Here is a 113398-nt window from a genome sequence, read left to right on the forward strand (position 1 = left end):
TCGGCGTGGCCGGCGTGCTGGGCGGTCTCGGCGATGACGTGCATCAGCACCCGCCGGACGGACCAGTCCGCACCCGACTCGAACCACGGGGCCTTCGGCAGCGGCCGGGTGGCTCCGAGGTCGGGGAGGGCGACGACCAGTTCGTCGGTGCGGCGGGCCACCTCGTCGTAGTCGGCCAGCACACCGGCGAGCGTCTCACCGGGCAGGAGCCGGAACTCGTCGGCCCGGCGGGCGAAGTCGGCCTCGGTCCAGGTGGTGAAGTCGGGCATCGCCGCCGGGCCGTCGACGATGAACGCGGCCCAGGTCCGCTCGACCGAGGCGACGTGCTTGATCAGACCGCCCAGGCACAGCTCGCTGGTGGTGGTCCGCGCCCCGGCCTGCTCGTCGGTGAGGTCACGGGTGGTGAAGCGCAGGAAGTGCCGCTGCTTGGCCAGCGCCGCCAGCAGGTCGGCGCGCTCGCCGGTCACGGCCGGCGCTTCGGTGGTGGGCTCGTTGACGGTCAGGGTCTCGCTCATGGGTTTCCGCCTTCCGTGGATTCTTGCTCCGTCGACAAGGTCAACGTTAGGAGCCATAGCGGTCACCTTCTGACCTGAATGGCGGGGGAACCGGTACCGCGCGGTAACGAACTGGCCGACCGGCCGGACGTCCCGGTCCGCACCCCGCCCCGCCCCGCGACACCGACCGGCTCCGCGAACTGGCCCACCGACCCCGGCCTCGTCCGGCACGAGGTTCTGCCGAGCGGTGGACCGCCGATCGGCGCGACCCGCTCGTCCACCAGGTCCGCCATCGAGGGGCCCTCGCATGGCGCTGAGGTTCCGAACGAACGTCGCGGAGGTTCAAGAACCTGCCCTGTCGGCGATCCTACGATTCGATGGCAGAAGGGAAACCCGGCCGCTCCTGGACGAGGCCACACCAAGGACAAGGAGCTCGTGCAACAGGAGAAGTCCAGCAGCCTGGCCGTCATCGCAGATACCGGCGCCGGCCTGGACATCCCCGACGGGGTGCTCGGCAATGGCGGGCCCGGGCACGCCCGGGCCCGGCGGGCCAAGGTGATCGTTCGTCACCGGGCCGCCTGCTGATCAGCCGGTTCCACACCTTCTGCGCGCCGAGCTCGGAGACGACCGTGCAAGGCGCAGGGCCGAACTCTTTGATCGTCGATCAGCCTTCTTTACTGAAACCCGGCGGCCGGACAGCGCTGCCGTGGGAAGCGGAGACATGATGGGCCAGAACCCCTATGACTATGTCGTGGTGGGAGCGGGGACAGCGGGGTGCGTGATTGCCTCCCGGCTTTCGGAACGCCCGGGCGTGCGAGTGCTGTTGCTGGAGGCCGGAGCCCGGGACGCGACCGAGGCGATGGCATCTCCATGGGGGTTCCTGGGCTTCGACCCGTCATCCCTCTGGCTGGGCACCTCGACCGTGCAGGCCGGTACGGGCAGGGCCGCTGACGTGCTGCGCGGTAGGGCGCTCGGCGGATCGTCCAGCATCAACGGCCTCTACCACCTGCGGGGGCACCGCTCCGGTTACGACGAATGGCCCGGGCTCGGCGCTCCGGGCTGGGGTTTCGACGACCTGCTGCCGTACTTCCGCCGCAGCGAGAGCACGCGCCGTCGTGATGCCTCCGTGCGGGGCACGGACGGACCGGTCGCGGTCGCCCCGGTTCCGGAACCGCATCCCCTGGCCGCGGCGGGCGTTGATGCCGCGGTGCAAGCGGGCTTCACCCGCGCCGATGACATCGGCAGCGGACTGGAGACCGGGTTCGGGTGGAGTGACCTGAATCTGCCCGGCGGCGCCCGCCAGAGCGCGGCCGACGCCTTCATCCGTCCGTTCCTCGACCGGCCGAACCTGGACGTCGTCACGGACGCGACCGCGCGGCGTCTGCGGATCACCGCGGGCCGCTGCACCGGCGTCGAGTACACCGCAGGTGGCGAGCACCTGTCGGTCGAGAGCGCCGAGGTCATCCTGACCGCGGGCGCCGTCGGTTCCGCGCACCTTCTGCTGCTGTCAGGCATCGGCCCGGCACGACACCTTCGCGAACACGGCATCGACGTCGTCGCCGACCTGCCGGGCGTGGGGTCCCATCTGCAGGACCATCCGCTGGCGGGCGTGGTGTACGAGGCCACTCGGCCCGTACCGTTCCATCCTGCCAATCCACCGGCCGAGATGATGGGCCTGGTGTACAGCGACCCCACCGCGGCCCGGCCGGACCTTCAGGTCTACGTCGTCGCCGCGCCGCTCCCCTCGGCCTGGGGCCCGCCGCCGGCCAACGGCTACTCCATCGCGTTCTCCGCGGTGGCTCCGCACAGCAGCGGCACCGTGCGCCTGGCGGACGCCGATCCCGCCGGTGCTCCCGTCGTCGACCCCGGCTACCTGAGCGACGACCGTGACCTGGAGGTGATGCGCAGGGGCCTGGCCGTGGCACGCCGCATCGGGGAGGCGGAGGCGTTCGCCGAATGGCGCAAGCGGGAAGCGGTGCCGGGCGCCGGGACGAGCGGAGAGTCCGTGGACGAGTTCATCCGCAAGGCCACCGGCCCCTACTTCCACTACACCGGCACCTGCCGGATGGGAACCGACGCCGATGCGGTCGTCGACCCTGCAGACCTTCGCGTCCACGGGGTCGCCGGACTGCGGGTCGCCGATGCCTCGGTGATGCCGTCCATCCCCTCGGCCAACACCAACGCGACCGTCTACGCCATCGCCGAACGGGCCGCCGATCTGCTCGGCTGAGCCTCCCCCAGCGCGCCCCGACGCTCCCCCGACGCGCCTCGGCCTCCCCGCCGTGCACCGAATGCGGCCCGGGCTCCGGTACCGCGTCGATCGGGGCGAGCAGGCTGGCATCCACTTGCACGCGAGTAATCCCAGCCGCTCTTGACATGCATTTGAAGTTAACAATGAGGCTGCCTACCGTTGAGACGAACGCGCAGGAACGGCCACCCGGTTCGGCCCGATCAGCCTCATAGGCCCTATCCCATAAGGGAGTTCACCCATGTCCGAATCGCTTCAGACCACCCCCGCCGTCCTGTCCGACGCCGATCTGCTCGACCGGACCGCGGACGCGGTGCGTGAGGCCGGTGCGGCGCTGCGCGCGCGTTTCGGCGAGGTGGTCCGCTACGGCAGCCGCGAGGAGCTGATGGCGGCGCTGGCCGTCAACGACGACGCGGCCCTCGACATCCTGCGTCCCGCCCTGACCGCACTGCGGCCGCAGGCCCGATGGGTGGAGGACGAGCTGGACGGCGGGGCGCTGCCGGACGGCGAGTGGTGGGTGGTGGACCCGGCCGAGGGCAACGTGAACCACCTGCACGGCCTGCCGGAGTGGGCGGTCACCGCCACCCTGGTGCGCGACAACCGGCCGCAGCTCACGGTGGTGCACCTGCCGCTGACCGGCGAGACCTACACCGCCCGCACCGGCGCCGGCGCCCACCTCGACGGCCGGCCGCTGCACGTCTCCGCCACCGCCGACCTGGGCCTTGGCATCGTCGCCACCAGCCAGGCCCGCCCCGACGAGGACGAGCAGGTCGTGCAGCAGATCGGCGCCTCGATCACCGCGATGCTCTCCGACGCGCTCGTGGTGCGCGTCGCGGTCCCCGCCACCCTGCACCTGGTCAACGTGGCCGCCGGACGCATCGACGCCTTCTGGCAGTTCGCCGGCGCCCGCGCGGACCTGCTGCCCGGCGCGCTGCTCGTCACCGAGGCCGGCGGGACCGTCTCCGACACCCAGGGCCGCCCCTGGACCCCGCAGAGCGCAAGCTTCCTCGCCGCCGCACCCGCCGTCCACGCCCGGGCCGCCGCCACCCTCACCCGCTGACCACCCGCCCCGACCCCGCACACACCAACCCGCACACACCAACCCGCACACACCAACCCGCACGCACCGACCCGCACGCCAACCCGCACCAACGCAAAGGAACAGATCACCATGACCACCATCGCAGTCCTCGGCAACGGCCGCGTCGGCGGCAACCTCGCCGCAGCCCTCACCCTGGCCGGCCACCAGGTCACCGTGGTGGACCGCGACCCCGGCGCCGCCGCAGCAGCCGCCCGCAGTGCCGACATCGTCATCAACGCCACCCCGGGCGCCGGCTCCCTGGAACGCCTCGCCGCCCTGCGCGAGGAACTGAACGGCAAGATCCTCGTCGACGTCTCCAACGCCACCACCGACGGACCGGACGGACTGCCCGCCGACCTCGTCTACCCCGGCTCCAGCCTCGCCGAACAGCTCCAGGACGCGCTCCCCGGCACCCACGTCGTCAAGACCCTCAACACCATGCTCTTCCCGGTGATGACCGCCCCCGCCGCGCTCACCCAGGCGCCCACCGTCTTCCTGTCCGGCGAGGACCCCCAGGCCAAGCAGACCGTCCGCGACCTGCTCACCGACCTCGGCTGGGACCAGGACTGGATCACCGACCTCGGCGGCATCCGCACCGCCCGCGCCACCGAGGCCGCCATCCTGTTCGTCCCGCACGTCATCCGCTCCACCGGATTCACCCCCTTCGCCATCTCCATCGCCCGCTGACCGAGCAGTTCCAGGGCGGCTCCGATCGGCTGACGGCCGGGCAGGCGGTAGGAGGGCAGCACGGACGAGGCTCCCGGGCGGTTGGGCGAGATGTCTCGCGTCTCGGGCAACCGGCCGGGGAGCCTCGTCGGTCACCTGTCCGCCGTACTGCCCGGCCCGGGACAACCGGTCGGCGGCACCCGCTGAACTGCGGTCGTACCTCTGGTCACGGGCTCTCGGCCGGCTCCTGGCCCGGCAGGGGCCGGTCCGGCGCGAGCGAGGCCGCTCGGGTCGAGCGGGCGTACTCGGTGGGAGTCTGACCGTAGTGCTTCTTGAAAGCTCGGGTGAAGTGACTGCCGTCCGCGAACTGCCAGTGTGCGGCAAGTTCCGAGATGCTCAGCCGCCCCGACGGCGCGACGAGGGCGAGCCGGGCCTCGTGCAGTCGCCGATGGCGGATGTAGGTGGTCACCTGCTCACCCACCGCGGCGAAGGCCCGGTGCAGCGTACGGACGGAGACGTTGAGTTCACGTGCGAGCATGGCCGGGGACAGGTCGGGGTCGGCCAGCCGACGGTCCGCGAGATCCTTGGCCGCCCGGGTGAGCGCGGGCGCCAACCGGGGTTCCACGTCGTCGAACCGGCCCTTCACCACCGCCTTGGCCAGCTCGATCAGGGTGCCTTGGGCAGCTGCCACACCGGCCGGGCCGAGGTCGGCCACGGTCATGTGGATCATGTCCGTGAGCGCCGTCAGCAGGCGCATCTCGGCCGAGTCCGCCGGCCCGGTGACCACCCGGGTCCCGAGCAGGGGTTTGAGCTCACCGGGGGGCAGGACGAGGAACTTCGCCGTGAGGTGCGCCGACGTCTCGAAGGCCGTCAGCCGCCCGAGGTGCCGGACGAGGAACTGCCCGGCCGACACGGTCCGGTCGCCGTCACCGGGCGGGCCGCCCAGAGTCCATGCGCCGCGCCGCACGACGTACATGGCAACCAGGTCCTGATCACCGCCCGGGACGTCCGCGGTCCGGGTGGCCGACGCGGCGTGGAGATCGGCGATCGCCGCGCCGTGCACCTTGGCCACGTTGCCCTTGACCCGGAAGTCACCGATCGTGTCCGTGCTGAAGGCCGGCAGTTGGAAGACATCGTCGCCGACCTGCGTCTCCCACCCGCGCCGGAAGGCGTCGAGCCCCCGCGGTGCGGCGCCTTCGGCAGTCGAGTCCACTGCGAACACCCCGCGCGCGCCGCCGGTCTCCGCTCCAGTACCGTGCATCCCTCTCCGGTCCCCTCGCATGGGTGGATTCACATGATCATCGCAACATTGCCGGTGTCATGCTGTCAGAGCGGCGGCGGCCAACTCGGCAGGGGTTGCCACCCCGGAGCATCGGGAGAAGGCCGCTGGTGAACAGCTCCGTGACCGGCGCTGCGGCCCGGAGCAGCGCCGTCTGAGCGGTGTTCGGGAGCCTGGACCTGCGGGTCGGGGCGGGTGGCCTGCTGGTGGTGGACGGCCCGGGCGGGTCGGGGCGTACGTCCCCGTTGCTCGCGCCGGCCGCCCGGATGCGGCTGGGCCCGGGGACGGTACGGGTCGGCGGCCACCTGCTGCCCGGGCGCCGGACGGCAGGTCCGCGACAGGCTCTGCCCGGATCCGCGTCGACTCCCAGGTCATGGGCGCAAGCGGGAACGTCCTCGGCGCAGGTCTCGGTCCCATGCCGATCGACCGATCGGATGGCTTCCGCACCACACACCGTCAGCTCGGCACCGGGTGAGCGGAATCCGCTGGTTCCGCTTCCTACCATGAGGCCGAGCGCGCCCGGTGCGCACCGTGCGACGGGCTCCGACTCCAGAAACGGCGGAACCGCATGAGACCCACGATCCGCGGCCGGCTGCGCGCCTGCGCCGCCGCCGCAGCGACACTCCTGGCCGTGGCCGGCTCGGCCGCCGTCGCCCCCGCGGCGGCCACGTACGACGACGACCTCGGGCCCGCGATCGAAGCGATCATGCACAAGCCCGAGTACGACCACGCACAGTGGGGCGTGCTGGAGATCGACCCCTCGACCGGGGAGACGATCCACTCCCGGTTCGCGAACCAGTTCTTCATCCCCGGCTCGACCACCAAGCTGGTGACCATCTCCTCCGCCTGGCACACCCTTGGCCCCGACCACCGCTTCACCACCCCCGTGTTCGCCACCGGCAGCCGCGACGGCTCGGTCCTGAACGGGAACCTGGCGCTGGTCGCCCAGGGCGACCTGACGATGGGCGGCCGCACCAAGCCCGACGGCTCGGTGGACTACACGGACATCGACCACACCGAGGCCAACCTGCCCGGCGCCACCCTCACCCCCGAGAACCCGCTCGCCGGCCTGAACCAGATCGCCCAGCAGGTGCACGACGCGGGCATCACCCATGTCAACGGGGACGTCATCGTCGACCCCCGGATCTTCACGCCCCCGGCGCTGGACCCGAAGCCCACTCCGCTGATCATCAACGACAACCTCATCGACCTGCTCACCACCCCCACCGCTCCCGGCCAGCCCGCCCAGCTGACCTGGCGCCCGCAGGTCGCCCCCTACCAGGTCACCTCCACCGTCCGGACCGTGGAGGCCGGAGGCCCGACGAACGTCCAGGTCAGCGCCTCCCCCGACGGCACCCGGATCACCCTGACCGGCACCATCGCCGCCGACACCCAGCCCCTGCTGCGGACCTCCAGCATCCAGGACCCCGACGCCTTCGGCCGCACCGCACTGATCGAGGCGCTCGCCCGAGCCGGCGTCACCGTCACCGCCGACCCGACCGGCCCCAACCCGCAGGGCGAGCTGCCCGCCTCGTACCACGACGACCCGCAGGTGGCCGCGTACGTCTCCCCGCCGTACAGCCAGTACGCCAAGCTGATCCTCAAGGTCAGCCACAACCTCGGCGCCAACCTGGCGCTGTGCAACATGGCCGTGCTGCAGGGTGGCACGGACTGCTTCGACGCCTTCCCGATCGAGCACGACTTCCTCGCCGACGTCGCCCACATCGACCCGACCCAGTTCCAGATCGCCGACGGGCGCGGCGGTGTGCCGTCCGACCGGGCCACCCCGACCGGCCTCACCCAGATCCTCGCCTACTGGCTGGGCACCCCCGACGCGGACGCCTTCCGGCTGTCCCTGCCGATCCTGGGGGTCGACGGCAGCAACGGGATCGACTGCACCACCGACTGCCCGGCCAAGGGCAAGGTCTTCGCCAAACCCGGCACCGTCCTCGGCCAGGACCTGCTCAACCAGCGGATCCAGGTCGGCGCCCAGGAGGAGGCCGGCTACCTGCAGACCGACGACGGCTGCCTGCACCTCTTCTACATCGGCGTGAACAGTGCCTCCAGCGCCGACCTGCAGAGCTTCCTCAGCATCTTCAACGACGTCAACCAGATCTCCGCGCTGTTGCAGGAGCAGGCCTCCCAGCACCCGCACCCGCATCGCGCCGGGACGTGATGCCGAACCGGACGTGGGGTCATCGGATCTCTGATCCTGGACCGGGACAGGTTCCACGGATCACTCGCCGGTGACCTGGCTGAAGCACAGGCCCGGTTCATGGCCGACTCCCAGGCCCCCGGGGCCTGGGAGTCCTCAAACGGGGAGCAGTGTCCCCGCCGGCCCAGCACGATGGCCGAGCGGATCGGTGCCACCACCGCCGAGCCTCCCGGCAGCCGCTCGGTCCGCCTCTCCCGGGTCGCCGCCACCGCCGATCCGATCGAGCAGGCCGCGCGCGGCTGAGCCGGTCGAAGGGTCTCCCGGAACCGACCCCGCTGCGAAGAGTGCTCTCGGCACCCGTCAGTTGGGCTTCCCACTTCAGAACCGCGTCATCCGGGTAGATCCCGTCACACGGCACGGCCGGGAAGTCGTGACGTCTGTGGGGGCCGACCCGGAGGGCGGACGCATCGTCTCCGGCAAGGAAGAACTCACCTACGGGCAGCATCCGCCGATCTTCGCACCTCTCAAGGTCACGACTGCCGCCGGAAGGCCGCTGGTTCAGCCGCCGAGCACAACCTCCGACCGACAGACGCGTCTCGTGCGGCGATGTGGTCCCTCACCGGCTGCCTCAACCGGTGGCCGGCCCGGAGTGGTGGCGGCGCTCCTCCTGCCAGGCGACCGCCCGCATCACCTGCTCCTCGCCCAGACCCGTCATCGCGATCAGCCGGTCGTACATCTCCTCCCACCCCAGCGGTCCGAGCAGGCGCACCGCGCGGGTGATCTGCCCCGACCACAGCTCCTCCGGTACGAAGGGGCGGTGCTGGTAGTCGGCGGCGAGCTCGATCAGGTGCGGGTCGCAGCACGCACGCAGCAGTCGCTCACCGTCGAACCGGGCGTCCACCGACACCGCCGAGGAGTCCGGTACCCGCAGCACCACCAGCTGCCGGACCGGTACGAGCCGTCCGCACGCGTCGCACAGCTCCGGCACCTCGCCGGAGCACGCCCCCGCAGCGCAGTCGGAGCGATCCATGTTTCCGGCCTACTCCCCGATGCGCGAGGTACGCGGCCCGCAGCGAATGCGCCTCGAAAGGACCGGGAGGGCCAGGGCGATGCAGCAGGCGGAAGCCGGGCCGCGACCAGCGACCCTCGACCAGGGGCAGCGGTCAGCAGTCAGCGGTCGATGTAGTGGACGGTCTGCATCATGCCGAGGTCCTCGTGGTGGAGTTGGTGGCAGTGGGCGATGGTCCGGCCGGTGAAGTCCTCGTACCTGGCCAGGAAGGTGACGGACTCTCCGGGTGTCCCGCCGGCCAGGCCGATGGTGTCGTGCCAGACCGGGACGGGGAGCCGCTCGCCGTTGCGGTGGGTGACGAGGAACTGGTTGGTGTGCAGGTGGAAGGGGTGGTTGAAGGCCGGGAGGGTCTCGTCGCTGCGCACGGTCCACCGCTCGACCGTGCCCAGGCGCAGGGTGTGGTTGGTGAAGGAGGGGTCGAACAGGCCGTAGGCGGGGTCCTTGGTGAGGTCCCCGTGTGGGTCGGCGGCGGGGGTGGCTCCGGTACCCAGCATGCGGAAGGCGTTGGGGAAGGCCCCCGGGAAGACGCCGGGGTCGGCGTGCAGGACGACCTCCCGGTCGGTGCCGGCGGTGACCTCGCGCTCGTCGAGCATCGGGCGGCCCGGCGGCAGCCGGGACGGCAGTCCCGTCGGTGGCTCCACCCGCTCCCCGGCGACCTCGACCGTCATCAGCGGCGTCGGCACGCCCTCGGCGCGCAGCTCGTACCGGCCCGCCGCGTCTGCCCGGACGAGCACGTCGGCGCGGTTGCCCATCGCCAGGTCCACGTCCTGCCGGGCGACCGGCGCGGCGAAGGTGACGCCGTCCTGCGCGATCTGGTGCATCGTCACCGTGCCGGGCGGGCCGGTCAGCCGGAGCCGCAGGGCGGTGATCGCGGTCGCGGCGACCAGCCGCCACCGCTGCACCTCGCCCGGGCGCAGCCGCAGGGCGGGGTTGACGGTGCCGTTGACGGTGAACACGGAGGCGATGCCCGACATCCAGGCGCCGGAGGTGAAGGGCGGGATGCGGCCGTCCTTGATCTTGAGTTCGTTGATGCACACGACGAGGTCGGCTGCGGCCCTGATCCCGGGGACGTCGTCGACGTCGCCTTCGACGACGATCACTCCGGCCATGCCGCCGACGATCTGTTCGGCGATGGAGCCGTGCAGGTGGGGGTGGTACCAGTAGGTGCCGGCGGGGTGCCCGGCCGGGATGTGGACGGTGGTCGTGTACCGGGGTTCGGGCGCGCCGGCGGCGGCCTGGGCGGCGGTGCGCGGGGCGAACTCGCGCAGCACGTTGTCGGCGTGCCCGGACGGGCAGACGTGCATGCCGTGGGTGTGCAGGTTGAAGCTGTTGGGGCGGTGCGGCGTGTTGTGGCCGCCGTGGTGGGGCGGGTTGGGCGGCAGCCCGTTGACGTGGGTGATCCGCAGGATGTCCCCGGCCCGGGCCCGCAGCGTCGGCCCCGGGATCGCGCCGTTGTACGTGCGGGTGGTGAGCCGGCCGTGGCCCGGCACGAGGACGTCCGTGAACCGGACATCGAGGACCTGTTCCAGAACCCGGCCGCTCGTGCCCCGCGCCGGTGCCGGCATGGTCACCGGCGGCTGCGGAAAGCCGCCCGCCACCGCGGCCGCGGCCCGCCCGGCCGCCGACCCGGCGGCCGCCAACCCCTCGGCGGCAACGGTGAGCCCGACGACCACGCCCGACCTGAGCACCGACCGGCGGCTCATCCCGCCACTCACTCCCATGAGCGGACAATCTATGACCAACCGGCGAGGTATCCGGTACCGCCCTGCCACGGCACGCCGTCCCCCTCCACGGACGGTCCGGACACGTGCGCGGTACGGCGCAAGGCGGCTGCGGCGCGCTCGGGGGGCGTCGTCTGCCGTGGGCCCGCCTCTCCGGCTCTCCGCCGGTCGCGCCGCGCACCTCACCAGCGACCGCATGCCATCAGGACGCGGTCGTGACGCAGTTGGGACGCATGGATGGCAGCATCGCCGGATGGCGACAACAAGATCACCCAAGCGGCGTAGGAGGCCGGCCATCGGTGCCGCCGTGCTGACGGCGGCTGTGGTTGCCTCCGGGGCGTACTGGGGCTACCTGCCGATCCGGCCGGGCGTCGGGGGTGTCGCGCGATCACCCCAGGTGGCGGCCGCCAGCCGGACCGCGTCCTCGGAGCTCGGCCGACGCCTCTCCGAGATATCCGGCGTGCTCCCGGGCTCGCCCGGAGCCCTGGGGGACGCGACCCTCGACCGCTGCCTGCGCGGGCATCGCGAGTTCGACTCCGACTCCGCGCTCCCGGTGTTCTGCCAGCGGCAGACTGCGCTGTACGTGACCTTCGACGGCGGACTCCAGGATGCGGCCCGCAGCTGGTCCGAAGCGCTCACCGCCCAGGGCTGGCAGGGCTCCCCGGCGCCGCTGCCGTCCGGCTCCGGCTACACCGCCGTGCGCCACCACTACGTCGACCCCGTGACGGACGACTACCTCGTCATCACGATGATCGGCGACCAGCAGTCCCTCCCCCTGCTCTCGAACGAGCAGTACTTCGAAGGTGCCACCCAACACCGCCGCGAATACCGGCCGTTCGGCAACCGACAGGCCGCCGAATCGGCGCTGTCCGGCCGCCACCACGTGGCCGAGATCTCGCTGATCCGGACGTACTTCTCGCAGGGGCCCCGGCCGAGGCCGCCCTACTGACCCTCCGGCCGGTCATGAGCCGTGTTGCCCCACCCCGGCGGGCGCCGACTGCGCCGATCGCACGGAGCAAGTCCCGGCGGGTCCGAATTCTGCCCACGATGCCGGACCGAGAGCTTGGTCGCGTGGGGCTGGGCCTGATCAACCACCTCGGCAGCCGTCGCCTCCCGCCCCTCGGGCCAGAAAATCAAGTCACGGACCTGGCCGCTCGGACGGGCAGGACCCCGTTCCAGCGCATCCAGCCCGCCGCCCCGGCAGGGTCGACGTGGTCCGCATCAACGATCTTCTGCACCACAACAGCCGCTTCCCGAGCCATCACTGTCGTTGTTCCCTCAGACGATGGAGCAGCCGAGCCAGTCACGTGATCGGCATTCACCTGCCCCCGCTGCCGCTACCGAATGGCTCAGTCCGCGGCCCGTCCGTTTCCGGGACGCTCTGACTCGCCGGTGCTCTGCAGGGCTCCAAGAGTTCCGAGGCACCGGCCAAGGCCGGCGAGCGGTGCGCCGCCAGGGGAAGGCGAGGGCGCCGGGGCAGCCGATTGGCGCTGGGCATCGGACAGAAAGACGGTCGCGAGCGGGCCGGTGAGCGTCCCCCACCGGATCTCGCCGCCGACATGTCGGGCAATGGCTCGCAGGGAGGATCCCGTCTCCGAAGAGGCCAGCGGCTTCTGCACCTCGGCGCGGACGGCTTGGTAGAGCACGTGGGGCCCGCTGCCTTGGGCCAGTTGGCGCTGACCGGGCTCGAAACACTCCAGTTGCCGGCCGTTCTGCCAGCGCTCGACCAGGGTCATCCCAGTTGCATAGAACAGGCGAATGACCTCGCTGTACTCGGACAGTCGGGCCGTCACACCGGGTTTCAGCCCCTCCGCCTCCCGGTCCTCGAAGCAGAACGTCCACCCACCGAGCCGTCCCACCCTCAGCAGCGTGCCGCCGCCCGGCGCCGGAAGCAGCGTGATCGCCTCGGCGGCCGACAGTGTCCGTGCCTGTACCGGATCTGCACCGTACGCGGCAATCACCTCGTCCGCCGACAGCCCCCGCACCAGGTTCAGACAGAACGTGGGCAGCAGGCCGCTGTCCGCCCATTCCCACCACACCGGCTCACGATCCGGCACAGAGTTCCTCCTCATGAAAGGACCGCGCCCCGAAGGATTGCGGGCGCGGCCGCGCGGGTCAGGACGTGACGCTCACGAAGAATTTTTCAGAGTCCAGGACGCGGTCGGTCTGCACGAAGCTGCCGTACTTGCCACCCGCCGCGCTGTTCTCGGTGAGGGAGACGTGGCTTCGGACGCAGGGTTCGTGCTTGGTGACGTCAGGCCTGCCCTTCACCGTGTAGAACTTCCATTGTCCGTTCTCGAGTTGCGGAACGATGTCCGCGCATCCGGTGTGGCCGCCCTGGTAGGTCCCGGCGAACGGATACTCGTCACAGGAGTCGTTGGTGACGGCGGCCAGGCGGTTGAACGTCCCGTCCTCGCACGTCCTGCGGCGGATGGTGACGAACATGTGGTACTTGGTTGTGATCTTGCTGTCTATGCTTCCCGACACGAGGCTCCACCGGCCTGTGTGGCCATCACTGAATGCCTGATCCCTTCATTCCATGAGGCCGCTCAAAGGCCGCGAGACACCATCAAGGTGGGTCCCTCGCAACGCAGCTGGCTGACCGTCGTCATCGGATGTGCGCACACAGCAGAACGGCCGCCGAACTCCTTCGAGTTCAATCGGTCCACTGTCGACGTGTGATGGGAGAGCAAGTGCCGTCTCAGCCCTGGGCGCCCACTGACAGCGGGAGGTCCTGACCGTGATCCTCTCCATCGAGACCGACCCGGTGCCGCGCGCACCCGCCACCGAGCGGATCGCGTCGGCAGCCCAGCTCCGGTTGGACCAGGCGTCCTACTTCCTGTCGAAGATCGAACTCCGGCGCGGGAAGGCACCGACGATGGCACCCTGGCGCAAGCGGCTGTTCATCGCGACCTCCTACGTCACGGCCGACGCCGCCGAGTACTTCGGCCTCCCCCGCGACCGCCCGGTCATCATGGGCTCCACATCGAGGTGTAGGCGCGCAGCCCGCGCCACGCGGTTGGCAAGGCCTGGACAAGGCCCGGCAAAGGCTGGCCGCCCGGCCTTGCCGCGCCGCCACGGCCGTCAGTAGCGTCAGAGCCACGCAGCCGACCAACTGCCCCAGCGGGCAAGCGATTTGGCGCGCCCAGCACGATGTCAGGTCCCTGACAGTCGACTGCGGAACCCCACTCCCGTACAGCGCATCGGACCGGCCCCCGGCCACCAGCCGCGGCCGGCCGGCACACGCCGAGATCCGTCAGCACGGGCACCGGCCCGTACCGGCGCACACCCCTGCCGGGACCGGCCGCGCCCTCACCCCACGGAGGGTCGACTCTTGCGCTCCCACTCCCCCAGCGGCAGCCCGCACCTGCCCAGACTCCGCGGACTCCTCGCCGGGCTCCCGGCCCTGGCCATGGCGGCCACCGGCCTGCTCGCCGTCGCCGCCCCGAGCGCCAACGCCACCGACACCGGCGCCCAGTCCCCCGTCGGCACCAGGCGGGTCTGCGCGGCTCCCAGCCACCCCGGCGAGATGGCCTGCCTGGCGCTCGCCCGTACCGACCTCGTCCAGCAGCGCACCCTGGCGCCCGACGCCACGCCGTCCGGCTACGGTCCGGCCGATCTCACCTCGGCCTACAACCTGCCCGCCTCGGCCGGCGCGGGCGCGACCGTGGCCATCGTCGACTCCAACGACGACCCCAAGGCGGAGAGCGACCTCGCGGCCTACCGCACCCAGTACGGGCTGCCCGCCTGCACCACCGCCAACGGCTGCTTCAAGAAGGTCGACCAGCGCGGCGGCACCAGCTACCCGACCGCCGACAGCGGCTGGGCGGGCGAGATCTCGCTCGACGTCGACATGGTCAGCGCCGTCTGCCCCAACTGCCACATCCTGCTGGTCGAGGCGGACAGCGCGACCATGGAGAACCTCGGCGCGGCAGTGAACACCGCGGTCAGCCTGGGCGCCAAGTACGTCTCCAACAGCTACGGCGGCGGCGAGGACTCCACCGACACCGCCTCCGACACCGCGTACTTCAACCACCCGGGCGTCGCCATCACCGTCTCCTCCGGTGACTCCGGCTACGGCGCGGAGTACCCGGCGTCCTCCAAGTACGTCACCGCCGTCGGCGGCACCAGCCTCAGCCGCAACTCCAGCGCCCGCGGCTGGACCGAGAAGGTCTGGGGCACCAGCTCCGGCGGCGACGGCGCGGGCTCCGGCTGCTCCGCGTACGACGCCAAGCCGACCTGGCAGACCGACAGCGGCTGCGCACGGCGGACCGTCGCGGACGTCTCCGCCGTCGCCGACCCGGCCACCGGCGTCGCCGTCTACCAGACCTACGGCGGCAGCGGGTGGAACGTCTACGGCGGCACCAGCGCCTCCGCCCCGATCATCGCCGCCGTCTACGCGCTGGCCGGGACCCCCGCCGCGGGCACCAGCCCCGCCTCCTACCCGTACGCGCACACCTCCTCGCTGTACGACGTGACCACCGGCGCCAACGGCAGCTGCTCGCCGTCCTACCTCTGCACCGCCGCCGCCGGGTACGACGGCCCGACCGGTCTCGGCACCCCCAACGGCACCGCCGCCTTCACCAACGGCGCCAGCTCCGGCAACACCGTGACCGTCACCAGCCCGGGCAACCAGACCACCGCGCAGGGCGGTTCGGCCTCCCTCCAGATCCACGCGACGGACTCCGCCACCGGCCAGACCCTCAGCTACTCGGCGAGCGGCCTGCCCGCCGGGCTGTCCGTCAACTCCGCCACCGGCCTGATCACCGGTACGGCCACCGCCGCGGGCACCTACACCGTCACCGTCACCGCGACCGACACCACCGGCGCCGCCGGCTCCACCACCTTCACCTGGACGGTCACCGGCACCGGTGGCGGCTGCACCCCGGCCCAGCTGCTCGGCAACGCCGGCTTCGAGACCGGCAGCGCCGCCCCGTGGACCGCCAGCTCCGGCGTCGTCGACAACAGCGCCTCCCAGGCCGCGCACGCCGGCAGCTGGAAGGCCTGGCTCGACGGCTACGGCTCCACGCACACCGACTCCCTCGCCCAGACGGTGACCGTGCCGCAGGGCTGCCACGCCACCCTCAGCTTCTACCTGCACATCGACTCCGCCGAGACCACCACCTCCACGGCCTACGACAAGCTGACCGTCCAGGCGGGCTCCACCACCCTGGCCACCTTCAGCAACCTCAACAAGGCCAACGGCTACGTGCTGCGCAGCTACGACCTCTCCGCCTTCGCCGGCCAGAGCGTGACCGTCAAGTTCACCGGCGCCGAGGACAGCTCCCTGCAGACCAGCTTCGTGATCGACGACACCGCCCTCAACATCTCCTGACACCACGGCACATCACGGCACACCACGACACACCAGGGGCCGCGGCCGCATCGGCCGCGGCCCCCGCGCGTCGGACGGCCCGGGTGTCCGGCGGCACCCGGCCGGAACGCTCGCGGGCCGGCCCGGCACCGATCACTCGGCCCGGCGCCTCCTGAACTCATCCAGCCAGCCACGCACCTGATCGTCGTCGTGCAGGAAGCCGCCCCCGGGGCCGTCCGGCAGGTCGATGCCGTGGAGCACCCCCAACGCCCACCGGGCCGGGCCGTCCCAGCTGAGACCGTCATCGGCGAGCCACCGCGCCGCCCACCGGTCGACGGCGTCCCGACCGGTCCGTTCCTCGACGAGCGCAACGAACTGCGCCTCGATCGCGTCCAGGTCGGGCTGCCTGCCATCGGTCATGCGCCGACCATAACGCGATCCGGCAACCGCCTCGCGCCCTGATCGTCCGCTCGTCCCGGGTCGGTGATCGGGCCGCGGGTCCGGCAGCGCAGTGCGGCGGGGGCCGCTCAGCGGTACTCGCGCAGCCGCGGGCGGACCCCGAGCACGCCCAGGGCCAGCGCCAGGACGAGCGCGAGGCCGCCCAGTGCCGCGGTACCGGGACCCAGGTCGCCGTCGGCGTCGGCCACCGCCGTGTCGAAGGCCCGCTGGTTGACCGCCAGGACATCACCCAGAGCGGTGCTGAGAAGCTCGAAGTCCGCGTTGGACTGGCCGGGCGCCGTACCGGTGTTGAACGTCACCGCGGCTTTGAGCTGCCCCTGGTCGCGCAGGGCGCGCATGGTGCGGTCGTCCTGCTGGTAGCGCTGGAACGCCGTCAGCGCGCGTTCGGCCGCGTCCTGCTCGCCCGGGAAGGTGATGTTGCGCAGTTCCGCCCCGAGGAAGCCGTCGAACGGGACCACCCGGTGGTCGGCGCGGTGGGCGTCGGCCTGACGTGACAGCTCGTTGTTGTAGCTGCCGAGGGTGGCGCCCGGGAGGTGGGCGACGGCCTGGGTCTTGTCGAGGAAGGACTGCTCGTACGCGGCGGCCCGGGCCGGGTCGGTGAGGTAGCGGCTCTCGTCCGCGTTCATGTCGTAGGCCACCGCGCGGGCGCGGCTGAGGGCGATGACGGAGTCGTAGGCGTTGCGCTTGGCGACGACCAGGTGGCCGTCGGCCGCGGCGGCGAGGTGGAGGCCGGTGGCCAGCCCGAGGACGGTGAGCAGCGTCGCGGCGGCGAGCGGGAGGCTGAGCCTGCGGCGGAAGCGGGTGGTCAGGGTCCGCTGCAGCGCGGCCAGGGCTGCGAGGGCGCCCGCACCGGTGGCCGCGATCCACCACCATCCGGCCGCGAGATCGTCGCGCTGGGCCGAGTAGATGCGCTCGACGGTGGCGGAGTTGGCGGCGGCGACCTGGTCGGCAGCGGGCAGCAGCCTCTGCCGGAGCAGGTCGGTGGCCTGCCGGTAGGTGTCCAGGGCGTCCGGGGAGGGCTTTCCGGCCGGCGCGTGGGCCTGGTCCTCCAGCAGCTGGGCGCGTGCCACCAGGGCTTCGTAGCTGCCGAGTTCGGCGATGACGGTCTGGACGGCGCGCTGTCCGGCCGGGTCACCGGCGGCGGCCTCGGCGGCGCGCTGGAGGTCGGTCCCGGCCTGGTTGCGGCGCTGCTCGTAGGTGTCCAGCGTCTGCTTGCGCAGGGCCGTGTAGTCCGGGTCGGCGCCGATCAGCAGCAGGTTGGCGGCCTGGGCATCCATGTCGCTGAGCGCGAAGGCCAGGTCGGCGGCCCGGGTGGCCTGCGGCGCGGCCCGGTGGCCGATGGTGTCGGTGCCGTCGCGGGCGCCGCCGAGCACCGAGGCCGTGGCCGCGGCGAGGGCGAGCAGGGTGGCCAGGCAGAGGGCGGTGAGTGCGCGGACCAGGCGGGGCGTGTTCCACCAGGGACCGCTCAACGGACCGCTCAGCGCGGGGATCCGGGCGCGGATGCCCGGCCTCCGGGCCGGGGTGGCCGCGGGATCCTCGTGGTCCTGTCCGGTGGTGGTGCGGGGGGCGCGCGGCCCGGGTGCCGGTCCGGCCGTACCCGGGTCCGCCACCCCTGGCGAGCCCGTCTTCCGCGGTACGGTCGTTCTGTTCGGTGCACCCGCTGTCATGGCCGCGCGTCCCCCTACCCTTTTCACCTGGCCGCCGGATGGTTATCGGTGGAGCCCACCTCGGGATGACAGCCACCGGCGTGGTCACGGCCCGCACCCCCCACGGAGCGGAGCCGATCCCTCGTCCCCGACGCTAGGCCGCCGGAGATCCACTCCGGGGTTCCCTGACGCTTCCTTGGCGCCGAGGACAGTGATCTTGACGACTCGTTGGCACCCGGGTGGTTCAGGGCCGGTACCGGTAGCCGATCCCGGGCTCGGTGATCAGGTGGCGGGGCCGGGCCGGATCAGGTTCCAGCTTGCGGCGCAGGTTGGCGAGGTAGACCCGCAGGTAGTTGCCGTGGTCCTGCTGGTCCGGTCCCCAGACCTCGCGCAGGATCTGCCGCCCCGGGACCAGCATCCCGGGGTGGGCCAGCAGGATGGTGAGGATCTTCCACTCGGTCGGGGTGAGCCGTACGGGCCCGCTGGGACCGGTCACGGTGGCCGCCACCACGTCGACCTCCTGGTCGCCGATCACGGCCCGGGGCGGCGGCGTCTCGGCCGGCGGGCGGCGCAGCACGGCCCGCAGGCGGGCGAGGAGTTCGTCCATGACGAAGGGTTTGGTGAGGTAGTCGTCGGCGCCCGCGTCGAGGGCCCTGATCTTCTCGGTCGCGGTGTCGCGGCCGGACAGGACGATGATCGGCACCGCGCTCCAGGCGCGCAGGCCGCGGATGATGTCCATGCCGTCGAGGTCGGGCAGGCCGAGGTCGAGCAGGACCGCCCCGGGCATCTCGCGGCTCGCCAGGTCCAGGGCTTCGGCGCCGGTGGCGGCGGTGAGGACGGAGTAGTGGCGGGCATGGAGGTTGATCTTCAGGGCGCGTAGCAGCTGAGGTTCGTCGTCCACGACGAGGATGTGGTTCATGCCGTCACCTCTCCGGGGTCCGCGCCGGACGCGGGCTCGGGCTCGCTCTCGGGCTCGCTCTCCGGCTCCGTCTCGGCCGCGGGCAGGGTGAGCAGCATGGTGGTGCCGCCGCCCGGGGTGTCCTCGACGTCGAGGGTGCCGCCCATGGCCTCGGCGAGGCCGCGGGAGAGGGCGAGGCCGAGGCCGACGCCGGTGGTGTTGTCGGTGTCGCCGAGCCGTTGGAACGGCAGGAAGACCCGGTCGCGGTCCTCGGGGGCGATGCCGGGGCCGCGGTCGATGACGCGGATCTCGACGCGGTCCAGGTGCTCGCTGGCGGTGACCAGGACGGGTGCGCCGGGGGCGTTGTGGCGCAGGGCGTTGGTGATGACGTTGGCCAGGACGCGTTCCAGCAGCGGCGGGTCGGCGAGGACGGCCGGGGCGGTGTCGAGGTCGAGCGGCTGGACGGGGGCGTCGGGGTCGGCGAGCGAGTCCATCGCCCGGGGCAGCACCTCGTCGAGGTGGACGGGTGCCAGGTGGAGGGTGAGGGCACCGGCCTGGAGCCGGCTCATGTCGAGCAGGTTGTCGACCAGCCGGGTGAGCTTGACGAGGGAGGTGTCCGCCAGGTCGAGGAGTTCGGCCTGGTCCTCGTCGGAGAACTCGACGTCGGGGCTGCGCAGCGAGCCGACGGCGGCGAGCGCGGCGGCCAGCGGGGTGCGCAGGTCGTGGCTGACGGCGGCGAGCAGCGCGGTGCGCATCCGGTCGGCGGCCTTGATCGGTTCGATCTCGGCGGCGACGGTGGCGAGCCGGTCGCGTTCGAGGGCGGCGGCGACGTGGGCGGCGAACGCGGTGAGCACCCGCATGTCGGCGGCGGGCAGCCGGCGGCCGGTCAGGACGAGCAACGCGTCCGGGCCGACGGCCACTTCGGTGCTCTGGCGGTCGGGCGCGGGTTCGCCGCCCGCGTCGCTGCGGGCGAGGACCTCGCCGCCGGCCCGGTCGAGCAGGGCGACGGACTCCATGCCGAAGGCGGTCCGGGACTTCTCCAGCAGGGCGGGCAGGGCGTCGGCGCCGCGCAGCACGCTGCCGGCGAGGGTGGAGAGGGTCTCGGCCTCGGCGGTGGCGCGGGCGGCGCGGCTGGTGAGGCGGCCGGCGTGGTCGACGACGGTGGAGACGGTGAGGGCGACGACGGCGAACACCACGAGCGCGAGGACGTTGTTGGGTTCGGCGATGGTGAAGGTGTGGACGGGCGGGATGAAGTAGTAGTTGAGCAGGAGTGAGGCGATCAGGGACGCCATCAGCGCGGAGAACGCGCCGCCGAGCAGGGCGACCGCGACCACGCCGAGTTGGAAGATCAGCGCGACGGTGGTCAGGTTCAGCGAGTGCGCCTGGGAGAGCCCGGCCGTGAGCAGGAACGGCAGTACCAGGCCCGAGGTGAAGCCCGCGGCGGTGCGGCGCTTGGAGTGGCGGCGGCCGAGGGTGGGCAGCCGGCCGCGGCCGGTGAACTCGTGGGTGACCATGTGGACGTCGATGTCCTCGGACGCGTCCACGGTGGTCTCGCCGATGCCGGGGCCGGTGAGGAAGCGGTTGATCCGGCCGCGGCGGCTGGTGCCGAGCACGAGCTGGGTGGCGTCGTGGGCGCGGGCGAAGGCGAGCAGGGCGGTGGGGATGTCGTCGCCGACCACCACGTGGTAGCTGCCGCCGAGCGACTCGACGAGCCGGCGCTGTTCGGCGAGGTTGCCGGGGGATGCCCCGGCGAGGCCGTCGCTGCGGGTGATGTGGACGGCGAGCAGGTCGCCGCCGGCGGTGCGGTCGGCGATGCGGGCGGCCCGGCGGATCAGGGTCTCGCCCTCGGGGCCGCCGGTCAGGGCGACCACCACGCGTTCGCGGGTCTCCCAGACCCGGTCGATCTGGTGGCTGGCCCGGTAGTCGCGCAGTCCTTCGTCGACCCGGCCCGCGACCCAGAGCAGGGCGAGTTCGCGCAGTGCCGTCAGGTTGCCGACCCGGAAGTAGTTCGAGAGTGCGGCGTCCACTTTCTCCGCCTTGTAGACGTTGCCGTGCGCCATCCGGCGCCGGAGGGCCTGCGGGGCCATGTCGACCAGTTCGATCTGGTCGGCGCGGCGGACCACCTCGTCGGGGACGGTCTCGCGCTGCGGGATGCCGGTGATCTTCCGGACCACGTCGTTCAGCGATTCCAGGTGCTGGATGTTGACGGTGGTGATGACGTCCACCCCGGCGGCGAGCAGTTCCTCGACGTCCTGCCAGCGCTTGGCGTGGCGGCCGCCGGGGACGTTGGTGTGGGCCAGCTCGTCGACCAGGGCCACCGAGGGCTTGCGTGCCAGGATCGCGTCGACGTCCATCTCGGTGAACTCGGTGTCCCGGTAGGTGCGGGTGAGCCTGGGCACCACGTCGAGCCCCTGGAGCATGTTCTCGGTGTGCCGGCGGCCGTGGCATTCGATGAAGCCGACCACCACGTCCGCCCCGCGTTCCTGTCTGCGCCGGGCCTCGTCGAGCATCCGGTACGTCTTGCCGACGCCCGGAGCCGAGCCGAGGTAGACCCTCAACCGGCCGCGCCGTACGCGGGTGCCGGGGGTGAGGTCGCGAGACATGGGCGCTGCTCTTTCCTACGAGGGCGGCCTGGGGTGTGGTGGGTGCTGCGGTTCGGGCAGGCGGACATGCGGGTGACCGGCCCGGGGACGGGGGTGCTCCCCCGCTCCCGGGCCGGTCCTCCTACGCGGCCGGTCGGCGTGCGGTCACTTCTGCTCGCTGAGCGCCTTGTTGAGCAGGACGACGTTGACGCCGTCCTGGCCGAGGAAGCCGAGCGAGCGGCCCTCGGTGTACTTCGTGATCAGCTGGTCGAGCGTGTCCGCGGACAGGCCGCGGGCCTTGGCGACCCGGGCGACCTGCTCCTTGGCGTAGGCGACCGAGATGTGCGGGTCGAGGCCGGAGCCGGAGGCGGTGAGCGCGTCCACCGGGACGGTGGCCGGGTCGACGCCGTCGAAGGCGGCGACGGCCGCGCGGCGGTCCTCGACGTTCTTCAGCAGGTCCTCGCTGTTGGGGCCGAGGTTGGAGGCGCCGGAGCTCTTCGGGTCGTAGTTGTAGGCGGACGGCCGGGGCTGGAACCACTGGGGGTCCGGCTGGGCCTGCTCGTCCGCGTCGTCGGGGTTCTTCTTGGGCAGGTTGTAGTTCTGGCCGAGGAGGCTGGAACCGATCTCCTTGCCCTGCGAGCTGACGACCGAGCCGTTGGCCTTGTCGCTGAACGCGACCTGGCTGATGCCGGTGACCAGCAGGGGGTAGGCGATGCCGAGGATGACGGTCATCACGAGCAGCATCCGCAGCGCGGTGAAGTGGGTGCGCACGGAGGTGGGCAGTGGCTTGGGCATGGTTGCTGTTTCCTCCGTCTCAGCTCAGGCCGGGGATGAACTGGATGATCAGGTCGATCGCCTTGATGCCGATGAACGGCACCACGAGACCGCCGAAGCCGTACACCCCGAGGTTGCGCCGGAGCAGCGAACTGGCGTCCGACGGGCGGTACTTGACACCGCGCAGGGCGAGCGGGATCAGACCGATGATGACCAGGGCGTTGAAGATGATCGCCGAGGTGATGGCCGAGGTCGGGCTGTGCAGGCCCATGATGTTGAGGTGGCGCAGGCCCGGGTACACACCGGCGAACATGGCCGGGATGATCGCGAAGTACTTCGCGACGTCGTTGGCGATGGAGAAGGTGGTCAGAGCGCCGCGGGTGATCAGGAGCTGCTTGCCGATCTCGACGATCTCGATCAGCTTGGTGGGGTTGGAGTCCAGGTCCACCATGTTGCCGGCCTCCTTGGCCGCCATGGTGCCGGTGTTCATCGCCACGCCGACGTCGGCCTGGGCGAGCGCCGGGGCGTCGTTGGTGCCGTCGCCGGTCATCGCGACCAGCTTGCCGCCCGCCTGCTCCTTCTTGATGAGGGCCATCTTGTCCTCGGGGGTGGCCTCGGCGAGGAAGTCGTCCACGCCGGCCTCGTCCGCGATCGCCTTGGCGGTCAGCGGGTTGTCACCCGTGATCATGATGGTCCTGATGCCCATCCGGCGCAGCTCGTCGAAGCGCTCCTTCATCCCCTCCTTGACGACGTCCTTGAGGTGGATGACGCCGAGGGCCTTCGGGGCGGCGGTGCCGATCCGGGAGGCGACCACGAGCGGGGTGCCGCCGGCGGCGGAGATGCCGTCGACGAGGGTGGCGATGTCCTGGCCGACCGTGCCGCCGTTCTCGGTGACCCAGTTGGTCACCGAACCGGCCGCGCCCTTGCGCACCGAGTGCACGCCGTCGGCCTCGTCGAGGTCGACGCCGGACATCCGGGTCTGGGCGGTGAACGGGACCCAGGTGGCGTGCGTGAGCTCGCCCTGGGCGCGGGCCCGCAGGCCGTACCCGGTCTTGGCGAGGACCACGATCGAGCGGCCCTCGGGGGTCTCGTCGGCCAGCGAGGAGAGCTGGGCGGCGTCCGCCAGCTCCTCGACGGTGACGCCCGTGGCGGGCTGGAACTCGGCGGCCTGGCGGTTGCCGAGGGTGATGGTGCCGGTCTTGTCGAGCAGCAGGGTGTTGACGTCGCCGGCGGCCTCGACGGCGCGGCCGGACATGGCGAGCACGTTGCGCTGCACCAGGCGGTCCATGCCGGCGATGCCGATCGCGGAGAGCAGGGCCCCGATGGTGGTCGGGATCAGCGCGACGATCAGGGCGACCAGGACGATCATCGACTGCGGGGCGCCGGCGAAGGTCGCCATCGGCTGCAGGGTGACGACCGCGACCAGGAACACGATGGTCAGCGAGGCGAGCAGGATGTTGAGCGCGATCTCGTTCGGCGTCTTCTGCCGGGCGGCGCCCTCGACCAGGGCGATCATGCGGTCGATGAACGACTTGCCGGGCTCCGAGGCGATCTTGACCACGATCCGGTCGGAGAGCACCTTGGTGCCACCGGTGACCGCGCTGCGGTCACCGCCCGACTCGCGGATCACCGGCGCGGACTCGCCGGTGATCGCCGACTCGTCGACGGAGGCGACACCCTCGACGACGTCACCGTCGCCGGGGATGATCTGGCCGGCCTCGACGACCACGTGGTCGCCCAGCTGGAGGGCGGTGCCGGAGACCTCCTCCTCGGCCTGCGAGGCGGGCCAGTTCACCAGGCGGCGGGCCATGGTGTCGGTCTTGGTGCGGCGCAGGGTGTCGGCCTGCGCCTTGCCGCGGCCCTCGGCGACGGCCTCGGCCAGGTTGGCGAAGACCGTGGTGAGCCAGAGCCAGACGGTGATCGCCCAGGCGAACACCGAGGGGTCGGCTATGGCTGAGACGGTGGTGACCACCGAGCCGACCTCGACCACGAACATGACCGGGTTCTTGATCATGACGCGCGGGTCGAGCTTCTTCACCGCGTCGGGAAGGGACTTCACGATCAGCTGGGGATCGAGCAGACCGCCGGACACTCTGTGCGGAGCCTGCTCGTGCTCCACGGGAGCGGGCGGGGTAATGGTGGACGACATCAGTGGAGACCTTCCGCGATCGGCCCGAGGGCCAGGGCCGGGAAGTAGGTGAGGCCGACGACGATCAGGACGACGCCCGACAGCAGGCCCACGAACAGCGGCTTGTGGGTGGGCAGGGTGCCCGGGGTGGCAGGGACGGGCTGCTGCTGCGCGAGCGACCCGGCCAGCGCGAGCACGAACACCATCGGCAGGAAGCGGCCGAGCACCATGCACAGGCCCAGCGCGGTGTCGTACCACGGCGTGTTCACCGTGATACCGGCGAACGCCGAACCGTTGTTGTTGCTGGCGGAGGTGAACGCGTACAGCACCTCGGAGAACCCGTGCGGTCCGGAGTTCAGCATCCCGGCCCGCTCACCGGGCAGCGCCATCGCGACACCGGTGCCGATCAGCACCAGCGCGGGCGTGGTGAGGATGTAGAGGGAGGCGAACTTCATCTCCCGGCCGCCGAGCTTCTTGCCCAGGTACTCCGGGGTGCGGCCGACCATCAGGCCCGCCACGAACACCGCGACGATCGCCAGGATCAGCATGCCGTACAGGCCGGAGCCGGTACCGCCGGGCGCGATCTCGCCGAGCATCATGTTGAAGATCGTCAGGCCGCCGCCGAAGGGCGTGAACGAGTCGTGGAAGGAGTTCACCGCGCCGGTCGAGGTCAGCGTCGTGGACGCCGCGAACAGGCCGGAGGCCGCGATGCCGAACCGCTGCTCCTTGCCCTCCATCGCGCCGCCGGCCGCCTGCAGCGCGGTGCCGGAGTGCTGGGCCTCCGCGAAGGTGATCAGTGCGGCCGAGGCCACCCAGAACAGGCCCATCACGGCGACGATCGCGTAGCCCTGGCGGTTGTCGCCGACCATCTTGCCGAAGGTGCGGGGCAGCGAGAAGGAGATCACCAGCAGCAGGAAGATCTCCAGCCAGTTGGTGAAGCCGGTCGAGTTCTCGAACGGGTGGGCCGAGTTGGCGTTGAAGAAGCCGCCGCCGTTGGTGCCGAGCTCCTTGATGACCTCCTGCGAGGCCACCGGGCCGCCCGGGATCGACTGGGTGTCGCCGCCCAGCGTCACGATGTCGTGGAAGCCGTGGAAGTTCTGGACGACACCGTTCGCGACCAGGACCAGCGCGAAGACGATCGAGATCGGCAGCAGCAGGCGCAGGCAGATCCGGGTGAGGTCCACCCAGAAGTTGCCGACCCGGTCGGTGCGGTTGCGGGTGAAGCCCCGGATCAGGGCGGCCACGATCGCGATGCCGACGGCGGCGGAGACGAAGTTCTGCACCGCCAGGCCCGCCATCTGCACCAGGTGCCCCATCGCGGACTCGCCGCTGTAGGACTGCCAGTTGGTGTTGGTGGTGAAGGAGATCGCGGTGTTCCAGGCCTGGTGCGGCTCCATCTCGGGGACGCCGAGGCTCAGCAGCAGGTGGCCCTGGAGCCGGATCAGGCCGTAGAGGAAGAGGATCGAGACGGCCGAGAAGGCCAGTACCGAGCGCAGGTACACGGGCCAACGCTGATCGGCGTCGCCATCGACGCCGATCACCTTGTAGAGGCCGCGCTCGATTCTGAGGTGCTTGGCGGAGGTGAGGAGCTTGGCGATGTAGTCGCCAAGGGGGCGGTAGCACAGGGCCAGCGCGCCCACCAGGGCGAGGGCCTGCAGCCAGCCCGCGACAGTGGAGCTCATGTCAGAACTTCTCCGGGTAGATCAGCGCGACGACGAGGTAGCCGACCAGGGCGACGGCGACGATGAGACCTGCGATGTTCTCGACGCTCACAGCTTCTCCACCCCCCGGGCCACCGGGGCGATGACGGCGAACACGGCGACCGTGATGCCGACGAAAACGAGATCGAGCATGGACTCCACCAACGTGGTTCAGGACTTGGCCGTGAGACACCCCGAGGGCCCGCACGACGCCGGTGGCAGACCGGCTCAGTCAGCAAACCAGCCGGTCACAGCGTTGGGACCGGCCCTGACGCCCTCCATACGGCTGCATGTGGAACCTTGACGCGGCATTGACGCCCGTCCTACACCTGACGGCTCCGACCTGGCCGGAACGCGCCGCCGGCCCCGGGCAGCGGTGCTGCCCGGGGCCGGCATGGAGGGGGGTCAGACCTTCTCGGTGACGGGCCCGGAGCGGGTCGGCTCACCCCTGCGGACGGCGCCGGGAGCCCGGCGGGCCGGGTGGTCGGCGCGCGGTGCGGAGGCGAGCTGCCACGGCACGCTGATCACCATCACGCCGGGCGTGAACAGCAGCCGGCTCTTCAGCCACAGCGCGGACTGGTTGTGCAGCAGGTGCTCCCACCAGTGGCCGACCACGTACTCCGGGATGAACACGGCGACCGCATCCCGGGGGCTGGTGCGGCGCACCGTGCGGACATAGGAGACCACCGGCTTGGTGATCTCGCGGTACGGCGAGTCCAGCACCTTCAGCGGCACCTGGACGTCGTAGGCGTCCCACTGGGTGCGCAGGTCGGCGGTGGCGTCCTTCTCGACCTCGACGGTGACGGCCTCCAGGGTGTCCGGGCGGAACGCCTCGGCGTAGCCCAGCGCCCGCAGGGTGGGCTTGTGCAGCTTGGAGACCAGCACGATGCCGTGCACCCGCGACGGGCGGGCCGACTCGGCCTGCGGGTCCTCCACCGCCAGCTCCGAGGCGACGGCGTCGTAGTGCCGCCGGATGCCGCGCATCATCAGCCACAGCACGATTGCGGCGACCACCGCCAGCCAGGCGCCCTGGGTGAACTTGGTGGCCAGCACGATCACCAGCACCAGGGCGGTGGTGACCGCGCCGAGCCCGTTGATCACCCGGGAGCGCTGCGCGGCGCCGCGCACCGCGCCGTCGCCCTCGCCGGCCAGCACCCGGTTCCAGTGCTTGACCATGCCGATCTGGGAGAGCGTGAAGGAGGTGAAGACACCGAGGATGTAGAGGTGGATCAGGCTGGTGACATCGGCGTCGTAGAGCCAGAGCAGGCCGCCGGCGACCACGGCGAGCGCGATGATGCCGTTGGAGAAGGCCAGCCGGTCGCCGCGGGTGTGCATCTGCCGGGGCAGGTAGCGGTGCTCGGCCAGGATCGAGGCGAGCAGCGGGAAACCGTTGAAGGCGGTGTTGGCGGCCAGGATCAGCACCAGCGCGGTGGCGGCCTGGACCACGTAGAACAGGATGCTGTCGCTGCCGCCGAAGACCGAGGCCGCGAGCTGGGCGATCACGGTCTGCTGGCTGTACGTGGCGCAGTCCCCGGCGAGGCCGGTCAGCTGGCAGGCGTCGTCGACGTAGTGGACCTTGGCGATCAGGGCGAGCGCGGTGACGCCGACGAACATCACCACCGCGGTGATGCCCATCACCGCCATGGTGGTCGCCGCGTTGCGCGACTTGGGCGCGCGGAACGCGGGCACGCCGTTGGAGATCGCCTCGACGCCGGTCAGCGCCGTGCAGCCGGAGGCGAACGCCCGCAGGCCCAGGATCAGCAGGCCGAGGCCGGCCAGCGTGTCACCGCCGTGCTCGGGGGCGATCCCGAACGCCGCGCTCTCGGCCACGGGGGTGTCGCCGAACACCATCCGGACCAGGCCGGTGGCGATCATCAGCAGCATCGCGCCGATGAACAGGTAGGTGGGGGCCGCGAAGGCGTTGCCCGACTCCCGGACGCCGCGCAGGTTCATCGCCATCAGCAGGGCCACGAACCCGACGGCCATGGCCACCCGGTAGTCGGCCAGGCCGTTGAACGCCGAGATGATGTTGTCCACCCCGGAGGCGACCGACACCGCGACCGTCATCACGTAGTCGACCAGCAGCGAGGCGGCCACCACCAGCCCCGAGTTCGGGCCGAGGTTGCGGGACACCACCTCGTACGAGCCGCCGCCGCTCGGGTAGGCGTGCACCACCTGCCGGTAGGACGCGACGACGACGACCATCAGCGCCACCACGCCCGCCGCGACCCACGGGGTGAGGTAGAGGAACGCGGTGCCGCCGACGGTGAGCACCAGCAGGATCTCCTGGGTGGCGTAGGCCACCGAGGAGAGCGGGTCGGACGCGAAGATCGGCAGGGCCAGCCGCTTCGGGAGCAGGGTCTCGCCCAGCTCCTCGCTGCGCATGGCCCGGCCGATGACGAGGCGCTTCAGCGCCTGGGGCAGATTGAACACACGGGCGAGCGTAGGGCTCCCGCGCGTGGCGGCAAGGCCGCCCGGAACGCCCCCGGCACACCGCCGGCGCTTGACATATCCGCAGGTCAGATGGGTCGACCCGGGCGCGCTACCGGAGCGTATCGGGGGCGTCAAGGGCGCCGTTAAGGGATCGTCAAGATATGCCGATCGGATCGGCGATATCTTATGAAATCGGGCAAATCACCCCGCGTGTGGCGCTACATCCGCAGCCGCAGCCGGCAGACCACCGCGTCGCTGTGCCGCCGCAGCGCCCGGTCGATCACCGCTCCGCGCTGGTTCTGCAGGGCCCGCTGCCACAGCCGGGCCGGCTCCACCTCGGGGATCAGCACGGTGATCCGGTCGTAGGCGTGCTCGGCGGCGAGCTCGTTGACGAAGGCCGCGATCGGCCGGCCGAGCCGCCGGTGGGCGTCGGGGACCTCGACCAGCGGCACACCGGGCCGCCACAGCTCCCAGTCCCGGCGCAGCGCCTCGGCGGCCCTGCGGTCCTCCGGGTCGGGCGCGGTGTGCACCACGGTGACGGCGAGCACCTCGTCGCCGAGCGAGACCGCGGCGCTCAGCGCGTCGCGGGTCAGCCGGGTGATGGCGTGCACCGGGACGACCACCAGCGACCGCTGCCGGGTGACCGGGCCGGGCACCTGGCCGACCTCCAGCCGGGCGCCGATCCGGACGTAGGTGCGGTGGATCAGCTCGAACAGCAGGACCAGCAGCGGCAGCGCCAGGCAGATCCCCCAGGCGCCCTCGGTGAACTTGGTACCGGTGACCACCAGGGTGGCGACGCCGGTGAGCAGCGCGCCGAAGCCGTTCAGCAGGGCCTTGCCCCGCCAGCCCGCGCCGCGTTCCCGGTTCCAGTGCCTGACCATGCCGACCTGGCAGATGGTGAAGCCGACGAAGACCCCGATGGCGAACAGCGGGACCAGGCTGTTGACGTCGCCGCCCGAGCCGACCAGCAGGGCACCCGAGACCACGGCGAGGAAGATCACCCCGTGCCGGTGCACCTGGTGGTCGGCGCGCAGGGCGAAGACGTGCGGCAGGTGGTTGTCCCGGGCGAGCAGCCGCATCAGCACCGGCAGGCCGCCGAACGAGGTGTTGGCGGCCAGTCCGAGCAGGATCACGGTGGCGAACTGGACCAGGTAGAAGCCGAAGCCGTGGCCGAGCGAGGCGTCGGCGAGCTGGGCGAGCACGGTGACGCCCTCGACCGGCTGCAGGTGGAAGCGGCCGATCAGGACGGCCAGGCCGATCAGCATCACGCCGAGCAGCGCGCCGAGGGCGACCTCGGTGTGCTGGGCACGCTTGACCCGCGGTGTGCGGAAGGACGGGACGGCGTTGGCCACCGCCTCGACGCCGGTCAGCGCCGAGCAGCCGGCGGCGAAGGCCTTGAGCAGGAGCAGCGCGCCGACGGTGGTGGCGCTGCCGGCCAGGGCGGAGGCGTGCCCGGCGGCGGCCTCGGTGCTGGCGGGCGCGTCCCGGAACAGGCCGACCACGATGATCGCCAGGATCGAGAGCACGAAGACGGCGGTTGGCGCCATGAACCAGCGGGCCGATTCGGCGATGCCTCGCAGGTTGACGGCGGTGACCAGGGCGAGGACGCCCAGGCAGAGCCAGACCCGGTCGTCGTAGAGGCCCGGCACGGCCGAGGTCAGGGCGGCCACGCCGGCCGTGACGGAGACCGCGACGTTCAGGATGTAGTCGATCACCAGTGAGGCGGCGGCGGTCAGCGCGGCCCGCCGGCCCAGGTGCGCCTTGGCGACCGCGTACGAGCCGCCGCCGTCCGGGAACGCCGCGATCACCTGGCGGTACGAGGCCACCAGCACCGCCAGCAGCACGGCGATGGCGGCGGTGACGGGGAGGGTGAAGCCGAGGCCGTACCCGCCCGCGGCGGCCAGCACCAGGACGATCGACTCGGGACCGTAGGCGACGGAGGCCATCGCGTCGAGCGAGAGCGCCGCGAGGCCGCCCAGCGCGGTCAGCTTGTCGCGCTGCTGCTCGGGGTGCCCGCCGGTATCGGGCGGTTCCTCCCCGTCGACGGCTACGGCCGACTGCTGCGCTTCGGTGGCACCGGACATCGAATGAACCTCCGTGGATCGAATGTGCTCCACGGATGCTGTCCCACGCGGGATGCGGCCGCCATCGTCCCGTACAGGACCTTGACGGCCGCAACCGCTGCCCTGACGCGGTCTTGACGCGCCCGGGTACGCCGCTGCCCCGGGGCGCCGTCGGCCTTGCGGCCGTGAACGGACAGCGCCCCGGGGCAGCGGTTTTCCCGGGCACCCGATGCCGGTGGCACACGGCACCGGGTGGATCATGGAACTACCGGCAGGCCCGGCGGCCGTGGTTGGCCTTCTTCTTGCGGCGGGACCTCTTCTTGCGTGCGCGCTCGGACATGGTGCGGAGGGACTCTCTCTGTGACGGTTTCAGGCCTGGGTGACGAGCTGGTCGGCGAGCTTGACCAGGCGGCGCAGCGAGCGCTCCTCGGTCGCCACGAGAGCGGTCTGGGCGATGTCGCCGCCGTCGTAGTACGCGCCGTTGGTGAGGCGGAAGTCCGGCAGGCAGAGCTTCACGACGGCCGCCGCGCCCTCGGCGGCCGGGGCGCCGACCCGCCCGTACAGCGGCAGCAGGGCGGTGTCGCACAGGCCCGGGTTGACGCTGACGGCGGTGATGCCGGAGCCCTCCGGGGCCATCTCACGGGTGCCCATGGTGAGCGCGAGCTGGGACTGCGCGTAGGCGGCGACCCTGGAGTACTTCTTGACCCGGTTGGGGTCGTTCCAGTTCATCGACGCGGTGCGGTGCAGGGAGGAGGAGACGTTGACGATCCGCGCCCCGCCGGCCGCCGAGAGCGGTGCCCGGAGCAGCTTGGCGAGCAGGTGCGCGGCCAGGAAGTTCACCTGGAGCGAGACCTCGTGGCCGTCCTCCGAGAGGGTGCAGCGCTCGGGCGCCATCACCGCGGCGTTGTTGACCAGCAGGTCCAGCGCCGGGAACGCGGTGGTGACGGTGCCGGCGAGCACGGCGACATCCGCGAAGCGGGTGAAGTCGGCTGCGAGCATGACGAGTCGGTCGCGGGAGGCGCCGGCGTCGACCAGCCGGTCCAGGGCGCGCTCGCCCTCGTCGGCGGTACGGGCGTGCACGATGACCGTGGCGCCGTGGGCGGCGAGCAGCCGGGCGGTGTCCCAGCCGATGCCGGAGGAGGCTCCGGTGACCAGGGCGGTGCATGAGGAGAGGACTGCGGACATGACCCATCCAAGGGTTGCGAGGCCCCCCGGACGCCGGGCGCGGGTGTGCGCCGCCGGGGGCCGGGAGTGCGGGAGGTGTACTGCGACTGAACTCGTCGGGCGCGCGCCGGAGGCGGTGGCCCGACGGAGACGGCGCGGGCGGGCATCGGTGGCCCGCCCGCGCTGCGGCCGGGTCGGCTGCGGGGAGGCAGGGCTACCGGACGGCGGGGATGAGCGCGACAACAGCCAGCGCCCGCGGATGCGGCGGGCGGTCGTGGTGGCGTGTCGAGCGGTTCATGACGTTCATTCAAGTGAACCCGTCCGGGGCGGGCAAGGCCGGCCCGCCTGCTCTGACGCATCCTTGATGCGCTGTCAGCCCTTCGGGTTCGGCACCCGGCCCGGCACGGCCAGCACCGCTGTGCGGACCCGGTGCCGAGGCCAGGCGGCGGGCAGCGAGGCGGTCAGCGCGGCGGCGGCGAACAGGCCGAAGCGGGCGGCCTCGGCGCCGGTGCCGGCCCACTCCAGCGTCGCGAAGCGGTGGACGACGAAGCCGTTGAAGAACAGCCAGCCCGCCCCCGCGATCAGCGGCGCCGCCACCGGGCGGGAGACCGCACCGAGGACGGCGCACACGGCGGCGAAGGCACCCAGCGCGAAGGCGGTGGGGTGTCTCTCGCCGACCACGGACAGGGCGAGCGTCAACAGGGCGCAGGCGACCAGTGCGACGGCCCCCGACATGCTGACCGCCAGGCGGTCCACCACGGGCCGGAAGGTGGACCGGCCCGGGCGGGCGTAGTAGATCCTCATGACCGTCATGTCCGTTCCTCGTTCGGTCGGCTGGGACCAGCCAAGCCCCCGGCTACGCAGGCGCCACCCTCCGTTGACGCTTCCCTGACGGCCGGGACCGGGATTCCGACGCGTCCCTGACGGCGCGGCGCGGCGGCGGCCCGCCGGGTCACAGGCCGGGGACGAACTGGACCAGCAGGTCGATGGCCTTGATGCCGAGGAAGGGCAGCACCAGCCCGCCGAGTCCGTAGATCCGCAGGTTGCGTCCCAGCAGCTGGGAGGCGGAGGAAGGCCGGTAGCGCACGCCGCGCAGGGCGAGCGGGATCAGCGCGACGATGATCAGCGCGTTGAAGATGATCGCCGAGGTGATCGCGGAGGTCGGGCTGTGCAGGTCCATGACGATCGCGGACACCGTGGTGAGGGCGGAACCGACCTCGACCACGAACATCACCGGGTTCCTGACCATCATCCGGGGGTGCAGCTTGCGCAGCGCCTCGGGGAAGGACGTGACCAGCTGCTTCGGGTCGAACAGCCCGCTCGCCGCCCGGTGGCGGCGGGCCGGGGGCGACGGCGGGGCAGGGCGGGTGGACTGGTCCCTCTCGGGAGCCGGAGCAAGCATGCTGCGAACCTTCTGCGGGCGGCCGGTGGCGGGACGGGCAGGTCGGCCCCAGCCAACTGGGCGGCGCAGCGCCGGATCTCGCTCCTGACATTCTTCTGACGGTCCGCCAGACGACATTGACGTGGTCTTGGCGGGGGCCGCGCCGCCCGTCCGCGACAGGCCGGCCCCGTCAGGGCGGCAGCAGAATCACCGGCGGCCCGCCGGGTGGCGGACGAGCCGCCGGGAGCCCGGTCGCCCGGCGTCAGTCCAGGTACCCCATGGACATCCGGCAGTGGCCTCCGGGCGCGCGGCGCTCGTCTTCCTGTTCGGTCTCCGGGTCGTCGGTGCCTGCGGGCTGCGGCACGGAGAACACGGGCAGGCGCAGCAGGTCGCGCGGCCGCGCCGCCGCCGTCCTGCGCCCCGGCGTCGGGAAGGTGCCGGACGAGCCGTTGACCTCGACGGTGTCATGCGTGCCGATGCTCATGGTCATTCGCTTCCTTCAGAACGCGCTCTCGCACTCCGGGCCGCACGGTGCGGCCAGGGCCCTGGTCCAGGGCTACCCGGCAGTATCTGCCGCTTCCAGTGGAGTCCCGATCCTCCCCCGCCGCAACGGGCATTGACGTGCGGGCTACGCCGTTTCCCCGCTCCTTGACAGCTCCTTGACACGGCGTCCCTCCGGGAGCCGCCAGCGTCGGACGGGTCCCCCGGGCCGGTGTCAACACAGTGTCAGAACCGCGGTCACCGGAGTCAGGGAAGCGTCAGGACGGCGCCGGGCGCCGAGGCTTGGCCATAGCGTCCGCCGGGTGCCCGGTCCGCCCGGTCCGGGTCCGGCCACTCCGCCGAGGGCACCGCACCGTCTTCCCTGGAGCGACTCGATGAACCGGCCACGCCGCACCGAGGACCCGGAGCCATCCGGACCCGTCCCGGCCGGATGCCTGCCCCTCCCCGTCCCGCCGGACCCGGTGCGCCGACCCGCAGCGGCCGGGCCCGGCCCCTCGCACCCCTGGCTCGCCCTCTGCGAGCCCGCTGCGAGCCACTCCCGTTCCGCCCGGCCCAGAGCCCGCCTCGGCGGCCGTCCGGAGCGCGACAAGGCCGCCACCGCAGCAGCCCGCCCCATCGGTGCACGGGCGGCGGCGGCACCGCCGCCCCGGTTTCGAGGAGAACCCGAGATTGAGCGTTGACACCCTCGTCGGCCTGCTGGTCGCGTCGGCCCTGGTGGGCTACCTGGTCCTGGCCGTCATGTACCCGAGGAAGTTCTGAGGCGCTGCGCTGGCGGGCCGCCGCGCCGGTCAGGTCAGTCACGGGCAATCGGCGCGACGACAGGGACCCGCCCCTGGAGGCCTTGCGGCCGGGGGCGGGTCCCTGTGTCGATGTGGACGATGGAGGACGTCGGTGTCACGCTGCCAGGGACGTCACCCGCGGCTGCTCGCTCACCACGGCCTGCAGGGCCGGCGCCTCGGACGGCGGGACGGCGGTGACCGTGCAGGCGGCGCGTGCCACGCAGTGCCGGCCGACCGACGCGTGCAGGAGCCGCCGCAGCCCGCCCCGGCGGCCGGTGCCGACCACCAGCAGGTCGTCGGGCCGGTCGGCGGTCTCCACGAGCGCCGGCCCGGCCTCGCCCCGGATCACCACCGGTTCGATCCGCAGGTGCGCCGGGTAGCCGCCGAGGGCCTGCGCGAAGGCGGCGTCGAGCCGGTCGGCGGCGGCCCGCTCCCACAGCTTCGACAGCGGCGGGCAGGGCCGGGTCCGGTAGGCGGCCTCGCCGCCGGGCGGGGTCCAGGCGATCACCGGGACCAGGACGGCGTCACGGCGCTCGGCCTCCGCCACCGCACGGCGCAGGGCCGCCGCGTTGCCCAGCGATCCGCTGACTCCGACGATGACGCGCGTGTCCTCGGCCATGATGTTTCGCTTCCCTCGGTCTTCACTGCAGGCCACCAGACCTGCGATTCGTTGGCTCAGGCTTCGGATTTCCGATGGACCTATTGATCAGTCCGGCCCGTTCCCTCGGATCCAGTAGACCCCCACGGTCGGCGAACGTCATCGTCCTTAACGCCCCGGCTACGCGGCACCGGGCGTCCTTGACGCCCTCTTGACGCTCTCACCCCGCGTGGGTGCCCGGCAGAATCGCGGACGCTGCCCGACGGACCCTGAGCGGCCGCCACAACCGTGCTGATCACCGCGACAGGGATGGCGCTGTAGCCCTTGCCTCGGACCACCAGGCGTTGTTCCGCGACGGGTCGCTACAGCGGGAAAGAGGCCCGGTGCTTGCCCTACAAGGACGAGGTGACTGCGTCGGCCCGGGAACCGGCAGTGCACTCCTGTCCGGCGCGCGACCCGCACCACGGCTTCGTCCAGGGTCAGTGCCGCTTCGCCCCCCTTCGGCAGGTCCGCGCGGGTCAGCTCGGTTCCGCACTGCCTGGCCGCTCAGCCCCCGGACTGTCCGGGGATCTCCTGGTCGTCGTGGCCGAACAGCTCGGCGATGTTGTTCCACATGAAGCCGTCCCGCCAAGCCGGCCTTCCACCGGCCCAGCCGAGCAAGGCCCCGAGCACCTTCTCCTGGGAGACCGTCAGAGTCTGGTAGTGCAGCCCTGGCACCCCGTCCCGGAATTCGAGTTGGAAGGTGTTGTTCTCGCGCAGCAGGACCTGGATGTACCAGCTGCCGGCCTCCTCCTCGTCCACCCGCTCCAGGATCAGGTGAGCGTTCCCGCGTCGCAGGTTGGCCAGCATGGTCCCGATAGCAGGCTCGGACGGGCGTTTCACCACATGGCCCGCTCGTTGGTCGCAATCAGCATGGACGGATCCTCCAGTAAGGCTCTGACAACGCTCAGCTGCTAGGGGGGACGCCTCTCGTCCGAGCAGGGTGGAGGTGGCGGTCGAGGGCGACGACCGCCGTGACCGAACCGCGCCGGGACGTCGGCCAAGGAGGCAGGAGCCCGAGCTCCGGGACGACCCGGGCAGGCAGGGCCGGCCGTGATCGACCGCGTGCGCTTTGGCACCGCGCGCATCAAGCACCCGTCAAGGACGGCGCCCGGCGCGTAGTGCGTACGTCAAGGGCCGCTGCCCGGGCAGGCCGGCAGGCGTCCAATGAACCTGTGGGTCGACGGAATCCCGCCGGCCGGAGAGCGGAAGAGGGAGCGGACCGTCATGGTCGAGGGCATTCGGGTCGTCGTCGGGGTCAACGGCTCGCTGAGCAGTCTCGCCGCCGTGTACCGGGCGGTGGAGGAGGCGGGCCGCCGCGATGCGGTGCTCGTGCCGGTGATCGCCTGGTCGGAGACTGAGCGGGACCGCCTGCGGCCGCTCTCGGAGCTGGAGCACGCGGCACGAAAGCGGCTGGACACCGTGTTCGAGCAGGCGTTCGGCAGCTACCCCGGCGACGTCGTCATCCGTCCGCTGGTGGTCCGCGCCGAGCCCGGCCGGGCGCTGGTGGCGGCCGCCGACCGCCCGACCGACCTGCTGGTGCTCGGCAGCGGCCACCGCGGCCGCGTCCAGCACGCCCTGCGCGGCTCGGTGACCCGCTACTGTCGCGCCCACGCGGTCTGCGACGTACTGGTGGTCTCCCCCTCCGAGCTGCTGGAGAGCATGGAGCTCACAGCACGCAGCGGCGCCCCGCTGCCCTTCCTCGCCGGGCGCAGCCGCGCTCCAAGGCACTCCACCGTGTCCGCCTGAGCGGTGTCCCCTCCCCCGCGTCACACCGCCAGCAGGAACAGCACCAGCGCGCCGAGCAGCATCGCGGCGCCGAGAGCGGCGAACGTGAGGTCCAGCCAGGCGCGTTCGCGTCCCCGGACCACGACCTGCCGGGGGTCGGCCGGGTCGTAGCTGATCCACACCTGCCCGCCGTCCGTCAGCGGCTGCGACCGGGCCGCCGGTACCGGCGAGAACACCTCCATGACGGTCTCGTCCGCCGTCACGAACTGCAGCAGCGGCCGCGCCGATCCGGCGAGGTCCCCGGCCTGCGGCGAGCGGTACCTGACCAGAGCCTGCACCGGGATGCCGACCCGGCGCAGCCGTCGGGTGTCCCGCAGGCCCACCGCTCCCGCGAGGTAGGCGGTCAGACCGCCGATCGCGGCGAACACGGCCAGCGGCGCCAGCAGGGCCACGTCCATCGCGGACCCCTCCCCGGTCGGACGGTCGTAAGGTCGGAAGGTCGGACAGCCGGGACGGTCGGACGGTGCGGGTCACCGCCCCCGCCCCCAGTCTGCACCTGCGCACGGCCCGGCGTCAGCGCCGCGCGGCCCTCAGGTCGGCGGGCACCGGGACGCCCGCTCAGCCGACGTGCACCCGGGGGCGGCGGGTGCGGTCGGGCTCGGCCTCCCGCAGGACCTCCCGGGTGACCGGGGCGACCTCGCCCTGGCCGAACAGGAAGAAGCGCAGGAACTGCGCGAACGGGTTGCCCTCGGTCCACTCGAAGTAGATGTGCGGCTGCTGCCCGGTCGCGTCCCGGGCGTGCAGCAGCAGCGCGGCGAGCGCGTTCGGGATGCTGGAGTGCTCGAGGGTGAGGACCCGGTAGCGGTCGTGCAGCACCTCGCCGTGGACCTTCAGCTCGGCCTCGAAGTCGGACGGGTCGCGGACGGTGACCTCGACGAAGACCAGGTCGTCCTCGGGCGGGATGTCGTTGTCGGTCCGGATCTGCTGGAGCTTCTCCCGGTACTCGGTGAGGTCGCGGCGGTCCGGCTGGTTGGCGATCAGCCGCAGGGTCCGGTTCGAGCAGTCCCGGACGAACCGCTCGGCGACCCGGTCGAGGACCACGTCGGTGACCCGGAGTTCGAAGGCGCGGGCCAGCCGGGAGGCCAGCGAGATCAGCACGATGGCGGCGATGAAGCAGGCGCCGATCTTCACGCCGTCGGGCCGCTCGGCGATGTTGTCGCCGGTGGTGTAGACGAAGACCGCCGCGATGATCGCGAAGCCGATGGTCCAGCCGCGCTGGCCCGCCTTGTGCGCGGCGATGGTGACGGCGATGGCGGCCGAGGTGATCAGCACCAGGACGCCGGTGGCGTACGCGCCGCCCTGGGCGTCGACGCTGGCGTCGAAGATCCAGGTGATCAGGAAGGCGACCCCGGTGAGCACCAGGACCATCGGGCGCACGGCCCGCGCCCAGTGCGGCGCCATGCCGTAGCGCGGGAGGTAGCGGGGCAGCAGGTTGAGCAGGCCGGCCATCGCGGAGGCGCCGGCGAACCAGAGGATGGCGATGGTGGAGAGGTCGTAGACGGTGCCGAAGGCGCCGCCGAGGTACTCGTGGGCGAGGTACGCCAGCGCCCGGCCGTTGGCCGCGCCGCCCGGTTCGAACGCGGCGGGCGGGATCAGCAGCGTGGTGATGAAGCTGCTGGTGATCAGGAAGACGCTCATGATCACGGCGGCGGTGGTGAGCAGCTTGCGGGCGCCGCGGATCCGCCCGGTGGGCTGCTCCTCGGTGTCGCCCTCCTCGCCCTCGATGTGCGGCATCACGGCGACACCGGTCTCGAAGCCCGACAGGCCGAGGGCGAGCTTCGGGAAGACCAGCAGCGCCACCCCGATCATGGCCAGCACGTTGCCGTGCTCGGCGGTCAGCGCGTCGGTCCAGTCCGTGACCAGCCCCGGGTCGGACAGGACGTGCCAGAGCCCGGTGGCGACCACCACCACGTTCAGTGCGAGGTAGACCGCGACCAGGACCACGGCCACTCCGATCGCCTCGCTGAAGCCCTTGAGGAAGACCGCGCCGAGCAGGGCCACCAGGATCAGCGTGATCAGCACCTGACGGCCGTGCAGGGCGCTGCTCAGGTGCGGGTTCTCGACCAGGTGCGCGGTGGCGTCGGCGGCGGACAGGGTGATGGTGATCACGAAGTCGGTGGCGGCGAAGCCGAGCAGCGCCAGCACGAACAGCTTCCCCTGCCAGAACGACAGCAGCCGCTCCAGCATGGCGATCGAGCCCTGCCCGTGCGGGCTCTCCTGGGCGACCCGCCGGTAGACCGGCAGCGCCCCGCAGAGCGTGACCAGCACCAGCACGATGGTGGCCAGCGGCGAGACCAGGCCGGCCGCCAGCGCGGCGATGCCCGGCTGGTAGCCCAGGGTGGAGAAGTAGTCCAGGCCGGTCAGGCACATCACCCGCCACCAGCGCTGCCCGTGCTCCGTCGGAGCGTCGGCGTGCGGGCCCGGGTGCTGCTTGACCCGGTCCGACGTGCCTTCCAGCAGCCACGCCCGGAACCGCTGCCGCGCCGACGGCGCGGAAACGCCGGCACCCGAAGCTGAGCTCACCACCCTGCACTCCCGTCGACGGCCGCAGGCGGCCCGGGCGGCCGGGCGAGCGGCGACGTCAGGCTATGCGAGCCGTCCGCGCCGTCCGGGCAGGACACGGGCGGGTACGGGGAAGTGGACCCGTTCCGCCGCTCGGCGCGGCGTGGGGAGTACGTCAAGGACATCCGCCCGTCCGCCCGCTCCCGGCGAGTCGCGCGGCCCCGACCGTTAGGGTGGGGCACTTCCTCCGGTCGCCCGATCTGCAAGGAGACCCAGCGCAGTGTCCGACACCTTCGCCCATCTGCACGTCCACACCGAGTACTCGATGCTGGACGGCGCGGCAAAGAACGGCAAGCTGTTCGCGGAGGCCGAGAGACAGGGCATGCCCGCGATCGCGATGAGCGACCACGGCAACATGTTCGGCGCGTACGAGTTCTTCCACGCCGCCGCGAAGACCGGGGTGAAGCCGATCATCGGCATCGAGGCGTACGTCGCGCCGGGCTCGCGGTTCGAGAAGAAGCAGGTGTTCTGGTCGCCCGGCGGCCAGCGCCCGTCCGGTGCGGACGGCGAGGGTGGCAAGGACGTCTCCGGCGGCGGCCGCTACACCCACATGACGATGTGGGCCGAGAACGCCACCGGCCTGCGCAACCTCTTCAAGCTCTCCTCGCTCGCGTCGATGGAGGGCTACTACATGAAGCCCCGGATGGACCGCGAGCTGATCGCCGCCAACGCGACCGGCATCATCGCCACCACCGGCTGCCCCTCGGGCGAGGTGCAGACCCGGCTGCGCCTCGGGCAGTACGAGGAGGCGGTCAAGGCGGCCGGCGCGTACCAGGACATCTTCGGCAAGGAGAACTACTTCCTGGAGCTGATGGACCACGACCTGTCCATCGAGCGGGACGTCCGCCAGGACCTGCTGCGCCTCGCCCAGCAGCTGAACATCCCGCTGCTGGCGACCAACGACTCCCACTACGTGACCGCCGACCAGGCGGACGCGCACGACAGCCTGCTCTGCGTCGGCGTGGGCAAGAACAAGGACGACCCGAACCGCTTCAAGTTCCAGGGCACCGGCTACTACATCAAGACCGCGGCGGAGATGCGCGAGCTGTTCCGCGAGCTGCCGCAGGCCTGCGACAACACCCTGCTGATCGCCGAGCGGATCGAGTCGTACGAGGAGGTCTTCACCTACGTCGACCGGATGCCGCAGTTCGACGTGCCCGAGGGCGAGACCCAGGCGTCGTACCTGCGCAAGAAGATCGCCGCCGGGCTGAAGATCCGCTACGGCGACAACCCGAGCCAGGAGGTGCTGGACCGGATCGAGCTGGAGATGGGCGTCATCTCCCCGATGGGGTTCGACGCGTACTTCCTCGTGGTCGCGGACATCTGCCAGTACGCCCGGGACAACGGCATCCCGGTCGGCCCGGGCCGCGGCTCGGCGGCCGGGTCGATGGTCGCGTACCTGACCCGGATCACCGAACTGGACCCGCTCGAGCACGACCTGCTGTTCGAGCGGTTCCTGAACCCCGAGCGCATCAACCCCCCGGACGTCGACATCGACTTCGACGACCGCCAGCGCGACCAGATGGTGCGCTACGTCACCGACAAGTACGGCTCGGCGTACACGGCGCAGGTGAACACCTTCGGCACCATCAAGGCCAAGGCCGCCGTCAAGGACGCCAACCGCATCCTCGGCTACCCGTTCGCGATGGGCGACCGGATCACCAAGGCGATGCCGCCGGACGTGATGGGCAAGGGCGTCCCGCTGGCGGACCTGTTCAACGAGAGCCACCCGCGCTACAACGAGGGCACCGAGATCCGGGCGCTCTACGACAACGAACCCGACGTCAAGAAGATCATCGACACCGGCCGGGGCATCGAGGGCCTGATCCGCGGCACCGGCGTGCACGCCGCCGCCGTCATCCTCTCCTCGACCCCGCTGCTCGACCTGATCCCGCTGCACAAGCGGGACAAGGACGGCGTGATCATCACCGGCTTCGACTACCCGTCGTGCGAAGCCATGGGCCTGATCAAGATGGACTTCCTGGGCCTGCGGAACCTGGGGATCATCGACCACTGCATCAAGATCGTCAAGGCCAACCGCGGCACCGACATCGACATCGAGAAGATCCCGCTCGACGACCCCACCACCTACCAACTCCTGGCCCGCGGCGACACCCTGGGCGTCTTCCAGCTCGACGGCGGCCCGATGCGCGCCCTGCTGCGCCTGATGAAACCCACCGAGTTCGCCGACATCTCCGCCGTTTCCGCGCTCTACCGGCCCGGCCCGATGGGCATGAACTCGCACACCAACTACGCGCTCCGCAAGAACGGCCAGCAGGAGATCATCCCGATCCACCCCGAGCTGGAGACCCCGCTGAGCGAGGTCCTCGGCCCCACCTACGGCCTGATCGTCTACCAGGAGCAGGTGCAGCGAGCGGCGCAGGTGCTGGCCGGCTACAGCCTCGGCCAGGCCGACCTGCTCCGCCGCGCGATGGGCAAGAAGAAGAAGGAGGTGCTGGAGAAGGAGTTCATCCCGTTCCAGGCCGGCTGCCACGAGCGCGGCTACTCCGACGAGGCGATCAAGGCCGTGTGGGACGTCCTGGTGCCGTTCGCCGGCTACGCCTTCAACAAGTCGCACTCGGCCGCGTACGGCCTGGTGTCGTACCAGACGGCCTATCTCAAGGCGAACTACCCGGCCGAGTACATGGCCGCGCTGCTCACCTCGGTGGCCGACGACAAGGACAAGATGGCGGTCTACCTGGCCGAGTGCCGCCAGATGGGCATCAAGATCCTCTCCCCCGACGTCAACGAGTCCGTGGTCGACTTCACCGCCGTCGGCAGCGACGTCCGCTTCGGCCTCAAGGCCGTCCGCAACGTCGGCGTGCCGGTGATCGAATCGCTGGTCGGGACCCGCGAGGAGAAGGGCAAGTACGCCTCGTTCGCCGACTTCCTGGACAAGGTCGAACTGGTGGTGTGCAACAAGCGCACCGTCGACTCCCTCGTCAAGGCCGGCGCGTTCGACTCCCTCGGCCACACCCGGCTGTCCCTGAGCACCGTCCACGAGAGCGCCATCGACGCGGTCACCGGCGTCAAGAAGCAACAGGCGATCGGCCAGGACGACCTCTTCGGCGCGCTCGGCGGCGACGACACCCCCACCATCGGCCTGGACTTCGAACTCAGCGAGCGGGAGTGGCCGCGCAAGCAACTGCTCAGCCTGGAACGGGAGATGCTCGGCTTGTACGTCTCCAGCCACCCGCTCGACGGCGCCGAGCACATCCTCTCCCGCAACCGCGACACCTCGATCGCCGAACTCATGGGCTCCGGCCGCACCGAGGGCGAGGTCAAGCTGGCCGGCCTGATCACGGCGGTCGACCGCCGGATCAACAAGGCCGGCAACGCCTGGGCCATCATCACGCTCGCCGACCGCGACGGCTCGGTCGAGGTGCTGTTCTTCCCCGCCACCTACAACCTGATGGCCGACCAGATGGTCGAGGACAACGTCATCTCGGCCCGGGGACGGCTCAACGAACGCGACGGCAGCCTGAGCATCTTCGGGCAGGAGATCACCACCCTCGACATCTCCTCCGCCGAACTCGGCACCAAGCCCCCCGTCCAGATCTCCATCCCGACCAGGCGGATCACCCCCGACCTGGTCGCCGAACTCAAGCGGGTCCTCCAGGACCACCCGGGGGACGTACCGGTGCGCCTGCTCACCACCAACTGGGACAAGAACACCCTGTACGAGCTCGGCCTGCGGGTGACCACGGACCACGGCCTCGCCTCGGACATCAAGACCGCCCTCGGCACCCACGCCTGGATGGGAACGGTGTAACGGCCGGCCGGACCGGGGCCACGGTTCGGGCTTTGACACCGGGCCCCCGGCGGGGCCCGGTGGAGGAACTCGATCCCCCGCGGCCCGTCGCCGGTGTCGCCGGCCCGGCCGGGCAGGTCCTCCACCGCGGACAGCGCGGCGGAGGCCGCCCCGGCGGCGCATCCCGTCCCGGGCGTACGGGCGCGGACCGGGCCGTGGGACTCCCCACCAGGTCGACACGGTCAGGCCGCGCGCCGCGGGCGCCGCGAGCGCACCGCCGAGCCCGCCCGCGAGCCGCTCGGCGGCACCGTGGCCGGCAGGGCGCGTCACCGTCCGGGGCGCCGCGTTCGAGCCGGGCACCGACGGCATCCGCGACTCGCCCGACCTGGCGGTCGCCGAGGCCTCTGGCTGGCCGATCGCGGCGATCAGGGAAACTACGGTGCCCAGCCGTTCGTGACTTGGGCAGCCCGAAACAATCACGCCGCCGGCATCACAATTCCAAGGCTTCCAAGGGTAGTTCACGAGGTTCCGCTCGACGCCGATGAGCGTTGGGCCATCGCGCGACGCCTCCTTAGCGACGACTCGGTCGAGCTCAAAGACCGGGTTGCCGGCCTGCTGGTTCTGCTCTGTACCCAGAAGCCTTCCATGATCTGCCAGCTCACCACCGCGCACGTGATCCAGAACAAGCAAGGCGTCGCCCCAAAGCTTCAACAGCTTCCCCTTGAGCTGCCCGAACCCCTCGATGGCCTTGTTCTCCAACTCGTCGACCAAGCCGGGCCCATCCGGTCCTCGTACATGTCTTCGCCATCCGGGCCGTAGACGAACTCGGTAGAGAGGAAGGGGTTGCGGTTTGGCCGTGGCCAGAGGCAGCCATCCCAGCTGGCGGCCGTGGCTGCCACACGCTGACTCGCCGCCGTGCACCGCGGTGACGGCGCTCGTCAGCTCGGTCCGGTAGCGGCCCGCGCATGGTCCCGGCTGTGCCCTACTCCCGGATGCCTGCGGCTTCGATCGCCCGCCGGCGGGTCGCACGCCAGGTCGCTCCCGACGCGGTGACCACGGTGACGAGGGCGCAGAGCGCGATGGTCCCCCCGATCTGGGGCCACGGGATCACCGTCGGCGCGCCGGTCACGAGCCTGCTCAGCGAGACGTGCTGGGTCACCGCAGCGAGGACGGTCGCCACGGCGGCGAGGACGGTGCCGACGACCACCGCGACGGCCGACTCGGCCGCGGCCACCTTCACGATCTGGCCGCGCACCGTGCCGGCCAGCCCGAGCAGGGCGAACTCCCGCCGCCGCCCGGCCGTCGCCATAATCAAGGTGTTGGCGACCGCGATCAGCGCGTAGGCCAGCGCGATCCCCAGGATGATCACCGCGGCGTTGTCCGTCTGCTCCGCGGCGTGCGCGCGCTGGACTTGCAGGTAGGCGTCGTAGGTCACGGCGTGCGCACCGGAGCCGGCCAGCGCCTGGTTCACCGCCACCGTCTGCTGCTCGTCGAGCGGCAGGCCCGTGCCGGTCTTGGAGTCGAGGTAGACCCGGCTGGGCGTCAGCGCGCCGGTCAGCGATGCGGATAGGTAGGTGTCGTCGCCGCTCAGGCCGCGTGCGACGACCGCCACGATGACGGTCGGGACCCGCGCGCCGGTCGGCAGTAGGGTGACCACCTGGTCCCCGACCGACAGGCCGTTGGATTCGGCCGCGTGCTCGTCGATGACCAGGAAGTTCTCGGGCAGCGACGTGAGCGAGCCGAAGAGCACGGGCGGGGTGACGGTTGTGCCCAGCGCCGCCGCGGGCACCGCGTTCGTGCTCAGCGAGTCGATCTGGTCGCCCTTCGCGGTGCCGATCCGGATGTTCATCGAGGTGACCGGGGTGACCCGCACGCCGGGCACGGCCGCCAGCTTCTCCAGCGTCCGCGCGTCGATCCCCGCGCCGCCGGGCACCACCACATCGGCCGCGTGGATCTCCTGCTGCTGGCGGGAGAGCACCACGGCGTCACCGGACTTCTGCATCGTCAGCAGGGTGGCGACCAGCCCGACGGCCACCACGATCGGCGCCACCGTGGCGGCCGTACGCCGCCGGGAGGTGAGGAGGTTCTCGCGCACCAGCAGCGGGCCGGCCTTGGCCGAGCCGCGCAGCGGGCCGATCAGCAGCCGGGTGACCGGCCGCAGCAGGATCGGCGCCAGCAGGGTGACCGCGCCGACGTACAGCACCGGGACCACCTCGTACTTGCGCGCGGTGGCCGCCAGGTACGGCTCGGTTCGGCCGATGACGATCCCCGCGACGACGGCGCCGATCAGCATCCCGGTCCCCAGCAGCCACCGCACGGGTGTCATGACGCGGCGCTCCACCGCGCTCTCGCGCAACACCTCGATCGGGCGGACCAGTGAGACCCGGACCAGGGTGGCGGCCGAGCCGGCCAGCGCCGCGGTCACACCGATGACGAAGGAGAGCAGCAACGGCAGGGGGTTGAAGGGGATGGTGAACCAGGACGGGGCCACGTTGTGGTCGAGCATCCAGGAGCGCAGCGGCACGGTGCACAGCGGGGCGAGGACGCAGCCGGCGACCGCCGCGGCCAGGCCGATCAGCAGCGCCTCGCCGAGCACCATGCGCCGCACCTGCCGGGGCGCGGCGCCCACCAGCCGCATCAGCGCCAGTTCACGGCGGCGCTGCTCGGTGGCGAAGGCGAAGGTCGCGATGACGACGAACACCGCGACGAACACCGCGAGTCCGGTTGTACTGCCCGCCATCGCCTGGGCGTTGGCCAGTGCCTGGGCGCCGCCGGTGGAGTCGGCGTCGAGCCTGGTGAGGTCATCGCCACTGAGAACCATGGCGTGACCGCCCACGAGGGCGGACAGCTGCTTGGCGTTCTGGCCGGTGACCAGGGCGTTGACGCCGGGCGACAAGCGCTCGGCCTCGACATCGCTGAAGAAGACCGCACTCTCGAACCAGAGCGCGTCGGTGACCCCCACCACTCGGTAACGGCTGGCGCCGTCGGAGGTGGCGGCTTGGGCCTGACGCCCGATCAGCGACCGGTCGCCACCACCGACGACGACCTCGTCCGGGGCCTGCGGCGCGCGTCCGGCCACCAGGTGGTAGCCCGCGAACGCGGCCGACGACCAGGGATGACCGGTCGTCCCTGCGGAACCGGGGTTCAGCCGCACCGGGAAGCTGCGGTCGGGTGTGGCCTTACCCGCCGCACTCACCTTCGTCACGACCTCGGCCGGCAGCACCGCCGGGGCCTTCATCGGCCGCCCCTCGAAGCCTTCCGGCGCGACCACGACCTGGGCTTCCTTGAACCGCTGCGGCCCCGGGTGCGGCGTGCCGAAGGTGGCCGCCAGGGTCAGCGTCATCATGCCGATCATCGTCGTGCCGAGCGCGAGGGCGAGGAAGGCGCCCACGAAGCCCATCAAACGGTGACGCAGGGTGGCTACGGCGATCTTCAGCACGGGTTCGCCTCGCTCCCGCCGGGCTCCAGCGCGGCCATCCGCAAGGCCACGGTCTCGGCCGTCGGCTCGAACAGCTCGCCGGTCACCCTGCCATCGGCGAGGAAGACCACCCGCTGCGAGTACGCGGCCGCCACCGGGTCGTGCGTGACCATGACCACCGTCTGCCCGCGCTCCTCGACGACACCGCGCAGAAGCGCCAGGACCTCCCGCGCGGTACGCGAGTCCAGCGCGCCGGTCGGCTCGTCCGCGAAGAGCACCTTGGGCCTGGTCACCAGCGCCCGCGCGATGGCGACCCGCTGCTGCTGACCACCCGACAGCTCGGCGGGCCGGTGCCCGCCGCGCTCGGCGAGGCCGACCTCGGCCAGCCCCCGGTCGATCGCCACCGAGTCGATCTCCCGCCCGGCCAACCGCAGTGGCAGCTCGACGTTCTGTCGGGCAGTAAGCGCAGGGATCAGATTGAAGGACTGGAAGATGAAGCCCATGTGCTCGCGGCGCAGCTCGGTCAGGGCGCGCTCGGAGAGCTCGTGCAGCGGCGCGCCGTCGAGCAGGACCTGGCCCGCGTCGACCCGGTCGAGGCCTGCCGCGCACTGGAGCAGCGTCGACTTGCCCGAACCCGAGGGGCCCATGATGGCAGTGAAGGTGCCCACCTCGAAGTCGACGTCCACCCCGTCGAGCGCCTGCACCCGGCTGTTGCCGCGGCCGTACGTCTTGTGCACGGCTGTCAGGCGAACAATGTCGCCCACTCTCTCCGCACCGACGAAGGCCGGGCTCGAAGCCCGTGCCGGTAGAGCCTTGTTCCGGAACACTCGCTCGCCTTTTCTGTAGGGGCATCGGTCGGGGGCGTCGGTTACCCGCTGTACCGACGCTAGGGCCGTTCGCGGCGTCCACACCTCCGGGCCGCCCCTGATCTCGACCCTGACGAACCCCTGACCCGAGTAGGCGGCGGCCGTGCGGCGCAGGCACCCGCAGCTCGCCACCGGCAGCCGGGCGCCGTTCGCTCTCATGAACATCGAATGCGGCCCGGTTCAGGTGCATCCCGAAGTGAACAACTGCTGTCTGCGCCCCGATCAACCCGCTATTCCGCACTCTCCAACAGCGGAGACCACCAGCAACCGGTGGCGCGCGGCCGGCTGGACCTTCCGCGCCCTCGGACGCCGCTGATCCGCAGGTCGACCGGCCCGGGGAGGACGTCCGGCCCGCGGAAGATGGTCGGCCCGCCGCCGACAAGGCGACGACCTGTCAGAAATGTGACACTTCGGGCGATATCGTCCCTCCTGTGAGCAACTATCTACCTGAGCGGGTTCGGGCCGGCCTGTGCGGTCCCGACGATGGAGCCGGACTGCGGGGGGTGCGGGGATGAGCGCCGATGCCCTGGTGATCTTCGGTATCACCGGCGACCTGGCCCGCAAGATGACCTTCCAGGCGCTCTACCGGCTGGAGGCGGCCGGGCTGCTGAACTGTCCGATCATCGGCGTGGCGCTCGACGACTGGTCGCAGGACCACCTGGTGGCCGCCATGGGCGCGGCGCTGGAGGGCGGCGGCACGGCCGTGGAGGCGGCGGCGTTCGAGCGGCTGGCCCGGCGGGTGTCCTACCTGCGGGGCGACTTCACCGACCCGGGCACCTACCGCTCGCTGGCGGCCCGGCTGAAGGGCGCCGAGCGGCCGCTGTTCTACCTGGAGATCCCGCCGTCGCTGTTCGCCCCGGTCGTGGAGGCCCTGGCCGCGGCGAACCTCACCGCGGGTGCCACGGTGATGCTGGAGAAGCCGTTCGGTCACGACCTGGCGTCCGCCCGGGCGCTCAACGCGCGGCTGCACCGGGTGCTCGGCGAGGACCAGATCCTGCGGATCGACCACTTCCTCGGCAAGCAGCCCGTGCTGGACATCCAGTTCCTGCGGTTCGCCAACGCGGTGCTGGAGCCGCTGTGGAACCGCGACCACGTGGCCGCGGTACAGATCACCATGGCGGAGGACTTCGGCGTCGAGGACCGCGGGGCGTTCTACGACCCGGTCGGCGCGCTGCGCGACGTGGTGCAGAACCACCTGCTCCAGGTCCTCGCCCTGATCGCGATGGAGGCGCCGGTCGGCCCCGGGTCCGACGCGCTGTGGGACCGGCGGGTGGACGTGTTCCGGGCCATGGCCGACGTCGACCCGGCCCGCTGCCTGCGCGGTCAGTACGAGGGCTACCTGGACGTCCCCGGGGTGAAGGCGGGCTCGACGACCGAGACGTACGTCGAACTCACGCTGGAGGTGGACAACTGGCGCTGGGCCGGGGTCCCGTTCTTCATCCGGGCGGGCAAGGCGCTGGCCGCCAGGGCCACCGAGGTGCGGGTGGTCTTCAAGCGCCCGCCCCGGCTGGCGTTCCTGGACGAGCCCGAGCACCCCGATCCCAACGAGCTGGTGCTGCGGATCAACCCGGACCCCGGCCTGCGGATCGGCCTGCTCTCCAAGCAGGCCTCCGGTCAGTCGGCCGACAGCGTCCACCTGGGCCTGTCCTTCGCCGCCGAGCTCGGCAAACCCCCCGAGCCGTACGAGCGCCTCCTCAACGACGCGCTGACCGGCGACCGTTCGCTGTTCACCCGGCAGGACGTGGTGGAGGAGACCTGGCGGGTCATCCAGCCGCTGGTCGACCACCCGCCCGCACCCGTGCCCTACCGGCCGGGGTCCTGGGGTCCCGCCGCCCGCCCGGGCCGCACCACCTGGCAGCTGCCCTGGCTCTCCAGCCCGCACGACACCGGTCACGACACGGGTCACGACACCGGTCACGAGACGAGCCGCGTCACGCGTCACGACACGAGCCACGACAGGAGTGCAGAACATGACGACCGGTGAACCGATGCAGCTCGGCGTGGTCGGGCTCGGCCGGATGGGCGCCAACATCGCCCGCCGGCTGATGCGCGACGGCCACACCTGCGTGGTGTACGACGTCAATCCTGCGGCCGTCGCCGCGCTGGAGCCGGACGGCGCGATCGGCGCGAGCTCGCTGGCCGACCTGGCCGCGAAGCTGACCCCGCCCCGGGCGGCCTGGGTGATGGTGCCGGCGGGCGACATCACCGGCGCCACCATCGAGGCCCTGGCCGCCGAACTCGCCCCGGGCGACACCGTCATCGACGGCGGCAACTCGTACTACCGCGACGACATCGCCCGCGCCGAGGCACTGGCCGGCCGCGGTGTCCACCTGATCGACTGCGGGACCAGCGGCGGCGTCTGGGGGCTCGACCGCGGCTACTGCCTCATGATCGGCGGCGAGAACGAGGTCGTCGAGCGCCTGCGCCCGATCTTCGCGACCATCGCCCCCGGCACCGGCGACGCGCCGCGCACCCCCGGACGCACCGGCGCGCCGACCACGGCCGAGCAGGGGTTCCTGCACTGCGGCCCGAACGGCGCGGGGCACTTCGTCAAGATGGTCCACAACGGGATCGAGTACGGCATGATGGCCGCGCTCGCCGAGGGCCTCAACATCCTGCACAACGCGGACGCCGGCAAGCGCCACACCGATGCGGACGCCGAGACCGCGCCGATGGAGCACCCCGAGTACTACCGGTACGACATCGACACCGCCGCGGTCGCCGAGGTCTGGCGGCGCGGCAGCGTGATCGGGTCCTGGCTGCTGGACCTGACCGCGGCCGCCCTCGTCGAGTCACCCGCCTTCGAGGGCTTCGCGGGCCGCGTGTCGGACTCCGGCGAGGGACGCTGGACGTCGATCGCCGCGATCGAGGAGGGCGTGCCCGCCCCCGTGCTCACCACCGCCCTGTACTCCCGCTTCTCCTCCCGCCACCTCGACGACTTCGCCGACAAGGCCCTGTCCGCGATGCGCAAGGGCTTCGGCGGCCACGACGAGAAGACCGGCTGACCGCACCGGCCGCGGAACGCCCGCATCGGTCCCCCGTCGGGTCGGTGCGTGCGGTGGTCATGGGGGCGGGCACCGCGGGTCCCTGCCGGGTGGCGGGGACCCGCGGCGGTTGCCCACCCGGTCTACCGGCTGCCGGCGGCCGGGTGCGCCGGCCTCACTTCAGGTGCCGGACGAAGAACCGGGCCGCGGCCTCCCCGGCGAACTGCGGGACGCCGGTGTGCCCGCCCAGATTGGCGTTCAGCGTCTTCTCCGCGGACCCGAAGGCGTCGAACAGGTCCAGGGACGCCTGCCGGTCGTTCCCCCGGTCGTCCCACTGCAGCAGGACGTGCAGCGGGATGGTGACCTTGCGGGCGTCCTCGTACGACGCGGCGGGCACGAAGCTCCCGGCGAACAGGACGGCGGCAGCGATGCGCGGCTCGACCACCGCGAGCCGCGTCCCGATGGCGATCACCCCGCCCGAGTACCCGACCGGGCCGCCGATCTCCGGCAGCCCGAGGAGGGCGTCCAGGGCGGCCTGCCATTCCGGGACGGCCTTCTCGACCAGCGGGAGGACCAGCCGGTCGACGATCCCGGCGCCGACCGGCTCGCCGGCCTGCAGCGCCCGGCGCAGATCGGCGCGGGCCTCCTCGGCGGCGGCGGAACGGGGCCGGTCACCGCTGCCGGGCAGTTCGATGGTGGCCGCGGCGAAGCCGTCAGCCGCACACTGCCGGGCGCGGCCCAGCAGCCGGGGGTACATCGCCTGCAGTCCGCCGGGGTGGCCGAGCAGGATCAGCGGCGCCGGGGCGGATGCGGTCGCGGATCCGGGCGTCCACAGGACACCGGGGATCCCACCGAGGGTGAATTCGCGTTCGAGGACGCCTTCGTCGAGGCGCTGCTCGGAGGTGAAGTGCACGGTCGTGCCTTTCGGGAGAGCTCACGGACGGCGCTCCCGGACGACGACCTATCGCCCGACCGTGACCCCGGAGGGGAGCACCCATGTCGATACTGCGTTCACGGGTACCACCTCCTCGTTCTCCCACACGGCCACCGGGAGGCTAGCAGGGGCCGAGCCGCTGCGCCAACGGGTTCCTGCCCGGCCGTTCGGCCTCGCTCGGACACACCGGTCACCCCCGGCGTCGTCGTCGGGGGTGACCGGTGGTCAGGGCGGGGTCAGCCGGTGGTGTGGTCCCCGGTGTTGCCCGGGGCGGAGCTGCTCGGGGTCGGGGACGGGCTGGTCGGGGTGGTGGGGGTCGGGTCGAGGGAGACGGTCAGCCGGCAGGTGTTGTCGAGGTCGGCGCCGAGCATCGCCTTGGCCACGGTGGCCTGCCACAGGGTGACCGTGGTGTCGCCGTTGTAGTAGGCGGCCAGCTTCTCGGCGGAACCGGCCGCCGATCCGGTGGCCTTGCCCGCGACCTCCTCCAGCAGGCTCCCGAGTTCGGCCGCGGTGAAGTTGCTGCCGGCGCTGCGGTCCAGCGGCGCCGCCAGTGAGCAGTAGGTGTCCTGGGGGACGGTCGCGCCGACCACGGCGGCCCGGCGGGCGATCGGGTCCAGGGCGAAGTTCTGCTGGGCGACGGGGTCGGGCGCGGTCCGGGCCAGCAGCGCGGCCACCGAGCTGCCGGCCTGACCCGCGGTGTTCTCCACCACCGAGGCGGGGGCTGTGGAGCCGCTGTCCGGGTCGGCGTCGGGGTCGGCGGCCGGGGTGGACCGGGCGAACGAGCCGGGGGTGACCAGGCTGCCCTCGTACTCGCCGTTGCCCACCACGTTGTTGTCGTAGGGCACCCGGGCGCCGCCGCCGAGGGTGGTCCAGGCGCCGCCGGCCAGCCGGTCCAGGGTCAGCAGGTAGGTGTGGCCGACCTCGAGCCGGGAGCCCTCGGTCTCGGCGATCGGGGTCTTCTGCGTCCCCTTGAAGGCCCAGCCGTCGGCGGTGAGCGTGAGACTTGCGGGCAGGGCGGGTGCGCCGCTGCGGGCCCAGAGCTGCTGCTGGACGTTCAGGCTCACCGTGCGGCTCAGGTAGCCCTCGCCCGCTTCGATCTCCTCGTCGGAGGCGGCGAGCTGGGTCTCGGAGGTGACGGTGGCGACGACGGTGCGGTCCCCGTAGGAGACCCAGTCCTGGGCGGTGGTGGAGGGGAGGCGTTCCTTGCCGTGGGCGAGGATCACGCGCGGGCGCTGGTCGGCGGGCGCGGAGCCCGGGCCGGCGGTGACGGCGGTGACGGCGGCCGTGGTGAGCGCGGCGGCGGCGAGCGCGAGGAGGCCGAATCGGCGGGCGGTCATGGCGGAATTCCCCATCAGTACGTCGCGTTGATGTTGGTGCGGTTGTTCGCACCGAGGAAATAATTGTCGTCGTCCGTCATGCAGCCGACAATCTTGTCGTTCTTTCCGACGGCGGGCGACGCATTGTTCCCGTGGGTGAGACCGACGGCGTGGCCGGTCTCGTGGCAGACGTCCGACTTGTTGATCGGACCGACCTCCGAGGCGCTGCTGTTGAAACGCACGTAATGCTGGTCGCATTTCCAGGGATCCACGGCGTCGTCGCACCAGGTCATTCCGACGACGTCCTGCGGCAGATCGCCGGCCTGGTAGATGATGTCGGTCTCCGACGACCCGGTGTACACGCCCTTGGACTGGATCGTCACCGAGAGGTCGGTCGGGCTGTAGTACTCGCTCAGCGCGGACTTGATGGTGGACTTCTGAGCCGCCGTCAGCGACCGCTCCCGGTAGACCGTCAGCGTGGCGTTGTCGGTCTGGCAGAAATGCCCCTGGCTCCGGCTGCCGTCGTGGCAGACCGGGGCGTAGTTCCCCGTCGGGTACATGTTGTCGATGGTCCTGGCCTGGGCCGTGACGGCAGGCATGAATATCACGGCAGCCGCTGCGAGAACGGCTGCCGCTCGGCGCGCACGAGGCACGAATTTCCCCCATGTAGGAATGCGAAAGGACGCGGATCCACTCATCCGTGGATCGCTCGGGGACGATCATGCAGGGGGCCGTTCGGCCAGTCAAGGCTTTGCAGATCGCCGCCCGGGTCCGTAAAAACACCAAAGAGGACGGAAAGACCGGACAAAGCGGAGCAGCCAGTTCGTACCGGTCAGTCCTGCCGCCAGCGGATCGGCAGGTGCTTGAGGCCGTTCTGGAAGTTGGACACCAGGCGGGCGGGCGGGGCGCCGGGGGCCGGCTCCAGGCCGGGCAGGCCGGTGACGGTCCGTCCGAGCATCGCCCGCAGCTGGATCCGGGCCAGCTGCGCCCCGAGGCAGAAGTGCGGGCCGTGGCCGAAGCTGACGTGGTCGTTGGGCGTGCGGGTGAGGTCGAAGCGGTCCGGCTCCGGGAACACGCTCCCGTCGCGGTTGGCCGAGGCGTGGTAGACGACGACCTTCTCGCCGCGCCGGATCCGCCGGCCCGCCAGTTCGGTGTCGCGGGTGGCGGTCCGGCGGAACTCCACGACCGGCGGCCAGTAGCGCAGGATCTCCTCCACGGCCGGTCCGATCCCCGCGGATCCCCGCCGCCGCAGCAGCCGGTACTGGTCGGGGTGGGCGAGCAGGGTGTGCAGGCCCCCGGGCAGGGCGTTGCGTACGGTCTCGTTCCCGGCGACCGCGAACAGGAAGAACATCGTCTCGAACTCGGCGGCGTCCAGCCCGCCGTCCCGCATCCGGGCCAGCATGCTGCCGGGGCGCGGCTGTTCGGCCAGCCCGTGCGCGTACGCGAACATGTCGGCGAGGGCGGCCCGCGAGCGGGGGTTGACCGGGCGGCCGTCCTCGGTGGTCATGGCCGTGGGGCGGCGGGCGACGGCGGCCCGGCCGAGCTCGGTCAGCGCGGCCGGGTCCGCGGTGCCGGAGGCGGCGACGTCGGCGTCCTGGTAGCCGATCACGCGGTCGGCCCAGTCGGCCAGCAGGTGCCGGTCCTGCTCGGGGACGCCCATGATCCAGGCGAGCGTCCGGACCGGCAGGTCGGCCGCCAGCCGGACGTAGTCCGTCTCGCCCGCCGCGCGCACGGAGTCGACCAGCTGCGCCGCGTGGCGCTCGATCGCCTCCGTCAGCTCGGCCAGTGCGCGCGGGGTGAAGGCCCCGGCGACGATCCGGCGCAGCCGGGAGTGGTCGGGCGGGTCCTGGTTGAGCATCATGGTGCGCGCGAACTCGAGGTCGGCCACCGAGTCGGGGTCGCGGATCTGGGTCGCGCCCAGGTGCGAGGAGAACAGCTCCGGTGTGCGCAGCACGTACTTGACGTCGGCGTGCCGCAGTACCGCCCAGTAGCCGGGCCCGGCGGGCCAGTTGTCCACCGGCGGCTCCTCCACCCAGCAGACCGGGGCGGTTTCGCGGAGTTCCGCGAAGAGCTCGTACGGCGGGCCGTCGGCGTAGGTGGCGGGCTGGAAGATCCGGTTGACCCGCGCCTGGTCGATGCCCATGGCGACCGACGGTACGCCACCGTCCGGCGGCCCGCCAGCACCTGGTCCGGTCGGGTCCGTCAGGGCCGCCAGTAGCCGAGGGCGTGCACCCGGTCCTTGGGCAACCCGGCCTGCCTGCGGAACAGTTGGGCCAGGGCGCGGGTGGTCGCGGTGTCGCAGGCGACCCAGGCGAAGGTCCCGGTGCGGGCGGGCGGGTGTTCGGTGAGTGCCGTGCGGACGGTGTCGACCAGCCGGGCGCCGCCGTTCTCGCGCGGGACCAGGTGCAGGCGGTGGAGGCCGGTGTCCAGGCGGAGCGGGACGGCGTCGCCGGGGCCGTGCTGGGTCTCCAGCCAGATCTCGGCGGGGACGCCGGGGACGGCGCCGAGCAGTGAGTTGGCGGCGGGTACGGAGGCGGCGTCGGCGACGATCAGCAGCCGGTCGGGCCAGGGTTCCGGCACCGTGAAGGCGCTGCCCTGGACGGTGGCGTGGAGGGTGTCGCCGGCCTCGGCGGTCCGGGCCCAGGCGCTGGCCGGGCCGCTGTGCAGGGCGAACTCGAGGCTGAAGGTCCCGGCCGTGCGGTCCGGGTCCACCAGCGTGTAGGCGCGCTGGTGCGGGCGGCCGCGGTCGTCGAACCAGGCGCGGATCCACATGGTGGGGTGCAGGCCGGTGGCGGCGAGCATGCCGCCGTCGGTGAAGTCGATCCGCCGGACGTGCTCGGTGAGCTGTGCGGCGCCGGTCACGGTGAAGGTGAAGTCCTTGCCGCGCAGCAGTCTGAGGACCACGCCCTCCCAACCGTACCCCATCGGGCCCTCCCACCACTCGAAGCAACTAAGGTGAGCCTAACCTAAACTGATGGATGGTCGGCAGGCAAGGCGGCGGCGGGCGACGCGCCTGCGGCCTCACCCCCGCAGCGCGCAGCGGGCGCTAGATTCGTACACCGTGGACCCCCTCACCGCACCGGATCCCGCCGCCGAGCTGTACCGGCGCACCGTCGCCGAACTGACCCCCGCCGCCGCCCGGAACCCGGTGGTCGAGCTGATCGGGTCCGGGGCCGCCCCGCTCGAGGTGCTGCGCCGGATCGCCGGGGAGGAGTACCGGATCGTACGCAGCGACCGGCGGGCGTTCGCCGTGCTGGCCGCCCGGTTCGGCGGGCGGGAGCCGGCGGCGGGGCTGTTCCTCGGGCTGGCGGCCGGTGAGGGGCAGGCGCTCGGCCTGCTGGAGGGCTTCGCCGGGGCGGTCGGGATGGACGGCGCCGCGCTGCGGGCGTACGAGCCCCGGCCGGCGGCGCAGTCGTACCCGCACCATCTGGCCTGGCTGGCGCAGTTCGGCACCCGCAGTGCGGTGGCGCTGGCGCTGCTGGCCAACTTCGGCTTCTGGGGCGGCTACTGTGCCCGGGTCGCCGCGGCGCTGCCCCGGCACTACGGGCTGACGGAGGCCGAGGCGGCGTTCTTCGCCTTCTTCGCCGAGCTGCCGCCCGGCTTCGAGCCGGCCGCGCTCGCCCTGCTGCGGGAGGGCCTCGACGCCGGCGAGGATCCGGTCGAGGCACGGCGGGCGGCTGTGCTGATGCAGGCGTACGAGTCGGCGTTCTGGGCCGCGGTCGCCTGACCCCGCGGGCCGTCCGCGGGGCCGGACCCGCCGGGCTCCACCCGGGTGCGGTCCGCCCGCGGCGCCCGCAGGCTGGGGAAGGCGGCCGGCGCTGGGCGGGCCGCGCCCCGGCGAGGAGGTCCCGCGATGGTGAGCTGCACGGCCTGCGACCAGACGATCGACTGCGACGGCGATGCCTGCATCGTCAGCTGCACGTCCGACTGCAAGATCTGCATCTCGGGCTGCGACGGCATCGAGGTCCGCAACGACGCACTGGCCGAGGCGTGCCGCAACGGGGATCCGCTGCGGCTGGCCGTGAAGGGCCGCCCGGCGAAGGTGGTCGAGGCGGTGCAGACGCTGCTGGGGGTGGAGCTGGTCCGGCTGCCGCCGAAGCCGGGGCCGAACCAGGGCGGCCACGGCCGGGTGGAGTACACCGGGGACCTGGCGGGGCTGCTGAAGCGCCTCGGGGTCGAGCTGTCCGAGGCCAGCCGGGCCGAGTGGCGTACGCCCTGACGGCTCACACCGTACGGGGGTCGGTAAGGGGCTCCGCGCTGGGCTCCGTCGGGGGCTGTGTGCGGCAGGGCTCGGCCCGGGCGGACCCCGTCCGGGCGAGCCCGTCGAGGGCGGCGAGGCAGGCGGCGACCGCGGGCTCGTCGGCGCCGCCCTGACGGACGGCCACCTCGATGGTGCGGGCCGGGGCCGGGTCGGCGAGCGGACGGGCCCGCAGGGCGGGCGGCAGTCCGGTCAGCGCCAGCCGCGGGACCAGCGCCACCTGGCCGCCGGCCGCGGCCAGCGCCAGCATCGCGGCGAAGTCGGTGCAGGTGTGCCGGACCTGCGGGCTGAACCCGGCCGCGCGGCAGGCCTGCAGCACGGCCTCCCGGCAGGCGGTGCCCTCGGCCGCGGTGACCCACGGGGTGCCGGCGAGCGCGGCGAGCGGCACCGGGGTGGCGGCCGGGCCGTCGGCGGCCGGGTGGCCGGCCGGCAGGACGGCGTACAGCGGGTCGTGGAGCAGCACCCGGGTGGCCACGCCCGCGGGGTCGGGGGTGGCGAGGTTGCCGTACCGGTAGACCAGGGCGAGGTCCGCGCGGCGGTGGCGCAGCAGCGGGAGGCTGGTCTCCGGTTCGGCCTCGGTGATGTGCACCCGCAGTCCGGGGTGGTCGCGTTCCAGGGCCCGGCACAGGGGGGCGGCCAGCGGCGCGAGGGCGCTGGTGAAGCAGGCCAGGTGGAACGGGCCCGCGGCGTGGCCGGCCAGGGCGCCGAGCCTGGCCCTGGCGCGTTCCAGGGCGGCCAGAACGGGTTCGGTGTCGGCGGCGAGGGCGTGGCCGGCGGCGGTCAGCCGGACACTGCGGCCGTCTCGGTCGAGCAGCCGCACCCCCGTCTCGGACTCCAGCTGCTTGAGCTGCTGGGAGACGGCCGAGGCGGTGACGCGGTGCAGTTCGGCGACAGCGGTGACGGTGCCGTGCTCGGCGAGGTCGCGCAGCAGGATCAGACGCCGGAGATCGAGCATAAGGACAGCTTAACCACTTCTGTAGAGGATGTAGCTGGACGCGGGGGTGGTGGCCGGGAGAGTGTACGGCGGTCAGGCTTTCCCGAGCGAGGAGCTCAGTTGCGCGCCACCGTCATCCACGGCCCGAAGGACATCCGCGTCGAGGAGGTCGCCGACCCCCGGATCGAGCTGCCCGGCGACGCCGTCGTCCGGGTCACCCACGCCTGTGTCTGCGGCAGCGACCTGTGGGCGTACCGCGGGGTGGCCGCCCGGCAGCCGGGGCAGCGGATCGGGCACGAGTTCGTCGGCGTGGTCGAGCAGGTCGGCGCCGGGGTGGGCGGGCTGCGGCCCGGCGACCGGGTGCTGGCGCCGTTCGTCTGGTCGGACGGCACCTGCGCGTACTGCACGGAGGGGCTGCACACGTCCTGCCCGCAGGGCGGGTTCTGGGGCGAGGTCGGCTCGGACGGCGGGCAGGGCGAGGCGGTCCGGGTGCCGTTCGCGGACGGCACGCTGGTGCGCCTGCCGGACGGCGTCGACGACGCGCTGATGCCCGCCGTCCTGGCGCTGAGCGACGTGATGTCGACCGGGCACCACGCCGCGCTCGCCGCCGGGGCCCGCCCGGGCGCCACCGTCGCCGTGGTCGGCGACGGCGCGGTGGGCCTGTGCGGGGTGCTGGCCGCGCACCGGCTGGGCGCCGAGCGGATCATCGTGCTCGGCCGGCACGCCGACCGCACCGCGGTCGCCCGGACCTTCGGCGCCGTGGACGTGGTGGCGGAGCGCGGCGAAGCGGCGGTCGAGGCGGTCCGGGAGCTGACCGGCGGTCAGGGCGCGCACGCGGTGCTGGAGGCGGTCGGCACCGAGGAGTCGATGCGGACCGCGATCTCGGTGGCCCGGGACGGCGGCGCGGTCGGGTTCGTGGGCGTCCCGCACGGCGGCAGCGCCGGGGTGGACCTCGGCCAGATGTTCAACCGCAACGTCGCGCTGCGCGGCGGGGTGGCCCCCGCCCGGGCGTACATCCCGGAGCTGCTCGCCGACGTGCTGGCCGGGCGGCTCGACCCGTCGCCCGTGTTCGACCTGACGGTCCGCCTGGACGAGGTCCCGGCGGCCTACGCTGCGATGGACGAGCGGCGCGCCCTGAAGGCCCTCATCGCCTTCTGACCTGCCGCGTACCGACCGATGGAGGACACCACCATGTACGTCGTGATCGCCGGCGGGCACGGGCAGATCGCCCGCCGCCTGGGCCGGCTGCTCACCGCCCGCGGGGACACCGTCACCGGCCTGGTGCGCAACCCGGCGCACCGCGAGGACCTGCTGGCCGACGGCGTCAGCCCGCTGGTCATCGACCTGGAGACGGCCACCGCCGAGGAACTGGCCCCGCACCTGTCCGGCGCGGACGCGGTGGTCTTCGCCGCCGGAGCGGGCCCGGGCAGCGGGGCGGCCCGCAAGGACACCGTCGACCGGGCGGCCTCGGTGCTGCTCGCGGACGCCGCCGGGCTGGCCGGGGTACGCCGCTACCTGATGGTCTCCACCCGGGGGGCCGGCAGCCCGCCGCCGCCGGAGGCCGACGAGGTGTGGGCGGCGTACGTCCGGGCGAAGACCGCCGCCGACGAGTACGTGATGGGCCGGGACCTGGACTGGACCGTGCTGCGGCCGGCCGCGCTGACCGACGCCCCGGGGACCGGACTGGTCCGGCTGACCGCCGGGCGCAGCGTCGGCGACGTCACCCGCGACGACGTGGCGGCGGTGCTGGCGGCGCTGCTCGACACCCCGCACAGCGCGGGGCTGGTGCTGGAGCTGGCGCAGGGTCAGGATCCGGTGGCCGGGGCGGTGGCCCGGGCGGCGCAGGAGCGGACCGGCGCGCTCTGACGGCGCGGCACCCCGCTCCCCACTCCGCGGTCGCGGGTGGGGGCGGGGTGCCGGGCGTCAGTCGCCAGGCGTCAGGCCATCCAGAAGAAGACCGCGGTCATCCGCTTCTCGGCCAGGGTGCGGCCGTGGTAGCCGGTGGCGCTGTGGATCAGGTTGGCCTTGTAGAGCAGCAGCCGGTTGTAGCGGTGGGGCACCCGGACGTCCTCGGTGAAGGAGTCCGGCGGTACGTAGCGGGTGCCGAGCGCGTCGACCAGGTTGTTGTGCGGCGCGGCGACCAGGTTCCCGCCGAGCAGGCCGCCGGGCAGGCTCTGCCGGAAGAAGCTGGTGCCGAACTCGTCCGGCACGTCAGGGTTGAGGTACAGCACGGCGGCGTAGCGGCACAGGGTGCGGGAGTCGGCGTGCGGCCGGACCTCGGACTCGCCCTCGCCGACGACCTGGATGCAGTTGTGGTTCAGGGTCGCGCCACCGGGGGCGGTTTCCGGCCAGATCTTGCGCGCTCCGGTGGCCTTGCGGACCAGCCGTTCGACCCGGGCCAGCTCCTCGGGCGCCAGGCCCGGCATGGTGCGCAGCCCGGGCCAGCTCTCCTTCTTGTACGGGTAGCCCTCGACCCAGTCGTCCTTCGCCAGGCAGCGGGTGCGCACGGCGTCCACCTCGGGCAGGACGTCGTCGAACACCCAGTAGTCCCGGCCCTGGGTCGGCTTGCGGTAGGGCAGCACGGGGAGAGCCGGGGCGTTGCGCTGAATCGGCGGCATGCGGCAGACGGTACCGACGCACCGCCCCCGATCTCTCCCATGTACAGGTCAACATTCGGCCAAATCGCAGCCCGGCGGGGTCCACCCGGGCGGCCACAACCGGGCTACTTCGCCGCGTTCGTCCGCAACCCCGACGGCAACAACGTCGAGGCGGTCTGCCACCTGACGCCCCGAGTCGGGGGCGTCACGGTGGGACCGCCGGGCGGGCCTGCCCGCCCGGCGGTCCGGTGAACTCGCCCGTCAGCAGCTCAGGTTGGATCCCGGGGTGACGCCCAGCAGCTGGGTGAAGCTCTGGTACGCGTTGATCCGGCTCTGCACCTGGGCGGGGTTGCCGCCGTTGCACTCCAGGCTGCCGTTGATGCTGCGGATGGTCTCGCCGAAGCCGTAGCCGTTGACCATGGCGTTGTGCGGGGTCATGGTGCCCGGGCCGCTCTGGGTGTTCCAGTACCAGAGGCCGGTCTTCCAGGCCACCGCCGAGTCGGTCTGCACCAGGTTCGGGTTGTGCAGCAGGTCGATGCCCAGGGCGTCCCCGGCGGCCTTGTAGTTGAAGTTCCAGCTCAGCTGGATCGGCCCGCGCCCGTAGTACGCGGACTGGCCGGCCGGGCAGCCGTAGGGCTGGGAAGTGTCGCAGTAGTGCGGGTAGTTGGCGGTGTTCTGCTCGACCACGTAGACCAGGCCGCCGGTCTCGTGGCTGACGTTGGCGAGGAACGCGGCCGCCTCCTGCTTGCGGACGGTGTCGCTGCCGGTGGCGGCGAAGCCCGGGTAGGCGCTCAGTGCGGCGGTCAGGCCGCTGTAGGTGTAGAAGGAGTTCCGGTTCGGGAATATCTGGTTGAACTGGGCCTCGCTGACCGGGAATCCGCCCGGGTTCTGGGTCGGCGGCGGGGTGGTGGAGCCGCCGGAGCAGGTGTACGGCTCCCAGTACCAGGTGCTGATCACCGGGTCGTAGCCCGGGTTGTCGTGGGTGGCGCGGTACAGACCGCCGTTGGTGTACCGCACCACGGTTCCGGTGGTGTAGGTGCGGCCGGCCACCCAGGACGGGTAGTCGCAACTGCCGCCGGGCGGCGGGGTGGTGCCGCCGCCCGCGCCGCAGGCGCCCTGGTCGGCCCAGACGCCGGAGGCGCCGCCCGGGGTCTCGTTCTGGGTCCACCACTTGGCGGACCAGTTGTGCCCGTTGTACGAGGCGGTGGCACCGCCGGTGTAGACGGCGCCGGAGTCCCAGGCGGTCGCGCAGGCCACGGCCGAGGAGGCCGAGGAGGGCAGGACGACCGCCAGCGCTATCGCGGCCGCGACGGCGGACAGCAGGGCCAGAAGACGACGGACTGACACGTGATCACCCCTTCGTGCGGTGGGGGCCGCACGGGATCGAGGACAGGTCTGCCCAAGCGCGGGCCCGGGTGGGGGACGGGCCTACCGGGTACGGATCCGGCGCGGGCTGAGGGTGACTCAACCGCGCTGGTATAGACCTGTCAAGACCCCGTGGGCAGCGGACCACCACCCGCGGGCGCTCCGCCCGGCGGTCCGCCGTCCCGCCGGACCCGGGTCTCAGGCCACCGTGCAGGGCAGCGCCGCCAGCGCGGCACCGAGCTCCGCGCCCGGATCGCCCGCGCCCGACCGGCAGCGCCAGGCGATGTGCCCGTCGGGCCGCACCAGTACGGCACCGCCCGCCGCCGGGCCGCCCGACGCGCCGTCGGCCACCGGTCCGGCCAGCCCGGCCCGCGCGGCGAACTCCGCCCCCGGGTCCGCCCAGCGCAGCCCGAACGCCGCTGCGGGGGCCCGCCAGCCGTCGGCGCCCAGCAGGATCCACCGGCCGGCCGGCAGATCGAGGGTCGAGCCCGCGCCGCACCCGGCGTGCGGCAGGCGGGTGCCGGGGCTGCCGTCCAGGTCCGCGGCGATCGGGGCGTCGGGGTCGCCGGGCGTGCGCAGCACCAGGCCGGAACGGTAGCGTTCGCCCAGGCCGTGGGCGTGCGGCGTGGACCAGTCCGGACCGGCCGAGGGGCTGCCGGGCACCATCGCACGAGCATTGACGCCGGATGCGGCGGCGGCGTGCAGAGCAGCCGGGTGGCGTTCCTCGTGGTAGGTGTCGAGCAACGCGTCCCCGGCCCGGCCGGCCTGCACCGCCGCCAGCTTCCAGGCCAGGTTGTGCACATCGGCGACGCCGGTGGAGGCTCCACGCGCGCCGGCGGGCGGCATCTGGTGGGCCGCGTCCCCGGCGAACAGCACCCGGCCGTGGCGCAGCCGGTCCAGGGTCCGCTCGCGGGCCTCCCAGGGCAGTACGCCGAGCACCTCCAGGCCCGGCACGGGCAGGCCGATCGCCTCCCGGAGGATCTCCGCGCAGCGGGCGGGCGGGTAGTCCGCCGGGCTCTCGACGGCCGGGTCGTAGCGCAGGTGGAACGCCCAGCGGCTCCGGGTGTCGATCGCGGTCAGCATGCCGCGTACGCCGGGCCGGTCGATCAGGACGACGCTGAACTCCCGGCCCCGGACCAGGTCCCGCAGGTCGGCGCGGAACAGGATGTTGAGCTGGTGGCCGTGGCTCGCGCCCACGGTGGACGGGACGCCGAGTTCGTGGCGCAGGCCGCCGCCCGCCCCGTCGGCCGCGATCACGTAGTCGGCCCGGACGGTGCGGGCGGCGCCGGTGCGCACGTCCTCGATGTCGAGCTCCACCCCGTCCGCGGACTGCCGGACGGCCGTGCGGCGGGTGCCGAAGCGGAGCTGCCCGGGTCCCGCGTCGGCGGCGGCCGCGAACAGGACCGGCTCGACCGCGTCGAGGGTGGCCCGGCAGCCGGTGACCGGGCTCCAGCGGGCCATCGCGGCGGGCGCGAAGGTCCCTACCGGGCGGGGGTCGCCGGCCGCGCGGCGCGGGAGGGCGCCGATGGCGGTGGCGAGGTCGGGCCCGCGGTGCAGCCCTTCGGCGTCGGCGAGCGGCGCCCCCGCCCGGCGGACCGCGTCGGCGACGCCGAGTTCGCGGAAGACCTCCATCGCGCGGGCGTTGACACTGCGGGCGCGGGGGTGGTCGTGGGTGGCGGTGTGCGCCTCCAGCAGGAGGGACGGGACGCCGAGGCGGGACAGGGCGAGCGAGGCGGTGAGGCCGACGATGCCGCCGCCGGTGATGATGACCGGGTAGTGGTCGTCCATGAGAGTTCTCCCGAGGTGGGTGGGGCACTGCGGTACAGGTGGATGCAGGAGGTGCGGGCGGGCATGGCAGTGCCGGTGAGCGCTGCAGTACAGGCGGGCGGGCACAGCGGTACGGGCGTGCACAGCGGGTACGGGCGGGCGCCGCGAGGCAGGTGGGCGCAGCGCGCCGCGCGGGGGGCTGACAAATCGTCAAGTTCGGTCGGCGGTGGTTGCCGTGGGGGCGGCGGGCGCCGCGGGTCCGGCGGTCGGTGCGGGCTCGCCGGGCAGCAGGAGTGAGGTCGCTGCCGCGAGTGCGCCGAGGCCCGCCGCGGCGAGCAGCGCGAGTCGGTAGCCGTGCAGGTCGGCCGCCGGGCCCGGGCCGCCGCCGGCGGTGTCGGCGAGCGCGCCGAGGACGGCCAGGCCGAGCGCCCCGCCGAGCTGGCGGGCCGCGTTGAGCAGGCCGGAGGCCATGCCCGCCTCGTGCGGCGGGATGCCGGCAGTGGCGGCGCTGGTGGCGGACATCAGCATCAGGCCGAGTCCGGTGCCGGTCAGGACGGTCGGGCCGAGCAGGTCGGCGGTGTAGTCGGCGCCGGACGGCAGCCGGCTCAGCCACAGCAGGCCGAGTGCGGCGGTCAGCCCGCCGTACAGCGGGAGCCTGCGGACACCGGCCGCCAGCAGCCGGCGGGACAGCAGGGCGGCGGCGGCCAGGCAGACTCCCATCGGCAGCATGGCCAGGCCGGCCTGCTGGGCGTCGTAGCCGAGCACCTGCTGCATCACCTGGGAGACCAGGAAGAGCGAGGCCGTGAGCGCGGCGCCGAGCAGCACCACCACCAGGTTGCCGGCCGGCACACCGGGCAGCCGGAACACCCCGAGCCGCACCAGGGGTTGCGGGCTGCGGGCCTCCACGGCGAGGAACGCCGTGAGCAGCAGGACCGCCGCTGCGGTCGCGGCCAGCACCGGGGCCGAGCCCCAGCCTGACTCGCCGGCCCGGGTGACGCCGTACAGCAGCGCGCCGACCCCGGCGGTGCCGGTGAGGGTGCCGGGCAGGTCCAGGCGCCCGCCGGCGGGCCGGGGCCCGGCGGGCTGCAGGCAGCGGCGGACGGCGGCGAGCAGGGCGAGGCCGACCGGCACGTTGAGGTACATGACCCAGCGCCAGCCTGCCTGTTCGGTGAGCACTCCGCCGAGCAGCATGCCGAGCGCCGCCGCGGAGGAACTGGCGGCCGCCCAGTGGGACATGGCTCGGCGGCGCAGCCCTGGCCGGTCGGCGGTGGCGGCGAGGATGACGCCGAGCGTGGAGGTGGCGAGGGCGCTGGCGCCGATGCCCTGGGCGGCCCGGGCGGCGAGCAGGACGGCGCCGCTGCCCGCGAGGCCGCCGACGGCTCCGGCGGCGGTGAACAGCACCAGCCCGGCCTGCAGTGTGGCCCGGCGGCCGAAGACGTCGCCGGCCCTGGCGGCGGCCAGGATGCAGCCGCCGAGGGCCAGCAGGTAGGCGTCGACCACCCAGCGCTGGGCGCCGGCCGACAGGCCGAGGTCGGCCCGGATGGCGGGCAGCGCCACGTTCACGATGGCGCCGTCCATCACGACCATGAAGGCGGCCGTGCAACTGATCGCGACGACGATGCCGACCGGCAGGCCGGGTCGCAGGAGAGCGGTCGGTGGCGCGGGGGCGGGGGTGGATGTGGTGGAGGAAGGCATGGCGGACTCCAAACCTGAACAGTGTTCTAGTCGAACGGTGTTCAAGTTAGGGTAGGCTGAGTGACCTGTCAAACGTCATCAGTTCGGCCGTCCAGCAAGGAGATCCACGTGCGGCTGCACCGCGAGGACGTACTCGCCGGGGCCCTCGCCCAGCTCGACCAGGACGGGCTCGACGGCCTCACCATGCGTCGGCTGGCGACCGCCCTGGGCGTCGGCCCGAGCGCGCTCTACTGGCACTACCGCGACAAGCAGGCGCTGCTGGAGGCGATCGCCGAGGACATCCTCGACGGCGTCGCCGACGTCGACGGCGCGCTCCCGCCGGTCGAACGGCTGGCCGAACTGGCCCGCCGTCTGCGCCGGGCGCTGCTGGCCCGCCGCGACGGCGCCCGGGTGGTCTCGGGCACCTACGTCCGCCGCCCCAACACCCTGCGGTTCGGCGAGGCCGCCGTCCGCGCCCTGGCCGACGCCGGGGTACCGCCCGAGGAGGGGGCGCTGGCGTTCTTCACCGTCCAGGACTACGTGCTCGGCCACACCATCGAGGAGCAGAGCCGCGAACAACAGCTCGCCACCGCCGGCCGCACCCCGGTACCCGCCGACGAGGAGACCGCGGACCACCCCGCCATAGGGGCGGCCATCGGCCACTGGGCGGCCCGGACGCCGGACGACCGCTTCGAGTACGGCCTGGCCCTGCTGCTCGACGGGATCCGCGCCCGCGCCGCCCGCTGAGCGGCCGGGCGGGCCGTCATGCCGGACGGGCCGGACGGGCCGGGCGGGCCGGGCGGGCCGGGCGGGCCGGGCGGGCCGTCAGGACGAGCCCGTGGCCGCCGTCCGCCGGGCCAGCACGGCGTAGCACAGCAGCGCGGCGCCGACCCCGGCGATCGAGCCGAACGCCACGGTCGGGATCAGGTCGAACAGCCCGGTGCCCGGGCGCGCCCAGCGGTCGATCCGGTACCCGGCGCCGAGCAGCGCGGCCAGCGCCGTCCCGGCCAGCACCAGCCGGCGGGCACCCCGGGTGAGCACCACGGCGCAGGGCCGGCCCCCGGCGTCGGCGGCCCGGCGCAGCTCGCGCAGCGCGTACCCCGCCAGCAGGACGATCGCGACGGCGGAGGAGCCGTACTGGAGCGTGGTGTAGAGCGGGCGGCCGAACAGCGAGCCGGTCTGCAGGACCGGGATCAGCCGGGTGCCGAAGCGGCCGGGGTGGGTGAACGCGTCCCAGCCGACGTGGGTGCCGGCGCCGATCGCGGCGGACAGCGCGAACCACAGCACCTCGGTGCCGGCTGGGCGGCGCAGCCCGGTCCGGGGCGCCGTCAGCAGTTCGGCGGCGCCCGCCCACCGCGCGGGCAGCAGCGCCACCAGCGGGGCGCGCAGCACCAGGTGCCAGAGCGCGGCCAGCACCGCCGTGACGGCGATGTCCACGGTCGGCACGCCCCACCAGGCGTGGGTGACGTCACCGAGCGCGAAGGAGCCCGCGAAGTACGGCAGGTCCGGGGCCATCGAGCCGATGAGCAGCGCCGATGCGACCAGGCGGCCGCGGGCCCGGCCCCGGTTCAGCAGGGGCAGGACGGCGGCGGGGTGACTGAACGTGAACGGCACCCGGCCACCCTACGCGGCGGCGTGAGGCGGCCGACCCGCACCCGGCCCGCACCCGAACGACGTCCGGACGGCGCCCGGACGACGCCCGGCCCGCACCCGAACGACGCCCGGACGGCCCCGGCGGAAGTGGGTGGCACGGCGCCGTACGGCGGTGCATCCTGTCCGGATGCTGATCAGGGAAGCCACCACCGCCGACTGGCCCGCCATCTGGCCGTTCTTCCACCGCATCGTCGCCGCGGGCGAGACCTTCACCTTCCCGGTCGACCTCGACCGGGAGCAGGGCCGGGACTGGTGGCTGCTGTCCGCCCCGAGCCGGACGGTGGTCGCCGTCGACGAGGCAGGCACCGTGCTCGGCACCGCGAAGATGAACCGCAACCACCAGGGCAACGGCTCGCACATCGCCAGCGCCAGCTACATGGTCGACCCCGCGCACGGCGGCCGGGGCGTCGGGCGGGCGCTGTGCGAGTACACGGTCGACTGGGCGCGGACGGCGGGCTTCCGGGCGATGCAGTTCAACGCGGTGGTGGCGAGCAACGAACACGCCGTCAGGCTGTACCGCTCCCTCGGCTTCGAGGTGATCGGCACCCTGCCGGAGGGCTTCCGGCACCCGACCGAGGGCTACGTCGGACTGCACATCATGCACAAGGCGCTCTGAGCCCACCGCGGGTCGGCGGGCCGCTGCGACCACCACCGCAGCGTTGCCCCGATCTGCTCGTCGAGCGGGGTGGCCCCCACCGCGGACGGTCCCGGTCAGGCGCCCGGGATCCGAGACGTCGTCCAGCGGGGGCCCGGTACCGGACTTCGGGGCCCCACCTGGTGACGACCCGTGCGGTGTGGCCCTGCCCGGCCGGCGCACCGACCCGCATTCCGGTACGTCGCGGACGAAACGGCCATCGGCGCTCTACTGTCTGACTGGCTGTCATTCCGGTCAGCCGTATCGTCTCCTCAGGAGGATGAGTGAAGGTCGGTCGGATCGTTCTCGCCCTGGTCGCCGGCGGTGGTCTGCTCGCCGTGGCCCCGCCCGCCCAGGCCACGCCGGTGGCACCGGACCAGTGCTCCGCGGCGGACTGGCACGGTGACGCCCGCCTCGGCCCGGAGGAGCTGCCCCGGATCGGCCGGGTCGGCCTGCAGCTGATCGGCTACCGGCGTACCGGCGGCCAGGACGAGCAGTCCTTCCTCTCCCGGTACTACGACAGCCAGGCCGGGTCCTGGCGCTACCCGCCCGCCGACGGCTACCTGCTCAACTCCCTCGGGCAGCCGATCAAGCTGGACCAGACCCTGTTCCCCGGCCAGGACATCGACCGGTACGGCAGCGAGTTCGGTTCCTTCCTCGCCCCCGAGGGTCTGCCGTACGCCAGCCGTTCGATCCCCCCGCAGAGCCTGGACAACCTCGCGGCGCCGGCCGGGTGCAACTACCACGACTACCGGGTGGCGAAGCCGTTCAAGGTGCACGCCGGTCCGATCGCACCGTGGTTCAACCAGCCGGGCCTGGGCTGGCAGTACCAGCTCGACGCGGCGCTGGTACCCGGCGCGCCCGAGCGGATCAACGTGGGCTGGCTGGTGGACAACGGCTATCTGGAGCGGCTGGTCTGACCCCGTCGCGGCCGCCGGGGCGCCCTCGGGCGCTCCGGCGCAACCCGGCTGCTGGTTCGCGTGCCTACGCGCCGGGGACGGCCTGCCGAGACCGCATCCGACCAGGGGTGATCCTCCGGAGCGGCCGGGTCCGCTTCGTATGCGGTGCGCCATGGTGCAAATGTCATCTCATCACATATCGAGTCTTTCTCCGCCGCCTCGCACATGTCGGTCGTACGCTGCACATTCCGCAGCCTCTGACGCACTGCGAGGATCCGATGGTTCGTCGTCTCCCCGTTCCTCCCACCACCCTGCGCCAGGACTTCACCGCCTCCCTGGTCGTCTTCCTGGTCGCCCTCCCGCTCTGCGTGGGGGTGGCCGTCGCCTCCGGCGTCCCGGCCGAACTGGGCCTGGTCACCGGCATCGTGGGCGGCCTGGTCACCGGCCTGCTGCCCGGCAGCAGCCTCCAGGTCTCCGGTCCCGCGGCCGGCCTGACCGTCCTCGTGTACGAGGCCGTCGCCGAGTTCGGGCTACCGACGCTCGGTGCACTGGTGTTCGCCGCCGGGGTGCTCCAGCTCGCGATGGGCGCCCTGCGGCTCGGCCGGTGGTTCCGGGCCATCTCGCTCTCGGTGGTCCAGGGCATGCTCGCCGGTATCGGCCTGGTCCTGATCGCCGGTCAGCTGTACGCCCTGGCGGGGGCGAAGGCGCCCGGCCGCGGCCCGGCCAACCTGGCCGGTCTGCCGGGCCTCGCGTCCGACACCGCCGGGGACGCCACCGCGCTGGCCGCCGCGGCCGTGGGCGGTTCGACGGTGCTGCTGCTGGTGGTGTGGCGGCGGCTGCCCGCCCGGGTCCGGGCCGTCCCCGCGCCGCTGGGCGCGGTCGCGCTGGCCACCGCCGTCACCGCGCTCGCCGACCTGCCGGTGGGCCGGATCCGGGTGAGCGGCCTGCTGGACGTGGTCCGGCCGCCGGGCATCGGGCAGTTCGCGGACCTGGCGGGCGCGGCGGCGCTCGGTACGGTGCTGGCCTTCGCGCTGATCGCCTCGGCCGAGAGCCTGTTCAGCGCGGCTGCCGTCGACCGGCTGCACGGCGGCCCGCGCACCGACTTCGACCGGGAGCTGATCGCCCAGGGCGCGGGCAACGCGGTCTGCGGCCTGCTCGGTGCGCTGCCGATGACCGCCGTGATCGTGCGCAGCGCCGCCAACGTCCAGGCGGGCGCCCGGACCAAGGCCTCCCGGGTGCTGCACGGCGTCTGGCTGCTGCTGTTCACGGCCTTCCTGCCGCAGGTGCTCGGCGCGATCCCGGTCGCCGCCCTGGCCGGGGTGCTGGTGCACGCCGGGGCCAAGCTGATCCCGCTGAAGTCGCTGCTGCCGCTGTGGCGTTCGCACCGCGGCGAGGCACTGGTACTGGCCGCGACGGCCGTCGCGATCCTGGTCACCAACCTGTTCGAAGGGGTGCTGGCCGGGCTGCTGCTGGCGGTGCTGAAGTCCGCGTGGGACACCTCGCACCTGCACACCGAGGTCACCGAGGTCACTGAGGTCTCCGAGGTCAGCAAGGCCACCGGGGCGCCCCGGACGGACGACGGCCCGGCCGGGGCGGCGCCGGTGATCCTGGTGCGGCTGTCCGGCAACGCCACCTTCCTGCGGCTCCCCCGGCTGCTGGAGACCCTGGAGTCGTTGCCGGCCGACCGCCCTGTCGAGGTCGACCTGGCCGGGGTCCGGCACCTGGACCACGCCTGCCGGGCCGCGCTCCAGGACTGGGTGGAACGGCACAACGCGGACGGCCGCCGCACGGTCCGGATGCCCGCGCCGGTGTGAGCCGGTACGTCGCGGCGCGAGTCGGTGGCGGCCGTCGGTGGCAGCTATCGGTGGCGGCCCTCAGTGCCGGCCGGAGATCAGGTCCGCCAGCCGGGCCACCGGGTCGGTCCCGGCGGACCGGCGGGCGGCCTCCCTCCGGTCCGCGCCGCGGTAGGCCGCGTACAGGGCGTGCACGCCGAGCCAGCGGAACGGCTCGGGCTCCCAGCGCCGGACCCGGTGGCCGACCCAGGGCAGCGCGGTGAGCCCGGTGGCGCCGGCCTCGCCGGAGTCGAGCAGCACCAGGTCGCGCAGGGTCCGGCCGGCCAGGTTCGCGGTGGTGACCCCGCTGCCGACGTAGCCGCCGGCCCAGCCGAGTCCGGTGGCCCGGTCCAGTTCCACGCTCGCGCACCAGTCCCGGGGCACCCCGAGCACCCCGGACCAGGCGTGCTCGACGGCCGCACCGGCGGTGGCGGGGAAGAAGCGGACCAGCAGGTCCCGCAGCGCCACCACGGTGGCGGCCTGGGTGCGGCCGTCGTTGTCGGTCCGCGACCCGTACCGGTACGGGATGCCGCGGCCGCCGAGGGCGATCCGCCCGTCGGCGGTGCGCTGGGCGTACATGTAGGCGTGGGCGGTGTCGCCGAGCAGTTCGCGGCCCTGCCAGCCGATCGCGTCCCAGATGTGCGGCGCGAGCGGCTCGGTGACGATCATCGAGGAGTTCATCGGCAGCCAGGTGCGCTTCTGGCCGTGGACCGCGGCGGTGAAGCCCTCGGTGCAGCGCAGCACGTACCGGGCCCGTACGGTGCCGTGCGGGGTGACGGCGCGGCCGGGGGCGAGTTCGGTGACCGGGGTCGCCTCGTGGACGGTGACGCCGAGCTCCTCGACCACCCGGGCCAGTCCGCGGACCAGTTTGGCGGGGTGGATCCGGGCGCCGTGCGGTGTCCAGCTGCCGCCGAGGGTGCCGGCCACCCCGATCCGGGCGGCGGATTCGGCGGCGTCCAGCAGCAGCCGGTCGTGCTCGCCGAAGGCGGCCTCCGCGGCGTGGAAGGCGTTCAGCCTGGCCAGTTGGGCCGGGGTGCGGGCGACCTCCAGCACGCCGCCGGTGTGGATGTCGGCGTCGATCCCCTCGGACTCGGCGACCGAGACCACCTCGGCGACGCTCCGGTTCATCGCCCGCTGGAGGTCGACGGCGGCCTGGTGGCCGTGCAGGCGGGCGTAGCGGTCGCGGCCGGCGATGCCGTTGTAGAGCCAGCCGCCGTTGCGGCCGGACGCGCCGTAGCCGCAGAAGTGCTGCTCCAGCACGGTGATCCGCAGCGAGGGCGCGGCCCGCTTGAGGTAGTAGGCCGTCCACAGGCCGGTGTAGCCGCCGCCCACGATGCAGACGTCGGCGGTGGCCGGTCCGGGCAGCGGCGCGCGGGGGGCGGGTACGCCGCTGTGCGCGTACCAGAAGGAGATGCCGCCGTTGACCGTGGTCATGGTCGTCCCTGTCCGTTGCGGTGCTGCCGTGGCCGTGCTGCCGTTGCCGTGCTGCTGCTCTCCGCGGACGGTAGTCGCGGCGGCGGCGGGCGGACAACGCGCAAGGTGTCAGGAAGGGCGGTCCGGGCGGCACGGGGTGTCGGGCGGGCCGTCCGGCGCTGACCGGGGGTGGCGGCCGGGCCCCGTACCGTGACCGGCGGGGTGCGCCGGGCGGGCGCCGGCCAGCTGGGCGGCCAGGACGGCGGGCGCCTCGGCGAGCGAGGGGCCGTACCAGGTCAGGTGGCGGCCGCTGACCAGCGCGGCGGGTACACCGGGGAACGCCTCCGGTCCGTCGTCGGCGGCGAAGCGGTACGGCTCGTCCGGCACGACCACCAACTCCGGTCCGGATGCGAGCAGTTCGCCGATCGGGACGGCGGGGTAGCGCTCGGGGTGCCCGGCGTACAGGTGCTCGACGCCGAGCCGCCGCAGCAGGTCGCCGGCGAAGGTGTCGCGGCCGAGCACCATCCACGGCCGCCGCCAGATCGGCACCACCGCGCGGCGCGGCGGCCCGCCGAGCTCGGGCAGGGCCCGCCAGGCGGCCCCCGCGCGCTCCAGCCAGGGCGGGGAGGGCAGGCCGCAGCCGACGGTGAGCAGGCGCTCCAGCGACCCGAGTGCCTGGTCGAGGGTGCGGATCTCGGTGACCCAGACCGGCAGGCCCAGGGTGCGCAGCGCGGCGAGGTCGGCGGCCCGGTTCTCCTCCTCGTTGGCGATCACCAGGTCGGGCCGCAGGGCGGCGATCCCGGCGGTGTCGGGGTTCTTGGTGCCGCCGATCCGGGCCACGTCCAGGTCGGCGGGGTGGCTGCACCAGTCCGTGGCGCCGACCAGCAGCCCGGGGGCGGTGGCGGCCACCGCCTCGGTCAGCGACGGCACCAGCGAGACCACCCGGCGCACCTCGCCGAGGCGCAGCCGGGTGCCCTGGTCGTCGGTGGCGACGCGGCGGGCGGCGGGGACAGTCATGACCGCCAACCTACTGCCCCGTCACCGGGCGCGGCCGGTCCTGTACTGTTACGAACCCATGCGGCGAGTGCGCCGCTCCGGTCGAGGAGGTGAGACCCATTACCGCTGTGTCTGGCTGGGTGCTCTCCACTCCCGGTCGTACGCCCGTCGAGGCGTAGCGGCCGAGGGAGCGCCCTTCGGTTCTCCGGAAGGCTCTTCGTGTCTGCTCCGTCGTCATCTCGCTCGTTCCCCCCGTCCTCCCCCTCCCCCGTCTCCCCCGCCTTCGCCGCCGTCGTCGGCCGGCTCCGTGCGGCGGGCTGCGTGTTCGCCGAGGAGGAGGCGGAGCTGCTGCTGTCCGCCGCGCGCTCCCCCGCCGACCTGTCCGCCCTGGTGGACCGGCGGGTGGCCGGTCTCCCGCTGGAACACGTGGTGGGCTGGGCCGGGTTCCGGGGCCTGCGGATCGCCGTGGACCCGGGGGTGTTCGTACCCCGGCGCCGGACCGAGTTCCTGGTCGAGCAGGCGGCCGCGCTGGCCCGGCCGGGGGCGGTGGTGGTCGACCTGTGCTGCGGCTCGGGCGCGCTCGGCGCGGCCCTGGCGGCGGCGACGCCCGGCCTCGACCTGTACGCCGCCGACCTGGACCCCGCCGCGGTGCGCTGCGCCCGGCGCAACCTGCCCGCCGACCGGGTGTACCAGGGCGACCTGTACGCGCCGCTGCCCGCCGGGCTGCACGGCCGGGTGCGGATCCTGCTCGCCAACGTGCCGTACGTGCCGACCGCGGAGATCGGGCTGCTCCCGGCGGAGGCCCGCGAGTACGAGGCGCGGGTGGCGTTGGACGGCGGTGCGGACGGCCTCGACGTGCTGCGCCGGGTGGCCGCCGAGGCATCGCGGTGGCTGGCGCCGGGCGGGCACCTGCTGTTCGAGACCAGTGAGCGGCAGACGCCGGAGGCGGTGGCGGTGGTGGTCCGCAGCGGGCTGACCGCCCGGGTGGCGACCTCGGAGGAGCTGTACTCGACGGTGGTGATCGCCACCCGGCCGGGAGACGGCGAGGCGGGCGACCCGGGCGCCGGGGTCCGGGCCGGTCATTGACGTGAGGGGCCGGGCGGGCGAAGCTACTGGCCGGTAATCAGCCCGTGCCCGTCACCGTCGTCCACGAAGGTGGGACCCCATGGCCCAGCCCGGACCGTCCGCCCGTACCTCCGCCCGCACCGCCACCCGCGCCTCCGCCCCTGGCTCCGCACGCTCGGCCCGGCTGCTCGCCGGACTGCTGCTCGGCTCGGGTGTCGCCCACTTCGCCGTCCCGAAGCCGTTCGACGCCATCGTGCCCCGCTCCCTGCCCGGCAGCCCGCGCACCTGGACGTACGCCAGCGGGGTCGCCGAGCTGGCGATCGGGGCAGCGGTGGCGCTGCCCAGGACCAGGCGGGTGGGGGCGCTGGCCGCCGCGGGCCTGTTCGTCGCGGTCTTCCCCGCCAACGTCAAGATGGCCGTGGACTGGCGCGACCACCCGGCCCCGCTGCGGGCGGCGGCGATCGGACGGCTGCCGCTCCAGCTCCCGCTGGTGCTCTGGGCCCGCCGGGTCGGCCGCGCCGGACGCGCAGGCCGGTAGCCGCCGCCCGGGCGGGCGCCGGATCCGGCAGCCTTTTCCGCCAATACCGGTCGGAACAGGTCACGTTCGGAAACTCCGGCGACCGTATCTGTTATCTGCCCCTGGCCGATGGATCTCCCATCTGTGGAAGCGACGACGGGATCCCGCCCAGCGGGATCCCCCACAGATTGGGCGGACGCATGAACGACACCTTCCGGGGCGGACCGGGCGGGACCGGCCCCGGCCAGGGCGACGGCGGGCGGCGGCGACGGGCCGCGTCCTCGGCCGGACACCGGCGCAAGCCGTCGGCCGGGCCGCGGGTGCTCGGCGCCATCGCGGGCACGGCCGCCCTCGCGGTGATCGCCGGCGGCGGGTACACCCTGTTCGGCCCCGACCGGTCGGCCGGCGCCAGGGCCGGGGACGGCACGGCCGCCGCCGCGCTCGACCTCGCCCCGGCAGGCGCCGACACCCCGGCGAGCCCGTCCGCGCAGGGCGGCCCGGCCACCACCGGCCCCACCGGCCCCACCGCCGCGCCGTCGCCCGCCGCGCCGTCCACGGCCGCGCCGACCGCCGCGCCGTCCACGGCGGCACCGGCCACCGCCGCCGCGAAGCCGGCCGCCAAGGCCGCCGACGCGGCCGCCCCCACCCCGGCCAAGCAGCCCGCGGCGAAGCCGGCCGCGGCCGGACAGGGCACCCCCAGCGGGAAGACCGCCGACTTCGTCTCCCAGGTCACCGACCTGGTCAACGCCGAACGGGCGAAGGCCGGTTGCGGCCCGCTGACGCTCAACACCAAGCTCAACGCGGCAGCCCAGCAGCACTCGGACGACATGGTCGCCCGGCACTACTTCGAACACGCCGACCCCGAGGGCCACCACGCCGACTCCCGGATCGAGGCGGCCGGCTACCGCTGGAGCTCCTGGGGCGAGAACATCGCCTACGGCCAGGCCGACCCGGCCGCCGTGATGGACGACTGGATGCACAGCCCCGCCCACCGGGAGAACATCCTCAACTGCGACTTCAAGGAGATCGGGATCGGCGTCAACTTCGGCGCGGGCGGCCCCTGGTGGACCCAGGTCTTCGCCGCACCGCGGTGAGGCCCGGCCGCGCCGCGGGTAGGGGCGGGCCGGGTCAGCGGCCGAAGGTGTCGATGTTCTCGATCCGCCAGCCGCTCCCCTGGTGGACGGCCTCGACCGCGAACATGGCGGCCGAGTAGGCGGCGCCGTCGGTGGCGCCCTCGGCGGTGCTGGTGTTCCGCTGGTCGGCGAAGACGATCACTCTGGCCCGGTCGCCCTCCAGGGTCTGCACCGCGCTGTCGGTGACCGTGGTGGTGAGCACCAGCTTCTTCGCCGCCGCCTGGGCCTTGACCTGGGCCAGCAGCGTCGCGTGCTGCTGGACCGCGCGGCCGGTGAGCAGGCGCTGCGCCGCCTGGTCGGACCGGCCCGGGTCGGCGTAGCTGTACGAGAACAGGGCGTTGACCGCCTCCGTGACCGCGCCCTTCAGCTCGCTGGTGCGCACGGCGTCGGTGAGCGCGGAGTTGTGCCCGGGCGAGCCCGCGCGCAGCTCGGCCCCGGCCAGGGCGGCCCAGGTGCCGAAGCCGCCGAGCAGCAGGGCCGCGGCCAGCAGCAGCGCGGTGACCGGGCTGCGGCGCGGCCGGACGGGCTCGGACCGGGCCGCCTCCGGCGGGGCGGGCTCCGGGTGGACGGCGTCCAGCAGGGCGGGGTCCGGCAGGACGGGGTGCGGGGCCGGCCGGGTGCGGGCCGGGGCGGCCGTGGTCGCCACCGCGGCCAGGCGGCGTTGGCGGTTGATCAGGTGGCGGGTCGTCGACGACATGCGCGCGGTGGTCCTCTCCTGCCGGCGGTACGGGCGGACGGTCTGTCAGCGGACGGGCGTTCAGTGGACGGGCGTTCAGTGGACGGACGCCGACGGGACAGGGGCCGACGGGGTGGGGGACGCCGTCGCCGCGGTGGTGCCCATCGGGGCCTGGCCGAGGGCGCTGAGCTTCCAGCCGTCGGCGGTCCGGGTCAGCTCGCCCAGCATCCGGCTGTCCTTGGTGGCGGGTTGCGGCGTCTGCGCGGTCTGCACGGTGATCCGGACGGCGACCAGGACGGCCGCGCGTCCGGCCTGCTGGTCCAGTTCGGTCACCGCCGCGGAGAGGATGCGGGCACTGGTGGTCGATCCGGCCTGTTCGACCTGTTTGGCGAAGTCGGAACGGCCCTGGACGAGTTGGGCGTGCAGGTCGCCCGCGGTCGAGCTCTCCCAGAGGTCCAGGCCGTGGTCCAGGTCGGCGTGGTCGAGGGTGTTGAGGTTCTGCACCGCCTGCTCCCCGGCCGCCAGGACGGTGTCCCGGGTCCGGGCCCGGTCGGCGGCGTCGTCGTGCGCCGCCGCGTACCAGGACCGGCCGCCCCAGGCGGCCGCCAGCGCGGCGACGGCCAGCAGGGCCACCGCCACCGCCCGGGCCCGCAGCCGTACGCGCATCCGTCGTGGACGTGCTGCCATCGGTTCCTCCGTCACAGGGACTCCAGGTCGGTGATCAGCCACCGGCCGCCGTCGAGGCGGGCGGTGACCCGCAGCTGGGCGGCGGTCACGGTGGGTGGGCCGCCGGCCCGGGTGGCCTGCTGGTCGAGCAGCACCAGCAGTTCGGCCCGGTCGCCGCTCAGCCGGATCACTCCGGCGCTCACCACCCGTGAGGTGAGCGTGAGTTGCTGGTCGTCGACCCAGCCCCGGAGCCGGTCGAGCAGACCGCGGTACTGGTCGCCGGCCGGGCCGGTGAGCCATCCGGCGGCCGCCGCGCGGGTGGCGTCGGTGTCGGCCGCCGAGTAGGAGAGGATCCGGGCGAGCGCGTCCCCGACCTCCCGGGTGACCCGGTCGGTGGCGGCCCGGTCGGTCAGCGCCCGGTTGCCGATGTCGGCGCCCGACCGCTGGTACCGCGCGCCGGCCAGCAGGCCCGCGCCGAGCAGTGCGAGCAGCACGGCCGCCGCCGTCAGTGCCCGCAGCCGGGCCCGGCCGCCCATTCAGGCCGCCCCGGTCGGCACGGTGGTCAGCGCGGTGACCTTCCAGCCGTCGGCGGTGCGGCCGAGTTCGGCCTGCAGCCGGCGGCGGTCGGTGGTCACCGCGCCCGCGCCCTGGTCCAGGTCGACCCGGACCAGGGCGATCAGCCGGGCGGTGCCGGCCCGGGTGTCGAGCGCGGTGACGGCGGCCTCGGCGACGCTGCCGCGGGCGGTCACCCCCGGGTCCCGGGCCGGGCCGGCGGCGAGCTGCTCGTGCAGCGCTCCCCCGCTGACCGCCAGCCAGCTCCGCCGGGTGGCTTCGGCCTGTCCGGCGTCCGCGCTGGTCAGCCGGTCGAGCGCGGCCCGGCCGGCCGCCAGTACGGCGTCGCGGGTACGGGCGCGGTCGATCGCCGGGTCGGTGCTCGCCCGGACGTACTGCAGGGCGCCGAACAGGCAGCAGGCGACGGCGAGCAGCAGCGCGGCCCGCCGTACCGGCCCGACCGGCCCGACCACCCGGACCGGCCGGTCCGGCGGCCCGGTCCGCTCCGCGCTCACCGCTCGGCCCCGGTGCGGTGCGGCGCGGTGGTGGCGGGCGGGACGGCGGCGGGGACGCCGCCCTGCGGGGCGTTGGCGGAGCCGCGGACCGCGCTGCCGGAGGAGGGCGGTGCGGCGCAGTGCGCGGCGGTGTTGAGGGCGGGGGCGGGTGAGGTGTCCAGGCCGTTGCGGTAGACGGTGGCGTCGTAGCCGGTGGTGCAGGGCAGCGGGGAGAAGAAGGTGACGGCCATGCCGAGGTGGGCGCCGTCCGCGGTGACGGCGGTGGAGCCGGCGGCGGCCACCGCCGGGAGCCGGACCAGGAGTTCCTCGATGCCGTGCTCGCGGGTGACGCCGAGTTCGGCGGTGGTGAGCAGGTTGGCGAGCAGCACGCTCAGGTGCGGGTCGAGGTCCTTCAGCAGGGCGCTGACCTGTCCGGCGGCCTGCGGGCCGGTGGCGATGATGCGCCGCAGGTCGGTGTCGGAGCGGGCGAGTTGGCCGGCCAGCTGCTGGGCGCCGGTGGCGAAGGCCCGGATGGCGTCGGCCTCGTCGTTCTGGGTGCGCAGGACGGTCTGCGAGTCCACCACCAGGCGGGTGGTGGCGGGCAGGGCGCCGTCGGCGGCGTCGATCAGCCGGCCGCTGCCGTCGAGCAGGGCCTGCAGGTTGCCGGCCTGTCCGTCGAAGGCCCGGCCGAACTCGTCGACGACGGTGCGCAGGGACGCCAGCGGGACCGAGCCGACCAGGGCGTCGACGTGGCCGAGCATGTCGGTGACGGGTGCCGGGGTGGTGGTGGCGGAGCGGGCGATGGCGGAGCCGTCCCGCAGGTAGGGCGGCTGGTCGGTGCCGGGCCGCAGGTCGAGGTACTGCTCGCCGACGGCGGAGAGGTTGGCGACCACGGCCTGGAGCCGGTCCGGGATGGGCGGGGCGGACCGGTCGATCCGCAGTTCGGCGCGGACGCCGTCCGGGGTGAGCCGGATCGGGCCGACCCGGCCGACCGCGACGCCCCGGTAGGTGACCTCGGCGTGTTCGAACAGGCCTCCCGTCTCGGCGAGTTCGACGTCCACGCGGTAGTAGCCGCGCAGTCCGACGTAGCGTCCGAGGTCGGCGTGCTGGACCGCGATGTAGCCGAGCACGAGTACGGCGATGACGAGGAACGCGAGGTTCTTCAGCCGGGTGGCGAGGGTGAGCATCAGTGTCCCCCCTGCTGGTGGGCGGCGGTTCCCCGGCGGGCGGTGGCGGACGGCAGCGGGAGCGGGAGGGCGCCCTCGGTGCCGGGGTCGGTCCCCGGGTCGGTCCCCGGGTCCGTGCCGGGGTCCGTGCCGGGGTCGGGTGGGGGGTCCTTGGGCGGGGGCGCGGCGGTGTCGTCCGGGTCGAGTTCGGGGGTGATCCGGGTGCCGGGGGCGGCGGCCAGGTCGAGGTACACGTTGAGGTAGTCGCCCTTGACGCCGCGCAGCACCTCGTCGGTGAACGGGTAGGTGAGCAGGACCTGCAGCGAGTCGGGCAGGTCGGTCCCGGCGTCGGCGAGGCGTTGCAGGGTGGGGGCCAGGGCGCCGAGGTCGGCGACCAGGTCGGCGTGGCTGCGGTGGACGGTGTCGACGGCGACGGCGGAGAGCGTGTCGAGGGAGCGCAGCAGGGTGACCAGGTCGCCGCGCTGCTGTTCCAGGACGGCGAGGCCGGGGCTGAGGCCGGTCAGGACGGTGCCGATCTGCCGGTCGCGGGTGGCGAGGGTGGCGGAGAGCCGGTCGACGGAGTCGAGGGCGTCGGTGATGGACTGCCGGTGGGCGTCGAGGTCGGTGGTGAGGGTGTCGAGGCGGGCGAGGACGGAGCGCAGCTGGGCCTCGTTGCCGGTGAGGGCCTTGCCGAGTTCGGTGGTGATGGTGTGCAGCTGGTCGAGGCCGCCGCCGTTGAGCAGCATCGACAGGGCGCCGAGGACCTCTTCGACCTCGGGGTTGCGGTCGGTGCGGGCGATCGGGATGACGGCGCCGGCGGTGAGTGTCCCGGCGCTGCCTTGGTCGCCGCCGGTGGGTGCGGTCAGCTGCACGTACTTCTCGCCGAGCAGGCCGGACTGGCCGAGCTGGGCGTAGCTGCCGGCCGGGAGGCGGACGTCGCCGTTGAGTTCCAGGGTGACCTGGGCGGTCCAGTCGTCGGGGGCGAGCGAGATGTCGGTGACCCGGCCGACGGCGACGCCGTTGACCTTGACGGCGGCCTGCGGGACCAGGCTGAGGACGTCGGCGAACCGGGCCTGCACCCGGTAGGGGTGGCTGCCGAGGTCGGCGCCGCCGGGCAGCGGCAGGTCCTGGAGGGCGGCGGAGCCGGCCGAGCAGCCGGTGAGCAGCAGGAGCGCCGCGGCGGCGGCGAGGGCGGGTCGCGGGGTCATCGGGCCGCTCCGGGCAGGGGCAGCGGCAGGGTGCCGCCGGTGAGTTCGGTGAGGTCGGCGCGGCCGTCGATGGTGCCGTGGGCGGTGTCGTAGGCGCCGAGCAGGTTCCCGGCGGCCAGCGGTGCGGTGTCGAGGAGTTCGGCGAGCGAGGCGCGCTGGTCGACCAGGGCCTGGGTGATCGGGACGAGTTGGCCGACGGAGGCGGCGAGCCGGGCGCGGTTGTCCTGGATGAAGGTCTGCACCTGGCCGAGGGCGGTGGCGAGTTCGGCGAGGGCCCGGCCGAGGTCGTCCTTGTCCTCGGCGAGGAAGCCGGTGACGGTGGCGAGGCGGTCGGTGGCGGAGCGGACCTGGGTGTCGTTGTCCTTGAGCATGGTGGTGAAGGACTGCAGCTGGGTGAGGGTGGTGAACAGGTCGTCGCTGTGGCCGGAGAGGGTCTTGGCGGCGCGGCCGAGCTGGTCGATGCTGTCGCCGATGGCCTGTCCGTTGCCGGCCAGGTTGGCGGCGCCGGTGTCGAGCAGCCGGGAGAGGGCGCCGGTGGCGTTGGCGCCGTCGGGTCCGAGGGCGGTGCTGAGGTCGCTGATGCTCTGGTACAGCTGGTCGATCTCGACCGGTTCGGCGGTGCGGTCGGCGGGGATGGTGTCGTGGTCGGCGAGGTGCGGGCCGCCGGTCCAGGCGGGGGTGAGCTGGACGTAGCGGTCGGCGACCACGCTGGGGGCGACGATGACGGCGCCGGCGCCGGCCGGGGCCTGGACGCCGTGGTCGAGGGTGAGGTCCACGCGGACCTGCCGGCCCTGCGGGTGGACGCCGTCGACGGTACCGACCTTGACGCCGAGGATGCGCAGGTCGGAGCCGGGGTGGATGCCGACGGCGTGGTCGAACCAGGCGGTCAGGTGGGTGCCGTCGGGTTCGGTGACGGCGGGTGCGGCGACCAGGGCGGCCGCGAGCGCGGCGGCGACGGCGGCGGATACGAGGACGGGTTTCCTCATCGCTGGGCTCCCTGCGCGCGGGTGGCCGCGGGCCGGTCGCCCTGCGGGCGCTCGGGTTGGCAGCCGGTCGTGGGGGACGTGCCGTCGGGCAGGTACGAGCGGGGCACCACGCCGCACAGGTAGGCGTCGAACCAGCGGCCGCTGCCGAGGGTGTTGCCCATCAGCCGGTAGTAGGGGCCGACCAGGGCGAGGGTCTCCTCCAGGCTCTGCTGGTTGGCGCGCAGGACGCCGGTGACCCGGTCGAGGGCGTCCAGGGTGGGGCGCAGCTGCCGTTCGTTGTCCCGGACCAGGCCGGTGAGCTGGGTGGCGAGGTCGGCGGTGCCGGTGAGCAGCTGGTGGACGGCGTCGCGGCGGCGCTGGATCTCGCCGAGGAGCTGGTCGCCGTCGGCGAGCAGGGTGGCGATGCGGGTGTTCTGGTCGCCGAGGGTGCGGGTGAGCTCGCGGCTGCCGGCCAGCAGTTGGGCAAGCTGGGCGTCCCGGTCGGCGACGGTGCGGGAGAGCGCGGACAGGCCGTCGGCGGCGGCGCGGACGGAGGCGGGGGTGTCCTTGAAGGTGTCGGAGATGGCCTGGAAGCTCTGGGCGAGCCGGTCGGTGTCGAGGGCGCCGAGGGTGTGGCCGAGTCCGTCGAGGGCCTGGGTGACGTCGTACGGGGAGGTGGTGCGGCTGCTGGGGATGGTGCGGTGCGGGTCCTGGCGGGCGGCGCCGAGCGGGTCGAGGGCGAGGTACTTCTCGCCGAGCAGGGTGCGGATGCCGATGGCGGCGGTGGTGGCGTCGCCGATCCAGGCGTGTTCGACCCGGAAGGCGACCCTGACCCGGCCGCCGTCCAGGGTGACGCCGGTGACCTTGCCGACCTTGGCGCCGGCCACCCGGACCTCGTTGCCGGGGCGCAGGCCGGCGGCTTCGGTGAACTCGGCGGTGTAGCCGGTGCCGCGGCCGATCAGCGGGAGGGAGTCGGCCCGGTAGGCGAGGGCGGTGCAGAGCAGGAGCAGCAGGACGCCGACGGCGCCGACGGTGACGGGGTTGCGGTCGCGCAGTGGCCGCAGCAGTGGGCGGCGCAGGTCGCGGGCGGTCCTCATCCGTGGCACCTCGCTTCGGTGACGGGGATGCCGGTGGGCGGGGCGCTGCCGTCGGTGGTGGTGACGCCGGTGACGGTGGCCTCGCAGAGGTAGAGGTTGAACCAGGAGCCGTAGGAGGCGAGCCGGCCGAGGGTGCGGAGCTTCTCGGGGCTGAGCCGCAGGAAGCTCTCGAGCTGGGGGGTGTGGTCGGCGAGTCCGGTGGAGAGCCGGCCGAGTTGGCCGATGGTGTCCTTGAGCGGTTCGCGGCCGTCCTGGAGCAGGCCGGCGGTGCTGGTGGTGAGGGCGGCGAGGGCGTCGACGGCCTGGCCGATCGGCTGCCGGTCCCGGTCGAAGCCGGAGACCAGTTGCTGGAGGGTGGTGACCAGTTCGGTGAAGCCCTGTTCGTGGGTGTTGACGGTGGCGACGACGGTGTTGAGGTTGTCGATCACCTCGCCGATCACCTGGTCCTTGCCGGCCAGGGTGCCGGTGAGGGAGCCGATGGAGCGCAGCAGGCTGTCGACGGTGCCGCCCTGGCCCTGGAGGACCTGGACGATCTCGTCGGCGAGCCGGTTGACCTCGTTCGGGGACAGGCCCTGGAAGAGCGGCTGGAAGCCGGCGAACAGCCGGGTGAGGTCGAGGGCGGGCCGGGTGCGTTCCAGGGGGATGACGGCGCCGGGGGCGAGGTGTTCGCCGAGCGGGCCGGTGCCCTGTTCGAGGTCGAGGTAGCGTCGGCCGACCAGGTTGAGGTACTTGACGGAGGCGGTGACGGAGGCGGGCAGGGTGCGGTCGCGGCGGACGGAGAACCGTACCTGGGCGAGGCGGCGGTCGGCGACGGTGACGCTGTCGACCTGGCCGACCCGTACCCCGGCGATCCGGACGCTGTCGCCGGGCGCGAGGCCGGTGGCGTCGGTGAAGCGGGCCTGGTAGCCGGTGGTGGCGCCGACGCCGGTGTCGGCGATGCCGAAGGCGAGGGCGGTGGTGGCGAGGGCCGTGACGAGGATGAACACCAGCGATTTGACGATCGGTCCGGTCAGCGGGCGGCGGGTCATCGCAGGGTCACCTCCGTCCCGCGCAGCAGGGGTCCGGCGAGCAGGCCGCTCCACTGCGGCAGGGGGGCGGCCGTGCTCTGCCCGGGGGCCAGGAGTTCGTTGACGAGCTCGTTCTCCTGGGGTGAGTTGGGCAGGCCGAGGCCGGGGGCGGCGGGCATCGGGAAGCCGTCGGCGGGGCTGCTCGCGGCGGGTGCGGTGCCGTGTCCGGTGTACGGCGTGCCGTAGCAGGCCGGGCCGCCGCCGGCCCGGTAGACGGGGGTGTCGCGGCCGGGTTGGTAGGCGCCGCGGGAGGGCACGGTGGTGACGGTGACGTGCAGGCCGGGCCGGTCGGTGCCCTTGCCGAGGGCCTGGTCCATGACGGGGACGAAGTCGGCGAGGGTGCGCAGGGTGCAGGGGAAGGACGGGGCGTACTTCGCCAGCAGGTCGAGGGTGGGGCGGCTGTCCGCGGACAGCCGGATCAGGGTGCTGCTGTTGCGTTGCAGGAAGTCGGTGAGGTCCTGGGCGCCGGTGGTGCCGGCGGCGTACAGGGCGCGCAGGCCGGCCTGCTGCTGGGCGAGGGTGGCGCTGGTGGTGGTGAGGTCGGTGAGCGCCTGGAGGATGTCGGGGGCGGCGTCGGTGTAGGTCCGGCCGACGGTCACCAGCTGCGCGATGTCCTCGTTGAGGGCGGGCAGTTGGGGGTTGAGCTGGGCGAGGTAGGCGTCGAGGCGGGTGAGGGTCTGCCCGAGCTGGTCGCCGCGGCCACGCAGGGCGGTGGCGACGGCGTCGAGGGTGGTGGCGAGTTTCTCCGGCTGGACGGCGGTGAGCAGCGGCAACAGGTGGTCGAGGACCTGGTCGAGTTCGACGGCGTCGGCGGAGCGGTCCTGTCCGATGGTGGCGCCGGCCTTCAGCGGTGCGCTCGCGGCGGCGGACGCGGGGGGTACGAGGGCGACGTAGCGTTCGCCGAACAGGGTGGTGGGCAGCAGCCGGGCGCTGACGTCGCCGGGGATCTGCCCGAGCCGGTCGGGGTCGAGGGCGAGGGTGAGCCGGGCGCGTTCGCCGTCGGCGCCGACCGCGCGGACCCGGCCGACCACCACGCCGCGGAGTTTGACGTCGGCGCCCACGTGCAGTTCGTTCCCGGCGGTGCCGGTCTCGAGGGCGACGGTCGCCTCGCGGACGAACGCCTTGTCGTAGACGGCGACGCAGACGCCGGCCAGCAGGGCGGGGACCAGCAGGAACACCACGCCCGCGGTGCGGCGGCGGGCCCGGCGGGGGCGGCGGGCGGCGTTCATCCGGCGACCCGGACGGTGGTGGTGGTACCCCAGATGGCGAGCGAGAGGAAGAAGTCGGTGACGCTGATGATGACGATCGCGTTGCGCACCGAACGGCCGACGGCGATGCCGACCCCGGCCGGGCCGCCCTTGGCGTGGTAGCCGTAGTAGCAGTGCGCGAGGATCACGATGACGCTGAAGACCAGCACCTTGAGTCCGGAGAGCAGGACGTCGGCGGGGGCGAGGAAGAGCCCGAAGTAGTGGTCGTAGGTGCCGGGCGACTGGCCGTTGACCAGCACGGTGACGGCCCGCGAGGCGGCGTACGAGCTGAGCAGCCCGATGCCGTACAGCGGGACGATCGCGACCACGCCCGCCACGATCCGGGTGGTGACCAGGTAGGGCAGGCTGCGGATGCCCATCCCCTCGAGGGCGTCGACCTCCTCGTTGATCCGCATCGCGCCGAGCTGGGCGGTGAATCCGGCGCCGACGGTGGCGGACAGGGCGAGGCCGGCCACCAGCGGGGCGATCTCACGGGTGTTGAAGTAGGCGGAGATGAAGCCGGTGAAGGCGGTGGTGCCGAGCTGGTTCATCGCGGCGTAGCCCTGCAGGCCGACGACGGTGCCGGTGGCGACCGTCATGCCGATCATGACGCCGACGGTGCCGCCGATCACGCCGAGGCCGCCGCTGCCGAACACCACCTCGGCGAGCAGTCGCCGCACCTCGCGGTGGTAGCGGCGCAGCGCCCGGGGCACGGACAGCAGCGCGGTCAGGTGGAACAGCAGGTGGTCGCCGCTCTCCTCGAGCCAGGCCAGCCGGGAGCGGCTGGGCGGCGCGGGGCTGTCACCGGGTGGGGGTCCGCCGGGCGGGGGTCCGCCGGGCGGGGGGCCGGCGGGCGGGGTGGCACGGCCGAGCAGGGCCACGGCTCAGGCTCCCTTCTGCGGGACGATCCGCAGGTACACCGCGGTGAGCACGACGTTGACCAGGAACAGCAGCAGGAAGGTGATCACCACGGCCTGGTTGACCGCGTCGCCGACGCCCTTGGGGCCGCCGCGCGGGTTGAGACCGCGGTAGGCGGCGACCAGGCCGGCGATGAACCCGAAGACCAGCGCCTTGAACTCGCTGATGTACAGGTCCGGGAGCTGGGCGAGGGCGGAGAAGCTGGACAGGTACGCGCCCGGGGTGCCGTGCTGGAGCAGCACGTTGAAGAAGTAGCCGCCGAGCGTGCCGACCACCGAGACCAGGCCGTTCAGCAGGACGGCGACGGCGGTGGCGGCGAGCACCCGGGGCACCACCAGGCGCTGGACGGGCGAGACGCCCATCACCTCCATCGCGTCCAGTTCCTCGCGGATCTTCCGGGAGCCGAGGTCGGCGCAGATCGCGGAGCCGCCGGCGCCGGCGATCAGCAGCGCCACGATCAGCGGGCTGGCCTGCTGGATGACGGCCAGGACGCTGGCGCCGCCGGTGAAGGACTGGGCGCCCAGCTGCTGGGCGAGCGAGCCGACCTGGAGCGCGATGACCGCGCCGAACGGGATCGACACCAGGGCGGCGGGCAGGATGGTGACGCTCGCCAGGAACCAGAACTGCTCGATCAGTTCGCGGACCTGGAACGGCCGCCGGAAGGTGTCGCGGACGGTGGTGGCGCCCAGCGCGAACAGCCGGCCGGCGTGGGCCAGCGCCCCGGCGACGGGGTTGTTGCCGACCGCGCTCATGCGGCGCCGCCCGGCAGGAGGCCGTGCTGCCGGGTCCGGCGGCGTTCGACGGCCCGCCTGGCGGGCAGCCCCGGCGAGGGCTCCAGCTGGGCCGGTACCGGGCGCGGCCGGTCGGGCTCGGCGCCGGGGCCGTCGGCGCGCTCCAGCGCGAGCGCGGCCTCGTCCTTCTCCTCGGACATGCCGATCGGTCCGGCGCGCCGTCCGCTGAGGAACTGCCGTACCACCGGGATGCGGCTGGCGAGCAGGTCCTCACGCGGTCCGAAGGCGACCAGCTCGCGGCGGAACAGCATGCCGATGTTGTCGGGCACGGTGGCGGCGATGTCCAGGTTGTGGGTGACGATCAGCATGGTGGCGTCGATCTGCGCGTTGAGGTCGATCAGCAGCTGGGAGAGGTAGGAGGTGCGGACCGGGTCGAGGCCGGAGTCGGGTTCGTCGCAGAGCACGATCTGCGGGTCGAGGACGAGGGCGCGGGCGAGTCCGGCGCGTTTGCGCATCCCGCCGGAGATCTCGCCGGGCAGTTTGGCCTCGGAGCCGACCAGGCCGACCATCTCCATCCGCTCCATCACGATGCGGCGGATCTCGCTCTCCTTCTTGCGGGTGTGCTCGCGCAGCGGGAAGGCGATGTTGTCGTAGAGGTTGAGCGAGCCGAACAGCGCGCCGTCCTGGAACATCAGGCCGAACAGCCGCCGGGCCCGGTAGATCTCCCGTTCCGGGCTGTTGACCATGTCGACGCCGTCGACCAGGACCCGGCCCTGCTCGGGTTTGAGCAGGCCGATCACGGACTTCAGGAAGACGGTCTTGCCGGTGCCGGAGGGCCCGAGCATCACGGTCACCTCGCCGGGCGGCAGCGTCAGCGTGACGTCCTGCCAGACGGTCTGCGGTCCGAAGGACTTGGTGAGGCCTTCGACGGTCACTTCGATTCCCATCACACCTCCCGGGGGTCCGGTGCGGTCGGCGGTCAGCAGTTCGGCGGTTCGGCGGTTCGGCGGTTCGGCCGTGCGGTGGCGCGGCGGAGCAGTGGTTCAGCGGCGGTGCGGGAGGTCGGGGAGCTCGATCTCCGGCTCGCAGCCGTTGGGCTGGTCGCTGGTCGGGGTGCAGATCGCGCCCTGGATCAGGTTGAGCGTGTTGCCGCTGCCGGAGACCGCGGCGGTGAAGAGCGCGTCCAGGTCCTCGCCGCCGGCCGAGCAGCCGGTGAACGGGGGGATGTCCAGGTCGCGTTGGGTGAGCGGGCCGCCGCCCTGCAACGTGTAGTCGGGCTTGCCGTCGCCGCCGCCCGGCAGGTAGTCGTCCTGGCGGCCGGTGAGCCGGAGGTCGACGGGCCGGCTGGTGCGGCAGTCGGGGCCGACGTCCAGCGGCGTGCCGTTGATCTTCACGTCGTACAGGCGCAGCGACTGGTAACCGCCGATGGTGAACTCGGCGGGCTGGTCCCAGTCGGAGTTGCCGGTGGCCACGATGGTGAGCGGGCCCTGCGGGACCAGCTCCATCTTCGCGGTGGTCGGCACGAATCCGTAGGTGAGGAACGAGGTGTCGGAGGGCGGCAGTCGGAGGTAGCCGAGCGAGTCGGCCTCGAAGTACGGCTGCTGGCCGGGCGCCGGGTCCCACAGGGTGACGAAGCGGCGGGTCATGTTGAGCGCCGCGAGCGCCGGCCCGTGGCCGGGGTCGTTGACCAGGGCGGCCTGGCCGAGTTTGTGGACGTTGGCGTAGCCGACCGCGAAGGCGCACGCGGGTACGTCCGGGAACGGGTCCATGTCGGGGAACGGGATCACGGTGGCGCCGTCGGGTACCGGCGGTAGCCGGTGGGGGTCGAGTTCCCCGGTGGGCGCGTCCGGGCAGGTGTTGACGCCCGAGTGCCGGGCGGGCTGCACCTTGACGGTGCTCGGCCGCCGCGGCCTGCCCGGCAGCGTGCCGAGCGGTACGGGCGGGGTGCTGAGCCGCCCGGAGGCCGGAGCGGCGGGCGTCGGCGCCGCGTCCGCCGGTGTCCCGGCGGCCGGGGACGGCGCGGGAACCGGCGGCGCGGGAACGGACGGTGTGGGGGTGGACGGCGCGGGGATGGACGGCGCGGGCTCGGACGGTGCGGGCGAGGGGGTGCCCGGGACCTGGACGGTGCCCAGGGGCGCGGCGCCGGCGGCGGGTGTGCAGTCGACGGGGGCTCTCCCGGCCGGGCCGAGGTCGAGGGTCAGCTCCGTCACCGTGAACACCACGGGGCCGGGCGCCGTGACGGTGACCGGGGTCGCCGGTCCGACGGCGGTGAGCACGAGGTCGCCGTCGGCGGGGACCGGGGTGGCGGCCACCAGCAGGTCCGGCCAGGCGGTCTCGGCCGCCGAGTCGCCCTGGGCGACCCGCACGGTCAGGGTCGCGCTACCGCCCGCGGAGGTGGCCCCGGCGGGCAGCAGGGCGGCCAGGCCGTCCCGGGGCACGGTGACCGTCACGGTGGCCGGGCCGGGCCCGAACGGGGTGCCGACCGCGGCCGTCGCGGGGTATCTCTGCGCCACGGCCGCCGTCACCGCCACGGCCGCGCCGCTCGCGGTGGTACAGCTGTGGGCGACCTGCGCGGGCCCGGCCGCCGGGTCGGCCGCCGAGGAGCCGCCGGGCACCAGGCCGGCCAGCAGCACGGCCGCCGCGGCGGCGGCCGCCCGCGCCGAGCGGCGGCGGGTCACGGCGTCCCTCATGGCAGCACTCCTCGGACGGGTCGGCGGGTTCGCGGATGCGCCGGGCACGGAAGGAACGGGGGCGAACTTCGCGGGAGGCAGGACACTACGGCCGGGTAACAAGGCGTCACAAGCAATCGCGCCGGGAATGGTGCAAGGCCGCCGGCCGCCCCCGGATTTCCTGTCATCCGGTGACAATCACGATCTGACGGGTTGTCAGCGGATGAGTGTCCGGCGGACCGGCGTCCGGCCGGGGCGGGTGGGGCCGGGCGTGCGGGCTCCGCCCCGCCGGGTCGATCCGGCGGGGCGGAGCCGGCAGCCGGCGCCTGCGTCAGCTCACGGGGAGGTGATCGCCTGCGGGGCGCTGAGGACGTAGGCGGCGTTGTAGGTGGCCGCGTCGCCGTTGTTCAGCAGGCCCAGGCAGCTGCCCGAGACGTTGTACGCGTGCAGGTCCCCGCCGCTGATGGTGAGGGTGTTGGTGGAGTTGCTGTAGGTGCCCGTGAGGGTGGCGGGCGTGGTGCTGGTCGGACCGGCGAAGTCGGCGGTGCAGCCGGCGCCGCTGATGTGGGCCTTCACGCCGGTGACGGTGCCGGTGGTGACCCCGGTCGCGGAGTTGTAGGTCAGGGCGTTGATGCCCCAGGGCAGGTTCTGCGGGGTGACGGCGAAGGTGATGCCGAGCGGGCCGGTGCAACTGGCCCAGCTCACCGAGGAGATGGTGGAGATCGGCAGGCCGTTGCCGCTGCTGAGCACACCGGCCGCGGAGGAGGAGGAACAGGTCAGCTTGGTGCCGGTCCTGGTGTCGGTGAGCTTGGGCGAGGCGGCCTTGGCCGTCCAGGCGCCGCCGGGGCTGGCCGTCCAGGTGGCCGTGGTGGTGGCGGTGGCGGGGGCGAGCGCCAGGCCGGCCGCGGCGGAGAGCGCGGCTACGGCGACAAGGGCGCCCTTGACTGTGGTGCGCACAGGCTGGTCCTTTCCGAGAGTCGGCGTGCGGGATCATCCGGACTTCCTGTCCGACAACGGGAATTCGGTGACCGCACGGTCCGGGGAAGCGGGGCGGAATGTGGGGGTCGCCCCGCTGAGGTGGGACGTTACGCACCGGTAATGAGGCCGCGCAACGCCCCGGCCCCATTTCCCCCGGACTTCGCTACCCGCCGGTAAATTCTTGTCCGCGCGCGATGAGAAACGTCCGCACCGTTGTCCCGAAGTGAGTACCGGCCCCCCGGACGGCGCCCGCTGCCGGAGCCAACTCCTTTGCCCAGGAGCAGGGTTCGCGTTACCTGGGTGCTGCGCTGCACACCGCTCGTGCTCTATCTTCGGCGCACCACCACATGTTGTGCGCACGCGCCCGACCGAGCCGCACCGGCCGGGCACGGTCAGCAGCGAACCGCCGGAAGCCGCGCCGGCGCGCCGACCGGCCCCGGCGGGGACCGGTCCGGCCGCCCGCCGCCGCCCGGCCGACCGTCAGGGGGACCACATGGCCAGGCCACCGAAGGCAGCCGGGGCGGCGCCGATGGAACAGATCCCACGCGAACTGGCCGCCGTGATGCGCCCCGAACTCCCCGGCCTGCTCAAGGAGATGGCCGCCGAGATCGTCACCGTCATCCCCGAGTACCGGGAACTCCTGGAGGGCCCCAACGCCCGGGTGATCAGGGTCGGCATCGAACAGAACATCGCCACCTTCGTCGACCAGGTCGCCGCCCCCGCCGCCACCACCGCACTGCGCGACGAGATCTGCCGCGGCTTCGGCCGCCACGAGGCGTACGAGGGCCGCAGCCTGGACATGCTGCACGACGCCTACCGGATCGGCTGCCAGGTGGCGCTGCGCCGGGTCCGCACGGTCGGGCGCCGCTACAACCTCTCGGCGACCGTGCTGATGGCGTTCGCCGACGCGCTCTTCGCCTACATGGGCGAGATCGCCGAGCTCTCCCGCGAGGGCTACCTCCAGGCGATGGCCGAACTCGGCGAGGAACCGGACAACCGCCGCCGCCGGCTGCTGCGCCGCATCCTCGGCGGCACCTCGGTGGCCCGCGGCGCGCTGGCCGAACTGGCGGAGCTGGCCGCCTGGCCGCTGCCGCAGGAGGTCACCCTGGTCGCGCTGGGCCCCGGCGCGCGGCCCGCCCGCGCGGCGCTCGACCGGGACGTGCTGGTGGACCTGGCCGGCCGCGAACCGTACCTGCTGGTCCCCGGCCCCCTCGACGAGCGGCGCCGCCGCGCGCTGGCCACCGCCCTGGCCGGCTGCCCGGCCGCGGTCGGGCTGACCACGCCGCTCGGCGAGGCCGCGCACTCGCTGCGCTGGGCCCGGCAGCTGCTCGCCCTGACCGCCGACCGGGAACCGGCGCCCGGCGGCCCGGGTGCACCCCCGGCGCCGGTGTACTGCGAGGACCACCTGGTCCAGCTCTGGCTGCTGGGCGACCGCGCACTCGCCGACCAGATCGCGCAGCGCCACCTCGCCCCGCTGGCCGGCCTCACCCCGGCCCGGCGCGCCCGGCTGCTGGACACCCTGCGGATCTGGCTCACCACCCGGGCCACGGCCGGTGAGATGGCCGAGCAGCTCGGGGTGCACCCGCAGACCGTCCGCTACCGGATCCGCACCCTCGAGCGCGCCTTCGGCGACCAGCTCGCCGACGCCGACACCCGGTTCGCCACCGAGGTCGCGTTACGGGCCCTGCACCTCACCGATCCCGCGCCGGGCCCGGCCGATCCGGCCGATCCGCCGCACCCGGCCGGCCCGGTACCGCCCGGGTCGCCGCAGCGCTGCGACTGAACGCCCGGCACGGCCCTTTACCGCACGCGGGCCCGCAGGAACGGAAGGCTTCGGCAGGACGCGCCGCCCGGTTGACCACGGCCACCCGAAGGGCCCAGCGAATACCCCGGGAGGGCGCCCTCCGAATGCGACCCGCCGACGGGCCGAGGACGGTGAGGAACGGTGCTTCTGCGATCTGACGAGCCGGCGACGGGCCGGCCCTCGCAAGCCCCGGAAGGACACACCTCATGCGTTCTGCACGTACTTTCGCGACCGGCGCTGCCCTCGCCGCCACCCTGGTCCTCGGTGCCCCCGCCATCGCCCTCGCCGACGGCGCGAGCGATACGAGCACCCAGAAGAGCTGGGAGGGCTACGACACGGCCACCAAGGATTCCAAGGACTCCGGCAGCTCCAAGGAGGCCAAGGACACCAAGGAGGCCAAGCCGGCCGAGGAGCACGGCACCGAGAGCAAGACCGAGAGCAAGGGCGAGTACAAGGCGCCGCACGGTGGCGTCCACACCGGTGGCGGCGGTCTGGCGCTGTCCGGCGGCGGGGCCGCGACCGGTGCGGCGCTGCTGGCGGGCGGCATCGGCGTGACGGCGCTCGCGCTGCGCCGCCGCCGTTCCGCCACCGCCGCGGGTGCCGCGGTCTGACCCCCGGTCACCCCGCACCCGCACCGCCCCGACGCCCTGCCGGCCCGCCGCACCGCGGTGGCAGCCCGGCAGGGCGTTGCGGGGTTCACCACCCGTGGCTCCACCACCAGAAAGGCCCGCCCGATGGACCGTCCGCCCCCGCAGCGCACCGGCCGGCTGCTGCGATTCGGCCTGGCCGCGACGGCGCTCGGCGCCCTCGTGCTCTACAACTCGGTCGACGCCACGCCCGCCGGGTCCTCCGTCGCCGCGCCGGCCGTCGCCGCCCCCGCCGTCCCGGCGCCGCCCGCCACCGCCGCGGCCGGGCCGCCCGCCAAGCGCGGCCCCGTCCTCCCGCGCTCCGCCCCCACCCGGGTGCGGATCCCCCAGCTGATGGTGGACGCGCCGACCACCGAGCTGACCCTCAACGCCACCGGCCAGCTCAACGCGCCGCCGGTCGACGACAAGAACCTGGTCGGCTGGTACCGCGACGGCGCCTCCCCCGGCGAGGCGGGCGCCGCGGTGCTGGCCGGGCACGTGGACACCAAGACCGGGCCGGCAGTGTTCCTGATGCTGCGGGTGCTGCTGCCCGGCAACAAGATCGAGGTGACCCGGGCCGACAAGAAGGTCGCCGTCTTCACCGTCGACAGCGTGGAGACCTTCGAGAAGGACGCCTTCCCCGACAAGCGGGTGTACGCCGACACGCCGGACGCCCAGCTCCGGCTGATCACCTGCGGCGGTTCGTACGACCGCACCAAGAAGGACTACACCTCGAACGTGGTGGTCTTCGCCCACCTCGAGTCGGTCCGTTAGGGCCTGTCCGGACCCCGCCCGGCCCTGGGCAGCGGGCGCGCCGCGGCGGACACTGGAGGGACCAGCACGTCTCCCGGGAGGAACCCGTGGCTGTCGACGCTCCCCCGCCCGGCGCCGTCCCCGCGGCCGGCCTGTTCGGGCCCGCCTCGGTGTCGTGGCGGCTGCACGCGGACCCGGTGATGGGCCTGGCCGGGCTGCGGGCCCTGCTGCTGCAGGCCCTGCACCCGCTGGCGATGGCGGGCGTGGCGCAGCACTCCGCGTTCCGCGAGGACCCGTGGGGGCGGCTCGCCCGTACCGCCTCGTTCGTCGGCGTGACCACGTACGGCACCGGGGAGCAGGTGCGCGAGGCCGTCGAGCGGGTCCGCCGGGTGCACCGGCGCGTCCGCGGGACCGACCCGGTGACCGGGGCACGCTACCGGGCCGACGACCCGGAGCTGCTGGTGTGGGTGCACTGCTGCGAGGTGGACTCCTTCCTCGGCGTGGCCCGCCGGGCCGGTCTGGACCTGCCGCCCGACGAGGCCGACCGCTACCTCGCCGAGCAGGCCCGGATCCCCCGGCTGCTCGGGGTGGCGCCGGGCCATCCGGTGCCGGAGACCCGCGAGCAGCTGGCCGGGTACTTCACCGAGGTCCGCGGCCGCGGCCGGCTGCGGGCCACCCCGGCGGCCCGCTCGGCGGCCCGGCTGGTGCTCGTCCCGCCGATGCCCGGCTGGGCCGCCTGGGCGACCCCGGCCCGCCCGGCCTGGTCGGCCGTGGCCGGGCTCTCCTTCGCGCTGCTCCCCGGCTGGGCCCGGCGGATGTACGGGTGGCCCGGCTGGCAGCTCACCGACGCCGTGGCCACCGTCGAGGCGCGGGCGCTGCGCACGGTCCTGCTCCCGCTGCCCGCCGCGCTGCGCGAGGGCCCGCACCTGCGGGCGGCCCGGGCGAGGCTCGCCGAGCGGTGACGCCCGGGGCCGGTGATCATTTCGGTCGTTGCCGGAGCCGCCCGCGCAGGCCGGTGGCGCCACCGCGGTGACACCGCACCGCAGCACCGGCGTGCCCCGGCCGATCCGCGCCGGGGCCCGTCCGCGTGCGGCGCGCTCAGCGCGGGGCCTGCAGCGCGAGCAACCGGTCCAGCAGGGTGCGGTAGTCGCGCAGGGCGAGCCGCAGGCGTTCGGTGTCGCCCGCGGTGTCGCCGTCGGACGGGTCGGTGGCGACGCGCAGCTCGCCGCGCTGCTCGGTGATGGCCTCGGTGACCATCCCGGCCGCCTTGCCGACCAGGTCGTCGGCGGCCCGGACGGCCTGCCCGGGGTCGTCGACGAAACCGCTCTGGACGGCCCGCCACTCGGCGGTGAGGCGTTCCACCCGCTCCGGCTCCAGCCAGCCGCCCGGCCGTCCGGTGGGGTCCGGCTCGCCCGGCAGTACGGCGCGCAGGGTACGGGTGGGGTGGTCGCCGGCCCGGGACGGCGACTGCGGCCGGGGCTCCGGCGGCGCGGCCCGGTGCGGTTCGCCGGGATCGGCCTGGCGGGGGACGGTGGTGCGGGCGGCGGGGCCCGGCTGCTGGGCTTCGTTGTGCGGCATGGCGGTGGTCCTCTCCTTCTCCCGGCGGCGGGTCAGCTGGTGCGCGGGGCCGGGGCCTTGTGCAGCGCGGCCGGACGGCCGGCGGCGGCCGGGGCGGCCGGTTGGGCGGCCAGGACCCGCAGGGTCAGGTCGCGGACGGCGAGCAGGGCGTGGCGCAGTTCCTCGGTGCCGACCTGCACGGCCTGGGCGCGTTCCAGCGTCCCGAGGGCGGTGCGGTAGGCCGGCAGGGCGGTGGCGTGGTGCACGGACAGGGCCTCGGTACGGCCCTGCGCGGGGTAGCCGAGCCGGTCGAGCAGGCCGGTGAGCTGCCGTTCGGCCTCGCCGGCGGCCCGCCCGGGGTCGTCGACGAACTGCTCCTGGACCTCGGCGAGGCCCCGCCGGACGTTCTCCTGCTCGGCCGGGGCGAGCGGGCGCAGCCGCAGCGCGCGGTCGTCGCGGATCCGGGCGGTCAGCTCCCGTTCGGCGCCGCGGACGTCGTCCCCGTGGCCGCGCAGGGCGCGCTCGTACTCCGGGCCGAACCGGGCCCGCAGCTGCCGGGTCCGGATCCGGGGCAGTGCGACGGCGAGCCCGGCGGCCAGTACCGCCAGCACGGCGACGATCACGATCAGCCAGGCCATGCGAACCCTCCTGAAGGACGCGTCGGCCGGACGGGATGCCCGGCCCGGGGCTCGTCTCACCCGTGCGTGGGCTCGTAAACCAGGGATCGTGAACCAGGGCGCGGCGGATCGGGCGGGCGTCTCTCGGCGGCGGCCGGACAGCGGTAGGTTCGGAGGCGGGCAGACCGGTCGCCCGCGCGGTGCACGCCGTCGCGGCGGCCGACGTGACAGACCGGGCGCGCCACGAGCGCGCCGGCGGACGAAGGGTGTCTGGCGGATGGTTCAGCAGGTACAGGCAGTGGTCGCGCTGGAGAAGGGTGCGGCCGTGCGGGTGGAGACCGTCAAGGTCCCCGACCCCGGGCCGGGCGAGGCCCTGGTCCAGGTGCAGGCGTGCGGTGTCTGCCACACCGACCTGCACTACCGGGAGGGCGGGATCAACGACGAGTTCCCGTTCCTGCTGGGGCACGAGGCGGCCGGTGTGGTGGAGGCGGTCGGACCCGGGGTGACCGAGGTGGCGCCCGGGGACTTCGTCATCCTCAACTGGCGCGCCGTGTGCGGGCAGTGCCGGGCCTGTCGGCGCGGCCGGCCGTGGTACTGCTTCAACACGCACAACGCGGTGCAGAAGATGACGCTGACCGACGGGACGCCGCTGTCCCCCGCGCTGGGCATCGGCGCGTTCGCGGAGAAGACCCTGGTGGCGGCCGGGCAGTGCACCAAGGTCGACCCGAAGGCGGCGCCGGCGGTCGCGGGTCTGCTGGGCTGCGGGGTGATGGCCGGGCTCGGTGCGGCGCTCAACACGGGCGCGGTGGGCCGCGGCGACACGGTCGCCGTGATCGGCTGCGGCGGTGTCGGCAGTGCCGCCGTCCTGGGTGCCCGGCTGGCGGGCGCGGCCCGGATCATCGCGGTCGACCTGGACGACCGCAAGCTCGCCGGGGCCACCGGCCTCGGCGCCACCCACACCGTCAACTCCCGTTCCGCCGACGCCGTCGAGGCGATCCGGGAGCTCACCGGGGGCCACGGCGCGGACGTGGTGATCGACGCGGTGGGACGGCCCGAGACCTACCAGCAGGCGTTCTACGCCCGCGACCTGGCCGGGACCGTGGTGCTGGTCGGCGTCCCGACGCCGGAGATGAAGCTGGAGCTGCCGCTGCTGGACGTGTTCGGGCGCGGCGGCGCGCTGAAGTCCTCCTGGTACGGCGACTGCCTGCCCAGCCGGGACTTCCCGGTCTTCATCGACCTCTACCTGCAGGGCCGCCTGGACCTGGAGGCGTTCGTCAGCGAGACGATCCCGCTGACCGGGGTGGAGGACGCCTTCGCCCGGATGCACGAGGGCGAGGTCCTGCGTTCGGTGGTGGTGTTCTGATGGCGGGCACCGCGGGCCCCCGGATCGAGCGGGTGGTCACCTCCGGCACCTTCGAGCTGGACGGCGGCAGCTGGGAGGTGGACAACAACGTCTGGGTGGTCGGCGACGACCGGGAGGCGCTGGTGATCGACCCGGCGCACGACGCCGCGGCCATCGCCGCCGTGGTCGGCGACCGCCGGGTGACGGCGATCGTCTGCACCCACGCCCACAACGACCACATCGACGCCGGCCCGGCGCTGGCCGCGCTGACCGGCGCGCCGATCCTGCTGCACCCGGACGACACCGCGCTGTGGAAGCAGACCCACCCGGACCGCGACCCGGACGGTCCGCTGGCCGACGGGCAGCAGCTCGAGGTGGCGGGCGTCGCGCTGACGGTGCTGCACACCCCCGGGCACGCGCCCGGCGCGGTCTGCCTGTACGCGCCGCAGCTCGGGACGGTCTTCACCGGCGACACCCTGTTCGCGGGCGGGCCCGGTGCCACCGGGCGGTCGTTCTCGGACTTCCCGACCATCGTCCGGTCGATCAGCGGCCGGCTGCTGACCCTCCCGCCGCAGACCGTGGTGCGCACCGGGCACGGTGACGACACCACCATCGGCGCGGAGGCCCCGCAGCTCGACGAGTGGATCCGCCGCGGTCGCTGAGCGGTCCGCGGATATCGCTTGGACCTCCCGCGGCCTGCTCTGTTAGCGTCCCAGGGCCGGCCGCGGGACTCCGGCGCGACTTCCGGAACCTGCCTCTACCGCAATGATTCGCAGTTCGCGCCCCCACTCCCCGGCCGGCATCCGAACCAGCCCGTGAGAGGGGTCCGGTGGACACGTACGGCGACCTGGTCGCGGCCGAGGACGTCCTGCTCTTCGTCAACGCGGCGATCACCTCCACCGGCCAGCGGGAGTTCCACTCCGACGCCGCCGAGCAGCGCCTGTCGCTGGACTTCCTGCACGCCTACATCCTCGGCAACTACCGCGAGCTGTACGCGGCGACGCTGGCCCTGGAGATCAACGACCACAACGCCGCGCTGATCGTGCGGCGCCTGCTGGAGAGCTCCGCCGAGGCGAGCGCGGAGCAGCGCCGTACCGAGGGCCGGCTGATCGCCCGGCGGCTGGCGCTGCTGCCGCCGCAGCGGGTGTACGGGCTGTTCGGCGCGCTGCGCCGGGCGAAGGTGAACAATCGCCGGACCAGGGCCCTCATCCGGGACTGGATCGCGGCGCGGCCGGACCCGGCGCTCGATGCGGTGAAGTACCGCGGCGCCCTGAAGCAGGCCGTCCGGCATGCCCATCTGGCGCCCGCCGCGCCGGAGTTGGGTGACTTCCTGTTCGCGCCGGGCCGGGCCGCCCGGTACGCGACGCCGATCCTGGAGAGCTGGCGGCGGGCGCACTACCAGCGCTCCGCGCTGTTCGAGCTGCCGTACACCGTCGCGGAGGGTTTCGCGGCCCGCCAGGGCGTACCGCGGGCGGAGTTCCTGGAGCGGATCGCGCCGCGGATGACCCGGCTGGAGCAGTTGCGGCTGCAGGAGTCGGCGGGGCGGCTCGGCGCGGGCGCGGTCCGGGCGGACCTCGGGCTGATGCCGCTGACCCGGCTGGCCTCGTACGTGCTGGCGCTGCCGGCGGCGGACCGGGTGGCCCGGCGGGCCGAGCTCACCGGCGCGCTGCGGGCGGCGGCGCTGCGGGTGGCGGGCGGGCAGCGCGGCCGCTGGGGGCGGGTGGCGGCGGTGCTGGACGACAGCTTCTCCACGGACGGTTCCGGGGCCAAGCGCCGCCGTCCGCTGGCGGTGGCACTGGCCTGTCACCACCTGCTGGAGGCGCTGGCGGCCGACTACACCGGGCTGTGGACCTCCGGGCGGACGGATCCGCTGCTGGCCCGCCCGTCCGGTCCGACCCCGCTCGGGCTGCGGATCCTGGACGCGCTGGACACCGCGCCCGAGCGTCTGCTGATCGTCTCCGACGGCTGGGACAACGCACCGCCCGGCCTGGCCGGCGAGGTGCTGCGGATCTGGCGGACCAGGCTGGACCCGGACCGCCGGACCGCCGTGGTGCACCTCAACCCGGTGTACGACGCGGACGGGTTCGACGTGCGCCGGCTGGCGGCGGGGGTGCCGACGGCCGGGCTGCGGGACGCGGAGGACCTGCCGGCGCTGGTGGAGTTCGCGCGCTTCGCCGAGGGCCGCACCGGCCTGGCCGAGCTGCGGGACCACCTGGCCGCCGCCACCGGGCGGTTCCTGGCAGTCCCGGCGCCAGGGCCGTGTCTGACAATGCCCAGGGAGGCACAGTGAGCACGCTCGACCTGACCGGGCTGACGGCCCGGCCGTCCCAGGTGTGGGGCGCCGTGCGGTTGGTGCCGCTGGTGCGCGAGGAGCCCGTCGAGGGTCTGCGGCTGCACCGGCCGGCGGGGCCGGCCGACGCCGAACTGGGCTATGTGCCGCACGGGTTCGTCGCCGACTGGGCGCAGGACGGCACGGCCGCGGCGGCGTACGGCACCCAGCTGGCGGCGGGCGGCACGCTGCCGGAGCGGATGCCGCTGCGGCTGTCCGGCCGGATGGGCGGCCGCCGGACCAGGCAGCGCTTCCTGCCGCAGCAGCTCGCGGTGGACGGGTACCTGGCCCGGCACGCCGGCGGGCCGCCGATCGTCTGGGAGCAGTGGTCGCAGCGGGCCGTCCGGCACGGTCTGCCGCCGCGCGCCGAGGAGGCGTACCAGGGCTCGGAGGTGCGGGGGCTGGCCGACGCGCTGCGGGTGTTCGAGCTGCATCCGGGCCAGTGCGGGCTGGTGGTGTACGTCGCGGACGCGCTCGCGGGCGCCTTCGTGGTGCCGCATCCGGAGGACTACCGGGCGCTGCACCCCACGCTGGTGCTGGACCTGTACGGCGAGCTGATCCACCACTACGCGACGTACATGGCACCGGTGCCGGACTTCCGGGCGCGGATCCCGGGGGCGGGGATCCGTTCGCTGGCCGATCTGCGGGCGGCGGCGCGGCGGCAGGAGGCCGAGTGGGCCGACTTCCACGGCTCGGTGCTCGCCGGCGGGCTGCTCGGTCCCCGTTACGGGGTCCGGACGCTGTACCGGATGGGCCGGTTCACGCTGGCCCGGTTGGTGCCGCCGTTCGCGCCCAAGCAGGAGAACCACCTCGGGGAGGCGATCCTGGACGGGGACGGCCGGATCGCCTACCTGAAGACCTTCCGGCTGTCGGAGAGCCAGGTCCGCCGCGGGCACCTGCTCGACCGGCTCGCCGCGCACGACTGGCACCTGGGCGACACCGCGGCGGAACTCGGGGTCAGCGAAGCGCAGTTGGGTCTGCGGCTGGAGTCCGCGGGGTTCGGTGCGATGCTCCGGCAGGACGTACTGGACGGCTACCGGGCGGCGCGGTGAGCGACTGGTGGGCCGGCTCCCGGCCGGGAGCCGGCCCACCCCGGTCAGCAGGACTTGAACACGTAGCCGGAGCGGCCGGCCGGGCGGACGTCGCTGTTGCGCTGCCCCCCGGACCACGTTCTTCCCCAAACCTTTCCGGTCTTGGCGAAGTCGGCGGCGTTGTACTCGATCACGAACACCCGGTTGCCGTAGGCGGAGGCGAAGGCGCCGCACTCGTCGTAGTGGCCGCACTCCTCGGAGACCGCGAAGTCGAAGCCGATGCTCTGGCGGCGGTCGATCAGGTCGGTGGTGTTCTTCTGGCCGATCGCCAGCCCGTCGGCGTGCGCCCGGGTGGCGAGCAGCTGGGCGAAGGCCGCGTTGTGGGACTTGTCGAGGCGGCCGCCGGAGCGCTCGTAGGAGTCCAGGTTGTCGGGCTCGACGGCCTGGTAGCCCTTGGCCGCGCACTCGTCGATCCAGCCGCCCACCACCGCGGCCAGCTCGGTGCGCTTGGCCGGGGTGGAGACGTCGAGCAGGGCCTCGCCCCAGTCCTCGTCCATCACCGGGCTGCCCTGGCCGTCGCGCAGCAGCAGGGCCGGGTGGTTGGCCTGCCACCAGGCGGTGGCGTCGGGCTGGGCCTGGAAGGCGTTCAGGTAGCAGACGTTGTACAGCCCGGGGACCGGCGGCGCGGTGTGGTCGCGGGAGACCGCGCCGACCCCGGCGGGCGGCTGGTAGGGGCCGCCGATCTGGTAGTCGAAGCCGGTGTCGGGGGTCGGCAGGACGACCTTCCCGGTGGCCTTGGGCGTTGCCCCGGCCGGGGCGGCGGAGGAGGCGGACGGGACCGCGGGGGTGGCCGGGGTGCCGGGGGCCGGGGTGGCGGGGGCCGGGACGGTGGCCGCCGGGGACGGGCGGTGTCCGGCGTGGGTGGGCCGGGGGGTGGGGCGGCCGGGGCGCTGGCCGGCCGAGGCGTCGGAGAGCGCGAATCCGGCGCCGCAGGCGGCGACCACCCCCACGGCGAGGGCGGCCAGTACGGCCTTGCGGCGGAGAACGGGGGAAGCGTGTCGGCGCACGTGCACTCCTGGGGCAGGCGGCGGACCGGCGGTCGCCGGCCCGCCGGTCATCCTGCTGGGCCGGTCATGAGGAATCCGTGAGGGCGCCGCGGCGCGGGGCCGCCGCCCGGCCCCGGCCGCGCCACCGGCGGACCGGACGCCGCTCCAGCCGGAGCGTGAACACCGTCCCGCCGCCGTCCCGCGCCCCGGCGGTCACCTCGCCGCCGTGCGCGTGGGCGACCCAGCGGACCAGGGAGAGGCCGATGCCGGTCCCGCCGCCCGGCGAGTGGAAGCGGGTGAACACCGCCGCCGGCCCGGTCGGTCCGAGCCCGGGCCCGCGGTCCGCCACGGTCACCACCGGGCCCGCCACCCGGACCTCGACCTCGGCCCGGCCGCTGCCCGGGGTGACGCCGTGGCGTACCGCGTTGTCGAGCAGGTTGCGCACCGCGAGCCGGACCAGGGCCGGGTCCACCTCGGCGACCACCGGGTCGAGGTCGAGCCCGAGGTGGTGCGGCCCGGGCGGGAGGTCCTCGCAGACCGCCTCCACCAGCTGGTCCAGCCGGACCGGTACCCGCCGGGGTCCGTCCACCCCGGCCTGCAGCCGGCCGCGGACCAGCAGGTTCTCGATCACCTCGGCCATCCGGTCCGAGGCGCGCCGCAGCCGGGGCAGGTGCTCGGGCAGCGCCGCAGGGGCGCCCTCGACCAGGTCCACGGCGCCGCGCAGGACGGCGACCGGGGTGCGCAGCTCGTGGGCGGCGTCGGCGAGCAGCCGTTCCTGCTGGTCGAGTGCCTGCCAGGCGGGCCGGACGCTGCGGCCGCTGAGGGCGTGGCCGGCCGCCGCGCCGAGCGCGGTGAAGACCGCGCAGCCGGCGGCCAGGGTGACGGCCAGCCGGTGGCGTTCGGCGGAGCCGCGTCCCGGGTCGCCGACCACCACGACCGCGCCGGCCTGCCGTTCGGTGCCGTCCTGGTAGAACGGGGTGGCCAGCAGGTAGACCGGGCGGCCGGCGGTGTCGGTGCCCTCGGCGGTGCCGGTGTCGTCGTCGGCCAGCGCGGCGTCGGCGGCGGCCGCGAGCCGGCCGGGGGTGACGGTGAAGCGGCCCTGGCGGCTGGTGAAGACCGGCCGGTAGCGCTCGGCGGTGCCGCTCTGCCGCAGCAGCACGGTCACCTGGGGGTTGCCGCTGGTGGCCTCGTCGTCCTGGAGGCCGTCCAGCATGAGCTGCCCGTCCTGGTAGTAGATCAGCGACGCGGTGACGGCGGCCCGGCGGCGCATCTCCTCGTACTCGACGGCGCGCCCGGAGCGGGCGTCGGTGCGCAGCAGCAGGAAGGACAGCGCGGCGAGGCCGATCACGATGATGGCCGTGTAGGCGGCGGTGAGCCGCCACCGCAGCCGGGCGAGTCCGCGCCGGGCCGGGGAGGCGGGCCGGTTCACCGGGGCCGTTCCAGGGCGTCGGTGAGCCGGAAGCCCTGGCCGCGGACGGTGTGGACCAGCGGCGGGCCGCCGAGTTTGCGGCGCAGTCCGGCGATCACGGCCTCGACCACGTTGGAGCTGGGTTCGGCGAGCTCGTCCCAGCAGTGGCGGAACAGTTCGCCCTTGCCGATCACCTCGTCGGCGTGCTCCAGCAGGTGCTGCAGGACGGCGAGTTCCTTGGGGGTGAGGGAGAGCAGGACCCCGGTGCGGCGGACCTCGCGGCGGGCGAGGTCGAGTTCCAGGTCGGCGTGGCGCAGGAAGACCGGGGTGCGGCGGCGGGCGCGACGGGCCAGGCTGCGTACCCGCATCACCAGTTCGGGCAGGGCGAACGGTTTGACCAGGTAGTCGTCGGCGCCGTGCTCGAAGCCGGTCAGTCGGTCGTCGAGGGTGTGCAGCGCGGTCAGGCACAGCACCGGGGCCGACCAGCCGCGGCGGCGCAGGGCCTGGAGTTCGGGCAGGCTGTCGCCGTGCGGGAGCAGCCGGTCGAGGACGACGCAGGCGTAGTCGTTGCGGGCGAGCAGTTCGTCCGCGGTGGGCCAGTCGCCGGCCTGGTCGACGATGAAGCCGGCGTCGCGCAGGCCGGCGCCGGTGATCGCCCGCAGGTCGGGTTCGTCCTCCACCAGCAGTACGCGCATCCTGGGCCCCCTCCGGTCGGGCGGTGCCCGGGGCGGCGGGCGGCGCGGTCCCGGGCGGGCGGAGGTGCCATCGTAGGTGCTGCCCCCGTGGGCGGCCCGCCCGGGCCGGTGGGCCGGTCAGCGCAGGACGTCCAGGCTGTGGCAGGTCCAGGAGAGCCGGGTGGTGCCGGCCGCCGGGCGCGGGTGGTAGGTGCCGTCGACGACGGAGAGGTTGACGATCAGGTAGGCGTGCCAGGAGGTGCCGACGCCGCGGCGGTCGGAGTAGACCAGGCGGTCGGCGACGTACCAGTCGACCGAGCGGGCGCCGAACTCGGTGCGCAGCGTGACGGTGGCGCCGGGGGCGACCTGGGAGGGCGGGCCGAGCCAGTAGCGGTAGCCGGGGCGGACGTGGTTGGAGAGCTCCAGGGTGTTGGGGTTGTCGGGGTGGTACTCGAAGACGTCGATCTCGTTGCCGCCGGCCCGCCAGGTCCAGATCGCCGGCCAGGCGCCTAGGCCGGTGGGGAGGGTGACCTTGGCGCGCAGCGCGTCGCCGGTGCGCAGCTGGAAGCCGTCGGGGCTGCCCTCGGTGGTGAGCAGGTCGCAGTCCCAGAGGTCGTCGGTGGTGCGGCGGGTGGCGTTGAAGACGCCGCCCTGGATCGGGCGGGGTGTCAGGTGGTCGAGCTTGTGGTCGCCGCGGTTGGTCGGTCCCATGTTGGGATAGGCGCTGCTGCGGCCCGCCACCCACTGGCGGGTGGAGGTGAAGTCCGCGGTGAAGACCGTGCGACGGACGTCGACGGCCGGTTCCTCGGGACGCCCCTGCGGGTGTCGACGTCGATCCCACCAGGACGCGGCGGTACGCCACCAGTTGGCCATGGCTCTCTCCTGACCTCCGACCGGACGGAGCGGTTCCGCTCCCGCCCCTCCCCGGGATACCCGGCCGGGCGAACTGTATGCGAAGGGGTACCGTCCGTTAGCTCTCCGTGACCGTCGGGGCGGCGGGCTGCGTGCCGGGGCGCCGCCACAGGCCGCGGGCGGCGAGCACCGGCAGCACGCCCTCGCCGACCCGGTAGGCCTCCTCCAGGTGCGGGGCGCCGGAGAGGATGAACTCGTCGACGCCGAGCCGGTGGTACTCCTCGATCCGGTCGGCGACCTCGGTGTGGCTGCCCACCAGCGCGGTGCCCGCGCCGCCGCGGACCAGGCCGATCCCGGCCCACAGGTTCGGGGAGACCTCCAGCCGCTCGGTGCTGCCGCCGTGCAGTTCCCGCATCCGGCGCTGGCCCTCGGACTCGCTGCGGGCCAGTGCCTGCTGGGTGGCGCGGATCCGGTCGGGGTCCATCGCGGCCAGCAGCCGGCCCGCCTCGGCCCAGGCCTCGGCGGAGGTGTCGCGGCTGATGGTGTGCAGCCGGATGCCGAACCGGGGGCTGCGGCCGTGGGCGGCCGCGGCGGCGCGGATCCGGCCGATCTTCTCCGCGACCTGCCGGGGCGGCTCGCCCCAGGTGAGGTAGGTGTCCGCGTGGCGGGCCGCGACCCGTTCGGCGGCGGGTGAGGAGCCGCCGAAGTACACCTCCGGGACGGGGTCCGGCAGCCGGGTCAACTCGGCGCCCTCCACCCGCAGATGGGTGCCGTGGTGGTCGACCCGTTCGCCGCGCCACAGCCGCCCGGTGATGTCCAGGAACTCGTCGGTGCGGGCGTAGCGGCCGTCCTTGTCGAGGAAGTCGCCCAGGGCGCGCTGTTCCGCGGACTCCCCTCCGGTGACCACGTTCAGCAGCAGCCGCCCGTGCGACTGGTTCTGGTAGCTGGCGGCCATCCGGGCCGCCAGGGTGGGGCTGAGCTGGCCGGGGCGGAACGCCACCAGGAACTTCAGCCGTTCGGTGGCCTGGGTGAGCATCGCGGTGGTCAGCCAGGCGTCCTCGCACCAGGGGCCGGTCGGGGTGAGCGCGCCGCCGAAGCCCAACTGCTCGGCGCTGCGGGCGATCTGGCCCAGGTAGGCGATGGTGGGCGGCCGGTCGGCGCCGGCCGTGCCGGGGGTGGAGCCGTGCCCGCCGCCGACGACGTCGCGGCTGTCGCCGGTGGTGGGCAGGAACCAGTGGACGGTCAGGGTCATCCCAGGGCCGGCCGTTCGGTGCTGAAGCCGCCGAAGCCGCCGTCGTGGTGGAGCAGCGGCTCGCCGCCCTCCGCCCCGGCGGCGAGCACCTCGCCGACCACCAGCAGGTGGTCGCCGACCGGTTGCAGCAGCACCGGACGGGCGGTCAGCCAGGCGGCGACGCCGTCGAGCAGGGGGGTGCCGTGCTCGCCGGGCCGCCAGGCGGTCCCGGCGAAGCGGTCGGTGCCGCTGCGGGCGAAGCGGGTGGCCAGCTCCTCCTGGCCGCGCTCCAGCACGTGCACGGTGAACGCGTCGGCGGCGCGGACGGCCGGGGCGCTGGAGGCGGTGGCGGACAGGTAGAAGGAGACCAGGGCGGGTTCCAGGCTGACCGAGGTGAAGGAGGTCGCGGTGAATCCGACCGGGCCCGGCACGGTGATCACGGTGACCCCGGCGGCGTGCCGGCGCAGGGTGCTTCTGAGCAGGTCGGCGGGTGGGGCGGTCCGGGCGGCGGGGCGGTCGTCGACGGCGGTCACGGTCGGGTTCCTTCCTGGGGGGCGGACGGCGGCACGTGGGTCAGCAGGCGGGGCAGGTCCGGGCCGAGGCGCAGCCGTTCCAGCCACTGGACGATCTGGGCGGCGACGGTGCGGTGCGCGGCGTCGTTGAGGACGTCGTGCAGTCCGCCGGTGACCAGCAGCAGTTCGGCGCCGGGCAGCCGGGCGGCCAGCAGGCGGGCGCCCTCGGGCGGTGCGACCGGGTCGGCGTCGCCGTGCAGCAGCAGGACCGGCAGGTCGGGGGCCGCGGCCCGGGCCGCCCCCGCCAGGTCGGCGGGGACGGCCAGGGCCAGGTGGCCGGGGCGGAAGCCGGGGTCGTCGGCGAGCAGGCCGCGGTGGACCGGGCAGGCAGTCCGGACGGCCAGTTCGTCGCTCCAGCCCGGTGTGCCGTCCGGTGCCGGCCGGACGGGTCCGGTGGCAGGCGGGGCGGCCAGCAGCAGCGCGTCGGGGCGGGCCTGCCGGGCGGCGGCCAGCGCGCGCAGCGCGCCGGTGTCGGAGCCGGCCAGCACCACCGGGCCGGGCGCGGTCCTGGCCTCGGCGACCCGCGCGGGCAGGTCCGCGCCGTCGGCGTCCTCGGGCAGGGCGTGCACGGTGTAGCCGTCGAAGGCCAGCCGGCGCCCGAACCGGGCGTACACGCCGGGGTGTTCGCCGCGCCCGGGGAGCAGCAGCAGGGTGCCGCGCGGGGTGACGCCGGGGGCGGGGTGCCAGCTCTCGGCGGGCCGGCCGGGGGCGGGGGTGGTGGTCACCGGGCCGCGCCCACGGCCTCGGCACGGGCGGCGGTCTCGGTACGGGCGGCAGCCTCGGCGCGGGCGGTCTCGGCGCGGGCGGCGGCCGCGTCGCGGTGGGCGAGCTCCTGGCGGACCAGCGGGAGCAGGTCGCGCCCGTAGTCGGTGGCGTCGTCCAGCGGGTCGTAGCCGCGGATCAGCAGGGTGGTGGCGCCGATGTCGACGTAGTCGAGCAGGGCCGCGGCGACGGTCTCCGGGGTGCCGACCAGGGCGGTGGAGTTGCCGGCCGCGCCGGTGGCGGCGGCGGGGGCGGTCCACAGCGCGCGGTCGTGCCGGTCGGCCTTGGCGGCGGCGGCCAGCAGCCGCTGGGAGCCGACGTTCTGCGGTACCGCGTCCGGGCCGACCGGCAGCACCTGGCGGCGTCCGCCGAAGGCGTCGGCGCGGCCGCGGATGGTGTCGAGGATGCGGTGCGCCCGCTCCCAGGCCTCGTCCTCGGTGCGGCCGAGGATCGGGCGGAACGAGACGCTGGTGCCGGGCAGGGTGGTGCGGCCGGCCGCTTCGGCGGCGGCCCGCACCGAGGCGATCTGCTGGGCCGTCTCGGCCAGCGGCTCGCCCCACAGGGCGAAGGTGTCGGCGTGCTTGCCGCCGACCCGGTAGGCGGCCTCGGAGGAGCCGCCGAAGAACACCGGGATCTTCCCGACCGGGCGGACCTCGGAGTGGAAGTCGGCGAAGCGGTAGTACGGGCCGTCGTGGTCGAACGGCGCGTCGGCGGTCCAGGCCTTGGTGAGCACGGTCAGGTAGTCGTCGGAGCGGGCGTAGCGCTCGTCCTTGGCGAGGTAGTCGCCGTCGCGGCGCTGCTCGGCGTCGTGGCCGCCGGTGATGATGTGGACGGCGACCCGGCCGCCGGAGAACTGGTCGAGGGTGGCCAGGGTGCGGGCCGCGAGGGTGGGGGCGATGAAGCCGGGGCGGTGGGCGATCAGCAGGCCGAGCCGCTCGGTGTGGGCGGCGGCGTACGCGGCGACCTGCAGCGGGTCGGGGCTGGCGGAGGAGTGCGCGACCAGGATCCGGTCGAACCCGGCCTGCTCGTGGGCCTGGGCGAAGCGGCGGGTGTAGTCGCGGTCGACGACCGGGCCGGCGGCGGGGCGGGTCTCCGACACGTCGTGGGTGGAGATCATTCCGATGAATTCGACGGACATGGTTCAGTGGCCTTTCGTGGCAAGGGGGTTGGGCGCGCCGCGGTGCAGGGCGGCGCGGCCGAGGGCGAGCAGGACGGTGTCGTCCTGCGGGGTGTGCACCCGGCTGCACAGCACGTCCCTGAGGTGGCGCTGGAGCGGGTGGTGGTGGGTGAGGCCGTGGTTGCCGACCAGGGCGACGGCCTGCTGGACGGCGTCGATGGCGGCCCGGGTGCCGAGCAGCTTGGCGCCGGGCGCCTCCTCGGCGGCGCCGGGCCGGCCGGCGTCGACGGCCTCGGCCAGGGCGGTGACCAGGCGTTCGGCGCCGCCGAGCGCGATGTCGATCTCGCCGACGGCGCTCTGGAACCGGGGCAGGGTGGCCAGCGGCGCGCCGAGCGCACTCGGGGTGCGCTGGTGCAGGAAGCCGGTCAGCCACTGCTGGGCGGCGCGGGCCACCCCCAGGTACAGGGCGGTCAGGCCGAGCGAGTTCCAGGCGCCGCCGAGCGGGTCCCGGCCGCCGGCCGGGTCGGGTGCGGCGAGGTGGGTGACGTGGTCGAGCGGGACGCGTACGGCGTCCAGCAGGACGTCGTCGCTGCGGCTGGCCCGCAGTCCCAGGTGGTCCCAGGTCGGCTCGACGGTGATCCCGGGCCGGTCGGACCGTACCAGGAACGACCCGACCCGTGGGTGCGGTTCGTCGGTGCGGGCCCAGACCAGCATCCAGCGCAGCGCGACGGCCCCGGTGGAGAAGACCTTGCGGCCGGTCAGCTCCCAGTGGTCGCCGCGGCGGCGGGCGACGGTGGCGGGCAGGCCGCCGCGGACCGGTGTGCCGAGTTCGGGCTCCACCCGCAGGGCGTTGACCAGCACCGGCCGTTCGGCCGCCTCGGTGAGCAGCTCGGCGAGCGGGCCGGCCGGCCAGTGCGGGTCCCGGGCCTGGGCGGCGTGGGCGAACAGGGTCATCGCGGTGACCAGGGCGACCGCCGGGTCCCCGGCGCCCAGGGCGCGCAGGATCCGGACGGTGTCGGCGAGCCCGGCCCCGGGGCCGCCGTGGCGGGGGTGCACGGTCGCGGTCAGCAGGCCCGCGGAGTGCACGAGTCGGATGCCCTCGTGCGGGAAGCTCGCCGCCCGGTCGTGCTCGGCGGCGCGCACGGCCAGGGCGGCGGTGAGGTCCGGCAGCCGGGCCGGGTCGGGCGGGGCCAGACCGGGCGGGGCGGGGGCCGGATCGGCCGGGGCCGGCGGGGCGTGGGTCATGCGGCGATCTCTCCAGTGCTTGCGGGGACGGTCCGAGGTGCGCACGCGTACAGCTGAGCTGATTGCCGGAGGAGCATCTTCCTCCTCAGCTGGCGCCCCGTCACCAGGTGTGTCAGGGGCGGATCAGGAAGCGCACCGGAATTTCGGCCGGGCCGGGCTGGTCGGACGCCCGGCGGCCGGCCGGTCAGCGGGGCAGCCGCTCGCGCCAGGCGGGCGCATGGTGGCAGGCGGCGGTGCGGTCGGCGCCGTGCGGTCGGGGCTGCGGGAGGTCCCGGCAGCCGGCGTCCGCGAAGGGGCAGCGGTGCGCGAAGACGCAGGCGGCGTCCGCGGGGGCGGCCGGGGACGGGGTGCGCAGCACGGCGAGGCCGGCCCGGCGGGTACGGTCGAGCCCGGGCGCGGAGGCGGCGAGCAGGGCGCTGTAGGGGTGCAGCGGGCGCGTCAGGACGGCTTCGGCGGGGCCCTGTTCGATCAGCCGGCCGCGGTAGAGGACGGCGATCCGGTCGGCGATCCCGGCCAGCGAGTCGAGGTCGTGCGAGATGACCACGACGGCGAGGCCGAGTTCGTGGCGGAGCCGGTCGAGCAGCCGCAGGACGTGGTTGCGGTTGGAGGCGTCGAGGGCGCTGACGGGTTCGTCGGCGAGCAGCAGCCGGGGGCGGGTGACGACGGCCCGGGCGAGCGCGACCCGCTGGCGCTGGCCGCCGGAGAGGCGTCCGGGGGTGCGGTCGGCGAGCGCCCGGTCCAGTCCGGTCAGCTCGAGCGCGGCGAGCACCCGGTCCTCCCGGGCGTCCGCCGGGATCCCGGCCACCGCCAGCGGTTCGCCGATGAGTTGACGGACTGTCAGGTCCGGATCGAGCGAGCGCAGCGGGTCCTGGAACATGTACTGGACGGCGCCCGCCCGGCGGGCCTCGCGCAGGGCGCGGCCGCGCAGGGCGGTGCGGTCGGTGCCGTCGACGGTGATCCGGCCCGCGGTCACGGGGGCGAGGCCGACCACGGCCCGGGCCAGGGTGGTCTTGCCGGAGCCGGTCTCGCCGATCACGCCGAGGATCTCCCCGGCCCGGGCGTCGAGGTCGATCCCGTCCAGTACCCGGGCGCCGGTGCCGTACGAGACGCCCAGGCCGCGGATCCGCAGCAGCGGCTCCCCGGTGGGCCGCCCGGTGGTGGGCGGGGCGGCCGGCCGGTCGGTGGTGAGTGTCATGCGGGTACCTCCGTTCGGTCGAGGGGTCGGTCGGCGGCCAGGTCACCGTCGTGGTCGCCGTCGTGGTCGGCGGCGCGGTCGGCGGCGCCGTGCAGGGCGAGTTCGGTGGCGCGCAGGCAGCGCACCAGGCGGCCGTCCCCGGCGGGGGTGAGCGGCACGGGTCCGGCGGTGCAGGCGTCGGTGGCGTAGCCGCAGCGGTCGGCGAACCGGCAGCCGGGTCCGGTGGTGCCGGGCTCGGGCGGGCGGCCGGGGATGACGGCGAGTCGCCGGCGGTCGCCGGCGGCGGCGACCCGCAGCAGTGCCTCGGTGTAGGGGTGCGCGGGGGCGGTGACCACCTCGGCGGTCGGGCCGTCCTCGACGACCTGGCCGGCGTAGAGCACCACGATCCGGTCGCAGACCTCGGCGACCACGGCCAGGTCGTGGGTGACCAGCAGCAGGGCGAGGCCGCGTTCGGTGCGCAGCCGGTCGAGCAGGTCGAGGACCTCGGCCTGGACGACGGTGTCCAGGGCGGTGGTGGCCTCGTCGGCGACCAGGAGTTCGGGGTCGCCGGAGACCGCGACGGCGATCAGGACGCGCTGCAGCATCCCGCCGGACAGCTCGTGCGGGTACCGGTCGTGGACCGCCCCGGGGTCGCGCAGGCCGACCGCGGCGAACAGTTCGACGGCGCGCCGGCGGGCCTCGGCCCGGGAGATCCCCAGCCGCAGCCGCAGCGGTTCGCCGAGCTGGCGGCCGACGGTGAGCGCGGGGTTGAGGTACGAGCCGGGGTCCTGGAAGACGGCGCCCAGGCGGCTGCCGCGGACCTGCTGCCACTGGCGGCCGGTGAGCGCGGTCAGGTCGGTGGCGCCGAGGTCGATCCGGCCGGCCGAGATCCGTACCCCGGGTGCGGGCAGGCCCAGCACCGAGCGGCAGGTGAGGGTCTTGCCACTGCCGGACTCGCCGACCAGGCCGAGGGCCTCGCCCCGGCGGACGGTGAACGACACGTCGCGGACGGCCTCGGTGCGGCCGTGGCCGACGGTGACGTGCAGGCCGTCGACGGTCAGGACGGGAGGCTCGGCCGGCGCGGGGAGCGGCGCGGGGTGGTCAGGCGGTGGCGAGGCCATCGTGGTGCTCCTTCCGTACGGCGGGGGCGGGGTCGGCGGGCCGGGCGGACCCGGCGGTGTCGGCGTCCCGGACCGCGTCGGCGGGTTCGGAGTCACGGACCGCGTCGGCGAGCAGGTTGAGCGCCCCGACGGTGAGCATGATCAAGGCGGCGGGCAGGGCCGGCGCCCAGGGCTGCTGGGCGAGGAACCCGAGGTCGCCGGCGAGCATCCCGCCCCAGGTCGGCGCGGGCGGCTGGACCCCGATGCCGAGGAAGGTCAGCGAGGAGACCGCGAGCAGGCTGGTGGCCAGCGCGTGGGCCGTGGTGACGGCCACCGTGGGCAGCACCTTGCGCCAGATGTGGACCCGCAGGATCCAGCTGCGGGAGGCGCCCATCAGCTCGGCCGCCTCGACGTACTGGGCCTGGTCGAGGCCGAGCGCGGCGGCCCGGGTGACCCGGAAGAACAGCGGGGCGAGCAGCACGCCGAGCGCCAGCATGGCCTGGTGCAGGCCGTTGCCGAGCACCCCGACGGCGGCGATGGCGAACAGGGTGAACGGCAGTGTCATCAGGGCGTCGACGGCGCGCAGCGAGATCCAGGACAGTGCCGCGCCGAACCGCACCGACGCCAGCCCGGGCACCACCCCGAGCAGCATCGCCGCGGCGACCGCCTCGGCGGCGGTCAGCACCGACAGCCCGGTGCCGGCCAGCAGTCGGCTGAGCACGTCCCGGCCGAGGTAGTCGGTGCCCAGCAGGTGGGCGCCGCTGGGGCCCTGGAGGATCCGGGCGGTGTCCTGGGCGAGCGGGTCCAGCGGGGCCAGCAGCCCGCCGGCCACGGCCAGGACGGCGACCACCGCGAGCACGGCCAGCGCGGTCCGGGCGATCGGCGCCCGGACGGTGGTGCGCAGCGCGCTCACCGTTCCGCCTTCGGTCCGGTCCGGGCCGGACGGCCGCGCCGGGCCGCCGGGTTGAGGGCGTACAGTCCGGCGTCCACCGCCAGGTTGGCGATCAGCACCACGGCGACGGTGACCAGCAGGGTGCCCTGGATGACCGGCACGTCGTGCTGTTCGGCGGCGCGCAGCGACAGTTGGGCGATGCCGGGCAGGTTGAAGATCCGTTCGGTGACCACCGCGCCGCCGATCAGCATCGGCACGCTCATCCCGAGCACGGTGACGGCGGGGCCGGCCGCGTTGCGCAGCACGTGGCCGAGCAGGACCCGGCGCCGGGACAGGCCCCGCATCACGGCGCCGGTGGCGTAGTTCTCGCGCAGCGCGCCCACCAGGGAACTGCGCAGCTGGCGGGCGATCCCGGCGGCGGCGTCCAGGCTGAGCGCGAGGGCGGGCAGGAAGGCGAACCTGAGCCACTGGCCGGGGTTGCGGCCGAAGGGCACGTACCCGCCGGAGGGCAGCAGCCGCAGCTGGACGGCGACCAGGGTGATCAGTCCGATGGCGATCACGAAGGCGGGCAGCGTGCCGAGGACGGTGCAGACGGCGGTGACCGCGCGGTCCACCCGGCCGCCGTTGCCGAGCGCGGCGGCCGTGCCGGCGGCCCCGCCGAGCACGACGGCCAGCACCAGTGCGAGGCCCGCGATGGAGAGGTCGACGGGCAGGGCGGCGGAGATCGAGTCGGCCACCGGGACGGTGGTGAACCAGGACCGCCCGAGGTCGCCGCCGAGGGCGTGGACCAGCCAGCTGCCGTACTGCGCGGGCAGCGGGCGGTCGAGGCCGAACTCGTGGTCGAGGCGGGCGATGTCGGCGGGGGTGGCGGTCTCGCCGAGGGCGGCGGCCGCCGGGTTGGCGTCGGAGACGGCGCCGAGGGCGAAGGTGAGCAGCGAGGAGAGCAGGAACACGGTGGCGGTGCCGGCCAGGATCCGGCCGGCCGTCCGGGGCGCCCGGGCGGCCCGCCGGGCGAGCGGGCCCGCCCGCAGCGGCCGGCCGGGCGCGAGGACGGCGCTCACGACACGCTCACCCCCTCGAAGCGCTGCACCACGGTGGAGGCGGGCAGCTGGGAGACCGAGCGGCGGCGGGCGAGCAGCCTGGGCACGCTGTAGAGGAAGACGTTGGGCATGGTGCGCACGGCCAGCGCGGTGGCGGCCTGCAGCACCTTCGGGTAGTCGGGTGAGTCGAGCGGGGTGCGGGAGACCTGCTCGACGGCCGCCGCGAGCTCGGGCGGGGTGGTCCGGCCGGGGTTCATCAGGCCC

103 protein-coding genes and 1 pseudogene (1 of these 104 cut by a window edge) are annotated in these 113398 nt (G+C 73.8%); 33 read left to right on the top strand and 71 right to left on the bottom strand.

Annotated elements, in window-relative coordinates:
* Positions 1–515 (bottom strand): DinB family protein (locus tag AC2TEW_RS16615; RefSeq protein WP_484624119.1); only part of this gene is annotated, 515 nt, incomplete at its 3' end.
* Positions 516–929: 414 nt separating this feature from the next.
* Between AC2TEW_RS16615 and AC2TEW_RS16620 the strand changes: the two genes are divergently transcribed.
* The 4 genes from AC2TEW_RS16620 to AC2TEW_RS16635 all read left to right on the top strand — a co-directional run bounded on the left by AC2TEW_RS16620 (position 930) and on the right by AC2TEW_RS16635 (position 4510).
* A complete protein-coding gene (locus tag AC2TEW_RS16620) occupies positions 930–1079 on the top strand; it encodes a hypothetical protein (RefSeq protein ID WP_484624120.1) in 150 nt (49 codons plus the stop codon).
* Positions 1080–1218: 139 nt separating this feature from the next.
* On the top strand, positions 1219–2724 hold the full coding sequence (locus tag AC2TEW_RS16625; protein WP_484624291.1) for a GMC family oxidoreductase: 1506 nt from the start codon (positions 1219–1221) through the stop codon (positions 2722–2724).
* 259 nt (positions 2725–2983) lie between these two features.
* Complete coding sequence (locus tag AC2TEW_RS16630; protein WP_484624121.1) at positions 2984–3802, top strand: inositol monophosphatase family protein; 819 nt, start codon at positions 2984–2986, stop codon at positions 3800–3802.
* 111 nt (positions 3803–3913) lie between these two features.
* Positions 3914–4510, top strand: coding sequence for an NADPH-dependent F420 reductase (locus AC2TEW_RS16635; RefSeq protein WP_484624122.1), 597 nt, complete (start codon positions 3914–3916; stop codon positions 4508–4510).
* A 205-nt stretch (positions 4511–4715) separates the two neighbouring features.
* Here AC2TEW_RS16635 and AC2TEW_RS16640 read toward each other — a convergent pair whose 3' ends face one another.
* Complete coding sequence (locus tag AC2TEW_RS16640; protein ID WP_484624123.1) at positions 4716–5702, bottom strand: helix-turn-helix domain-containing protein; 987 nt, start codon at positions 5700–5702, stop codon at positions 4716–4718.
* Positions 5703–6336: 634 nt separating this feature from the next.
* Between AC2TEW_RS16640 and dacB the strand changes: the two genes are divergently transcribed.
* Positions 6337–7944 (top strand): D-alanyl-D-alanine carboxypeptidase/D-alanyl-D-alanine endopeptidase, encoded by a 1608-nt coding sequence (gene dacB / locus AC2TEW_RS16645; protein ID WP_484624124.1) that lies wholly within the window; start codon positions 6337–6339, stop codon positions 7942–7944.
* 99 nt (positions 7945–8043) lie between these two features.
* A complete protein-coding gene (locus AC2TEW_RS16650; RefSeq protein WP_484624125.1) occupies positions 8044–8226 on the top strand; it encodes a hypothetical protein in 183 nt (60 codons plus the stop codon).
* Positions 8227–8551: 325 nt separating this feature from the next.
* On the opposite strand, the gene AC2TEW_RS16655 is transcribed toward AC2TEW_RS16650, so the two are convergent.
* Both AC2TEW_RS16655 and AC2TEW_RS16660 read right to left on the bottom strand, forming a co-directional pair.
* Positions 8552–8953, bottom strand: coding sequence for a hypothetical protein (locus AC2TEW_RS16655; protein WP_484624126.1), 402 nt, complete (start codon positions 8951–8953; stop codon positions 8552–8554).
* A 140-nt stretch (positions 8954–9093) separates the two neighbouring features.
* Positions 9094–10713 carry a multicopper oxidase family protein gene (locus AC2TEW_RS16660; protein WP_484624127.1) on the bottom strand — a complete coding sequence of 540 codons (1620 nt, stop codon included), beginning with the start codon at positions 10711–10713 and terminating at the stop codon, positions 9094–9096.
* 253 nt (positions 10714–10966) lie between these two features.
* Between AC2TEW_RS16660 and AC2TEW_RS16665 the strand changes: the two genes are divergently transcribed.
* Positions 10967–11662: a hypothetical protein gene (locus tag AC2TEW_RS16665; RefSeq protein WP_484624129.1), complete on the top strand. Its 696-nt coding sequence runs from the start codon at positions 10967–10969 to the stop codon at positions 11660–11662.
* A gap of 400 nt (positions 11663–12062) precedes the next feature.
* Here the strand turns inward: AC2TEW_RS16665 and AC2TEW_RS16670 are convergent, their stop codons facing one another.
* Together AC2TEW_RS16670 and AC2TEW_RS16675 are read right to left on the bottom strand one after the other, a co-directional pair.
* Complete coding sequence (locus AC2TEW_RS16670) at positions 12063–12770, bottom strand: DUF6461 domain-containing protein (RefSeq protein WP_484624130.1); 708 nt, start codon at positions 12768–12770, stop codon at positions 12063–12065.
* Between the two features lie 58 nt (positions 12771–12828).
* Positions 12829–13200: a NucA/NucB deoxyribonuclease domain-containing protein gene (locus AC2TEW_RS16675; RefSeq protein WP_484624131.1), complete on the bottom strand. Its 372-nt coding sequence runs from the start codon at positions 13198–13200 to the stop codon at positions 12829–12831.
* 253 nt (positions 13201–13453) lie between these two features.
* Here AC2TEW_RS16675 and AC2TEW_RS16680 point away from each other — a divergent pair, with 253 nt between their 5' ends.
* Together AC2TEW_RS16680 and AC2TEW_RS16685 are read left to right on the top strand one after the other, a co-directional pair.
* Entirely contained in the window at positions 13454–13804 is a 351-nt protein-coding gene (locus AC2TEW_RS16680; RefSeq protein ID WP_484624132.1) for a KUP/HAK/KT family potassium transporter, read from the top strand.
* A gap of 321 nt (positions 13805–14125) precedes the next feature.
* A complete protein-coding gene (locus tag AC2TEW_RS16685; RefSeq protein WP_484624292.1) occupies positions 14126–16048 on the top strand; it encodes a putative Ig domain-containing protein in 1923 nt (640 codons plus the stop codon).
* A 132-nt stretch (positions 16049–16180) separates the two neighbouring features.
* Here AC2TEW_RS16685 and AC2TEW_RS16690 read toward each other — a convergent pair whose 3' ends face one another.
* From AC2TEW_RS16690 to AC2TEW_RS16760, 15 genes and pseudogenes are all read right to left on the bottom strand, one after another.
* The gene (locus tag AC2TEW_RS16690) at positions 16181–16447 is read right to left on the bottom strand and encodes a hypothetical protein (protein ID WP_484624133.1); all 267 of its coding nucleotides are present in this window, start codon (positions 16445–16447) and stop codon (positions 16181–16183) included.
* A gap of 107 nt (positions 16448–16554) precedes the next feature.
* Complete coding sequence (locus tag AC2TEW_RS16695; RefSeq protein ID WP_484624134.1) at positions 16555–17955, bottom strand: GlnX family signal transduction membrane protein; 1401 nt, start codon at positions 17953–17955, stop codon at positions 16555–16557.
* A 421-nt stretch (positions 17956–18376) separates the two neighbouring features.
* Complete coding sequence (locus tag AC2TEW_RS16700) at positions 18377–19051, bottom strand: response regulator (RefSeq protein ID WP_484624135.1); 675 nt, start codon at positions 19049–19051, stop codon at positions 18377–18379.
* Positions 19048–21633 (bottom strand): ATP-binding protein, encoded by a 2586-nt coding sequence (locus AC2TEW_RS16705; RefSeq protein ID WP_484624136.1) that lies wholly within the window; start codon positions 21631–21633, stop codon positions 19048–19050. Before AC2TEW_RS16705 ends, AC2TEW_RS16700 begins: the two co-directional genes overlap by 4 nt.
* Positions 21634–21777: 144 nt before the next feature.
* Positions 21778–22407, bottom strand: coding sequence for a K(+)-transporting ATPase subunit C (gene kdpC, locus AC2TEW_RS16710; protein WP_484624137.1), 630 nt, complete (start codon positions 22405–22407; stop codon positions 21778–21780).
* A gap of 19 nt (positions 22408–22426) precedes the next feature.
* Positions 22427–24535, bottom strand: a complete 2109-nt coding sequence (gene kdpB, locus AC2TEW_RS16715; RefSeq protein WP_484624138.1) for a potassium-transporting ATPase subunit KdpB — start codon at positions 24533–24535, stop codon at positions 22427–22429.
* Positions 24535–26196, bottom strand: coding sequence for a potassium-transporting ATPase subunit KdpA (kdpA, locus tag AC2TEW_RS16720; protein ID WP_484624139.1), 1662 nt, complete (start codon positions 26194–26196; stop codon positions 24535–24537). Before kdpA ends, kdpB begins: the two co-directional genes overlap by 1 nt.
* A 1-nt stretch (position 26197) precedes the next feature.
* The gene (gene kdpF / locus AC2TEW_RS16725) at positions 26198–26287 is read right to left on the bottom strand and encodes a K(+)-transporting ATPase subunit F (protein ID WP_033822604.1); all 90 of its coding nucleotides are present in this window, start codon (positions 26285–26287) and stop codon (positions 26198–26200) included.
* A 332-nt stretch (positions 26288–26619) separates the two neighbouring features.
* Positions 26620–28647, bottom strand: coding sequence for an APC family permease (locus tag AC2TEW_RS16730; protein WP_484624140.1), 2028 nt, complete (start codon positions 28645–28647; stop codon positions 26620–26622).
* 218 nt (positions 28648–28865) lie between these two features.
* Positions 28866–30731 carry an APC family permease gene (locus tag AC2TEW_RS16735; protein WP_484624141.1) on the bottom strand — a complete coding sequence of 622 codons (1866 nt, stop codon included), beginning with the start codon at positions 30729–30731 and terminating at the stop codon, positions 28866–28868.
* A 244-nt stretch (positions 30732–30975) separates the two neighbouring features.
* Complete coding sequence (locus AC2TEW_RS16740; RefSeq protein ID WP_484624293.1) at positions 30976–31050, bottom strand: 50S ribosomal protein bL37; 75 nt, start codon at positions 31048–31050, stop codon at positions 30976–30978.
* Between the two features lie 29 nt (positions 31051–31079).
* Positions 31080–31895, bottom strand: coding sequence for an SDR family NAD(P)-dependent oxidoreductase (locus AC2TEW_RS16745; protein ID WP_484624142.1), 816 nt, complete (start codon positions 31893–31895; stop codon positions 31080–31082).
* Between the two features lie 351 nt (positions 31896–32246).
* The gene (locus AC2TEW_RS16750; protein WP_484624143.1) at positions 32247–32687 is read right to left on the bottom strand and encodes a hypothetical protein; all 441 of its coding nucleotides are present in this window, start codon (positions 32685–32687) and stop codon (positions 32247–32249) included.
* A gap of 139 nt (positions 32688–32826) precedes the next feature.
* Positions 32827–33057, bottom strand: a pseudogene (locus AC2TEW_RS16755) (potassium-transporting ATPase subunit B); the annotation flags it as partial.
* Positions 33058–33517: 460 nt separating this feature from the next.
* The gene (locus tag AC2TEW_RS16760; protein ID WP_484624144.1) at positions 33518–33745 is read right to left on the bottom strand and encodes a hypothetical protein; all 228 of its coding nucleotides are present in this window, start codon (positions 33743–33745) and stop codon (positions 33518–33520) included.
* 680 nt (positions 33746–34425) lie between these two features.
* Between AC2TEW_RS16760 and AC2TEW_RS16765 the strand changes: the two genes are divergently transcribed.
* The gene (locus AC2TEW_RS16765; RefSeq protein WP_484624145.1) at positions 34426–34515 is read left to right on the top strand and encodes a K(+)-transporting ATPase subunit F; all 90 of its coding nucleotides are present in this window, start codon (positions 34426–34428) and stop codon (positions 34513–34515) included.
* Positions 34516–34650: 135 nt separating this feature from the next.
* Here the strand turns inward: AC2TEW_RS16765 and AC2TEW_RS16770 are convergent, their stop codons facing one another.
* Positions 34651–35154: a universal stress protein gene (locus AC2TEW_RS16770; RefSeq protein ID WP_484624146.1), complete on the bottom strand. Its 504-nt coding sequence runs from the start codon at positions 35152–35154 to the stop codon at positions 34651–34653.
* A 525-nt stretch (positions 35155–35679) separates the two neighbouring features.
* Complete coding sequence (locus tag AC2TEW_RS16775) at positions 35680–35982, bottom strand: hypothetical protein (RefSeq protein WP_484624147.1); 303 nt, start codon at positions 35980–35982, stop codon at positions 35680–35682.
* A gap of 417 nt (positions 35983–36399) precedes the next feature.
* Between AC2TEW_RS16775 and AC2TEW_RS16780 the strand changes: the two genes are divergently transcribed.
* On the top strand, positions 36400–36921 hold the full coding sequence (locus tag AC2TEW_RS16780; protein WP_484624148.1) for a universal stress protein: 522 nt from the start codon (positions 36400–36402) through the stop codon (positions 36919–36921).
* Between the two features lie 20 nt (positions 36922–36941).
* Here the strand turns inward: AC2TEW_RS16780 and AC2TEW_RS16785 are convergent, their stop codons facing one another.
* Positions 36942–37358, bottom strand: a complete 417-nt coding sequence (locus tag AC2TEW_RS16785) for a DUF3592 domain-containing protein (RefSeq protein WP_484624149.1) — start codon at positions 37356–37358, stop codon at positions 36942–36944.
* A 160-nt stretch (positions 37359–37518) separates the two neighbouring features.
* Positions 37519–39486, bottom strand: coding sequence for an APC family permease (locus tag AC2TEW_RS16790; RefSeq protein ID WP_484624150.1), 1968 nt, complete (start codon positions 39484–39486; stop codon positions 37519–37521).
* A gap of 256 nt (positions 39487–39742) precedes the next feature.
* On the opposite strand from AC2TEW_RS16790, the gene dnaE reads away from it, so the two are divergent.
* Positions 39743–43294, top strand: coding sequence for a DNA polymerase III subunit alpha (dnaE, locus tag AC2TEW_RS16795; protein WP_484624151.1), 3552 nt, complete (start codon positions 39743–39745; stop codon positions 43292–43294).
* 961 nt (positions 43295–44255) lie between these two features.
* On the opposite strand, the gene AC2TEW_RS16800 is transcribed toward dnaE, so the two are convergent.
* A complete protein-coding gene (locus AC2TEW_RS16800) occupies positions 44256–46712 on the bottom strand; it encodes an ABC transporter permease (protein ID WP_484624152.1) in 2457 nt (818 codons plus the stop codon).
* On the bottom strand, positions 46706–47437 hold the full coding sequence (locus tag AC2TEW_RS16805) for an ABC transporter ATP-binding protein (RefSeq protein WP_484624294.1): 732 nt from the start codon (positions 47435–47437) through the stop codon (positions 46706–46708). The genes AC2TEW_RS16800 and AC2TEW_RS16805 overlap by 7 nt, the downstream gene beginning before the upstream one ends.
* A gap of 631 nt (positions 47438–48068) precedes the next feature.
* Between AC2TEW_RS16805 and AC2TEW_RS16810 the strand changes: the two genes are divergently transcribed.
* Positions 48069–49541: a glucose-6-phosphate dehydrogenase gene (locus tag AC2TEW_RS16810; RefSeq protein WP_484624153.1), complete on the top strand. Its 1473-nt coding sequence runs from the start codon at positions 48069–48071 to the stop codon at positions 49539–49541.
* Positions 49528–50562 (top strand): phosphogluconate dehydrogenase (NAD(+)-dependent, decarboxylating), encoded by a 1035-nt coding sequence (gnd, locus tag AC2TEW_RS16815; protein WP_484624154.1) that lies wholly within the window; start codon positions 49528–49530, stop codon positions 50560–50562. The genes AC2TEW_RS16810 and gnd overlap by 14 nt, the downstream gene beginning before the upstream one ends.
* Before the next feature lie 154 nt (positions 50563–50716).
* On the opposite strand, the gene AC2TEW_RS16820 is transcribed toward gnd, so the two are convergent.
* The 5 genes from AC2TEW_RS16820 to AC2TEW_RS16840 all read right to left on the bottom strand — a co-directional run bounded on the left by AC2TEW_RS16820 (position 50717) and on the right by AC2TEW_RS16840 (position 55716).
* Positions 50717–51454 carry a dienelactone hydrolase family protein gene (locus AC2TEW_RS16820; RefSeq protein ID WP_484624155.1) on the bottom strand — a complete coding sequence of 246 codons (738 nt, stop codon included), beginning with the start codon at positions 51452–51454 and terminating at the stop codon, positions 50717–50719.
* A gap of 257 nt (positions 51455–51711) precedes the next feature.
* Positions 51712–52812, bottom strand: a complete 1101-nt coding sequence (locus AC2TEW_RS16825) for a hypothetical protein (RefSeq protein ID WP_484624156.1) — start codon at positions 52810–52812, stop codon at positions 51712–51714.
* A gap of 14 nt (positions 52813–52826) precedes the next feature.
* Positions 52827–53390 (bottom strand): hypothetical protein, encoded by a 564-nt coding sequence (locus tag AC2TEW_RS16830; RefSeq protein WP_484624295.1) that lies wholly within the window; start codon positions 53388–53390, stop codon positions 52827–52829.
* A 233-nt stretch (positions 53391–53623) separates the two neighbouring features.
* A complete protein-coding gene (locus tag AC2TEW_RS16835) occupies positions 53624–54934 on the bottom strand; it encodes a cytochrome P450 (RefSeq protein WP_484624157.1) in 1311 nt (436 codons plus the stop codon).
* A 59-nt stretch (positions 54935–54993) separates the two neighbouring features.
* Entirely contained in the window at positions 54994–55716 is a 723-nt protein-coding gene (locus AC2TEW_RS16840; protein WP_484624158.1) for a siderophore-interacting protein, read from the bottom strand.
* Positions 55717–55852: 136 nt separating this feature from the next.
* Between AC2TEW_RS16840 and AC2TEW_RS16845 the strand changes: the two genes are divergently transcribed.
* Entirely contained in the window at positions 55853–56518 is a 666-nt protein-coding gene (locus AC2TEW_RS16845) for a thiaminase II/PqqC family protein (protein ID WP_484624159.1), read from the top strand.
* A gap of 126 nt (positions 56519–56644) precedes the next feature.
* Positions 56645–57010 carry a hypothetical protein gene (locus tag AC2TEW_RS16850; protein ID WP_484624160.1) on the top strand — a complete coding sequence of 122 codons (366 nt, stop codon included), beginning with the start codon at positions 56645–56647 and terminating at the stop codon, positions 57008–57010.
* A 4-nt stretch (positions 57011–57014) separates the two neighbouring features.
* On the opposite strand, the gene AC2TEW_RS16855 is transcribed toward AC2TEW_RS16850, so the two are convergent.
* Complete coding sequence (locus AC2TEW_RS16855) at positions 57015–58004, bottom strand: LysR family transcriptional regulator (RefSeq protein WP_484624161.1); 990 nt, start codon at positions 58002–58004, stop codon at positions 57015–57017.
* Between the two features lie 99 nt (positions 58005–58103).
* On the opposite strand from AC2TEW_RS16855, the gene AC2TEW_RS16860 reads away from it, so the two are divergent.
* Positions 58104–59141, top strand: coding sequence for a zinc-dependent alcohol dehydrogenase family protein (locus AC2TEW_RS16860; protein WP_484624162.1), 1038 nt, complete (start codon positions 58104–58106; stop codon positions 59139–59141).
* Positions 59142–59174: 33 nt separating this feature from the next.
* The gene (locus AC2TEW_RS16865) at positions 59175–59849 is read left to right on the top strand and encodes an SDR family oxidoreductase (protein WP_484624296.1); all 675 of its coding nucleotides are present in this window, start codon (positions 59175–59177) and stop codon (positions 59847–59849) included.
* A gap of 71 nt (positions 59850–59920) precedes the next feature.
* Here AC2TEW_RS16865 and AC2TEW_RS16870 read toward each other — a convergent pair whose 3' ends face one another.
* The 4 genes from AC2TEW_RS16870 to AC2TEW_RS16885 form a co-directional block, all read right to left on the bottom strand.
* Positions 59921–60601 (bottom strand): DUF6445 family protein, encoded by a 681-nt coding sequence (locus AC2TEW_RS16870; protein WP_484624163.1) that lies wholly within the window; start codon positions 60599–60601, stop codon positions 59921–59923.
* A gap of 240 nt (positions 60602–60841) precedes the next feature.
* The gene (locus AC2TEW_RS16875; RefSeq protein ID WP_484624164.1) at positions 60842–61927 is read right to left on the bottom strand and encodes a glycoside hydrolase family 19 protein; all 1086 of its coding nucleotides are present in this window, start codon (positions 61925–61927) and stop codon (positions 60842–60844) included.
* A 216-nt stretch (positions 61928–62143) separates the two neighbouring features.
* A complete protein-coding gene (locus AC2TEW_RS16880) occupies positions 62144–63733 on the bottom strand; it encodes an FAD-dependent monooxygenase (protein WP_484624165.1) in 1590 nt (529 codons plus the stop codon).
* A gap of 189 nt (positions 63734–63922) precedes the next feature.
* On the bottom strand, positions 63923–65407 hold the full coding sequence (locus tag AC2TEW_RS16885; protein WP_484624166.1) for an MFS transporter: 1485 nt from the start codon (positions 65405–65407) through the stop codon (positions 63923–63925).
* Between the two features lie 60 nt (positions 65408–65467).
* On the opposite strand from AC2TEW_RS16885, the gene AC2TEW_RS16890 reads away from it, so the two are divergent.
* Positions 65468–66133, top strand: a complete 666-nt coding sequence (locus AC2TEW_RS16890) for a TetR/AcrR family transcriptional regulator C-terminal domain-containing protein (RefSeq protein WP_484624167.1) — start codon at positions 65468–65470, stop codon at positions 66131–66133.
* A gap of 78 nt (positions 66134–66211) precedes the next feature.
* Here AC2TEW_RS16890 and AC2TEW_RS16895 read toward each other — a convergent pair whose 3' ends face one another.
* Positions 66212–67000 (bottom strand): DUF4184 family protein, encoded by a 789-nt coding sequence (locus tag AC2TEW_RS16895; protein ID WP_484624168.1) that lies wholly within the window; start codon positions 66998–67000, stop codon positions 66212–66214.
* Positions 67001–67166: 166 nt separating this feature from the next.
* Between AC2TEW_RS16895 and AC2TEW_RS16900 the strand changes: the two genes are divergently transcribed.
* The 3 genes from AC2TEW_RS16900 to AC2TEW_RS16910 all read left to right on the top strand — a co-directional run bounded on the left by AC2TEW_RS16900 (position 67167) and on the right by AC2TEW_RS16910 (position 70386).
* The gene (locus AC2TEW_RS16900) at positions 67167–67655 is read left to right on the top strand and encodes a GNAT family N-acetyltransferase (protein ID WP_484624169.1); all 489 of its coding nucleotides are present in this window, start codon (positions 67167–67169) and stop codon (positions 67653–67655) included.
* 302 nt (positions 67656–67957) lie between these two features.
* On the top strand, positions 67958–68593 hold the full coding sequence (locus AC2TEW_RS16905) for a TNT domain-containing protein (protein ID WP_484624170.1): 636 nt from the start codon (positions 67958–67960) through the stop codon (positions 68591–68593).
* A gap of 257 nt (positions 68594–68850) precedes the next feature.
* The gene (locus tag AC2TEW_RS16910; protein ID WP_484624171.1) at positions 68851–70386 is read left to right on the top strand and encodes a SulP family inorganic anion transporter; all 1536 of its coding nucleotides are present in this window, start codon (positions 68851–68853) and stop codon (positions 70384–70386) included.
* A gap of 60 nt (positions 70387–70446) precedes the next feature.
* Here AC2TEW_RS16910 and AC2TEW_RS16915 read toward each other — a convergent pair whose 3' ends face one another.
* Together AC2TEW_RS16915 and AC2TEW_RS16920 are read right to left on the bottom strand one after the other, a co-directional pair.
* A complete protein-coding gene (locus tag AC2TEW_RS16915) occupies positions 70447–71838 on the bottom strand; it encodes an NAD(P)/FAD-dependent oxidoreductase (protein WP_484624172.1) in 1392 nt (463 codons plus the stop codon).
* Between the two features lie 108 nt (positions 71839–71946).
* Positions 71947–72783: a helical backbone metal receptor gene (locus tag AC2TEW_RS16920; protein WP_484624297.1), complete on the bottom strand. Its 837-nt coding sequence runs from the start codon at positions 72781–72783 to the stop codon at positions 71947–71949.
* A gap of 249 nt (positions 72784–73032) precedes the next feature.
* Between AC2TEW_RS16920 and AC2TEW_RS16925 the strand changes: the two genes are divergently transcribed.
* The 3 genes from AC2TEW_RS16925 to AC2TEW_RS16935 all read left to right on the top strand — a co-directional run bounded on the left by AC2TEW_RS16925 (position 73033) and on the right by AC2TEW_RS16935 (position 75489).
* Complete coding sequence (locus tag AC2TEW_RS16925; protein ID WP_484624173.1) at positions 73033–73899, top strand: putative protein N(5)-glutamine methyltransferase; 867 nt, start codon at positions 73033–73035, stop codon at positions 73897–73899.
* A gap of 79 nt (positions 73900–73978) precedes the next feature.
* Positions 73979–74416, top strand: a complete 438-nt coding sequence (locus tag AC2TEW_RS16930; RefSeq protein ID WP_484624174.1) for a DoxX family protein — start codon at positions 73979–73981, stop codon at positions 74414–74416.
* A gap of 179 nt (positions 74417–74595) precedes the next feature.
* Positions 74596–75489 (top strand): CAP domain-containing protein, encoded by an 894-nt coding sequence (locus tag AC2TEW_RS16935; RefSeq protein WP_484624175.1) that lies wholly within the window; start codon positions 74596–74598, stop codon positions 75487–75489.
* A gap of 34 nt (positions 75490–75523) precedes the next feature.
* Here the strand turns inward: AC2TEW_RS16935 and AC2TEW_RS16940 are convergent, their stop codons facing one another.
* The 15 genes from AC2TEW_RS16940 to AC2TEW_RS17010 form a co-directional block, all read right to left on the bottom strand.
* Positions 75524–76225 carry a hypothetical protein gene (locus AC2TEW_RS16940; RefSeq protein WP_484624176.1) on the bottom strand — a complete coding sequence of 234 codons (702 nt, stop codon included), beginning with the start codon at positions 76223–76225 and terminating at the stop codon, positions 75524–75526.
* Between the two features lie 75 nt (positions 76226–76300).
* On the bottom strand, positions 76301–76891 hold the full coding sequence (locus AC2TEW_RS16945; protein ID WP_484624177.1) for an Rv1363c family protein: 591 nt from the start codon (positions 76889–76891) through the stop codon (positions 76301–76303).
* 11 nt (positions 76892–76902) lie between these two features.
* Positions 76903–77406 carry a hypothetical protein gene (locus tag AC2TEW_RS16950; RefSeq protein WP_484624178.1) on the bottom strand — a complete coding sequence of 168 codons (504 nt, stop codon included), beginning with the start codon at positions 77404–77406 and terminating at the stop codon, positions 76903–76905.
* A complete protein-coding gene (locus AC2TEW_RS16955; protein ID WP_484624179.1) occupies positions 77407–77937 on the bottom strand; it encodes a hypothetical protein in 531 nt (176 codons plus the stop codon).
* Positions 77934–79103: an MlaD family protein gene (locus AC2TEW_RS16960; RefSeq protein WP_484624180.1), complete on the bottom strand. Its 1170-nt coding sequence runs from the start codon at positions 79101–79103 to the stop codon at positions 77934–77936. Before AC2TEW_RS16960 ends, AC2TEW_RS16955 begins: the two co-directional genes overlap by 4 nt.
* Positions 79103–80290 (bottom strand): MCE family protein, encoded by a 1188-nt coding sequence (locus tag AC2TEW_RS16965; RefSeq protein WP_484624181.1) that lies wholly within the window; start codon positions 80288–80290, stop codon positions 79103–79105. The genes AC2TEW_RS16960 and AC2TEW_RS16965 overlap by 1 nt, the downstream gene beginning before the upstream one ends.
* Complete coding sequence (locus tag AC2TEW_RS16970; protein WP_484624182.1) at positions 80287–81276, bottom strand: MCE family protein; 990 nt, start codon at positions 81274–81276, stop codon at positions 80287–80289. The genes AC2TEW_RS16965 and AC2TEW_RS16970 overlap by 4 nt, the downstream gene beginning before the upstream one ends.
* Positions 81273–82352, bottom strand: a complete 1080-nt coding sequence (locus tag AC2TEW_RS16975) for an MCE family protein (RefSeq protein ID WP_484624183.1) — start codon at positions 82350–82352, stop codon at positions 81273–81275. Before AC2TEW_RS16975 ends, AC2TEW_RS16970 begins: the two co-directional genes overlap by 4 nt.
* A complete protein-coding gene (locus tag AC2TEW_RS16980; protein WP_484624184.1) occupies positions 82349–83380 on the bottom strand; it encodes an MCE family protein in 1032 nt (343 codons plus the stop codon). Before AC2TEW_RS16980 ends, AC2TEW_RS16975 begins: the two co-directional genes overlap by 4 nt.
* Positions 83377–84648: an MCE family protein gene (locus AC2TEW_RS16985; protein WP_484624185.1), complete on the bottom strand. Its 1272-nt coding sequence runs from the start codon at positions 84646–84648 to the stop codon at positions 83377–83379. The genes AC2TEW_RS16980 and AC2TEW_RS16985 overlap by 4 nt, the downstream gene beginning before the upstream one ends.
* Positions 84645–85439: an MlaE family ABC transporter permease gene (locus AC2TEW_RS16990; protein WP_033824009.1), complete on the bottom strand. Its 795-nt coding sequence runs from the start codon at positions 85437–85439 to the stop codon at positions 84645–84647. Before AC2TEW_RS16990 ends, AC2TEW_RS16985 begins: the two co-directional genes overlap by 4 nt.
* A 111-nt stretch (positions 85440–85550) precedes the next feature.
* Positions 85551–86336: an MlaE family ABC transporter permease gene (locus AC2TEW_RS16995; RefSeq protein WP_484624186.1), complete on the bottom strand. Its 786-nt coding sequence runs from the start codon at positions 86334–86336 to the stop codon at positions 85551–85553.
* Positions 86333–87262: an ABC transporter ATP-binding protein gene (locus AC2TEW_RS17000; protein ID WP_484624187.1), complete on the bottom strand. Its 930-nt coding sequence runs from the start codon at positions 87260–87262 to the stop codon at positions 86333–86335. Before AC2TEW_RS17000 ends, AC2TEW_RS16995 begins: the two co-directional genes overlap by 4 nt.
* Before the next feature lie 96 nt (positions 87263–87358).
* Entirely contained in the window at positions 87359–89005 is a 1647-nt protein-coding gene (locus tag AC2TEW_RS17005) for a DUF6801 domain-containing protein (RefSeq protein ID WP_484624188.1), read from the bottom strand.
* Between the two features lie 315 nt (positions 89006–89320).
* Positions 89321–89941: a hypothetical protein gene (locus AC2TEW_RS17010; RefSeq protein ID WP_484624189.1), complete on the bottom strand. Its 621-nt coding sequence runs from the start codon at positions 89939–89941 to the stop codon at positions 89321–89323.
* Positions 89942–90491: 550 nt separating this feature from the next.
* Between AC2TEW_RS17010 and AC2TEW_RS17015 the strand changes: the two genes are divergently transcribed.
* From AC2TEW_RS17015 to AC2TEW_RS17030, 4 genes are all read left to right on the top strand, one after another.
* On the top strand, positions 90492–91745 hold the full coding sequence (locus tag AC2TEW_RS17015) for a PucR family transcriptional regulator (RefSeq protein ID WP_484624190.1): 1254 nt from the start codon (positions 90492–90494) through the stop codon (positions 91743–91745).
* Between the two features lie 227 nt (positions 91746–91972).
* The gene (locus AC2TEW_RS17020; RefSeq protein WP_484624191.1) at positions 91973–92377 is read left to right on the top strand and encodes a hypothetical protein; all 405 of its coding nucleotides are present in this window, start codon (positions 91973–91975) and stop codon (positions 92375–92377) included.
* A 123-nt stretch (positions 92378–92500) separates the two neighbouring features.
* The gene (locus AC2TEW_RS17025; RefSeq protein WP_484624192.1) at positions 92501–93166 is read left to right on the top strand and encodes a class F sortase; all 666 of its coding nucleotides are present in this window, start codon (positions 92501–92503) and stop codon (positions 93164–93166) included.
* Positions 93167–93252: 86 nt separating this feature from the next.
* Positions 93253–94107, top strand: a complete 855-nt coding sequence (locus AC2TEW_RS17030; RefSeq protein ID WP_484624193.1) for an oxygenase MpaB family protein — start codon at positions 93253–93255, stop codon at positions 94105–94107.
* Between the two features lie 136 nt (positions 94108–94243).
* On the opposite strand, the gene AC2TEW_RS17035 is transcribed toward AC2TEW_RS17030, so the two are convergent.
* Positions 94244–94723, bottom strand: a complete 480-nt coding sequence (locus AC2TEW_RS17035) for a hypothetical protein (RefSeq protein ID WP_484624194.1) — start codon at positions 94721–94723, stop codon at positions 94244–94246.
* 32 nt (positions 94724–94755) lie between these two features.
* A complete protein-coding gene (locus AC2TEW_RS17040; protein ID WP_484624195.1) occupies positions 94756–95340 on the bottom strand; it encodes a hypothetical protein in 585 nt (194 codons plus the stop codon).
* A gap of 256 nt (positions 95341–95596) precedes the next feature.
* On the opposite strand from AC2TEW_RS17040, the gene AC2TEW_RS17045 reads away from it, so the two are divergent.
* The 4 genes from AC2TEW_RS17045 to AC2TEW_RS17060 all read left to right on the top strand — a co-directional run bounded on the left by AC2TEW_RS17045 (position 95597) and on the right by AC2TEW_RS17060 (position 100042).
* Positions 95597–96682: an S-(hydroxymethyl)mycothiol dehydrogenase gene (locus tag AC2TEW_RS17045; RefSeq protein ID WP_484624196.1), complete on the top strand. Its 1086-nt coding sequence runs from the start codon at positions 95597–95599 to the stop codon at positions 96680–96682.
* Entirely contained in the window at positions 96682–97323 is a 642-nt protein-coding gene (locus AC2TEW_RS17050; protein WP_484624197.1) for an MBL fold metallo-hydrolase, read from the top strand. The genes AC2TEW_RS17045 and AC2TEW_RS17050 overlap by 1 nt, the downstream gene beginning before the upstream one ends.
* Positions 97324–97490: 167 nt before the next feature.
* Positions 97491–98951, top strand: a complete 1461-nt coding sequence (locus AC2TEW_RS17055) for a hypothetical protein (protein ID WP_484624198.1) — start codon at positions 97491–97493, stop codon at positions 98949–98951.
* Complete coding sequence (locus AC2TEW_RS17060; RefSeq protein WP_484624199.1) at positions 98948–100042, top strand: ARPP-2 domain-containing protein; 1095 nt, start codon at positions 98948–98950, stop codon at positions 100040–100042. The genes AC2TEW_RS17055 and AC2TEW_RS17060 overlap by 4 nt, the downstream gene beginning before the upstream one ends.
* A gap of 44 nt (positions 100043–100086) precedes the next feature.
* Here AC2TEW_RS17060 and AC2TEW_RS17065 read toward each other — a convergent pair whose 3' ends face one another.
* The 14 genes from AC2TEW_RS17065 to AC2TEW_RS17130 form a co-directional block, all read right to left on the bottom strand.
* On the bottom strand, positions 100087–101088 hold the full coding sequence (locus tag AC2TEW_RS17065; protein ID WP_484624200.1) for an endo alpha-1,4 polygalactosaminidase: 1002 nt from the start codon (positions 101086–101088) through the stop codon (positions 100087–100089).
* Positions 101089–101152: 64 nt separating this feature from the next.
* Positions 101153–102496 carry a sensor histidine kinase gene (locus AC2TEW_RS17070; RefSeq protein WP_484624201.1) on the bottom strand — a complete coding sequence of 448 codons (1344 nt, stop codon included), beginning with the start codon at positions 102494–102496 and terminating at the stop codon, positions 101153–101155.
* On the bottom strand, positions 102493–103170 hold the full coding sequence (locus tag AC2TEW_RS17075) for a response regulator transcription factor (RefSeq protein WP_484624202.1): 678 nt from the start codon (positions 103168–103170) through the stop codon (positions 102493–102495). The genes AC2TEW_RS17070 and AC2TEW_RS17075 overlap by 4 nt, the downstream gene beginning before the upstream one ends.
* Before the next feature lie 117 nt (positions 103171–103287).
* Positions 103288–104022 carry a LamG domain-containing protein gene (locus AC2TEW_RS17080; protein ID WP_484624203.1) on the bottom strand — a complete coding sequence of 245 codons (735 nt, stop codon included), beginning with the start codon at positions 104020–104022 and terminating at the stop codon, positions 103288–103290.
* A 97-nt stretch (positions 104023–104119) separates the two neighbouring features.
* Entirely contained in the window at positions 104120–105253 is a 1134-nt protein-coding gene (locus tag AC2TEW_RS17085) for an LLM class flavin-dependent oxidoreductase (RefSeq protein ID WP_484624204.1), read from the bottom strand.
* Positions 105250–105765, bottom strand: a complete 516-nt coding sequence (locus AC2TEW_RS17090; protein ID WP_484624205.1) for a flavin reductase family protein — start codon at positions 105763–105765, stop codon at positions 105250–105252. The genes AC2TEW_RS17085 and AC2TEW_RS17090 overlap by 4 nt, the downstream gene beginning before the upstream one ends.
* Entirely contained in the window at positions 105762–106529 is a 768-nt protein-coding gene (locus AC2TEW_RS17095) for an alpha/beta hydrolase (RefSeq protein ID WP_484624206.1), read from the bottom strand. Before AC2TEW_RS17095 ends, AC2TEW_RS17090 begins: the two co-directional genes overlap by 4 nt.
* Positions 106526–107704 (bottom strand): LLM class flavin-dependent oxidoreductase, encoded by a 1179-nt coding sequence (locus tag AC2TEW_RS17100; protein ID WP_484624207.1) that lies wholly within the window; start codon positions 107702–107704, stop codon positions 106526–106528. The genes AC2TEW_RS17095 and AC2TEW_RS17100 overlap by 4 nt, the downstream gene beginning before the upstream one ends.
* Before the next feature lie 3 nt (positions 107705–107707).
* The gene (locus AC2TEW_RS17105; RefSeq protein ID WP_484624208.1) at positions 107708–108928 is read right to left on the bottom strand and encodes an acyl-CoA dehydrogenase family protein; all 1221 of its coding nucleotides are present in this window, start codon (positions 108926–108928) and stop codon (positions 107708–107710) included.
* A gap of 184 nt (positions 108929–109112) precedes the next feature.
* On the bottom strand, positions 109113–110123 hold the full coding sequence (locus AC2TEW_RS17110; RefSeq protein ID WP_484624209.1) for an ABC transporter ATP-binding protein: 1011 nt from the start codon (positions 110121–110123) through the stop codon (positions 109113–109115).
* Complete coding sequence (locus tag AC2TEW_RS17115) at positions 110120–111223, bottom strand: ABC transporter ATP-binding protein (protein WP_484624210.1); 1104 nt, start codon at positions 111221–111223, stop codon at positions 110120–110122. The genes AC2TEW_RS17110 and AC2TEW_RS17115 overlap by 4 nt, the downstream gene beginning before the upstream one ends.
* Positions 111204–112115: an ABC transporter permease gene (locus AC2TEW_RS17120; RefSeq protein ID WP_484624211.1), complete on the bottom strand. Its 912-nt coding sequence runs from the start codon at positions 112113–112115 to the stop codon at positions 111204–111206. The genes AC2TEW_RS17115 and AC2TEW_RS17120 overlap by 20 nt, the downstream gene beginning before the upstream one ends.
* The gene (locus tag AC2TEW_RS17125) at positions 112112–113155 is read right to left on the bottom strand and encodes an ABC transporter permease (protein WP_484624212.1); all 1044 of its coding nucleotides are present in this window, start codon (positions 113153–113155) and stop codon (positions 112112–112114) included. Before AC2TEW_RS17125 ends, AC2TEW_RS17120 begins: the two co-directional genes overlap by 4 nt.
* Positions 113152–113398, bottom strand: partial view of an ABC transporter substrate-binding protein gene (locus AC2TEW_RS17130; protein ID WP_484624213.1) — the end only. Its footprint extends 1304 nt past the window's final position; 247 of the gene's 1551 nt are visible here — the last part of the coding sequence; the start codon falls outside the window, past its right edge; it ends in the stop codon at positions 113152–113154. Before AC2TEW_RS17130 ends, AC2TEW_RS17125 begins: the two co-directional genes overlap by 4 nt.

This window comes from Kitasatospora sp. NEAU-CNBT7, from assembly GCF_057220535.1.

Excerpts from the sequence above, each read along its gene's own strand:
- AC2TEW_RS16810 (WP_484624153.1), top strand. The coding sequence starts at position 48,069 with ATGAGCGCCGATGCCCTGGTGATCTTCGGTATCACCGGCGACCTGGCC.
- AC2TEW_RS16930 (WP_484624174.1), top strand. The coding sequence starts at position 73,979 with ATGGCCCAGCCCGGACCGTCCGCCCGTACCTCCGCCCGCACCGCCACC.
- AC2TEW_RS16915 (WP_484624172.1), bottom strand. The coding sequence starts at position 71,838 with ATGACCACGGTCAACGGCGGCATCTCCTTCTGGTACGCGCACAGCGGC.
- AC2TEW_RS17000 (WP_484624187.1), bottom strand. The coding sequence starts at position 87,262 with ATGGGAATCGAAGTGACCGTCGAAGGCCTCACCAAGTCCTTCGGACCG.
- AC2TEW_RS16950 (WP_484624178.1), bottom strand. The coding sequence starts at position 77,406 with ATGGGCGGCCGGGCCCGGCTGCGGGCACTGACGGCGGCGGCCGTGCTG.
- AC2TEW_RS17040 (WP_484624195.1), bottom strand. The coding sequence starts at position 95,340 with ATGGCCTGGCTGATCGTGATCGTCGCCGTGCTGGCGGTACTGGCCGCC.
- AC2TEW_RS16735 (WP_484624141.1), bottom strand. The coding sequence starts at position 30,731 with ATGTCCGGTGCCACCGAAGCGCAGCAGTCGGCCGTAGCCGTCGACGGG.
- AC2TEW_RS16965 (WP_484624181.1), bottom strand. The coding sequence starts at position 80,290 with ATGACCCCGCGACCCGCCCTCGCCGCCGCCGCGGCGCTCCTGCTGCTC.
- AC2TEW_RS17020 (WP_484624191.1), top strand. The coding sequence starts at position 91,973 with ATGCGTTCTGCACGTACTTTCGCGACCGGCGCTGCCCTCGCCGCCACC.
- AC2TEW_RS16835 (WP_484624157.1), bottom strand. The coding sequence starts at position 54,934 with ATGGGCATCGACCAGGCGCGGGTCAACCGGATCTTCCAGCCCGCCACC.
- AC2TEW_RS16785 (WP_484624149.1), bottom strand. The coding sequence starts at position 37,358 with ATGGACGTGGCCCTGCTGGCGCCGCTGGCCGTGTTCGCCGCGATCGGC.
- AC2TEW_RS17080 (WP_484624203.1), bottom strand. The coding sequence starts at position 104,022 with ATGGCCAACTGGTGGCGTACCGCCGCGTCCTGGTGGGATCGACGTCGA.
- AC2TEW_RS16780 (WP_484624148.1), top strand. The coding sequence starts at position 36,400 with ATGGTCGAGGGCATTCGGGTCGTCGTCGGGGTCAACGGCTCGCTGAGC.
- AC2TEW_RS16760 (WP_484624144.1), bottom strand. The coding sequence starts at position 33,745 with ATGACCATGAGCATCGGCACGCATGACACCGTCGAGGTCAACGGCTCG.
- AC2TEW_RS16935 (WP_484624175.1), top strand. The coding sequence starts at position 74,596 with ATGAACGACACCTTCCGGGGCGGACCGGGCGGGACCGGCCCCGGCCAG.
- AC2TEW_RS16745 (WP_484624142.1), bottom strand. The coding sequence starts at position 31,895 with ATGTCCGCAGTCCTCTCCTCATGCACCGCCCTGGTCACCGGAGCCTCC.
- AC2TEW_RS17075 (WP_484624202.1), bottom strand. The coding sequence starts at position 103,170 with ATGCGCGTACTGCTGGTGGAGGACGAACCCGACCTGCGGGCGATCACC.
- AC2TEW_RS17105 (WP_484624208.1), bottom strand. The coding sequence starts at position 108,928 with ATGACCCACGCCCCGCCGGCCCCGGCCGATCCGGCCCCCGCCCCGCCC.
- AC2TEW_RS16650 (WP_484624125.1), top strand. The coding sequence starts at position 8,044 with ATGGCCGACTCCCAGGCCCCCGGGGCCTGGGAGTCCTCAAACGGGGAG.
- AC2TEW_RS16665 (WP_484624129.1), top strand. The coding sequence starts at position 10,967 with ATGGCGACAACAAGATCACCCAAGCGGCGTAGGAGGCCGGCCATCGGT.
- kdpB (WP_484624138.1), bottom strand. The coding sequence starts at position 24,535 with ATGTCGTCCACCATTACCCCGCCCGCTCCCGTGGAGCACGAGCAGGCT.
- AC2TEW_RS16980 (WP_484624184.1), bottom strand. The coding sequence starts at position 83,380 with ATGACCCGCCGCCCGCTGACCGGACCGATCGTCAAATCGCTGGTGTTC.
- AC2TEW_RS16960 (WP_484624180.1), bottom strand. The coding sequence starts at position 79,103 with ATGCTCACCCTCGCCACCCGGCTGAAGAACCTCGCGTTCCTCGTCATC.
- AC2TEW_RS17085 (WP_484624204.1), bottom strand. The coding sequence starts at position 105,253 with ATGACCCTGACCGTCCACTGGTTCCTGCCCACCACCGGCGACAGCCGC.
- AC2TEW_RS16690 (WP_484624133.1), bottom strand. The coding sequence starts at position 16,447 with ATGACCGATGGCAGGCAGCCCGACCTGGACGCGATCGAGGCGCAGTTC.
- AC2TEW_RS16635 (WP_484624122.1), top strand. The coding sequence starts at position 3,914 with ATGACCACCATCGCAGTCCTCGGCAACGGCCGCGTCGGCGGCAACCTC.
- AC2TEW_RS17050 (WP_484624197.1), top strand. The coding sequence starts at position 96,682 with ATGGCGGGCACCGCGGGCCCCCGGATCGAGCGGGTGGTCACCTCCGGC.
- AC2TEW_RS17115 (WP_484624210.1), bottom strand. The coding sequence starts at position 111,223 with ATGGCCTCGCCACCGCCTGACCACCCCGCGCCGCTCCCCGCGCCGGCC.
- AC2TEW_RS16705 (WP_484624136.1), bottom strand. The coding sequence starts at position 21,633 with ATGTCTCGCGACCTCACCCCCGGCACCCGCGTACGGCGCGGCCGGTTG.
- kdpA (WP_484624139.1), bottom strand. The coding sequence starts at position 26,196 with ATGAGCTCCACTGTCGCGGGCTGGCTGCAGGCCCTCGCCCTGGTGGGC.
- AC2TEW_RS16840 (WP_484624158.1), bottom strand. The coding sequence starts at position 55,716 with ATGGGGTACGGTTGGGAGGGCGTGGTCCTCAGACTGCTGCGCGGCAAG.
- AC2TEW_RS16870 (WP_484624163.1), bottom strand. The coding sequence starts at position 60,601 with ATGCCGCCGATTCAGCGCAACGCCCCGGCTCTCCCCGTGCTGCCCTAC.
- AC2TEW_RS16775 (WP_484624147.1), bottom strand. The coding sequence starts at position 35,982 with ATGCTGGCCAACCTGCGACGCGGGAACGCTCACCTGATCCTGGAGCGG.
- AC2TEW_RS17045 (WP_484624196.1), top strand. The coding sequence starts at position 95,597 with ATGGTTCAGCAGGTACAGGCAGTGGTCGCGCTGGAGAAGGGTGCGGCC.
- AC2TEW_RS16970 (WP_484624182.1), bottom strand. The coding sequence starts at position 81,276 with ATGAGGAAACCCGTCCTCGTATCCGCCGCCGTCGCCGCCGCGCTCGCG.
- AC2TEW_RS16825 (WP_484624156.1), bottom strand. The coding sequence starts at position 52,812 with ATGACCGCCCGCCGATTCGGCCTCCTCGCGCTCGCCGCCGCCGCGCTC.
- AC2TEW_RS16885 (WP_484624166.1), bottom strand. The coding sequence starts at position 65,407 with ATGCCTTCCTCCACCACATCCACCCCCGCCCCCGCGCCACCGACCGCT.
- AC2TEW_RS16625 (WP_484624291.1), top strand. The coding sequence starts at position 1,219 with ATGGGCCAGAACCCCTATGACTATGTCGTGGTGGGAGCGGGGACAGCG.
- AC2TEW_RS17100 (WP_484624207.1), bottom strand. The coding sequence starts at position 107,704 with ATGTCCGTCGAATTCATCGGAATGATCTCCACCCACGACGTGTCGGAG.
- AC2TEW_RS16855 (WP_484624161.1), bottom strand. The coding sequence starts at position 58,004 with ATGCTCGATCTCCGGCGTCTGATCCTGCTGCGCGACCTCGCCGAGCAC.
- AC2TEW_RS16985 (WP_484624185.1), bottom strand. The coding sequence starts at position 84,648 with ATGAACGCCGCCCGCCGCCCCCGCCGGGCCCGCCGCCGCACCGCGGGC.
- AC2TEW_RS16850 (WP_484624160.1), top strand. The coding sequence starts at position 56,645 with ATGGTGAGCTGCACGGCCTGCGACCAGACGATCGACTGCGACGGCGAT.
- AC2TEW_RS16940 (WP_484624176.1), bottom strand. The coding sequence starts at position 76,225 with ATGTCGTCGACGACCCGCCACCTGATCAACCGCCAACGCCGCCTGGCC.
- AC2TEW_RS16630 (WP_484624121.1), top strand. The coding sequence starts at position 2,984 with ATGTCCGAATCGCTTCAGACCACCCCCGCCGTCCTGTCCGACGCCGAT.
- AC2TEW_RS16660 (WP_484624127.1), bottom strand. The coding sequence starts at position 10,713 with ATGGGAGTGAGTGGCGGGATGAGCCGCCGGTCGGTGCTCAGGTCGGGC.
- AC2TEW_RS16830 (WP_484624295.1), bottom strand. The coding sequence starts at position 53,390 with ATGCCTGCCGTCACGGCCCAGGCCAGGACCATCGACAACATGTACCCG.
- AC2TEW_RS16975 (WP_484624183.1), bottom strand. The coding sequence starts at position 82,352 with ATGAGGACCGCCCGCGACCTGCGCCGCCCACTGCTGCGGCCACTGCGC.
- AC2TEW_RS16770 (WP_484624146.1), bottom strand. The coding sequence starts at position 35,154 with ATGGCCGAGGACACGCGCGTCATCGTCGGAGTCAGCGGATCGCTGGGC.
- gnd (WP_484624154.1), top strand. The coding sequence starts at position 49,528 with ATGACGACCGGTGAACCGATGCAGCTCGGCGTGGTCGGGCTCGGCCGG.
- AC2TEW_RS16945 (WP_484624177.1), bottom strand. The coding sequence starts at position 76,891 with ATGGCAGCACGTCCACGACGGATGCGCGTACGGCTGCGGGCCCGGGCG.
- AC2TEW_RS17025 (WP_484624192.1), top strand. The coding sequence starts at position 92,501 with ATGGACCGTCCGCCCCCGCAGCGCACCGGCCGGCTGCTGCGATTCGGC.
- AC2TEW_RS16865 (WP_484624296.1), top strand. The coding sequence starts at position 59,175 with ATGTACGTCGTGATCGCCGGCGGGCACGGGCAGATCGCCCGCCGCCTG.
- AC2TEW_RS16880 (WP_484624165.1), bottom strand. The coding sequence starts at position 63,733 with ATGGACGACCACTACCCGGTCATCATCACCGGCGGCGGCATCGTCGGC.
- kdpC (WP_484624137.1), bottom strand. The coding sequence starts at position 22,407 with ATGCCCAAGCCACTGCCCACCTCCGTGCGCACCCACTTCACCGCGCTG.
- AC2TEW_RS16700 (WP_484624135.1), bottom strand. The coding sequence starts at position 19,051 with ATGAACCACATCCTCGTCGTGGACGACGAACCTCAGCTGCTACGCGCC.
- AC2TEW_RS16655 (WP_484624126.1), bottom strand. The coding sequence starts at position 8,953 with ATGGATCGCTCCGACTGCGCTGCGGGGGCGTGCTCCGGCGAGGTGCCG.
- dacB (WP_484624124.1), top strand. The coding sequence starts at position 6,337 with ATGAGACCCACGATCCGCGGCCGGCTGCGCGCCTGCGCCGCCGCCGCA.
- AC2TEW_RS16685 (WP_484624292.1), top strand. The coding sequence starts at position 14,126 with ATGGCGGCCACCGGCCTGCTCGCCGTCGCCGCCCCGAGCGCCAACGCC.
- AC2TEW_RS17035 (WP_484624194.1), bottom strand. The coding sequence starts at position 94,723 with ATGCCGCACAACGAAGCCCAGCAGCCGGGCCCCGCCGCCCGCACCACC.
- AC2TEW_RS16750 (WP_484624143.1), bottom strand. The coding sequence starts at position 32,687 with ATGACGGTCATGAGGATCTACTACGCCCGCCCGGGCCGGTCCACCTTC.
- AC2TEW_RS17015 (WP_484624190.1), top strand. The coding sequence starts at position 90,492 with ATGGAACAGATCCCACGCGAACTGGCCGCCGTGATGCGCCCCGAACTC.
- AC2TEW_RS17110 (WP_484624209.1), bottom strand. The coding sequence starts at position 110,123 with ATGACACTCACCACCGACCGGCCGGCCGCCCCGCCCACCACCGGGCGG.
- AC2TEW_RS16910 (WP_484624171.1), top strand. The coding sequence starts at position 68,851 with ATGGTTCGTCGTCTCCCCGTTCCTCCCACCACCCTGCGCCAGGACTTC.
- AC2TEW_RS17005 (WP_484624188.1), bottom strand. The coding sequence starts at position 89,005 with ATGAGGGACGCCGTGACCCGCCGCCGCTCGGCGCGGGCGGCCGCCGCC.
- AC2TEW_RS16900 (WP_484624169.1), top strand. The coding sequence starts at position 67,167 with ATGCTGATCAGGGAAGCCACCACCGCCGACTGGCCCGCCATCTGGCCG.
- AC2TEW_RS16995 (WP_484624186.1), bottom strand. The coding sequence starts at position 86,336 with ATGAGCGCGGTCGGCAACAACCCCGTCGCCGGGGCGCTGGCCCACGCC.